Source organism: Pseudomonas coleopterorum (assembly GCF_900105555.1).
GTDB classification, from domain to species: domain Bacteria; phylum Pseudomonadota; class Gammaproteobacteria; order Pseudomonadales; family Pseudomonadaceae; genus Aquipseudomonas; species Aquipseudomonas coleopterorum.
The window spans coordinates 1,377,798-1,493,140 of sequence record NZ_FNTZ01000001.1; the positions used below are offsets into that span (position 1 = coordinate 1,377,798).

Annotated in this window: 97 protein-coding genes and 1 tRNA gene (2 of these 98 cut by a window edge); 57 read left to right on the top strand and 41 right to left on the bottom strand. The window is 63.4% G+C overall.

What is annotated here, in order from left to right; all coding sequences use genetic code 11:
- A protein-coding gene (locus BLV18_RS06145) for an efflux RND transporter permease subunit (RefSeq protein ID WP_425272644.1) crosses the window boundary here: on the top strand, positions 1-2,272 show its 3' portion. Its footprint begins 38 nt before the window's first position; the window shows 2,272 of its 2,310 coding nt (coding positions 39-2,310); its start codon lies beyond the left edge, outside the window; it ends in the stop codon at positions 2,270-2,272.
- Here BLV18_RS06145 and BLV18_RS06150 read toward each other — a convergent pair.
- Complete coding sequence (locus BLV18_RS06150) at positions 2,238-2,960, bottom strand: FadR/GntR family transcriptional regulator (protein ID WP_049861022.1); 723 nt, start codon at positions 2,958-2,960, stop codon at positions 2,238-2,240. The genes BLV18_RS06145 and BLV18_RS06150 overlap by 35 nt on opposite strands.
- A gap of 72 nt (positions 2,961-3,032) precedes the next feature.
- Positions 3,033-3,503 carry a MarR family winged helix-turn-helix transcriptional regulator gene (locus BLV18_RS06155; protein WP_049861021.1) on the bottom strand — a complete coding sequence of 157 codons (471 nt, stop codon included), beginning with the start codon at positions 3,501-3,503 and terminating at the stop codon, positions 3,033-3,035.
- Positions 3,504-3,719: 216 nt separating this feature from the next.
- On the opposite strand from BLV18_RS06155, the gene BLV18_RS06160 reads away from it, so the two are divergent.
- Both BLV18_RS06160 and BLV18_RS06165 read left to right on the top strand, forming a co-directional pair.
- Positions 3,720-4,469 carry a sulfite exporter TauE/SafE family protein gene (locus BLV18_RS06160; RefSeq protein WP_090357025.1) on the top strand — a complete coding sequence of 250 codons (750 nt, stop codon included), beginning with the start codon at positions 3,720-3,722 and terminating at the stop codon, positions 4,467-4,469.
- Positions 4,470-4,640: 171 nt separating this feature from the next.
- Entirely contained in the window at positions 4,641-5,342 is a 702-nt protein-coding gene (locus tag BLV18_RS06165; protein ID WP_090362053.1) for a spermidine synthase, read from the top strand.
- Positions 5,343-5,369: 27 nt separating this feature from the next.
- Here the strand turns inward: BLV18_RS06165 and BLV18_RS06170 are convergent, their stop codons facing one another.
- Positions 5,370-6,161, bottom strand: coding sequence for a crotonase/enoyl-CoA hydratase family protein (locus tag BLV18_RS06170; RefSeq protein ID WP_090357027.1), 792 nt, complete (start codon positions 6,159-6,161; stop codon positions 5,370-5,372).
- A gap of 387 nt (positions 6,162-6,548) precedes the next feature.
- On the opposite strand from BLV18_RS06170, the gene BLV18_RS06175 reads away from it, so the two are divergent.
- Complete coding sequence (locus tag BLV18_RS06175; RefSeq protein ID WP_049861018.1) at positions 6,549-8,213, top strand: DEAD/DEAH box helicase; 1,665 nt, start codon at positions 6,549-6,551, stop codon at positions 8,211-8,213.
- A gap of 139 nt (positions 8,214-8,352) precedes the next feature.
- Here the strand turns inward: BLV18_RS06175 and BLV18_RS06180 are convergent, their stop codons facing one another.
- Positions 8,353-8,649, bottom strand: coding sequence for a hypothetical protein (locus BLV18_RS06180; protein ID WP_049861017.1), 297 nt, complete (start codon positions 8,647-8,649; stop codon positions 8,353-8,355).
- A 293-nt stretch (positions 8,650-8,942) separates the two neighbouring features.
- Here BLV18_RS06180 and htpG point away from each other — a divergent pair, with 293 nt between their 5' ends.
- Complete coding sequence (gene htpG, locus BLV18_RS06185) at positions 8,943-10,847, top strand: molecular chaperone HtpG (protein WP_090362056.1); 1,905 nt, start codon at positions 8,943-8,945, stop codon at positions 10,845-10,847.
- A gap of 69 nt (positions 10,848-10,916) precedes the next feature.
- Complete coding sequence (locus BLV18_RS06190) at positions 10,917-11,645, top strand: dienelactone hydrolase family protein (protein ID WP_049861016.1); 729 nt, start codon at positions 10,917-10,919, stop codon at positions 11,643-11,645.
- Positions 11,646-11,701: 56 nt separating this feature from the next.
- Here the strand turns inward: BLV18_RS06190 and BLV18_RS06195 are convergent, their stop codons facing one another.
- From BLV18_RS06195 to BLV18_RS06210, 4 genes are all read right to left on the bottom strand, one after another.
- Positions 11,702-12,109 carry an OsmC family protein gene (locus BLV18_RS06195; protein WP_056843226.1) on the bottom strand — a complete coding sequence of 136 codons (408 nt, stop codon included), beginning with the start codon at positions 12,107-12,109 and terminating at the stop codon, positions 11,702-11,704.
- A gap of 140 nt (positions 12,110-12,249) precedes the next feature.
- Positions 12,250-13,470 (bottom strand): beta-ketoacyl-ACP synthase I, encoded by a 1,221-nt coding sequence (gene fabB, locus BLV18_RS06200; RefSeq protein WP_049861014.1) that lies wholly within the window; start codon positions 13,468-13,470, stop codon positions 12,250-12,252.
- A gap of 11 nt (positions 13,471-13,481) precedes the next feature.
- The gene (fabA, locus tag BLV18_RS06205) at positions 13,482-13,997 is read right to left on the bottom strand and encodes a 3-hydroxyacyl-[acyl-carrier-protein] dehydratase FabA (protein ID WP_090357029.1); all 516 of its coding nucleotides are present in this window, start codon (positions 13,995-13,997) and stop codon (positions 13,482-13,484) included.
- 271 nt (positions 13,998-14,268) lie between these two features.
- Positions 14,269-16,173, bottom strand: a complete 1,905-nt coding sequence (locus BLV18_RS06210; protein WP_090357031.1) for an ATP-binding protein — start codon at positions 16,171-16,173, stop codon at positions 14,269-14,271.
- 192 nt (positions 16,174-16,365) lie between these two features.
- On the opposite strand from BLV18_RS06210, the gene BLV18_RS06215 reads away from it, so the two are divergent.
- From BLV18_RS06215 to BLV18_RS06245, 7 genes are all read left to right on the top strand, one after another.
- Positions 16,366-17,391 carry an NAD(P)H-dependent glycerol-3-phosphate dehydrogenase gene (locus BLV18_RS06215; protein ID WP_090357033.1) on the top strand — a complete coding sequence of 342 codons (1,026 nt, stop codon included), beginning with the start codon at positions 16,366-16,368 and terminating at the stop codon, positions 17,389-17,391.
- 10 nt (positions 17,392-17,401) lie between these two features.
- Positions 17,402-17,746 (top strand): DUF4389 domain-containing protein, encoded by a 345-nt coding sequence (locus BLV18_RS06220; RefSeq protein WP_090357037.1) that lies wholly within the window; start codon positions 17,402-17,404, stop codon positions 17,744-17,746.
- The gene (sixA, locus tag BLV18_RS06225) at positions 17,743-18,198 is read left to right on the top strand and encodes a phosphohistidine phosphatase SixA (protein WP_090357039.1); all 456 of its coding nucleotides are present in this window, start codon (positions 17,743-17,745) and stop codon (positions 18,196-18,198) included. The genes BLV18_RS06220 and sixA overlap by 4 nt, the downstream gene beginning before the upstream one ends.
- A gap of 18 nt (positions 18,199-18,216) precedes the next feature.
- Positions 18,217-18,660: a hotdog fold thioesterase gene (locus BLV18_RS06230; RefSeq protein ID WP_090357041.1), complete on the top strand. Its 444-nt coding sequence runs from the start codon at positions 18,217-18,219 to the stop codon at positions 18,658-18,660.
- Between the two features lie 3 nt (positions 18,661-18,663).
- Positions 18,664-19,518: an alpha/beta fold hydrolase gene (locus BLV18_RS06235; protein WP_090357043.1), complete on the top strand. Its 855-nt coding sequence runs from the start codon at positions 18,664-18,666 to the stop codon at positions 19,516-19,518.
- Positions 19,519-19,630: 112 nt separating this feature from the next.
- Positions 19,631-20,443 (top strand): DUF4892 domain-containing protein, encoded by an 813-nt coding sequence (locus tag BLV18_RS06240; RefSeq protein WP_090357045.1) that lies wholly within the window; start codon positions 19,631-19,633, stop codon positions 20,441-20,443.
- Between the two features lie 25 nt (positions 20,444-20,468).
- Positions 20,469-21,512, top strand: coding sequence for an AI-2E family transporter (locus BLV18_RS06245; protein WP_049861005.1), 1,044 nt, complete (start codon positions 20,469-20,471; stop codon positions 21,510-21,512).
- A 161-nt stretch (positions 21,513-21,673) separates the two neighbouring features.
- Here BLV18_RS06245 and BLV18_RS06250 read toward each other — a convergent pair whose 3' ends face one another.
- The 7 genes from BLV18_RS06250 to BLV18_RS06280 all read right to left on the bottom strand — a co-directional run bounded on the left by BLV18_RS06250 (position 21,674) and on the right by BLV18_RS06280 (position 29,006).
- The gene (locus BLV18_RS06250; RefSeq protein ID WP_090357047.1) at positions 21,674-23,308 is read right to left on the bottom strand and encodes a BatD family protein; all 1,635 of its coding nucleotides are present in this window, start codon (positions 23,306-23,308) and stop codon (positions 21,674-21,676) included.
- Complete coding sequence (locus tag BLV18_RS06255; RefSeq protein ID WP_090357049.1) at positions 23,305-25,047, bottom strand: VWA domain-containing protein; 1,743 nt, start codon at positions 25,045-25,047, stop codon at positions 23,305-23,307. The genes BLV18_RS06250 and BLV18_RS06255 overlap by 4 nt, the downstream gene beginning before the upstream one ends.
- On the bottom strand, positions 25,044-26,120 hold the full coding sequence (locus BLV18_RS06260; RefSeq protein WP_056843217.1) for a vWA domain-containing protein: 1,077 nt from the start codon (positions 26,118-26,120) through the stop codon (positions 25,044-25,046). The genes BLV18_RS06255 and BLV18_RS06260 overlap by 4 nt, the downstream gene beginning before the upstream one ends.
- A complete protein-coding gene (locus BLV18_RS06265; RefSeq protein ID WP_090357051.1) occupies positions 26,113-26,610 on the bottom strand; it encodes a DUF4381 domain-containing protein in 498 nt (165 codons plus the stop codon). Before BLV18_RS06265 ends, BLV18_RS06260 begins: the two co-directional genes overlap by 8 nt.
- Positions 26,607-27,551, bottom strand: coding sequence for a DUF58 domain-containing protein (locus BLV18_RS06270; protein ID WP_049861000.1), 945 nt, complete (start codon positions 27,549-27,551; stop codon positions 26,607-26,609). The genes BLV18_RS06265 and BLV18_RS06270 overlap by 4 nt, the downstream gene beginning before the upstream one ends.
- Before the next feature lie 4 nt (positions 27,552-27,555).
- Positions 27,556-28,515, bottom strand: a complete 960-nt coding sequence (locus tag BLV18_RS06275; protein WP_043187645.1) for an AAA family ATPase — start codon at positions 28,513-28,515, stop codon at positions 27,556-27,558.
- Between the two features lie 140 nt (positions 28,516-28,655).
- Complete coding sequence (locus BLV18_RS06280; RefSeq protein ID WP_090357053.1) at positions 28,656-29,006, bottom strand: hypothetical protein; 351 nt, start codon at positions 29,004-29,006, stop codon at positions 28,656-28,658.
- A gap of 267 nt (positions 29,007-29,273) precedes the next feature.
- On the opposite strand from BLV18_RS06280, the gene BLV18_RS06285 reads away from it, so the two are divergent.
- A complete protein-coding gene (locus BLV18_RS06285) occupies positions 29,274-34,130 on the top strand; it encodes an NAD-glutamate dehydrogenase (protein WP_090357055.1) in 4,857 nt (1,618 codons plus the stop codon).
- 171 nt (positions 34,131-34,301) lie between these two features.
- Complete coding sequence (locus BLV18_RS06290; RefSeq protein ID WP_090357057.1) at positions 34,302-34,778, top strand: hypothetical protein; 477 nt, start codon at positions 34,302-34,304, stop codon at positions 34,776-34,778.
- Positions 34,779-35,042: 264 nt separating this feature from the next.
- Here BLV18_RS06290 and acnB read toward each other — a convergent pair whose 3' ends face one another.
- Complete coding sequence (acnB, locus tag BLV18_RS06295; protein ID WP_049860996.1) at positions 35,043-37,652, bottom strand: bifunctional aconitate hydratase 2/2-methylisocitrate dehydratase; 2,610 nt, start codon at positions 37,650-37,652, stop codon at positions 35,043-35,045.
- A gap of 381 nt (positions 37,653-38,033) precedes the next feature.
- On the opposite strand from acnB, the gene BLV18_RS06300 reads away from it, so the two are divergent.
- The gene (locus BLV18_RS06300) at positions 38,034-38,513 is read left to right on the top strand and encodes a DUF1289 domain-containing protein (RefSeq protein WP_049860995.1); all 480 of its coding nucleotides are present in this window, start codon (positions 38,034-38,036) and stop codon (positions 38,511-38,513) included.
- A gap of 259 nt (positions 38,514-38,772) precedes the next feature.
- Positions 38,773-39,915 (top strand): 4-phosphoerythronate dehydrogenase PdxB, encoded by a 1,143-nt coding sequence (gene pdxB, locus BLV18_RS06305; RefSeq protein WP_090357059.1) that lies wholly within the window; start codon positions 38,773-38,775, stop codon positions 39,913-39,915.
- A gap of 81 nt (positions 39,916-39,996) precedes the next feature.
- Here the strand turns inward: pdxB and BLV18_RS06310 are convergent, their stop codons facing one another.
- Positions 39,997-40,176, bottom strand: coding sequence for a PA1571 family protein (locus BLV18_RS06310; RefSeq protein WP_049860993.1), 180 nt, complete (start codon positions 40,174-40,176; stop codon positions 39,997-39,999).
- Positions 40,177-40,317: 141 nt separating this feature from the next.
- Between BLV18_RS06310 and BLV18_RS06315 the strand changes: the two genes are divergently transcribed.
- A complete protein-coding gene (locus BLV18_RS06315; RefSeq protein ID WP_090357061.1) occupies positions 40,318-42,075 on the top strand; it encodes an ABC transporter transmembrane domain-containing protein in 1,758 nt (585 codons plus the stop codon).
- 34 nt (positions 42,076-42,109) lie between these two features.
- On the opposite strand, the gene ppnP is transcribed toward BLV18_RS06315, so the two are convergent.
- A complete protein-coding gene (gene ppnP, locus BLV18_RS06320; protein ID WP_049860991.1) occupies positions 42,110-42,391 on the bottom strand; it encodes a pyrimidine/purine nucleoside phosphorylase in 282 nt (93 codons plus the stop codon).
- Positions 42,392-42,462: 71 nt separating this feature from the next.
- Entirely contained in the window at positions 42,463-43,005 is a 543-nt protein-coding gene (locus BLV18_RS06325; protein ID WP_090357063.1) for a 3'-5' exonuclease, read from the bottom strand.
- 204 nt (positions 43,006-43,209) lie between these two features.
- Between BLV18_RS06325 and BLV18_RS06330 the strand changes: the two genes are divergently transcribed.
- On the top strand, positions 43,210-44,052 hold the full coding sequence (locus tag BLV18_RS06330; RefSeq protein WP_244156812.1) for a substrate-binding periplasmic protein: 843 nt from the start codon (positions 43,210-43,212) through the stop codon (positions 44,050-44,052).
- Here BLV18_RS06330 and BLV18_RS06335 read toward each other — a convergent pair.
- Together BLV18_RS06335 and BLV18_RS06340 are read right to left on the bottom strand one after the other, a co-directional pair.
- Complete coding sequence (locus BLV18_RS06335; protein ID WP_049860989.1) at positions 44,043-44,237, bottom strand: DUF6316 family protein; 195 nt, start codon at positions 44,235-44,237, stop codon at positions 44,043-44,045. The two genes, BLV18_RS06330 and BLV18_RS06335, sit on opposite strands and share 10 nt — an antisense overlap.
- A gap of 96 nt (positions 44,238-44,333) precedes the next feature.
- Positions 44,334-45,710, bottom strand: a complete 1,377-nt coding sequence (locus tag BLV18_RS06340; RefSeq protein WP_090362061.1) for a class II fumarate hydratase — start codon at positions 45,708-45,710, stop codon at positions 44,334-44,336.
- A 223-nt stretch (positions 45,711-45,933) separates the two neighbouring features.
- Here BLV18_RS06340 and BLV18_RS06345 point away from each other — a divergent pair, with 223 nt between their 5' ends.
- From BLV18_RS06345 to BLV18_RS06375, 7 genes are all read left to right on the top strand, one after another.
- Entirely contained in the window at positions 45,934-46,473 is a 540-nt protein-coding gene (locus tag BLV18_RS06345) for a DUF2059 domain-containing protein (RefSeq protein WP_056843206.1), read from the top strand.
- Positions 46,474-46,487: 14 nt separating this feature from the next.
- The gene (locus tag BLV18_RS06350; protein WP_090357065.1) at positions 46,488-46,784 is read left to right on the top strand and encodes a BolA family protein; all 297 of its coding nucleotides are present in this window, start codon (positions 46,488-46,490) and stop codon (positions 46,782-46,784) included.
- A gap of 178 nt (positions 46,785-46,962) precedes the next feature.
- Positions 46,963-47,901, top strand: coding sequence for an oxygen-dependent tRNA uridine(34) hydroxylase TrhO (gene trhO, locus BLV18_RS06355; RefSeq protein WP_090357067.1), 939 nt, complete (start codon positions 46,963-46,965; stop codon positions 47,899-47,901).
- A 3-nt stretch (positions 47,902-47,904) separates the two neighbouring features.
- Positions 47,905-48,540 carry a DsbA family protein gene (locus BLV18_RS06360; RefSeq protein ID WP_090357069.1) on the top strand — a complete coding sequence of 212 codons (636 nt, stop codon included), beginning with the start codon at positions 47,905-47,907 and terminating at the stop codon, positions 48,538-48,540.
- Positions 48,533-50,359, top strand: coding sequence for an ABC transporter ATP-binding protein (locus BLV18_RS06365; RefSeq protein ID WP_090357071.1), 1,827 nt, complete (start codon positions 48,533-48,535; stop codon positions 50,357-50,359). The genes BLV18_RS06360 and BLV18_RS06365 overlap by 8 nt, the downstream gene beginning before the upstream one ends.
- A gap of 149 nt (positions 50,360-50,508) precedes the next feature.
- Positions 50,509-52,971, top strand: coding sequence for an EAL domain-containing protein (locus tag BLV18_RS06370; protein ID WP_090357073.1), 2,463 nt, complete (start codon positions 50,509-50,511; stop codon positions 52,969-52,971).
- A 46-nt stretch (positions 52,972-53,017) separates the two neighbouring features.
- Complete coding sequence (locus BLV18_RS06375; RefSeq protein WP_090357075.1) at positions 53,018-53,800, top strand: iron-containing redox enzyme family protein; 783 nt, start codon at positions 53,018-53,020, stop codon at positions 53,798-53,800.
- Between the two features lie 112 nt (positions 53,801-53,912).
- Here the strand turns inward: BLV18_RS06375 and BLV18_RS06380 are convergent, their stop codons facing one another.
- Genes BLV18_RS06380 through BLV18_RS06395 form a run of 4 tightly spaced genes read right to left on the bottom strand, consistent with a single transcriptional unit; the run spans position 53,913 to position 57,435 of the window.
- On the bottom strand, positions 53,913-54,653 hold the full coding sequence (locus tag BLV18_RS06380; protein WP_090357077.1) for a YciK family oxidoreductase: 741 nt from the start codon (positions 54,651-54,653) through the stop codon (positions 53,913-53,915).
- Between the two features lie 23 nt (positions 54,654-54,676).
- Positions 54,677-55,348, bottom strand: coding sequence for an N-acetylmuramic acid 6-phosphate phosphatase MupP (gene mupP, locus BLV18_RS06385; RefSeq protein WP_090357079.1), 672 nt, complete (start codon positions 55,346-55,348; stop codon positions 54,677-54,679).
- 2 nt (positions 55,349-55,350) lie between these two features.
- Positions 55,351-56,049, bottom strand: a complete 699-nt coding sequence (ubiG, locus tag BLV18_RS06390) for a bifunctional 2-polyprenyl-6-hydroxyphenol methylase/3-demethylubiquinol 3-O-methyltransferase UbiG (RefSeq protein ID WP_090357082.1) — start codon at positions 56,047-56,049, stop codon at positions 55,351-55,353.
- A 57-nt stretch (positions 56,050-56,106) separates the two neighbouring features.
- Complete coding sequence (locus BLV18_RS06395) at positions 56,107-57,435, bottom strand: TRZ/ATZ family hydrolase (protein WP_090357084.1); 1,329 nt, start codon at positions 57,433-57,435, stop codon at positions 56,107-56,109.
- A gap of 105 nt (positions 57,436-57,540) precedes the next feature.
- On the opposite strand from BLV18_RS06395, the gene mtnA reads away from it, so the two are divergent.
- The 13 genes from mtnA to BLV18_RS06460 all read left to right on the top strand — a co-directional run bounded on the left by mtnA (position 57,541) and on the right by BLV18_RS06460 (position 72,618).
- Complete coding sequence (gene mtnA / locus BLV18_RS06400; protein ID WP_090357086.1) at positions 57,541-58,617, top strand: S-methyl-5-thioribose-1-phosphate isomerase; 1,077 nt, start codon at positions 57,541-57,543, stop codon at positions 58,615-58,617.
- 313 nt (positions 58,618-58,930) lie between these two features.
- Positions 58,931-61,735, top strand: a complete 2,805-nt coding sequence (gene gyrA, locus BLV18_RS06405; protein WP_090357088.1) for a DNA gyrase subunit A — start codon at positions 58,931-58,933, stop codon at positions 61,733-61,735.
- Between the two features lie 179 nt (positions 61,736-61,914).
- Complete coding sequence (gene serC / locus BLV18_RS06410) at positions 61,915-63,000, top strand: 3-phosphoserine/phosphohydroxythreonine transaminase (RefSeq protein WP_090362063.1); 1,086 nt, start codon at positions 61,915-61,917, stop codon at positions 62,998-63,000.
- The gene (gene pheA / locus BLV18_RS06415) at positions 63,000-64,094 is read left to right on the top strand and encodes a prephenate dehydratase (RefSeq protein ID WP_043187723.1); all 1,095 of its coding nucleotides are present in this window, start codon (positions 63,000-63,002) and stop codon (positions 64,092-64,094) included. Before serC ends, pheA begins: the two co-directional genes overlap by 1 nt.
- A gap of 17 nt (positions 64,095-64,111) precedes the next feature.
- Positions 64,112-65,221, top strand: a complete 1,110-nt coding sequence (gene hisC, locus BLV18_RS06420; RefSeq protein ID WP_090357090.1) for a histidinol-phosphate transaminase — start codon at positions 64,112-64,114, stop codon at positions 65,219-65,221.
- Positions 65,214-67,475, top strand: a complete 2,262-nt coding sequence (locus BLV18_RS06425; RefSeq protein ID WP_375143166.1) for a bifunctional prephenate dehydrogenase/3-phosphoshikimate 1-carboxyvinyltransferase — start codon at positions 65,214-65,216, stop codon at positions 67,473-67,475. Before hisC ends, BLV18_RS06425 begins: the two co-directional genes overlap by 8 nt.
- Positions 67,472-68,158 (top strand): (d)CMP kinase, encoded by a 687-nt coding sequence (cmk, locus tag BLV18_RS06430; RefSeq protein WP_090357093.1) that lies wholly within the window; start codon positions 67,472-67,474, stop codon positions 68,156-68,158. The genes BLV18_RS06425 and cmk overlap by 4 nt, the downstream gene beginning before the upstream one ends.
- Before the next feature lie 121 nt (positions 68,159-68,279).
- Entirely contained in the window at positions 68,280-69,968 is a 1,689-nt protein-coding gene (gene rpsA, locus BLV18_RS06435; RefSeq protein WP_090357095.1) for a 30S ribosomal protein S1, read from the top strand.
- Between the two features lie 151 nt (positions 69,969-70,119).
- Positions 70,120-70,419, top strand: coding sequence for a hypothetical protein (locus BLV18_RS06440; protein WP_090357097.1), 300 nt, complete (start codon positions 70,120-70,122; stop codon positions 70,417-70,419).
- Between the two features lie 179 nt (positions 70,420-70,598).
- Positions 70,599-70,898, top strand: coding sequence for a hypothetical protein (locus BLV18_RS06445; protein WP_049861360.1), 300 nt, complete (start codon positions 70,599-70,601; stop codon positions 70,896-70,898).
- Positions 70,899-71,009: 111 nt separating this feature from the next.
- The gene (gene ihfB / locus BLV18_RS06450) at positions 71,010-71,303 is read left to right on the top strand and encodes an integration host factor subunit beta (protein WP_049861359.1); all 294 of its coding nucleotides are present in this window, start codon (positions 71,010-71,012) and stop codon (positions 71,301-71,303) included.
- A gap of 21 nt (positions 71,304-71,324) precedes the next feature.
- Positions 71,325-71,675: a lipopolysaccharide assembly protein LapA domain-containing protein gene (locus BLV18_RS22570; RefSeq protein WP_090357098.1), complete on the top strand. Its 351-nt coding sequence runs from the start codon at positions 71,325-71,327 to the stop codon at positions 71,673-71,675.
- Positions 71,676-71,805: 130 nt separating this feature from the next.
- Positions 71,806-72,618: a DUF2242 domain-containing protein gene (locus tag BLV18_RS06460; RefSeq protein ID WP_090357100.1), complete on the top strand. Its 813-nt coding sequence runs from the start codon at positions 71,806-71,808 to the stop codon at positions 72,616-72,618.
- A 21-nt stretch (positions 72,619-72,639) separates the two neighbouring features.
- On the opposite strand, the gene BLV18_RS06465 is transcribed toward BLV18_RS06460, so the two are convergent.
- Complete coding sequence (locus tag BLV18_RS06465; protein ID WP_090357103.1) at positions 72,640-73,659, bottom strand: AraC family transcriptional regulator; 1,020 nt, start codon at positions 73,657-73,659, stop codon at positions 72,640-72,642.
- A 4-nt stretch (positions 73,660-73,663) separates the two neighbouring features.
- Positions 73,664-74,779 carry a nitrilase-related carbon-nitrogen hydrolase gene (locus BLV18_RS06470; protein ID WP_090357105.1) on the bottom strand — a complete coding sequence of 372 codons (1,116 nt, stop codon included), beginning with the start codon at positions 74,777-74,779 and terminating at the stop codon, positions 73,664-73,666.
- Between the two features lie 188 nt (positions 74,780-74,967).
- On the opposite strand from BLV18_RS06470, the gene BLV18_RS06475 reads away from it, so the two are divergent.
- Together BLV18_RS06475 and BLV18_RS06480 are read left to right on the top strand one after the other, a co-directional pair.
- Positions 74,968-77,004 carry an NADPH-dependent 2,4-dienoyl-CoA reductase gene (locus BLV18_RS06475; RefSeq protein ID WP_090357107.1) on the top strand — a complete coding sequence of 679 codons (2,037 nt, stop codon included), beginning with the start codon at positions 74,968-74,970 and terminating at the stop codon, positions 77,002-77,004.
- A gap of 65 nt (positions 77,005-77,069) precedes the next feature.
- Positions 77,070-77,960: a 1-aminocyclopropane-1-carboxylate deaminase/D-cysteine desulfhydrase gene (locus BLV18_RS06480; protein ID WP_090357109.1), complete on the top strand. Its 891-nt coding sequence runs from the start codon at positions 77,070-77,072 to the stop codon at positions 77,958-77,960.
- Positions 77,961-77,964: 4 nt separating this feature from the next.
- On the opposite strand, the gene BLV18_RS06485 is transcribed toward BLV18_RS06480, so the two are convergent.
- Entirely contained in the window at positions 77,965-78,513 is a 549-nt protein-coding gene (locus BLV18_RS06485) for a cytochrome b (RefSeq protein WP_090357111.1), read from the bottom strand.
- A 71-nt stretch (positions 78,514-78,584) separates the two neighbouring features.
- On the bottom strand, positions 78,585-79,532 hold the full coding sequence (locus BLV18_RS06490) for a DUF1853 family protein (protein WP_090357113.1): 948 nt from the start codon (positions 79,530-79,532) through the stop codon (positions 78,585-78,587).
- A gap of 167 nt (positions 79,533-79,699) precedes the next feature.
- Between BLV18_RS06490 and BLV18_RS06495 the strand changes: the two genes are divergently transcribed.
- The 7 genes from BLV18_RS06495 to BLV18_RS06525 all read left to right on the top strand — a co-directional run bounded on the left by BLV18_RS06495 (position 79,700) and on the right by BLV18_RS06525 (position 87,590).
- Entirely contained in the window at positions 79,700-80,593 is an 894-nt protein-coding gene (locus BLV18_RS06495; RefSeq protein WP_043187749.1) for an NAD(+) kinase, read from the top strand.
- Positions 80,590-81,561 (top strand): metallophosphoesterase, encoded by a 972-nt coding sequence (locus BLV18_RS06500; RefSeq protein WP_425272619.1) that lies wholly within the window; start codon positions 80,590-80,592, stop codon positions 81,559-81,561. The genes BLV18_RS06495 and BLV18_RS06500 overlap by 4 nt, the downstream gene beginning before the upstream one ends.
- Positions 81,561-82,433, top strand: a complete 873-nt coding sequence (locus BLV18_RS06505; RefSeq protein ID WP_090357118.1) for a rhomboid family intramembrane serine protease — start codon at positions 81,561-81,563, stop codon at positions 82,431-82,433. Before BLV18_RS06500 ends, BLV18_RS06505 begins: the two co-directional genes overlap by 1 nt.
- Before the next feature lie 284 nt (positions 82,434-82,717).
- Positions 82,718-83,815, top strand: a complete 1,098-nt coding sequence (locus BLV18_RS06510; protein WP_090362067.1) for a carboxynorspermidine decarboxylase — start codon at positions 82,718-82,720, stop codon at positions 83,813-83,815.
- A gap of 27 nt (positions 83,816-83,842) precedes the next feature.
- Positions 83,843-85,087, top strand: coding sequence for a saccharopine dehydrogenase family protein (locus BLV18_RS06515; RefSeq protein WP_056843183.1), 1,245 nt, complete (start codon positions 83,843-83,845; stop codon positions 85,085-85,087).
- Between the two features lie 231 nt (positions 85,088-85,318).
- Positions 85,319-86,416 carry an alpha/beta hydrolase gene (locus BLV18_RS06520; protein ID WP_197979055.1) on the top strand — a complete coding sequence of 366 codons (1,098 nt, stop codon included), beginning with the start codon at positions 85,319-85,321 and terminating at the stop codon, positions 86,414-86,416.
- 46 nt (positions 86,417-86,462) lie between these two features.
- On the top strand, positions 86,463-87,590 hold the full coding sequence (locus BLV18_RS06525; RefSeq protein ID WP_090362073.1) for a catalase family protein: 1,128 nt from the start codon (positions 86,463-86,465) through the stop codon (positions 87,588-87,590).
- Between the two features lie 29 nt (positions 87,591-87,619).
- Here the strand turns inward: BLV18_RS06525 and BLV18_RS06530 are convergent, their stop codons facing one another.
- From BLV18_RS06530 to ydiJ, 3 genes are all read right to left on the bottom strand, one after another.
- Positions 87,620-88,789: a PAS domain-containing sensor histidine kinase gene (locus tag BLV18_RS06530; protein WP_090357120.1), complete on the bottom strand. Its 1,170-nt coding sequence runs from the start codon at positions 88,787-88,789 to the stop codon at positions 87,620-87,622.
- Entirely contained in the window at positions 88,786-89,601 is an 816-nt protein-coding gene (locus BLV18_RS06535) for an alpha/beta fold hydrolase (RefSeq protein WP_090357122.1), read from the bottom strand. Before BLV18_RS06535 ends, BLV18_RS06530 begins: the two co-directional genes overlap by 4 nt.
- A 95-nt stretch (positions 89,602-89,696) precedes the next feature.
- The gene (gene ydiJ, locus BLV18_RS06540) at positions 89,697-92,726 is read right to left on the bottom strand and encodes a D-2-hydroxyglutarate dehydrogenase YdiJ (RefSeq protein ID WP_090357124.1); all 3,030 of its coding nucleotides are present in this window, start codon (positions 92,724-92,726) and stop codon (positions 89,697-89,699) included.
- Positions 92,727-92,928: 202 nt separating this feature from the next.
- On the opposite strand from ydiJ, the gene BLV18_RS06545 reads away from it, so the two are divergent.
- From BLV18_RS06545 to BLV18_RS06555, 3 genes are all read left to right on the top strand, one after another.
- Positions 92,929-93,834 carry a LysR substrate-binding domain-containing protein gene (locus tag BLV18_RS06545; RefSeq protein ID WP_090357126.1) on the top strand — a complete coding sequence of 302 codons (906 nt, stop codon included), beginning with the start codon at positions 92,929-92,931 and terminating at the stop codon, positions 93,832-93,834.
- 176 nt (positions 93,835-94,010) lie between these two features.
- Positions 94,011-95,144, top strand: coding sequence for a metallophosphoesterase (locus BLV18_RS06550; protein ID WP_090357128.1), 1,134 nt, complete (start codon positions 94,011-94,013; stop codon positions 95,142-95,144).
- A 79-nt stretch (positions 95,145-95,223) separates the two neighbouring features.
- Positions 95,224-95,433: a hypervirulence associated TUDOR domain-containing protein gene (locus BLV18_RS06555; RefSeq protein ID WP_049861344.1), complete on the top strand. Its 210-nt coding sequence runs from the start codon at positions 95,224-95,226 to the stop codon at positions 95,431-95,433.
- A gap of 131 nt (positions 95,434-95,564) precedes the next feature.
- On the opposite strand, the gene yghU is transcribed toward BLV18_RS06555, so the two are convergent.
- The gene (gene yghU, locus BLV18_RS06560; protein ID WP_090357130.1) at positions 95,565-96,404 is read right to left on the bottom strand and encodes a glutathione-dependent disulfide-bond oxidoreductase; all 840 of its coding nucleotides are present in this window, start codon (positions 96,402-96,404) and stop codon (positions 95,565-95,567) included.
- Between the two features lie 248 nt (positions 96,405-96,652).
- Between yghU and BLV18_RS06565 the strand changes: the two genes are divergently transcribed.
- The 3 genes from BLV18_RS06565 to BLV18_RS06575 all read left to right on the top strand — a co-directional run bounded on the left by BLV18_RS06565 (position 96,653) and on the right by BLV18_RS06575 (position 101,263).
- Positions 96,653-96,727 (top strand) — tRNA-Gln (locus BLV18_RS06565).
- 343 nt (positions 96,728-97,070) lie between these two features.
- Positions 97,071-99,992 carry a PAS domain-containing hybrid sensor histidine kinase/response regulator gene (locus tag BLV18_RS06570; RefSeq protein ID WP_090357132.1) on the top strand — a complete coding sequence of 974 codons (2,922 nt, stop codon included), beginning with the start codon at positions 97,071-97,073 and terminating at the stop codon, positions 99,990-99,992.
- Positions 99,993-100,027: 35 nt separating this feature from the next.
- A complete protein-coding gene (locus tag BLV18_RS06575; RefSeq protein ID WP_090357134.1) occupies positions 100,028-101,263 on the top strand; it encodes a PrpF domain-containing protein in 1,236 nt (411 codons plus the stop codon).
- A 44-nt stretch (positions 101,264-101,307) separates the two neighbouring features.
- On the opposite strand, the gene dctM is transcribed toward BLV18_RS06575, so the two are convergent.
- The 8 genes from dctM to BLV18_RS06615 form a co-directional block, all read right to left on the bottom strand.
- Complete coding sequence (gene dctM, locus BLV18_RS06580; RefSeq protein WP_043187778.1) at positions 101,308-102,591, bottom strand: C4-dicarboxylate TRAP transporter large permease protein DctM; 1,284 nt, start codon at positions 102,589-102,591, stop codon at positions 101,308-101,310.
- Positions 102,591-103,223 (bottom strand): TRAP transporter small permease, encoded by a 633-nt coding sequence (locus BLV18_RS06585; protein ID WP_090357136.1) that lies wholly within the window; start codon positions 103,221-103,223, stop codon positions 102,591-102,593. Before BLV18_RS06585 ends, dctM begins: the two co-directional genes overlap by 1 nt.
- 103 nt (positions 103,224-103,326) lie before the next feature.
- On the bottom strand, positions 103,327-104,325 hold the full coding sequence (locus BLV18_RS06590) for a TRAP transporter substrate-binding protein (RefSeq protein ID WP_090362076.1): 999 nt from the start codon (positions 104,323-104,325) through the stop codon (positions 103,327-103,329).
- A gap of 174 nt (positions 104,326-104,499) precedes the next feature.
- Positions 104,500-105,324 carry an HpcH/HpaI aldolase/citrate lyase family protein gene (locus tag BLV18_RS06595; RefSeq protein WP_049861340.1) on the bottom strand — a complete coding sequence of 275 codons (825 nt, stop codon included), beginning with the start codon at positions 105,322-105,324 and terminating at the stop codon, positions 104,500-104,502.
- Between the two features lie 36 nt (positions 105,325-105,360).
- Complete coding sequence (locus BLV18_RS06600; protein WP_090357138.1) at positions 105,361-106,560, bottom strand: CaiB/BaiF CoA transferase family protein; 1,200 nt, start codon at positions 106,558-106,560, stop codon at positions 105,361-105,363.
- 15 nt (positions 106,561-106,575) lie between these two features.
- A complete protein-coding gene (locus BLV18_RS06605; protein WP_090357140.1) occupies positions 106,576-107,925 on the bottom strand; it encodes an MmgE/PrpD family protein in 1,350 nt (449 codons plus the stop codon).
- 10 nt (positions 107,926-107,935) lie between these two features.
- Positions 107,936-109,099, bottom strand: coding sequence for an acyl-CoA dehydrogenase family protein (locus BLV18_RS06610; RefSeq protein WP_090357142.1), 1,164 nt, complete (start codon positions 109,097-109,099; stop codon positions 107,936-107,938).
- 33 nt (positions 109,100-109,132) lie between these two features.
- Positions 109,133-110,005 (bottom strand): HTD2 family dehydratase, encoded by an 873-nt coding sequence (locus BLV18_RS06615; protein ID WP_090357144.1) that lies wholly within the window; start codon positions 110,003-110,005, stop codon positions 109,133-109,135.
- A 118-nt stretch (positions 110,006-110,123) separates the two neighbouring features.
- Between BLV18_RS06615 and BLV18_RS06620 the strand changes: the two genes are divergently transcribed.
- The 3 genes from BLV18_RS06620 to BLV18_RS06630 form a co-directional block, all read left to right on the top strand.
- Complete coding sequence (locus tag BLV18_RS06620; RefSeq protein ID WP_090357146.1) at positions 110,124-111,020, top strand: LysR family transcriptional regulator; 897 nt, start codon at positions 110,124-110,126, stop codon at positions 111,018-111,020.
- 116 nt (positions 111,021-111,136) lie between these two features.
- A complete protein-coding gene (gene nhaA, locus BLV18_RS06625; RefSeq protein ID WP_090357148.1) occupies positions 111,137-112,492 on the top strand; it encodes a Na+/H+ antiporter NhaA in 1,356 nt (451 codons plus the stop codon).
- Positions 112,493-112,788: 296 nt separating this feature from the next.
- A protein-coding gene (locus BLV18_RS06630; RefSeq protein WP_090357150.1) for a bifunctional diguanylate cyclase/phosphodiesterase crosses the window boundary here: on the top strand, positions 112,789-115,343 show its 5' portion. The gene runs 22 nt beyond the window's last position; only the first 2,555 of its 2,577 coding nucleotides appear in the window; it begins with the start codon at positions 112,789-112,791; its stop codon lies beyond the right edge, outside the window.

Genomic DNA, 115,343 nt, shown 5'->3' on the forward strand with positions numbered 1-115,343 from the left:
CCTGCTGATCAGTCTCGTGCTGTGCTGGCAGGCCATTTCGATTCGCCCGGCCACCAGCTTCGAAAAGATGATCCCGCTGCAGCACCCGTTCATCGAGAACATGCTCGCCCACCGCGACGATCTCGCCCACCTGGGCAACAGCGTACGCATCGCGGTGCAAACCACCGACGGTGACATTTTCAGCGCGGCCTACATGGAAACCCTGCGCCAGCTTCACGACGAAGTGTTCTACCTGCCAGGTGTGGACCGTGCCGGCTTGAAGTCGCTGTGGAGCCCCAGCGTGCGGTGGACCGAGGTCACCGAGGAGGGCTTCGCCGGCGGCGAGGTGATCCCGCAACGCTACGACGGCACGGCGGCGAGCCTGGAGGCGCTGCGCAGCAACGTGCTGCGCTCGGGGCAGGTCGGCCGCTTGGTGGCCAACGATTTTCGTTCGAGCATCATCGAGGTGCCGCTGCTTGAACGCTATCCTGATCCGCAACGTCCCGGCAGGTTGCTGACACTCGATTACCAGCAGTTTTCCCATCAGCTCGAAGATCGCATTCGCAAGCAGTTCCAGGCGCGCAATCCGCAAATCAAGGTGCACATCGTCGGCTTTGCCAAGAAGGTGGGTGATCTGATCGATGGCCTGATGAAAGTGGCCGCGTTCTTCGCCGTGGCCGTGCTCATCACGACGCTCCTGCTCTACGCATTCACCCGCTGCGTGCGCAGCACCGTGGCCGTGTTGACCGCGACCCTGGTGGCCGTGGTCTGGCAAGTGGGCCTGATGCACGCGATCGGTTTCGGGATCGATCCGTATTCGATGCTGGTGCCGTTTCTGATCTTCGCCATCGGCATCTCCCACGGGGTGCAGAAGATCAACGGAATCGCCCTGCACGCGAGCACTGCCGATGACGCGCTGGTGGCCGCGCGAAGGACCTTTCGGCAGCTGTTCCTGCCCGGCATGGTCGCCATCCTGGCCGACGCGGTGGGTTTCATCGCCTTGCTGGTCATCGACATCGGCGTCATCCGCGAGCTGGCAATCGGTGCCTCGATAGGCGTCGCGGTGATCGTCTTCACCAACCTGATCCTGCTGCCCGTGGTCATTTCCTACATCGGCATGCGGCCACGCGCAGTGGCCGACAGTGTGCGCGAGCAGGCTTTCTGGCGCGCCTTTTCACGCGTGGCCAGCCCGCGCGCGGCAGCGGTCTCGATCGCCGTGGCATTGCTGGCGGGCGCCGCAGGCCTGTGGTACGGCCAGAACCTGCAGATCGGCGATCTCGATCAGGGCGCGCCCGAACTGCGTCCCGATTCGCGCTACAACAGCGACAACCGGTTCATCATCGAGCACTACGCCACCCGCGCCGACGTGCTGGTGGTGATGGTCAAGACGCCGGTCGAAGGCTGCTCGACCTACCCGACGATGGCGGCCATCGACGACCTGATGTGGAGCCTGGACAACATCCCCGGGGTGCAGTCGACGGTTTCCCTGGTCAGTGTGGCGCGGCAGACGATCAAGGGCATGAACGAGGGCAACCTCAAGTGGGAAACGCTGAGCCGCAACGCGGCCGTGCTCAACAGTGCCGTCGCACGGGCAGAGGGTCTGTACAACGCCGACTGTTCGCTGGCGCCGATCCTGATCTATCTCGACGATCACAAGGCCCTCACCCTGGAGCGCGTGGTGGACGCGGTCCAGGCGTTCGCTGCGGAACATGATCGCGACGACCTGCAGTTCCTGCTGGGCGCCGGCAATGCCGGAGTCGAGGCGGCGACCAACCAGGTGATCCAGGCCCGTGAGCCGCAGGTCCTGATGCTGGTCTACCTGTGCGTCGCGGTCATGTCCCTGCTGATCTTTCGTTCCCTCGCCGCGACCCTGTGCATCGTCCTGCCGCTGATGCTGACGTCGGTGCTGGGCAACGCGTTGATGGCGTTCATGGGGATCGGCGTGAAAGTCGCAACCTTGCCGGTGATCGCCCTGGGAGTGGGCATCGGCGTGGACTACGGCATCTACCTCTACAGTCGTCTGGCCAGCCACCTGCGCGCCGGACTGCCGCTGCAGCAGGCCTATTGCCAGACGTTGCGATCTACCGGGCGAGCGGTCCTGTTCACCGGGCTGTGCCTGGCTTGCGGGGTGGTGACCTGGGTGTTCTCGGACATCAGGTTCCAGGCCGACATGGGCCTGATGCTGACCTTCATGCTGCTGTGGAACATGCTTGGCGCCTTGTGGTTGTTGCCGGCACTGGCGTGGCTGCTGGTCCGGCCTACAACGCTTCGGCCCGCCCCAGCACCACACTGAGGGCATTGCGTGCGTCGTCCAGCTGGACCAGCGTGGCATGCCGGGCCCCCAAAGCGTCGCGGTTCTCGATGGCGGTAAGGATCGCCTTGTGCCGCGGCAGGGCCAGCTCGTGCAGGTTGGGCCGCTGGTTGGAATGACGCAGGGCCTCGCGCAGGGCCAGCGACAGCATGTTGCACAGGTGCGCGAGCAGGTCGTTGTGGGTGGCGTCGGCAATGCGGCTGTGGAAATCCAGATCGGGCTGCAGCACGTCGTCGACCGATCCGGCCGCTTCCATGCGCTGGTAGGCCTCGCCGATCGATGCGACTTCGGCGTCGGTGGCATGCTGGGCCGCCAGCGCCGCTGCCGCCGGTTCGATGATGGTGCGCACGCTGGTCAACAGGGCGAAGAATTCGTTCTGCGGCGTGCTTTGCATGACCCAATGCAGGACGTCCGGGTCGAGCATGTGCCATTCACGGCGCGGCTTGACCACCGAGCCCACCCGCGGCTTGGAATACACCAGACCCTTGGCCACCAGGACCCGGGTGGCTTCGCGCAGCACCGGGCGGCTGACCGCATACTCTTCACACAGCAGGGCTTCGGCGGGCAGGCGGTCGTCGGGCTTGAAGCGACCGGAGACGATTTGCATCCCCAGTTCCTGGACGATCCGCGAGTGCATGCTTTTGCGATCTGAAGGCTTGCGATAATCCATGGGGCGCGTTTGGTCCTTGGGGCAGGTAATGCGCGATGATAGCACCTGCGCGCCAAGTATTCGGGCGGGGTGTCAGAGCCCTTGTTGCAGGTTCTTGCGCAACGACAGCAGGCTGGCCTGCAAGGCGCGCAACTCCGCGCTGCTGTGGCAACTGGCCTTGACGATGTTCAGCGGCACGGACTCGGCCTGGTCGCGCAGGGCCCGGCCCTGGGGCGTCAGCTCGACGATGACCACGCGTTCGTCATCCTTGCTGCGGGTACGGCTGAGCAGGCCTTCGGCTTCCAGGCGTTTGAGCAGGGGTGTCAGCGAGCCGGGGTCGGTCAGCAACCGGGTACTGATTTCGCCCACGGTCATGCCGTCTCGTTCCCACAGCACCATCATGGTCAGGTACTGCGGGTAGGTCAGGCCCAGCGCTTGCAGCAGGGGTTTGTACACCTTGGTCATCAACAGCGATGTCGAGTACAACGAGAAGCACAGCTGATTATCCAGCAGCAGGCTGTCGTCCGCGGTGACTGCCCTGTCATGAGTGGATTCGGTGTTCATGCTGATCCTTTTTCCAATGGTGCGAGAGCATTGCGCGATTCGCCGATGGCAGGGCTGGCGGCTCGCTCGTTCCGTGATGAGGCTGCTGTTGATTTCGAGCTACAAACATCGCCCATAGTTCGTTCGAGGTTGTGCCCCAGGTGCATACCCATCGACGGCGGTCACACTGGTAGGATGCACGGCTTGAGGGTGCACCCCCGGATAGAGAGAGGCGGTATGTTCGAAACATTGCTCTACATTGCACTGGGTGCGGCGATGGGCACGCTGGGCGGCGTGTTCGGCATCGGCGGCGGCCTGATCGCGATTCCGGCCCTGGGCCTGCTGTTCGGCGTGGACCAGCAACTGGCGCAGGGCACGTCGCTGGTGATGGTTGTGCCCAACGTGCTCCTGGCAATGTGGCGCTATCACCAGCGTCGTCCCATTCCCTGGCGGCACGCCTTGCCCCTGGCCTTGGGTGGTCTGGTCTGCGCCTGGCTCGCCTCGATGCTCGCGTCCGGGCTGGACCCGGCATCGATGCGGGTGGGCTTCGTGGCATTCCTGTTGGCGCTGGTGGTCTACAACATCGCGCAGATGTTCCTGCGGCCGGTCAGTGGCACGGGCGAGATGCGTCATGCGTGGCCATGGCTGGGGGTGCTGGGCGGCTTTTCCGGGGTGATCGGCGGCTTCTTCGGCGTCGGTGGCGCCGTGCTGGCCACGCCGGTGCTGACCAGCGTGTTCGGCACCACCCAGATCATGGCCCAGGGCCTGTCGCTGGCCCTGGCTGCGCCGAGTACCAGCGTGACCCTGCTGACCTACGCGGTGCACGATCACGTCGACTGGGCCATGGGCATACCGATGGCCGTGGGCGGCCTGCTGAGCATCAGTTGGGGCGTGAAGATCGCTTACAGCCTGTCGGAAAAAGTCCTGCGTGGCAGCTTTTGCGTGTTCCTGCTGCTCTGCGCGGTTCTGCTGCTGTTCAAGGTTTAGTGTTCAGGGTCTAGCTCGAATCGACCGCACGGGGTGCCCGGTTTCGGTGGATTAATGCCACAATCGGCGCTTCAATTCGCCGCGACGAGCCCTCAGGTGGAAGACCAAGACACCCTGCAACCCCGCGAACGCACCGAGCACGTACTGGCCGAGGTGCACGACGCCTGGGGCATGATCCGCGTGCTGGAAGTGGCGGACTACCGTTTCCTGGAGTTCGGTGACGCCATCGAGCAGAGCTGCACCTTCACTGCCGACCCCAGCTGGCTGGAGTACGACTACACGCGGGCCATGCTGGTGGGCGCGCTGTGCCATGCCGAACCCGAAAGCGCCCTGTTCCTGGGCCTCGGCGCAGGCACGTTGACCCAGGCCTGCCTCAAGTTCCTGCCACTCGAAGACGTCGAATGCATCGAACTGCGCCCCGACGTGCCCCGACTGGCCATCGAATACATGGGCCTGGAAGACGATCCCAGGCTGTACATCCGGGTCGGCGACGCCCTGGAACTGCTGCCCAGCGCCGAAACCGCCGATTTGATCTTCGTCGACCTGTATACCGATCACGGCCCGGCGCCCGCACATCTGGCCTGGCGCTTTCTCGAACAGTGCCAGCAGCGCCTGAACCCGCACGGTTGGCTGATCATCAACCAGTGGGCCGGCAACGATGGCAAGCCGCTCGGCGCTGCGTTGCTGCGCGGGCTCTATCAGCGCCACTACTGGGAGCTGCCGGTGAAGGAGGGCAACGTGATCGTCATGGTACCGGCCGATATCGAGCAGCAACTGGACCAGCCCGGTCTGCGCCAGCGTGCCGAAGCCCTGGCGCCCCAGTTGGGCTATTCCCTGCAGAGCCTGATCGACCTGATCCGCCCGGCGACCTGAGACGCCGCGTCGACTCGATGCCCCCTGCTACTGGCCGACGAACACGGCAGGGCGCCGCTGCTGCATCGCCGCCAGGCCCTCGCGCGCGTCCTCGCTGGCGAACAGCCGTCCCGTGGTCGCTGCCAATTGGCGGCTGGCGGCCACTTCACCTTCGCTGATCGCCAGGCGCGCCGACGCCAGGGTCGCCTGCACGCCCAACGGCGCCTGCCGGGCAATCCGCTGGGCCAGGGCGAGCGCGTTGGGCAGCAGGTCCTCACTGGCCATGACTTCCTGCACCAGGCCCAGGCGCAGCGCCTCGTGAGCATCGAACTCATCGCCAGTGAGCAGCCAGCGCATCGCATTGCCCCAGCCGGCGATCTGTTGCAGGCGCAAGGTGGCGCCGCCGAACGGGAACAGCCCGCGCTGCACCTCCATCTGGGCAAAGCGGGTATTGCTGGCGCACAGGTTGATGTCGGCTGCGAGCATCAGCTCGATGCCCACGGTGAGGCAGTATCCCTGCGCCGCGACGATCACCGGTTTGCTGACTACCGGCCCCCCGGACACCCGCCAGGGATCGCAGCCGCCGGGCGGTACCTGCCAACCCTGGCTCAGACGCGTGCTCACCGCCGTCAGATCCAGCCCCGCGGTGAAATGCTCACCGTGGCAATACACCAGCGCCACCCGCGCCATCGGCTCGCGCTCGAACGCGCCGTAGGCCAGGCTCAGGGCATCGAGCATGGGCAGGTCGAACGCATTGCGTTTGGCAGGGCGGTCAAGGCCGATGAGCATGACGTGCTCGCGCAGCTCGCAGCTGACCTTGCCGGGGCAGGGGGTGGGCATGACGGCGTTCTCCGAAGGTTTTGGATGAAAGGTTTCAGCCGCCGCACCTGCGCAGGCGCCTTCGCTAAAATAGACCGTGATGCGGATTCGCGCAAAGCCCGCGTGGCTCTGCCGTGCATGCGGCACCAAGGTACAAAAAAGTCTCACCTTGCGGCCGTTTTCAGGTATAGTGCGCGCCGGTCTTTAACCAGGCCACGTTTAGGTAGCGCAATCCCCCGAAGACAGCTTCGGCTGCACGTCCGTTCCGCGGACTCTCCCTAACGATTCTTTCATTCAATCGTTTTCGCAAATCCCCGCCGACAAAGCTGCCAGGGTGACTCTCGAGTCTTACAAGGCATGCGCAGCTTTGGAGCATGGGTCTTTGCGGATGCACTTAGAGGCAGACCCATGACCCAGGAAACCGGCGGCTTCGCCGCTCTCGAACTTCATCCGAACATTGTTGCTGCTGTAGTCGCTACCGGCTACGAAGAGCCTTCGGCTATCCAGCAACAATCGATCCCGATCATTCTCGCCGGTCATGACATGATCGGCCAGGCGCAGACAGGCACCGGTAAAACCGCCGCCTTCGCTCTGCCGATCCTGCATCGTATCGACCCGAGCAAGCGCGAGCCGCAAGCCCTGATCCTGGCGCCAACCCGTGAGTTGGCGCTACAAGTAGCCACTGCATTCGAAACCTACGCCAAGCAGATGCCTGGCGTTACCGTAGTGGCCGTGTACGGCGGTGCCCCGATGGGCCCGCAATTGAAAGCCATCCGCAACGGCGCGCAAATCGTCGTCGCTACCCCCGGCCGTCTCTGCGACCACCTGCGTCGCGACGAGAAAGTCCTCGCCACGGTGAACCACCTGGTGCTCGACGAAGCCGACGAAATGCTCAAGCTGGGCTTCATGGATGACTTGGAAGTCATCTTCAAGGCCATGCCCGAGACTCGCCAGACCGTACTGTTCTCGGCAACTTTGCCGCAGTCGATCCGCGCCATTGCCGAGCGTCATCTCAAAGACCCCAAGCACGTCAAGATCCAGACCAAGACTCAGACCGTCACCGCGATCGAGCAGGCTCACCTGCTGGTTCACGCCGACCAGAAGACCTCGGCTGTCCTGCGCCTGCTGGAAGTCGAAGAGTTCGATGCACTGATCGCCTTCGTGCGCACCAAGCAAGCCACCCTCGACCTGGCCAGCGCCCTTGAAGCCAAAGGCTACAAGGCTGCGGCACTCAACGGTGACATCGCCCAGAACCAGCGCGAGCGCGTCATCGACTCGCTCAAGGATGGTCGCCTGGACATCGTCGTCGCCACCGACGTCGCTGCTCGTGGTCTGGACGTACCGCGCATCACTCACGTGTTCAACGTCGACATGCCGTACGACCCCGAGTCCTACGTGCACCGTATCGGCCGTACCGGCCGTGCCGGTCGCGAAGGCCGTGCGCTGCTGCTGGTGACTCCACGTGAGCGTCGCATGCTGCAGGTCATCGAGCGTGTCACCGGCCAGAAGGTCGCTGAAGTTCGCCTGCCAGATGGCCAGGCCGTACTGGATGCGCGCATTCGCAAGCTGACCAACAGCCTCGCGCCGTTGGTGGGCGATGCCGAAAGCACCCACGGCGAGTTGCTGGATCGCTTGACGGCCGACATCGGTTGCAGCCCGCGTGCTTTGGCCGCGGCCCTGCTGCGCAAGGCCACCAATGGCCAGGCGCTGACACTGGATGCCGTCAACAAAGAGCAGCCACTGGTTCCGACCAGCGCTCCACGCGAACGCAGCAGCGGTGATCGTCCTGACCGTGGTGACCGCGAGCGTCGCGCTCCCATGCCACTGGGTGAAGGCCGCGCACGCTGCCGTACTGCCCTGGGTGCTCGTGACGGCATCGCCGCGAAGAACCTGCTGGGCGCCATCCTTAACGAAGGCGGCCTGGCCCGCGAAGCTATCGGTCGCATCCAGGTGCGTGACAGCTTCAGCCTGGTCGAGCTGCCGGAAGAAGGTCTGGAAGGTCTGCTGAGCAAGCTGAAAGACACCCGCGTCGCTGGTAAGCAGTTGAAGCTGCGTCGCTATCGCGAAGACTGATCGCCTATAGTCTTCAGGCATAAAAAATCCCCGACTGGTTCGGGGATTTTTTTTGTCTTGATTGCGGCGCGTTCATCGCCAGGTCGAGCTCGCTCCTGTGGGAGCGGGCTCCGCCCGCGAAGCAGGCACCGCCGATCAATCAGTTCTTGGCAGGCGGCACCTGGGTAGCAGGGGTGGTGCCTGGGGCTACGGGCATGCTCGAGTCGGACTTGGTCGCTTCCTGAGCTGCAGCCTTGTTCGATTCGGCAGCCGCTTCGTTGGCCTTGGCGTTTTCCTTGGCGGCGTCGTTCATTTTTTCTTGAGCTGAGTCCATTTTTTCCTGCGCTTCCTGACGATGCTCTGCAGCGTCCTGAGCCTTGTCTTCGGATTTCTTGTCGCAAGCGGCCAGACCAAGGGTGGCAGCCAGCATCAGGGAGTAAGCGAGTGTCTTGCGCATGGTGTTTCTCCTTATTGGGTATCTACGAGGCTAAGAGGGTGTGCCTTGGATATAAGTTCCGTCGTTGAGGTTATATATAAGTATCAGATCGCAATGAGGTTTTTCCGCAGCCGTGCTGTACCGTTCAAGCACTCGTCCGGTTTTCACGCTGGCCCTGGGTGAAAGAAGCCGTTCACAGGTGCTGGCTTACTCGTCTGCCGAAGCCACCCTTGAAATACCGATCGGCGGCCCCATCTCCTTGTCATCCCGCCGCTCATCGGCGGCACCTGCCATCTGATTGGAGTTTGATGACCATGAGTGTGGAAACTCAAAAGGAAACCCTGGGCTTCCAGACCGAGGTGAAGCAACTGCTGCACCTCATGATCCATTCGCTGTATTCCAACAAGGAAATCTTCCTTCGCGAATTGATCTCGAACGCCTCCGACGCCGTCGACAAGCTGCGTTTCGAAGCACTGGCCAAGCCCGAGCTGCTCGAAGGCGGCGGTGAGCTCAAGATCCGCGTCAGCTTCGACAAGGACGCCAAGACCGTCACCCTCGAAGACAACGGTATCGGCATGAACCGTGACGATGTCGTGACCCACCTGGGCACCATCGCCAAGTCCGGCACTGCCGACTTCATGAAGAACCTCACCGGCGATCAGAAGAAGGATTCGCACCTGATCGGTCAGTTCGGCGTGGGCTTCTACTCGGCCTTCATCGTCGCCGACCAGGTCGACGTCTACAGCCGTCGTGCCGGCACCCCGGCCAGCGAAGGTGTGCACTGGTCCTCCAAGGGCGAAGGCGAGTTCGAAGTCGCCAACATAGAGAAGGCCGAGCGCGGTACTCGTATCGTGCTGCACCTGAAAAGCGCCGAAGACGAATTCGCCGACGGCTACCGTCTGCGCAACATCATCAAGAAGTACTCCGACCACATCGCCCTGCCGATCGAGCTGCCCAAGGAAAGCGCGCCGGCCGAAGGCGAAGAGGCCCCGGCGCAGGAGTGGGAAACCGTCAACCGCGCCAGCGCTCTGTGGACCCGTCCTCGTACCGAGATCAAGGACGAGGAATATCAGGAGTTCTACAAGCACGTCGGTCACGACTACGAGAACCCGCTGAGCTGGAGCCACAACAAGGTCGAAGGCAAGCTGGAATACACCTCGCTGCTGTACGTACCGGCCCGTGCACCGTTCGACCTGTACCAGCGCGAAGCTCCGCGTGGCCTCAAGCTGTACGTGCAGCGCGTGTTCGTGATGGATCAGGCCGAATCCTTCCTGCCGTTGTACCTGCGCTTCATCAAGGGTGTGGTCGACTCCAACGACCTGTCCCTGAACGTGTCGCGTGAGATCCTGCAGAAAGACCCGATCATCGACTCGATGAAAACGGCCCTGACCAAGCGTGTTCTCGACATGCTGGAGAAACTGGCCAAGAACGAGCCCGAACAATACAAAGGCTTCTGGAAGAACTTTGGCCAGGTCCTCAAGGAAGGCCCTGCCGAAGATTTCGCCAACAAGGAAAAGATCGCCGGCCTGCTGCGCTTCGCTTCCACCAGCGACGACGGCGGCGAGCAGAGCGTTGGCCTGGCCGACTACCTGGCACGGGTCAAGGAAGGTCAGGACAAGATCTACTACCTGTCCGGCGAGTCCTATGCGCAGGTCAAGAACAGCCCGCACCTGGAGGTCTTCCGCAAGAAAGGCATCGAAGTGCTGCTGCTGACCGATCGCATCGACGAGTGGCTGATGAGCTACCTCACTGAATTCGATGGCAAGGGCTTCGTCGACGTTGCCCGTGGCGACCTCGACCTGGGCAAGCTGGACTCCGAGGAGGACAAGAAAGCCCAGGAAGAAATCGCCAAGGACAAGGAAGGGCTGGTCGAGCGCCTCAAAGCGGCTCTGGGTGATTCCGTCAGCGAAGTGCGGGTTTCCCACCGTCTGACCGATTCGCCGGCGATCCTGGCCATCGGTGAGCAGGACCTGGGCCTGCAGATGCGCCAGATCCTGGAAGCCAGCGGCCAGAAGGTGCCGGATTCCAAGCCGATCTTCGAGTTCAACCCCAATCACCCGCTGATCGCCAAGCTGGACGTGGAGCAGAGCGAAGATCGTTTCGCCGACTTCTCTCACATCCTGTTCGATCAGGCGGCGCTGGCGGCCGGTGACAGCTTGAAAGATCCTGCCGGATACGTGCGGCGGCTGAACAAGCTGCTGGTCGAGTTGTCCGTTTAAGCAGTCCAGGTAAAAGCCCGCTTCGGCGGGCTTTTTCGTTTTCAGTCACGACCTTTTGGGGGTACAAGCATGAGCACATTGACCGTTCAATCCGTGGTCTACCAGATCGACGGGCAGGCGTACGAAAGCCGTCTGGTGTACGACGCCGATATCGTTTCTCCACGTCCGGGGCTGGTGATGGCGCCCAACTGGATGGGTGTCAGCGAGGGTGCCGAGCGCATCGCCCATGCCGTGGCCTCCAAGGGCTACGTCGTGCTGCTGGTGGACTTGTATGGGCAGGGCGTGCGCCCGAGCAACAACGACGAAGCCGCAGCGGCCATGACTCCGCTGAAGAACGACCGTGCCCTGCTGCGCAAGCGTATGCAGGTGGCGTTGCAGCAATTGCACGAGCAACCCCACGCGGCTGTCGATCCCGCACAGTCCGCAGCCTTCGGCTTCTGCTTCGGCGGTTGCTGTGCTCTGGAGCTGGCACGTACCGGCGCAGCGCTCAAGGCCACCGTGTCGTTCCACGGCACCTTGGATACGCCTAACCCAGCCGATGCTCATGACATCAAGGGTTCGGTCCTGGTGCTGCACGGCGACGCCGACCCACTGGTGCCGGCCGAGCAACTGCCTGCGTTCCGTTCCGAAATGAACTCGGCAGGTGTGGACTGGCAGTTGACCAGCTACGGCGGTGCCTACCATTCGTTCACCGACACCGAGGCTAACAACCCAGGTGTGCAGATGTACGATGCCAAGGTCTCGGCGCGCGCTTTCCAGGCCATGCACAACCTGCTCGACGAAGTGTTCCAGGCCTGAGTCAGCATGTGCCTGTGAATGCCTGTTCGCGGCCATTGGCCGCGAATACTCGCCAGTCAAGCCTCCGCCAGATACGTCTCGATATCGATCACCGCGCTGGTCATCAGTTTGTGCACCGGACAATGATCGGCCACCCGGTCCAGGTCATGGCGCTGCGCTTCCGTCAGATTGCCCAGTAGCGTCAGTTTGACCCGCAGGCTGTACTTGCCGGTCGGCTCCTGGCTGTTGTCGCGCTTGACCTCGATGTTCACCCCGGTCAATGGGATGTTTTTGCGCTGCGCATAAAGCTTCAGGGTCAAGGCCTTGCAGGCTCCCAGTGCGGCGTCGAAATAGTCGTGGGGGGAGGGGGCCGAATCTGCGCCACCCAAGGCTTCGAGCAGGTCGGTATGGAATGAGTGGCGGCCATCGATGTCGATGCGGTGGCGAAATCCGTCGCCGGGTTCGGTAGTCACGGTGATAGACATGGAGATCCCTTCGTTTGAGTGCACAAACCACACTGTATAGAGGCTGGTACCACCAAAGGGGTTCAACTGTCGTCAGCCGACCGACTGCAGGCAAAAAAAACGGCGCCCGCAGGCGCCGTTTTTTCGTGAGGCTATGAATCTTACTGGCCGGTCCAGCGCTTGAGCACCAAGGTAGCGTTGGTGCCGCCGAAGCCGAAGCTGTTGCTCATCACGGTGTTGATCTCGACGTTTTCCTGGGTAACAGTCTGCACTGGCAGATCGGCTACGGCAGGGTCCAGTTCGTCGATGTTGGCAGAGCCGGCGATGAAGTTGCCTTCCATCATCAGCATGCAGTAGATCGCTTCGTGCACGCCAGCGGCGCCCAGGGAGTGACCGGACAGGCTCTTGGTCGAGCTGATGGCCGGATACTTGCCAGCGAAGACTTCACGCACACCTTTCATCTCGGCTACGTCGCCCACTGGCGTGGAGGTGCCATGGGTGTTCAGGTAGTCGATCGGGGTGTCGACGGTGGACAGGGCCTGCTGCATGCAGCGGATGGCGCCTTCGCCGCTTGGCGCGACCATGTCGTAGCCATCGGAGGTTGCACCGTAGCCGACGATCTCGGCGTAGATGTGCGCGCCGCGGGCCAGGGCGTGTTCCAGTTCCTCGACCACCACCATGCCACCGCCACCGGCGATGACGAAGCCATCACGGTCGCTGTCGTAGGCGCGCGAAGCTTTCTCGGGCGTGTCGTTGCGCTTGCTGGACAGCGCGCCCATGGCATCGAACAGGAACGACTGGCTCCAGTGCTCCTCTTCACCGCCACCGGCGAACACCACGTCCTGCTTGCCCATCTGGATCTGTTCCATGGCCGTACCGATGCAGTGTGCGCTGGTAGCGCACGCCGAGGCGATGGAGTAGTTCAGGCCCTTGATCTTGAACGGGGTGGCCAGGCAAGCCGATACGGTGCTGCTCATGGTCCGGGTGACACGGTACGGACCGACGCGCTTCACGCCTTTTTCGCGCAGGATGTCGAGTGCTTCCATCTGGTTCAAGGTGGAGGCACCGCCCGAACCTGCGATCAGGCCGGTACGGGGGTTGGAAACCTGCTCTTCGGTCAGGCCGGAATCCTTGATGGCATCCTGCATGGCCAGATAGGCGTACGCGGCGGCATGGCCGACGAAGCGGTACACCTTGCGGTCGATCAATTCTTCCAGATTGAGGTCGATGGAGCCGGAAACCTGGCTACGCAGACCCATTTCGGCATATTCCGGGTTGAAGCGGATGCCAGGGCGGCTTGCCCGCAGGTTTGCGGAGACGGTGTCTTTGTCATTGCCCAGGCACGAAACGATGCCCAGACCAGTGATAACAACGCGGCGCATGCGGATAACCCTTAGAAATTTTCGGTGGATGTAAAGACGCCAACCCGAAGGCCTTCGGCGGTGTAGATCTCGCGACCGTCGACACTGACCGAGCCATCGGCGATGGCCATGTTCAGCTTGCCCTTGAGCACGCGTTTGATATGAATGTTGTAGGTGACCTTCTTGGCGGTCGGCAGAACCTGGCCGAAGAACTTCACTTCGCCCGAACCCAGCGCACGGCCGCGGCCCGGCAGGCCTTGCCAGCCCAGGAAGAAACCGACCAGCTGCCACATGGCATCCAGGCCTAGGCAGCCTGGCATCACCGGATCGCCTTCGAAGTGGCAGGCGAAGAACCACAGGTCCGGGGTGATATCCAGCTCGGCGACCAATTCACCCTTGCCGTACTTGCCACCTTCGGCGCTGATATGGGTGATGCGGTCCACCATCAGCATGTTGGGGGCGGGCAATTGCGCGTTACCTGGGCCGAACAGCTCGCCACGACTGCAGCGCAGCAGATCTTCCCGAGTAAAGGCGTTTTGTTTGGTCATGCGAGCTCCTCAATAGTCCCTGGTGGCAGGGGGCAGATCTTCCCGACCGACCAGAAGGATCAAAGCCTGGGTCGGCAGCCTACACATAGACTATTGCGTTGTAGTGAAAGTCACAGCGCAAGCGATACGGAAGTACACTTGTTCACTGAAATTATAATGCCAGACGACAGGCTTTGTCCGAATGGATGTACAAGACTGCCGCACTTTAACATTTCTTGCCAGCAACGGGCGTTATCTGGAGGGTATCGGGTGGCCATTCAGCGGCGCGTTTTCAGCTCGTCCAGCGCAGCAGTACCTGTTGCAGGTCTGCACGTTTGAACGGTTTGGCCAGGTAATCGTTCATTCCTGCGTCCAGGCAGGTATCGCGGTCGCCCAGCAAGGCGTTGGCGGTCAGGGCGATGATCGGCAACTCGTTGCGGCCGGGAATCTGGCGGATCTGCCGTGAGGCGCCGTAGCCGTCCAGAACCGGCAGGCGGCAGTCCATCAACACCGCTGAATAGACCCGTTCACGCACTTGGTTGACTGCTTCGGCACCGTCGCTCACCACATCGACGTCGTAACCCAGGCTGCGCAGCATGGCCTCTATCACGGTCTGATTGACCGGGTTGTCCTCTACCAGCAGCACACGGTGACCGATCCCGTCGTGATGTTCGCTGACGTTGGGCACCGGTGCCGGACGCGCCAGACTTTGCTGACTCAAGGCCAAAGGCATTTCCAGGGTGAACAGCGAACCTTGACCCTCCTGGCTCTGGGCCCGCAACGTACCGCCCATGCGTTCCGCCAGGGTCCGCGCGATCGGCAGGCCCAGACCGGTTCCGCCGTAGCGTCGCGATATCGAGCTGTCAGCCTGGGCGAAGGCGACGAACATGCTTTCCAGGCGATCTTCGCCAATGCCGATGCCCGTATCGCGCACGGTGCAGGTCAGCCAGATCAACTGGTGGTCGAGCACCTGCCACTGCACGCCGACGTGCACGCCGCCGTCATCGGTGAACTTGAGCGCATTGCCGATCAGATTGACCAGAATCTGCCGGATGCGGGTCGGATCGCCTTCGACCTGCAAGCCCTCGATGCCCTCGGGCAGCGCCAGTTCGAGCACCAGTTTGCGCTGCCGGGCGGTGTGCTGGAAGGCCTGCACGCAACTGGTGATCAGTTCATGCAAGCTGAAGCCGATGTGCTCCAGTTCCATCGCCGCCCGTTCGATGCGGGAAAAATCCAGGATGTCGTTGATGACCTTGAGCAGGTGCTCGGTGGACTCGGTCGCCACTTGGGCGTAATCGCGTTGCTCATCGTTCAGTGCCGTGGTTTCGAGCAACTGCAGCATGCCCAGCACACCGTTCATGGGCGTACGCAGTTCATGGCTCATCATCGCCAGGAAGTCCGACTTGGCGCTGTTGGCGCGCTCGGCCTCTTCACGGGTCTGGATCAGTTGCTGCATGGCCTGATGCTGTTCGTCGCTGGCTTTGGCCAAGGCACTGGCCAGGTTGTTGATGTGCCCGGCCAGGTGGCCCAGCTCGCTGTCATCGACGATCGGCAGCGGCGTGTCGAAGCGGCCCTGGCCGATGGCCTTGACCACCCGGCTCATTTCGCTGATCGGCTGGGCCAGGCTGCGTGCCAGGCGCCGGGCCAGCAGATAGGTGAACAGCAGGGCAAACAGCGCCAGCACGCCCGCCTTGAGCACGATCTCCTGCTGGCGCTGGCTGAAGGCATCGTCGGACATGCCAACGATGACCCGCCCCAGGTAGTCGCCACTGCTGGCGCTCACCAGGTGCTGCTGCACCTGTGCCCGATGGTCCTCGAGGAACGCGCCGCGGATCTGGATCGGCGCCTGGAACACTTCGACGTGGGCCGAGCGATGCTCATCGCCGACACGCCGTTCGACGTAGGCCAGGCGCTGGTCGGTCTGGTCCTGGATCTCCAGGAAGCGTACATGAGGAGTGGCCAGAGTGGCGCCGAGCAAGCCTTCGAGCACTGCGGCATTGTCGGTGACCACACCGTACTCGGAAGCGGGGGCGAGCTGGTTGGCGATCAACTGGCCCGTGTGGTTGAGTTCCTGACGAAGGTCCTGCAGGCGTACGAAGGTGAAGAAGCCGATCAGCAGCAGCGTCAACAGCAGCGCCGGCCCGACGCTGATGATCTGCGTACGCGTATGAATGTCGCGGTTCAGGCGCAACTTCATGTCAGGGCGTGAGGCAATGGGAAAATGGCGAGCACGACAGGACCTGAATCGAGTTGAACAGTCAGGCATGTTAACCGGTCAGAGCGACAATTCCAGTCGTAATGTTGCCGGGGCATGGGCCGGGACTGGTCGAGTCAGGGCGGCTCCGTATAATGTCCCTCATCGCCTTCAACTCGACCAAATGGATGGGATATGACTCAAGAGCAGCCGATAGCCGTGCTGGGAGGAGGTAGTTTCGGCACCGCCGTGGCCAACCTGCTGGCCGAGAACGGCCATTCGGTCCGGCAATGGATGCGTGACCCGGAGCAGGCCGAGGCCATGCGGCTGAACCGGGAAAACCCGCGCTACCTCAAAGGTATAAAGATCCTGCCGGGAGTTACGCCGGTCACCGACCTGCCCGCGACCATCGCCGACAGCGAGCTTATCTTCGTCGCGCTGCCTTCCAGCGCCCTGCGCAGCGTGCTGGCCGTGCACGCCGGGCAACTGACGGGCAAGATGCTGGTCAGCCTGACCAAGGGCATCGAGGCGCAGACCTTCAAGCTGATGAGCGAGATCCTCGAAGACGTCGCGCCGGGCGCGCGTATCGGCGTGCTGTCCGGGCCCAACCTGGCCCGCGAGATCGCCGAGCATGCCTTGACCGCCACCGTGGTGGCGAGCGCCGACGAAGCCCTCTGCGAACGCGTCCAGGCCGTTCTCCATGGGCGCACCTTTCGCGTCTATGCCAGCAGCGACCGCTTCGGCGTCGAACTGGGGGGCGCCCTCAAGAACGTCTACGCGATCATCGCCGGCATGGCCGTGGCGTTGGGCATGGGCGAGAACACCAAGAGCATGCTGATCACCCGCGCGCTCGCCGAGATGACCCGCTTCGCCGTCAGCCAGGGCGCCAACCCCATGACCTTCCTTGGCCTGGCCGGGGTCGGTGACCTCATCGTCACCTGTTCCTCGCCCAAGAGCCGCAACTATCAGGTAGGGTTCGCGCTGGGCGAAGGCCTGAGCCTGGAAGACGCCGTGTCGCGCCTGGGCGAAGTGGCCGAAGGGGTCAACACCCTGAAGGTGCTCAAGGCCAAGGCGCAGGAACTGCAGGTGTACATGCCGCTGGTGGCGGGCCTGCATGCAATCCTTTTCGAAGGGCGTACCCTGAACCAGGTCATCGACCTGCTGATGCGAGCCGAACCCAAGACCGACGTCGACTTCATCTCCACCAGCGGCTTCAACTGAGGAGCAATTCATGAACCGTTCTTTCAACGATCCGGACCGCGAGGCCATCGTACTGCGTGTGCTCTGGATGCTGGTGTTCGTGCTGGTCTGGCAGGTCGCCCAGTTCCTGCTCGGCGCACTGGTGCTGGTGCAGCTGATCTATCGCTTGGTCTATGGCGCGCCGAACGCGGGCATGATGGCCTTCGGCGACAGCCTGAGCCAATACCTGGCCCAGATCGGCCGCTTCGGCAGCTTTCACACCGAACACAAACCCTGGCCGTTTTCCGACTGGCCCACGGCGCGCCCGGCCGACGGCGAAACGGCCCACCCGGCAGGCGCGGGTCGCCCGCTGGCCGATGACGAGCCCAAACCATGAAGCTCTGGGTCCTGCGTCATGGTGAGGCCGTCAGCCATGCCCGCAGCGATGCCGAGCGTGCCCTGACTTCGTTCGGCCAGCAGCAGGCACTGATCAGTGCTGCGCACCTGCACGATCAAGCGCTGGACGCCATCCTTGCCAGCCCCTATGTGCGCGCGCAACAGACCGCAGCCCTGGTCCATGGCGCCCTGCAGGCGGCTCCACCGATACAGACCGTGCCCTGGCTGACGCCCGACAGCGATCCTCTGGCAGTCATCGGCCATCTGGAGGCGCTGGGTCTGGACAATATCCTGCTGGTCAGCCACCAGCCGCTGGTCGGCAACCTCTTGAGCCTGTTGGTGCACGGCAACCTGCGTCATCCCGAGCCCATGCAGACGGCCAGCCTGGCCGAGTTGCACGGCGACTGGCCGCTGGCGGGGCTGATGTCCCTGCAAGTGGTTCGTCATCCTTAACCTGTCAGGAATATACCCATGAGCCTGTGGCGCACCGAACCGGATCTGGAACGCTTGAATGCCGCGCAGAAAAACACCATCGGCGAGTTGCTCGACATCCGCTTCGAAAGCTTCGATGGCCAGTCCCTGACCGCCAGCATGGCGGTCGACGCACGTACCCATCAACCGTTCGGCCTGCTCCACGGCGGCGCCTCGGTGGTGCTGGCCGAAAGCCTGGGGTCCATGGCCAGTTTTCTGTGCATCGATACCGAACGTTTCTACTGTGTCGGCCTGGAGGTCAACGCCAACCATCTGCGCGGGTTGCGCAGCGGCCGCGTGACAGGCGTGGCTCGTGCGGTGCACATAGGCCGTACCACCCACGTATGGGACATCCGCCTTCAAGGCGAGGACGGCAAGCCCAGCTGCATTTCGCGCCTGACGGTGGCCGTTGTGCCGCTGGGGCAGAACCCTCCGGCGCGCTGAGTCGTGACCATGCCGGTCCGCGACATCCGTCTGTCGCTGCCCCATATCGAGCTGGCCGCCCAAGTCTACGGACCCGAAGACGGCAGGCCGGTGCTGGCGCTGCATGGCTGGCTGGACAACGCCAACAGCTTCGCCCGCCTGGCGCCGAAGCTGACCGGGCTGCGCATCGTCGCCCTCGACCTGGCCGGGCACGGATATTCCGGGCATCGCCCGATCGGCGCCGGTTATGCCCTGTGGGATTACGCCCACGACGTGCTGCAGGCAGCCGACCACCTTGGGTGGCAGCGCTTTTCCCTGCTGGGGCATTCGCTGGGCGGGATCGTCGCCACCTTGCTCGCGAGCGCCATGCCCGAGCGAATAGAGCGCCTGGCGCTGATCGACGGCGTGGTGCCGCCGCTGGGCGCTGCCGAGGAGGGGCCACAGCGCCTGGGCGAAGCCCTCCAGGCGCAACAGGCGTTGGCTCATAAGCGCAAATCGGTGTATCCCGACATCGACCGGGGGGTGTCTGCGCGCAGGCACGGGCGTATCGCCGTCAGCCATGAGGCGGCCAAGTTGTTGGCGGCGCGCGGGCTTGAAGCCGTGGCCGGTGGATTCAGCTGGCGCAGCGACAGTCGCCTGACCCTGCCGTCGCCGGTCCGCCTGAGCGAAGAGCAGGCACTGGCGTACGTGCAGGCGATTCGCTGTCCCAGCCTGTTGATCCTCGCGCAGGAGGGCCTGCTGGTGAACAATACCGCGCTGCTGGCCCGGTTGGGGCTCCCTGTGCAGCAGCTGCCCGGAGGCCATCATCTGCACCTGAATGACGACACCGGGGCCGAGCTTGTCGCAGACTGTTTCAATCGCTTTTTTGCGATACCTTGACTTGCAGCGGTCAACTGCCGAGGCTTGTCAGGTTGAAACAGGAGAAGACCCCGATGGAACTCGCTGCTACGCTCGTCTACGGCCCTTTGGCTTTCCACGCCCTGCTGTCCTCATGAACGCCTCCAAGCGGCTGCTGCCGGTACTCGCTGGTTTGCTGTGCACCGCAGCGCTGAGTACCGCCGCGTTCGCGGCCCAGGCGCCGGGGCCGATCGACGCCAAGGTCGTCGACCAGCGCCCTGCGGTCGACAAGGACCGCATCTATCCGTTGGGGTCGCTGCGCAAGATCAGCGGCAAGCTGCGCATGGATGGCCAGGTCAACGCCAAGGGCCAGGTCAGTTCCACCACTTACGAGCTTCCCGAAACCCAGACGGCGGGCCAGGCGTTCAACGACGCGCGCGAAGCCTTGCAGCAGGGTGGGGCGCATACGCTGTACTGGTGTCAGGCGCGCGACTGTGGGGAAAGCAGCTTGTGGGTCAACGATGTCTTCGACGGCGCACGGCTGTCGGGGGCCGACGATCAGCAGGCGTTCGTGCTGCTGCGCCAGGCCGCTCCGGACGACAACACCCTGACCGCCATCTACGCCATCACCCGTGGCAACCGTCGCGCCTATCTGCACGTCGAAACCTTCGTCGCGGATGCGCCGCTGGGTACCTTGCTGCCCACGCCGGCCACGGTGCTGCACGAACTGCGCAGCACCGGCGATCTCGACTATCCCGCCCTTGGCGAAACTCCCGACGACACCTGGGTGGCCTTGCTGGCGCGCAGTCTGCAACTCGACAGCTCGATTCGCGCGAGCGTCTCCGGCGTCTCGCCAGCCTCGGCGGCCGCCTGGCGCGATGCCCTGGTAGCCAAGGGCGTGCGCGCGGCCCGTCTGGAAACCGGAAGCGAGAGCGTCAAGGGGCTGCACCTGGAAATCATTCGTTGAGCCTGTTTCGGCCTCTGGAGCCTGAATGCTGAGTAACGACCGCCTGCTGGTACAGATCGTCTTGCTGGCCTTGCTCGGTGCCTGCCTTTGGGTGTTGGCGCCGTTCTGCTCGGCGTTGCTGTGGGGGGCGATCCTGGCCTATGCCAGTTGGCCGCTGATGCGTCTGCTGACCCGCTGGCTCAACGGCCGCGAGTCGCTGGCCGCAGGCATTCTCACGGGCTGCTGGATGTTACTGGTGGTCTTGCCGCTGGTGTGGCTGGGTTTCAACCTGGCCGACCATGTGCGCGATGCGACGGCCTTCATCCGTGATGTCCAGGTCGATGGGCTACCCGATGCGCCCGATTGGCTGGCGGGCATTCCTCTGGTCGGTGGCAGCCTGGTCGGCCTGTGGAACACCCTCGACGAGCAGGGCGCGGCGCTTCTGGCCAGTGTGCGGCCGTACCTGGGGCAGGTCGGCAATTTCCTGCTGGCCCGCAGCGCGCAGATCGGTGGCGGGATTCTCGAACTTACCCTGAGTCTGGTCTTCGTGTTCTTTTTCTATCGCGACGGGCCGCGGATGGCGGCCTTCGTGCTCAGGCTGCTGGAACGGCTGATCGGCGAACGTGCCGGGTACTACATCGACTTGGTGGCCGCCACGGTGCAACGGGTGGTCAACGGGGTGATCGGCACCGCCGCCGCCCAGGCGATCCTGGCCTTGATCGGCTTTCTCATTGCCGGTGTACCGGGGGCCCTGGTGCTGGGCATCGTCACCTTCCTGCTCAGCCTGATTCCCATGGGACCGCCACTGGCCTGGATCCCGGCCACCGCCTGGCTGGTGTGGCATGGCGACTACGGTTATGCGATTTTCCTCGGGATCTGGGGGACCTTCGTCATCAGTGGCGTGGACAACGTGCTCAAGCCCTACCTGATCAGTCGCGGCGGCAACCTGCCTCTGGTGATCGTGCTGCTGGGGGTGTTCGGCGGGCTGCTGGCGTTCGGCTTCATCGGCCTGTTCATCGGCCCCACCTTGCTGGCAGTGGCCTACAGCCTGTTGCATGACTGGACCCACACCGAACACAAACCGCTCTAGGCTCTGTGCGAAAAGCCTTGATACTCGGTGATGCTGCGTTGAAAACAGCCTCGGAATGCTCATTTACATCCCGTAAATTCCGCTTCCTCGGCTGTTTTCGCCTTTCTTGACCTTCGTCTCAAGACTTTTCAAACAGACCCTAGATCCCCACCCTGTGGGGGTCATTTTGGATACAGCGGCGGCAACCCGGCGTTGTCAGCCGCCGGATCCAGGGCTGGGCCGCTACGCAGGATACTGCCGATGGCGCGCCACAGCTCCTCGCCTTGCCAATACTGGCCGCTTTCACTGTAGAGCGCTCCATTGAGCCCGTCCAGGGCGTCGGACAACGGCACGAAGCGCGCCGCCATGTCGGCCAGTGTCTCCGGTTGCTGGCGCGCCCAGGCGTCCAGGGCCTGACGAGTGGCCTGAGGGTCATTGGCCTGGCACGCGCGCTTGAGGTCATCGAGCAAGGTGCGCGGGCTCGGTCCGCTTTGCGCTGTGCGCAGCACCGCCGGCTGGCCCCGGGCCCGCCACCACAGCGCAAAGCCGGTCATCGTGGTGAACAGCAGCATCACGCTGGCCAGCTTCCATGGCCAGGCCACGTCCGGCTCGGCATCGCCGTTGCCGACCGGCGCATCGACCATCAGGCCGGCGTTGCCGGCGACCTCCAGGCTGCGCGCCGGCAGAGCGGTACGTTCCAGATGGTCTTCATGGGTATTCCACCAGACCACCTCGATGCTCGGTAATTGCAGGGTGCCGCTGCGTGAGGGGACCAACGCTTCACGCTCCTGGCGGCTGCCGGTCAGGCCTCGCTCATCGGTCCGATTGCTCAGCTGGGGCTGATCCGGGTAGCGGCGCAAGCCTTCCACCTGGGTATCCGGCAGGTCCGGCAGCTGCGCGCTGGAAAGGCCTTCGGCCTTGACCTCCAACGTACGCGTCAGGGAATCGCCGACCTGGCTGCTGGGCGGATCGGGGTTCCAGCTTTCGCTCAGGCTCAAGCTGCGTGCCGGCAACCAGGGCACATCGGCAGGGTAGGCCGCAGGGACACCGTTCACGGTCAACGATATCGGGGTGGACGTCACCCGGATCTGCTTGCCTGGCTGCGGCGCGTTGTTGCCGCTCTCGCCCGGTGCGGCCGGTTCGACGGTGGTGGCGGTGAACACCAGCGCCGGAATCGACACCTCGCCACTGCGTTGCGGATAAATGGCATAGCGCGTCTCGATGACGCCGTGGCGGACACCGTTGATGATCTGCTCGAACGTTCGCGACCCACCCAGCGGCTCGACGCGTGCATCGGCCAACTGCAGGGGCGTCAGGTTACTGTCATCGTACAGCGGCACCGAGTGATAGATGCGCACGGTCAACACCGCCTGGGCCTGCACATAGACACTGTCGCCATCCAGGCTGGCATCGATGAACACTGGCGCCATGTTTGCCCGCGGTGGCTGGTCACTGTGCAGCACCTGCAAGAGGATCGGCTGGCTGCGCAGCTCACCCAGTTGCAGGGGGGCGATGGTCACGCTGCCGGTCTGGCGCGGAAGCAGGGTGATGATCCAGCGGGTCGTGGCCTGGTGGTCGCCATCCAGGCTGGTGAGGCGGTTGACCTGACGCGTGTCGCGCACCTCGAACGGGCCTTCGAGCGGTGTCAGATCGGGCTTGCCGAACTGCGTGACATCGTTGGTTTCCAGGGTCAGCTCGACCGTTTCCCCCGAGTTGAGCCGCGAGCGATCGACGCTGGCCACCAAGGTGGCGGCCTGCGCCCATTGGGCCAGCACGGCCAGGGTTGCACTGATGCAGAGGGCACTGAGGCGACTCATCGAATGTTGTCCTGATGCTGTTGCTGTTCGTACCAGAATTTACGCCGCAACAGCTCGGCCGGATCGTCCGGAATCTGCCGCAACCATTGCTCCAGTGCCTGGCGTTGCTCGGCATCCAGGCTGGTCTGGGGCGGGCGTGGCGGTGGTCGGGTCGTGGAATCGTCGCCTGGCGGTTGGGTCGGTGGCGAGGATTGTGCCTGATTCTGATCCCCTCCGGCTTGCCCAGCAGGGCTTTCCTGACCACTCAGGGTCTCGGTGTCCTGGGCGTGCTTGTCGGCCGTGGCGGACGAATTCGGCTCCTGCCCGCCTGGCGCCGTGGCGCCCGGTGCCTGCGGTTTGTCGGGGGGATTGGCTGAAGTTGCAGGAGGCTCGGTCGGCGCCTGGCGCAGCAACTGTTCCACCAGCGCACGGTTTTCCAGCGCTGGCCGCAGGTCCGCCTGGCGCTCCAGGGCCTGGTCGTAGGCGTCCAGCGCCGCTTCCAGCTCGCCGCTGCGGGCCAGGGCGTTACCGCGGTTGTAATGGTCACGGGCGCTGTCGCCTTGGGCGAAACGCTCGGCGGCCGCCTCGTAGTCGCCGGCCTCGTACAGCGCCATGCCTTGCCACTGCGCATCGGTAAAACGCCGCGCGGCCTGGGCCGGACGCTGCTGTTCGAGCAAGGCCTGCCCTTGCTGATCACGGCGTAGCCAGAGGTCCTGGAACTCGAAGGCATAGCCGGGCTGCGGCGCCATCATCAAGCACAGCGGCAGGCAGAACAGCCAGCCGCGACGGCCAGCAAGGGCGGCCAGCAACAGCAGGGGCAGCAGCAACCAGTGACCTTGATCGGCCCAGCTGTCCAGCTGTTGCGTGGTGCCATTGCTGCGCAACACTGCAGGGCGATCGAACAGTCCGAGGTTGCGCAGATCCAGGTCATCCATGCGTGCCTGGCGGTACAGGCCGCCGACGTCGGCGGCGAAGCTGCGCAGCCCGGCTCCGTCGAGGCGGGACAGGCGGATCGCACCTTGTTCGTCCTTGAGGAAATCGCCGTTTTCCTGCTTCACCGGCGCACCGTCGCGGGTGCCGATACCCAGGATCAACAACTGTGGCGAGTGGTTGTCCAGACGCTGGGCAATACCCCTGCGCTCTGCTTCGGACAGTTGCGACGTCAGCAGCAGGATGCGTCCCTGGCCCTGCTCGGCCTGGTCGAGCAGTTCGAGGGCCCGTTGTACGCCGAGGTCGGCGCGCTGGCCTTCGACCGGCATGATCGAGGGCTTGATCGCCTCCAGCAGGTTGCGGCTGGTGCTCAGGTCGTCGGACAGCGGCACCAGCACGTGTGCGCTACCGGCGTAGACGATGAGGGCCGTCTGCGCATCGCGACGTGCGTTGAGCAGGTCCAGCAGCTTGCGCCGGGCCTGTTCCAGGCGATTGGGCGCCACGTCGGTGGCGAGCATGTCGGGGCTCAGCGCCAGCACCACCACCAGCGGGTCGACGACCGTTCGGCCGGGCTGTTCGATGCGCTGCCAGCTGGGGCCCAACAGGGCTACGCCCGTCAACAGCCAGGCCAGGCCCAGCACGATCCACGGCGCCTTGCTCTGGCGGCCGCTGCCTCCGCCCAGCAATACCGCGTGAAAGTGGCGCGGCAGCAGCAACTGCCAACGCCCGGCGCGTTTCTGCCGGTGCCACAGTTGCCAGAGTAGCCAGGCCAGGGCAGGCCAGGCCAGTAGCCACCAGGGCCGGAACCAATGCGGCCAGGCCTCGATCATTTGCGCCTCCGCAACTGCAGCCGCTCCAGGCGCTCGCGCCACTGCGGTGCGGTCGGCAGAAACCGGCGCTGGCGCAGAAATCGTTGCAGCGGGTTGTTCGGCCAGTTCTCGCGCACTACCAGCAATACGCTGAGCAGCAACGCCGCGCTCAACGGCCAGATGTACAGGGCCTGCGCCGGACGCGCCTGGGTGGGCTGCTGGTCGACCGGTTCCAGCGTATCCAGGCTGGCGCCGATGGCCTGCAGCTGGTCGCCGTCGCGGGCACGGAAGTACTGACCGCCGGTGATCTGCGCGATCTCTCGCAGGCTCGGCTCGTCCAGATCCAGGCTGGGGTTGAGGCCGAGCATGCTCAGCGCGCCATCGGCGCTGGGGTCGGCGCCGATGCCGATGGTATGGATGCGCACATGCTCCTGAGCCGCCAGGCGCGCCGCCGTGATGGGGTGGATCTGACCGCCGTTGTTGGCGCCGTCGGTGACCAGAATCAATACCCGGCTCTGCGCCGGGCGCTGGCGCAGACGCTTGAGCGCCAGGCCGATCGCATCGCCGATCGCGGTGTTTTTGCCGGCGATGCCGATGCGCGCTTCGTCCAGCCATCTACGCACCGTGCGTCGGTCGAAGGTCAGCGGCGCCTGCACATAGGCCTTGCTGCCGAAGAGGATCAAGCCCACCCGATCGCCCTGGCGATGTTCGAGAAAGTCGCCCAGCAGGCGCTGGACCAGCTCCAGCCGGCTGACGTCCTCGTTCTGCCAGCGCATGTCGGGGTAATCCATGGACCCGGAGACATCCACCGCCACCAGCAGATCGCGACCGCTGGCCGCGATGGGCAGGGGATCACCCAGCCACTGCGGGCGTGCCGCGGCGATCAGCAGCAACAGCCACAGCAGTACGTAGGGCGCCTGTTGCGGCCAGGTCGGCAGGCTGATCCGTGCACGGCGCCCGGCCAGCCCTTCGAGTTCATCGAGAAAGCTGACCTTGAGCGCCGCTTCGCCGCTGTCGGCTGGTGGCAACAGCACGCGCAGCAGCCAAGGCAGCGGCAGCAGGGCGAAAACCCACAGCCAGGCGAACTCAAACATGCTTGCGTATCCAGGTTTCGACCGACTGTTGCAGGCCGGCGATGGCCTTGTCGTCGAGCTTGCATTCGGGTTTGTAGACCCCTTCCACCAGCACCATCCAGCGTGTAAGGCCGGCGGCCGGGCAGCGGTTGTCGAGAAATGCCAGCCACTGGCGGCCATTGAGCACATGGCTGTTGGCGTTCGGGTAATGGTTGCGGCACAGGCGCTTGAGCAAACCGTTGATCTGCTGCAGCCAGGCGCCAGCCGGGGCGCCGTCGTAGGGTCTGGGCAGGCGTGCCAGCTCTTCCAGCGCGCCCTGGCGCACAGGATCCAGGGGTTGCTCGGCTGCAACAGGCAGCACGACCTTGCGCCGCCAGCGGTGACGCCAGTGCCAGGCGGCCCATCCCAGCGCCGGCAGTAGCACCGCGAGCAGCCACCAGCCGGGCGCCGGTGGCCAGAGGCCGATCGGCGGCGGCGGGATCAGGGGCTGCAGTTGCTCGAGCGTGCTCATTTGAGTTTGCCTGGCCGTTGCGGATTGAGGTACTCACGCAGTTGCTCGATCATTTCGCTTTGAGTGCTCAAAGGCATCAGCAGCACGCGCAGTTTCTGCGCCAGGCGTTCCCACCGAGCGATGCGCGCCTCGCTCAGGGCGCGATAGGCCAGGCGCATGTCCGGATTCAGCGTATCGATGTCCATCTGCCTGCCGCGCTGGGCGAAACGCAACAGCCCGGCGGCCGGCAGTGCATGGTCGAGCGGGTCGGAGACTGGCAGCAACAGCAGGTCGCAGTGACGCGAGAGCAAACTGAGCTGCTGCTCGGCGCCATCGGTGAGCGCCCGTTCGTCACAGATGACGATGGCCAAACTGCCAGGGCGCAGCACCTCCCGTGCCCGGCGCAGGGCCATGCCCAGTGCGTCCTTCTCCGGCAACGCTTCGGTGTGCAGTGATTGATTCACATGGACCAGACGGTTGAGCAGCTGCAGCAGGCTCTGCTTGCTGCGCCGGGGCTTGATTTCATAGTGCTCGCCATCGCCGAACACCAGCCCGCCGACCCGGTCGTTATGCCCCAGCGCCGCCCAGCCGATCAGTGCGGCCGCCTGGGCCGCGAGTACCGACTTGAACATCTGCCCGGAGCCGAAGAACAACCGTCGGCTCTGTTCGACAAGAATGAAGATCGGCCGCTCGCGCTCCTCATGGAACAGCTTGGTGTGCGGCTCCTGGGTGCGTGCGGTGACGCGCCAGTCGATGCTGCGCACATCGTCGCCGGCCTGGTACACCCGCACCTGGTCGAAATCCACACCGCGTCCGCGCAGCTTGGAATGATGCAAGCCGATCAACGGGCTGCGCTGGGCCGGGGTGGAGAACAACTGCACCTCGCGCACCCGGTGGCGCATTTCGATCAGCTCGGCCAGGCTGATGCGAATGCCAGGCTCTGGCCTCGGCTCCTGGCTCATGGAGTCAGGCGACGGCCACGACGTCGAGGATACGCTGGATCACGCGATCCTGGTCGACACCGGCGGCTTCTGCCTCGAACGACAGGATGATGCGATGGCGCAGGACGTCGAAGAGCACGGCCTGGATGTCTTCCGGGCTGACGAAGTCACGTCCTGCCAGCCAGGCGTGGGCCCGTGCGCAACGGTCCAGCGAGATGGACCCGCGCGGGCTGGCGCCGTAGGCCAGCCACTCGCCGAGTTCGGCGTCGAACTTGCTCGGGGTGCGCGTCGCCATGACCAGTTGCACCAGGTATTCCTCCACCGCGTCGGCCATGTACAGCCCGAGGATCTCCTTGCGCGCGGCAAAAATCGCCTGCTGACTGACCCGCCGCTCCGGCTTGGTTTCGCCATTGAGCGCCTCGCCCCGGGCCTGCTGCAGAATGCGCCGTTCCACGGCTGCATCCGGAAAGCCGATCTTGACGTGCATCAGGAACCGGTCCAGCTGTGCCTCGGGCAGGGGATAGGTGCCTTCCTGCTCGATCGGGTTCTGCGTGGCCATCACCAGGAACAGGGGCGACAGGTCGTAGGTGCTGCGCCCGACACTGACCTGACGCTCGGCCATGGCCTCGAGCAGCGCCGACTGGACCTTGGCCGGCGCCCGGTTGATCTCGTCAGCGAGCACCAGGTTATGAAAGATCGGACCCTGCTGGAACACGAAGCTGCCGGTTTCAGGTCGATAGATCTCGGTGCCGGTAATGTCGGCGGGCAGCAGGTCCGGAGTGAACTGGATGCGATGGAATTGCGCTTCGACGCCTTCGGCCAGTTCCTTGATCGCTTTGGTCTTGGCCAGCCCCGGCGCGCCCTCGACCAGCATGTGACCGTCTGCCAGCAGCACGATCAGCAGGCGCTCGACCAGTTTCTCCTGGCCAAGGATCTGCGTGGAAAGAAAGGTTCGCAGCGCGATCAGCGCTTCACGATGTTCCATCGTTGACGGTTCCTGAAGAAGGGACCGAGTACGCGGGTGAGGGCGTCTTGGCCGGGGGCAGCTACTTTAATGCATTGGGGGGTGAGAGAGGAATCGGCGTGTTCGACCGGGCACGCCCGCCCCTACAGGAGCAAGGCGCTTCACTGGATGTCCAGGGAGCCAACACCCGCCAGCAAAATCCGTAACGTCTCCCCGATCTCCGCCAGTTCCGCCGCATCGCTGGCATGCTCGATTTCCAGCACATCATCGCCACCGAACACATCGGCATCTGCAGCGGCCACTTCCACCAACAGGCGGTTGGCGCTCAGGGTCACCTTGAGGTCACGCAGCAGGTAAGGGTCTTCGCCGAGGGTGATTTCCAGCTCTTCTTCGTCCGGAAAACGTGTCATCAGAAACATTTCCCCTTCGCTGCCATGGCAGCAGAGCAGGGCCATGTCGTCTTCTTCTTCGTCGCGAGGGTTGGCCATCAGCAGGGAGGCGGTCATGCGCATGCGGGAGGTCCCATTGTAGGAAAGTGGCGCGATTATACCGGTAAAGCTGCAAGGTGGCTGGAACGCCCGTGCCAGCGGGCTCGTACGATAACTCCTGCATGACCGAATATGTCGCCGCACCGCAAGAGTGCATGCCGGGCTCTGGGTAAGCTAGGTCGTTGGACCTCTTGAATGTCGCCCTGCAGCGCCGGATTGGCTATGGTTGATCCGAACCGGGGTGACCTGCGACGCTTCACCCAATAACAAAGCCCAAGCGGAGTACCACAGATGGCGTTCTTCACCGCAGCCAGCAAAGCCGACTTCCAGCATCAACTGCAATCGGCCCTGGCTCAGCACATCAGCGAGCAGCAACTGCCACAAGTGGCGCTGTTCGCCGATCAGTTCTTCGGCATCATCTCGTTGGACGAACTCACCCAGCGCCGCCTCAGCGACCTGGCCGGCTGCACCCTGTCGGCGTGGCGCCTGCTGCAGCGTTTCGATCATGCCAAGCCGCAGGTGCGGGTCTACAACCCCGACTACGAACGTCACGGATGGCAGTCCACCCACACTGCCGTCGAGGTGCTGCATCACGACCTGCCGTTCCTGGTGGACTCGGTGCGTACCGAGCTCAACCGCCGCGGCTACAGCATTCATACCCTGCAGACCACTGTGCTCAGTGTGCGCCGCGGCAGCCAGGGCGAGCTGCTCGAAGTGCTGGCCAAGGGTGCCCAGGGCGAAGACGTCCTGCATGAATCGCTGATGTACCTTGAAATCGACCGCTGCGCCAACGCCGCCGAACTCAACGTGCTCGCTCGCGAGCTGGAGCAGGTGCTGGGCGAGGTGCGCATCGCGGTGCAGGACTTCGAGCCGATGAAGGCCAAGGTCCGTGAAATGATCACCCTGGTGGAGCAGACCGCCTTCACCAGCGACGAGCAGGAAAAGGCCGAGATCAAGGCCTTCCTCGAGTGGCTGACCGACAACCACTTCACCTTTCTGGGCTACGAGGAATTCGTGGTCGATGCCGACGCCCAGGGCGGTCAGCTCAGCTACGACCCCGCGTCCTTCCTCGGCCTGACCCGGCTGCTGCGCGCCGGCCTGAGCAGCGAAGAACTGCACATCGAAGACTACGCCGTGCAATACCTGCACGAGCCGATGCTGCTGTCCTTCGCCAAGGCGGCCCATCCAAGCCGCGTGCATCGTCCGGCCTATCCGGACTACGTGTCGATCCGCCAGATCGATGCCGACGGCAAGGTGCTCAAGGAATGCCGCTTCATGGGCCTGTACACTTCGTCGGTGTATGGCGAGAGCGTGCGCGAGATCCCCTACATTCGGCGCAAGGTTGCCGAGATCGAACGCCGCTCCGGTTTCCATGCCAAGGCGCACCTGGGCAAGGAGCTGGCCCAGGTGGTCGAAGTGCTGCCGCGTGACGACCTGTTCCAGACGCCGATCGACGAGCTGTTCAGCACGGTCATGTCGATCGTGCAGATCCAGGAGCGCAACAAGATCCGCGTGTTCCTGCGCAAGGACCCCTACGGCCGTTTCTGCTACTGCCTGGCCTATGTGCCGCGCGACGTCTATTCCACCGAAGTGCGGCAGAAGATCCAGCAGGTGCTGATGGAGCGCCTCAAGGCCACGGACTGCGAGTTCTGGACGTTCTTCTCCGAGTCGGTGCTGGCGCGTGTGCAGTTGATCCTGCGTGTCGATCCGAAGAACCGCATCGACATCGACCCGCAGCAGCTGGAAAACGAAGTGATCCAGGCCTGCCGCTCGTGGCAGGACGACTACGCCAGCCTGACCATCGAAAGCTTCGGCGAGGCCGCCGGCACCAATGTGCTGGCCGATTTCCCGAAAGGCTTCCCGGCCGGTTTCCGCGAGCGCTTCGCGGCGCACTCGGCGGTGGTGGACATGCAGCACCTGCTGGCCCTGTCCGAAGCCCGCCCGCTGGTGATGAGCTTCTACCAGCCACTGGCGCAGAGCGGTGAGCGCCAGCTGCACTGCAAGCTTTACCACGCCGACACGCCGCTGGCGCTGTCGGACGTGCTGCCGATCCTGGAGAACCTGGGCCTGCGCGTGCTCGGCGAGTTCCCGTACCGCCTGCGTCATCGCAGCGGCCGCGAGTACTGGATCCACGACTTCGCCTTCACCTACAGCGAAGGCTTGAACCTGGACATCCAGCAACTCAACGACACCCTGCAGGATGCCTTCGTCCATATCGTGCGCGGCGACGCCGAGAACGATGCGTTCAACCGGCTGGTGCTGACCGCAGGCCTGCCGTGGCGCGATGTTGCCCTGCTGCGTGCCTATGCGCGCTACCTCAAGCAGATTCGCCTGGGCTTCGATCTGGGCTACATCGCCAGCACCCTGAACAACCACACCGACATCGCCCGCGAACTGACGCGGTTGTTCAAGACCCGCTTCTACCTGGCACGCAAGCTGGCCGGCGACGACCTGGACGACAAGCAGCAGCGTCTGGAACAGGCGATTCTCACCGCCCTGGACGACGTTCAGGTGCTCAACGAAGACCGCATCCTGCGTCGCTACCTGGACCTGATCAAGGCCACCCTGCGCACCAACTTCTACCAGCCGGACAGCAATGGCCAGGTGAAGTCGTACTTCAGCTTCAAGTTCAACCCCAAGCTGATTCCCGAGTTGCCCAAGCCAGTACCCAAGTTCGAGATATTCGTCTACTCGCCACGGGTCGAAGGTGTTCACCTTCGCTTCGGCAACGTCGCTCGTGGTGGCCTGCGCTGGTCGGACCGCGAGGAAGACTTCCGCACCGAAGTGCTGGGCCTGGTCAAGGCGCAGCACGTGAAGAACTCGGTGATCGTGCCGGTGGGGGCCAAGGGCGGGTTCGTCCCGCGTCGCCTGCCTCTGGGCGGCAGCCGCGACGAGGTGCAGAACGAGGCCGTGGCCTGCTACCGCATCTTCATTTCCGGGCTGCTCGACATCACCGACAACCTCAAGGATGGCAGCGTGGTGCCGCCGGCCAACGTCGTGCGTCACGACGATGATGACCCGTACCTGGTAGTGGCTGCGGACAAGGGCACTGCGACCTTCTCGGACATCGCCAACGGCATCGCCATCGACTACGGTTTCTGGCTCGGCGATGCGTTCGCCTCGGGTGGTTCGGCAGGCTACGACCACAAGAAGATGGGCATCACCGCCAAGGGTGCCTGGGTCGGCGTGCAGCGGCATTTCCGCGAGCGCGGCATCAACGTGCAGAAAGACAGCATCACTGTCATCGGCATCGGCGACATGGCTGGCGATGTGTTCGGCAACGGCCTGCTGATGTCCGACAAACTGCAACTGGTGGCGGCGTTCAACCACCTGCACATCTTCATCGACCCCAACCCGGAGCCGGCCAGCAGCTTCGCCGAACGTCAGCGCCTGTACGACCTGCCACGCTCGGCGTGGAGCGACTACGACACCTCGATCATGTCCGCCGGTGGTGGGATCTTCTCGCGCAGTGCCAAGAGCATCGCCATCAGCGCGCAGATGAAAGAGCGTTTCGACATCAAGGCCGACAAGCTGACCCCGACCGAACTGCTCAATGCGCTGCTCAAGGCACCGGTCGACCTGCTGTGGAACGGCGGTATCGGTACCTACGTCAAATCCAGCGACGAAAGCCATGCGGATGTGGGCGACAAGGCCAACGATGCGCTGCGCGTCAATGGCAACGAGCTGCGCTGCAAGGTGGTGGGCGAGGGCGGCAACCTGGGCATGACCCAACTGGGGCGTGTCGAGTTCGGCCTCAACGGCGGTGCCACCAACACCGACTTCATCGATAACGCGGCCGGGGTGGATTGCTCCGACCACGAGGTCAACATCAAGATCCTGCTCAACGAAGCCGTGCAGGCCGGCGACATGACCGAGAAGCAGCGCAACCTGCTGCTGGGCAGCATGACCGAGGAAGTCGGCCATCTGGTGCTGGGCAACAACTACAAGCAGACCCAGGCGTTGTCGCTGGCGGCGCGCAAGGCCTATGAGCGCCTGGCCGAGTACCGTCGTCTGATGGCCGACCTCGAGGCGCGTGGCAAGCTCGACCGGGCCATCGAATTCCTGCCGACCGAGGAGCAGCTCAACGAGCGCGTGGCGAACAAGCAGGGCCTGACCCGGGCCGAGCTGTCGGTGCTGATCTCCTACAGCAAGATCGACCTCAACGAAGCGCTGCTGGCCTCGCCGGTACCCGACGACGTCTACCTGACCCGCGACATGGAAACGGCGTTCCCGCCGTCGCTGGTCAGCAAATACGCCGAGGCCATGCGCAGCCACCGCCTCAAGCGCGAGATCGTCAGCACCCAGATCGCCAACGACCTGGTCAACAACATGGGCATCACCTTCGTCCAGCGTTTGAAGGAGTCCACGGGCATGACGCCGGCCAGTGTGGTCGGCGCCTACGCCATCGTGCGTGACATCTTCCACCTGCCGCACTGGTTCCGCCAGATCGAGGCGCTGGACTATCAGGTCTCCGCCGATGTGCAGTTGGCGTTGATGGACGAACTGATGCGCCTGGGCCGTCGCGCCACTCGCTGGTTCCTGCGCAGCCGCCGCAACGAGCTGGACGCCGGTCGCGACGTGGCACACTTCGGTCCGCACATTGCAGCGCTGGGCCTCAAGCTCGACGAACTGCTCGAGGGGCCGACCCGTGAGCGCTGGCAGGCCCGCTACCAGGGCTACGTCGCGTCGGGCGTGCCGGAGTTGCTGGCGCGCATGGTCGCCGGTACCAGCCACCTGTACACGTTGCTGCCGATCATCGAGGCATCGGATGTGACTGGTCAGAACGCCGCCGAAGTGGCCAAGGCGTTCTTCGCCGTGGGCAGCAAGCTGGACCTGACCTGGTACCTGCAGCAGATCAGCAGCCTGCCGGTGGAGAACAACTGGCAGGCGCTGGCCCGCGAGGCTTTCCGCGACGACATCGACCTGCAGCAACGGGCGATCACCATCTCCGTGCTGAAGATGCAGGACGCGCCTGGAGACGTCGAGGAGCGCCTGGATCTGTGGCTGGAACAGCATGAGGTGATGGTCAAGCGCTGGCGCGCCATGCTCGACGAGATCAAGGCGGCAACAGGGACCGATTACGCCATGTATGCGGTGGCGAATCGTGAGTTGATGGACTTGGCGTTGAGTGGCACCTCCCATCCTTAAATCGTGAGCGCTGCAAATAAACCCGTCGATCCCGGCGGGTTTTTTTATGCCTGCGCCGCAGCATCTGGCCATTAAGCATAATTATGTAACGCCAGCTCAATTTCAGGCCTAGTAACCTATCAACCTTGGAAGCACATCACGCCGTATCACGTAATGACCAAGGAGGTCACCATGGAAGATTTAATGGGCACGTCATTCGTTGCCAAAATTCGAGGCGTTACCCGAGGGTATCAAAGAAGGATTGCCCTCTCGGACAGCACCATTGCGGGCAAGTCGGGTTGGCTTACTTTTGCGAGCAGTGACTGGCCAGCGGTGGAGTTCAAGTTCACCTACCTGAGCCAGACCGAAGACCGTTTTCATTACGCCATTACCGGCGCCGATAGCGCGGGTTACTATGCAAACGCGGCGTTGGGCATCAGCAGTCGAGGGTATTTGGGGCTGTATCACCTGGCCAGTATCGAGAACCTCTGGAAGTTCGATCTGGTCAGCGTCAGTTACCAAGATGGCCGCTTTTTCCTGAGGGACAAAGATGGATATCGTGTAACAGCCGTCGAAGTCGGAGTTGGGAACGTGCCCGTGAGCATTCCTTACTTGAACACTTCAGGAGAGACAGCACTGGAGTTCACCCTGGAAGATGTCAGGTCCTAGGCTCTGCAGGAAATGTGTGGAGGGGCCGTGGAAGCACGGCTGAAGAGCGTTCGGGTACTGTCTGGCTTCAGCAAGAGAAGCCGCACTTTGATGGGCGGATGAAGTGGTCCTCGTGCATCGAGAGTTAACCAATTCCACGTTTGAACCCGTCCAAGCGCATGACGGACACCCGCTGTTCAACCACCAGACACTAAAAAGGGTTGCCCCTGACAAGGGCAACCCTTCTTCATTCACCCGTCAATCACCCGGGCGTTCAGCGTGCCCTCAGGCTTGAACCACCGGGATGTTCGCGTTGGCCGCCGCATCGCGGAACTCGGCGATCTGGTCGAAGCTCAGGTAGCGGTACACATCGGCAGCCATGCTGTCGATGCTGGCCGCGTACTCCATGTACTCCTCGACGGTCGGCAGCTTGCCCAGGATGGACGCAACGGCAGCCAGCTCGGCGGACGCCAGGTACACGTTGGCACCGTCGCCCAGGCGGTTCGGGAAGTTACGGGTCGAGGTCGACACCACGGTGGAGTTGGGTTCCACGCGTGCCTGGTTACCCATGCACAGCGAGCAGCCCGGCATCTCCATGCGTGCGCCAGCCTTGCCGTAGATACCGTAGTAGCCTTCTTCGGTCAGCTGATGGGCATCCATCTTGGTCGGCGGCGACAGCCAAAGACGCGTTGGCAGTTGGCCCTTGACCTTATCGAGCAACTTGCCGGCAGCGCGGAAGTGGCCGATGTTGGTCATGCACGAACCGATGAACACTTCGTCGATCTTCTCGCCCTGAACGGTGGACAGCAGACGTGCATCGTCCGGGTCGTTCGGTGCGCACAGGACCGGCTCTTTCAAGTCGCTCAAGTCGATTTCGATGATCTCGGCGTATTCGGCGTCGGCATCGGCACTCAGCAGTTCCGGGTTGGCCAGCCAGGCTTCCATGGCCTGGGCACGACGCTCCATGGTCCGCGCATCGCCGTAGCCTTCGCTGATCATCCAGCGCAGCAAGGTGATGTTCGACTGCAGGTACTCGGCGATGGCCTTTTCCGGCAGCTTGATGGTGCAACCGGCGGCGGAGCGCTCGGCCGAGGCGTCGGACAGTTCGAATGCCTGCTCGACGGTCAGGTCGTTCAAGCCTTCGATTTCCAGGATGCGACCCGAGAAGGCGTTGATCTTGCCTTTCTTCTCGACGGTCAGCAGACCTTTCTGGATGGCGTAGTACGGAATCGCGTGGACCAGGTCACGCAGGGTGATGCCTGGCTGCATGGTGCCCTTGAAGCGCACCAGCACCGACTCGGGCATGTCCAGCGGCATGACGCCGGTGGCGGCCGCGAAGGCTACCAGGCCGGAACCGGCCGGGAACGAGATGCCGATCGGGAAGCGGGTGTGCGAGTCGCCACCGGTGCCGACGGTGTCCGGCAGCAGCATGCGGTTCAGCCAGCTGTGGATGATGCCGTCGCCTGGACGCAGGGACACGCCACCGCGGGTACGGATGAAATCCGGTAGGGTGTGGTGGGTGGTCACGTCGATCGGCTTTGGATAGGCCGCGGTGTGGCAGAAGGACTGCATGACCAGATCGGCCGAGAAACCCAGGCAGGCCAGGTCTTTCAGTTCGTCGCGGGTCATCGGGCCAGTAGTGTCCTGGGAGCCGACGGTGGTCATCTTCGGTTCGCAGTAGGTGCCGGGACGTACGCCCTTGCCTTCGGGCAAGCCACAGGCCTTGCCGACCATCTTCTGCGCCAGAGTGTAGCCCTTGCCGGTGTCGACCGGGGCTTCGGGCAGCTTGAACAGATCGGTCGGGCCCAGGCCCAGCTCGGCGCGTGCCTTGTCGGTCAGACCGCGGCCGACGATCAGCGGGATACGGCCGCCAGCGCGGACTTCGTCGAGCAGTACGGGCGTCTTGAGTTCGAAGGTGGTGATCACCTCGTCGCTGTCGTGCTTGCAGACTTTACCCTGGTGCGGGTAGAGATCAATCACGTCGCCCATGTTGATGTTCGACACGTCGAACTCGATCGGCAGGGCGCCGGCGTCTTCCATGGTGTTGTAGAAGATCGGAGCGATCTTGGTGCCGAAGCAGAAACCGCCGGCACGCTTGTTCGGCACGTACGGGATGTCGGTACCGAAGAACCACAGCACCGAGTTGGTGGCCGATTTACGCGACGAACCGGTACCGACCACGTCACCCACGTAGGCCACGGGGTAGCCGTCGGCGTACATCTGGGCAATCTGCTTCATCGGGCCGATCGAGCCCTGGACGTCGGGCACGATGCCTTCGCGGGCCATTTTCAGCATGGCCAGGGCGTGCAACGGGATGTCCGGGCGCGACCAGGCGTCAGGCGCCGGGGAGAGGTCGTCGGTGTTGGTTTCGCCGGTGACCTTGAAGACCCGCAGGCTGATCTTGTCGGCCAGGGTCGGACGCTTCTTGAACCACTCGCCGTCGGCCCAGGACTGCAGCACGCCTTGAGCGTGGGTGTTGCCGTTCTTGGCTTTTTCCGCGACGTCGTGGAAGGCATCGAACATCAGCAGGGTGAACTTGAGCTGTTCGGCGGCCACTGGCGCCAGGGTGGCGTCGTCGAGCAGTTCGACCATGGTGGCGATGTTGTAGCCACCTTGCATGGTGCCGAGCAGTTCAACGGCGCGCTTGCTGTCGATCAGCGGGGAGGTGGCTTCGCCCTTGGCTACGGCGGAAAGGAAGCCGGCCTTGACGTAGGCGGCTTCGTCCACCCCTGGTGGTACGCGATTGGTGATCAGGTCGACCAGGAAGGCTTCTTCGCCGGCGGGAGGGTTCTTCAGCAGCTCGACCAGGCCTGCGGTTTGTTCGGCGTTAAGCGGCTGGGGCACGATACCCTGGGCGGCACGCTCTTCGATGTGTTTGCGATAGGCTTCAAGCACAGTTATTACCCTCATCAGTGGTCCCGGAAGGGACGCTCATCCAGGGAATGCCTGCATCCATGCGCACGGGCTTTTCGGCCGTTCAGCCAGGAAGGCAGGTATTCCTTACAGAAGCTGTTTTCAAAGTTTTACGCCTGTAGAAGGGAAAACTGATGAGGGCTGGCACCGGATGAACGGTGCCAACACCCTTCTACTGGATCGACTGTGCTCGTGACGCTTTGAAAACAGCTTCCAATGGACATTGGCGCCTAAAAAGGCTGCATGATTCTACGTTAATTCGCGCAGGAAGTTAAGTTAAGCCCCACGATTTCTGGGGTGACCCCTGTTAGACAAAGGACTAACATGCGCCCGGTGTTCCACCGTCCAGTGTGCTGATTCGCCATGTCCAACCATTCCATCAAGACGCCCTGTGTGGGCCTGTGCTCGACCGTCTACGGGGACCTCGTGTGCCGTGGCTGCAAGCGCTACCACCATGAAGTCATTCACTGGAACGGCTACGACGAAGCGCAGAAACGCGCGGTGTGGGTGCGGCTGGAGCAGTTGCTGGTGCAGGTCATGGTGGCCAAGCTGGAAGTATTCGACCCCTTGAAGCTGCGCCAACAACTGGAACAACGCAAGATACGTTTCGTCGAGCGACAGTCGGAGTACTGTTGGGCTTACCAGCTGATTGCCCGTGGAGCCCGGGTCATCAACAACCTGGAAGCCTATGGCCTGGTGCTGCTGCCCGAGTTCCGCGACTGGGATCTGCCACAACTGCGCGATGCCATCGATCGGGAATTCTTCATTCTGTCGGAGGCGCATTACCAGCGCTATATCGCGCCATCGTTCGTGCGCGAACTGACCGAACAGCGCATTATCTGAAGCTGACTCCGTGGTGACGCCTTCGCGGGCAGAGACCCGCTCCCACAGGGACCGCGCTCGCTGTTGTGTGGGAGCGGGTCTCTGCCCGCGAACAGGTCAACCCGCTTCCACAGGGACCGCGTTCGCTCTGGTGTGGGAGCGGGTCTCTGCCCGCGAACAGGTTACCCTGCTCCCACAGGGACCGCGCTCGCTCTTGTGTGGGAGCGGGTCTCTGCCCGCGAACAGGCTACCCCGATCACTCTATAATTCTGGATACCCCATGCTCATAGTCGCCGACGAAAACATCCCGCTGCTCGACGCTTTCTTCGAAGGCTTTGGAGAAATCCGTCGCTATCCCGGCCGGTCGATCGATCGCGCGGCGGTTGCCGAGGCCGACGTTCTGCTGGTGCGCTCGGTGACCCAGGTCGACCGTGCCTTGCTTGAAGGCAGCCCGGTGCGCTTCGTCGGCACCTGCACCATCGGCACCGACCATCTGGATCTCGACCACTTCGCCGAGGCCGGCATCCGCTGGGCCAGCGCGCCGGGCTGCAATGCCCGTGGTGTGGTCGACTACGTGCTGGGCAGCCTGCTGACCCTGGCCGAGGTCGAAGGTCTGCCGCTGAGCGGGCGTTGCTACGGCATCGTCGGTGCCGGGCAGGTTGGCGGGCGACTGGTCCAGGTGCTGCGCGGGCTGGGCTGGGACGTGCGGGTGTGTGATCCCTTGCGCGAGGCCAGCGAGGGCGGTGACTTCGTCAGCCTGGAGCACATCGTCGAACACTGCGACGTGATCAGCCTGCACACGCCGCTGACCCGCAGCGGCCTTCATCCGACCTGGCACTTGTTCGACGATGCGCGTCTGCGCACCCTCAAGCCGGGCACCTGGCTAATCAATGCCGCGCGCGGCCCGGTGATCGACAACGCCGCGCTGCGTCACGTTCTGCTGGCGCGTGAAGACCTGCAAGCGGTACTCGACGTCTGGGAGCGGGAGCCTGCGGTCGATCGCGAACTGGCCGACTGCTGCATGATCGGCACGCCGCACATTGCCGGCTACAGCCTTGACGGTCGCCGCCGTGGCACGGCGCAGATCTATCAGGCCTTGTGCGAGTTCCTCGGGCGCACTGCCGACGTGCAATTACAAGACCTGCTGCCCAAACCTTGGCTGGGAGAGGTGAACCTGAGCGCCGACACCGATCCGGACTGGGCGCTGGCCATGCTGTGCCGCGGTGTCTACGACCCTCGTCGTGACGACGCCGATTTCCGCCGCAGCCTGGACGCGGACACCGATCGGCAGCGACTCGCCTTCGACCAGTTGCGCAAGCATTACCCACCACGCCGCGAGATCGAAGGCCTGCGCGTGCGTATCGACGGCCCGGCACCTGTGCTCGAGCGCATCGTCGCCGCCCTGGGTGCGATCCTGGTCTAGCCGAGCGCGAGAAACACGAACCCGGCCGTCTGTCATTTCTGTCAGGGCCGGGTTTGGAAGGCAGTGAAGCGGGTGGTTCGATCAGACGTTGCCAGCGGGTTTGACCACGTGCTCTTCCAGCTCGCGACAGGCTTCCTGCACCATGTCTTCGGTAATGGGCACTTCGCGGCCCTGCTCATCGATGATCGAACCACCGACGGGCTCATGGGGGTGCACCCGTACCACTTCGATGCTTTTCTGCGTGTCGTCATGCGAGCTCATGGCCTGTCTCCTCTTCAGGTGTTTGCGCCGTTTGCTACGGCCTGCTTTCTAGCTGACTTTGTGCGTTTCATGGAGTTCCACTGTAGTCGATCCCGCGTCTGGGTGTAGGCTTGTGGACCCTCTGAATACGGATCATCCCCCTTGCAGCTATTGTCTTCCAGTCAACGTCGCGGCCTGCGCCTGGCGTGGCGCTTCGTGCGCCCCTATCGATGGCAGGCCATCGGCGCGCTGCTGGCGTTGCTGGTCACCGCTGGTATCACCCTGTCCATGGGGCAGGGCATTCGGATGCTGGTCGACCAAGGCTTCATGACCCAGTCCACGCACCTGCTCAACCGCTCGATCGCGGTGTTCATGGTCTTGGTACTAGCCCTGGCGACGGGGACCTTTGCGCGTTTCTACCTGGTGTCCTGGATCGGCGAGCGCTGCGTCGCCGACATCCGCAAGCAGGTCTTCGATCACCTGGTCCACCTGCACCCGGCGTTCTACGAGAACAACCGCAGCTCCGAAATCCAGTCGCGGCTGACCACTGACACGGCCTTGCTGCAATCGGTCATCGGCTCGTCGCTGTCGATGTTCCTGCGCAACCTGCTGATGGTGATCGGCGGTGTGGTGCTGCTGTTCATCACCAACCCCAAGCTCACCAGCATCGTGGTGGTTGCCTTGCCGCTGGTGCTCGCGCCGATCCTGATGTTCGGTCGTCAGGTGCGGCGTCTGTCGCGACAGAGCCAGGACCGCATCGCCAACGTCGGCAGCTACGTCGCCGAAACCCTGACCCAGATCAAGACGGTGCAGGCCTACAACCACCAGGCCGAGGACCAGCGACGTTTTGCCGTGACCGTGGAGCAGGCGTTCGATACGGCCAGACGGCGCATCGTCCAGCGTGCCTGGCTGATCTCGCTAGTGATCGTGCTGGTGCTGGGCGCCGTGGCGGTGATGCTGTGGGTGGGTGGCATGGACGTGATCGGCGGGCGCATTTCGGCCGGCGAGTTGGCTGCGTTCGTGTTCTATAGCCTGATCGTCGGCAGCGCCTTCGGCACCCTCAGTGAGGTGGTCGGTGAACTGCAACGCGCTGCTGGCGCTGCGCAACGGATCGCCGAACTGCTGCAGGCGCGCAGTGCGATTCAGTCGCCCGCCGAGGGCTTGCAGCAGTTGCCGTCGCGAGTGACCGGCGCGTTGGCGCTCGAGGGGGTGGTCTTTGCCTACCCGACGCGGGAGGATGCACCGGCCATCCGGGGCATGAGCCTGACGGTTCGGCCGGGTGAAACCCTGGCCCTGGTCGGGCCCTCCGGCGCCGGCAAGTCGACGCTGTTCGAACTGTTGCTGCGGTTCTACGATCCGCAGCAGGGCCGCCTGCTCATCGACGGTATCGACCTGCGCCAGCTTGACCCGCAGGACCTGCGTCGACATTTCGCCATCGTCTCGCAAACACCGGCGCTGTTCTTCGGCAGCGTCGAGGACAATATCCGCTATGGTCGCGCCGACGCCACCGCCGAGCAGGTCGAGACGGCTGCGCGCATCGCCCATGCCCATGATTTCATCGTGCAGTTACCGCAGGACTATCAGACGCCGCTGGGCGATGCCGGCATGGGACTTTCAGGCGGACAGCGCCAACGCCTGGCGATTGCACGAGCGCTGCTGGTCGATGCACCGATCCTGTTGCTGGACGAAGCCACCAGCGCCCTGGATGCGCAGAGTGAACACCTGATCCAGCAGGCCTTGCCTACGTTGATGCAGGGCCGCACGACGCTGGTCATCGCCCACCGTCTGGCCACGGTGCAGAACGCCGACCGCATTGCAGTGATCGATCAAGGGTGTCTGGTGGCGCTGGGAACCCACGCCGAGCTGGTGGCCAGCAATGCCCTGTACGCGCGCCTGGCGCACCTGCAGTTCGGGCACTAGAGCGGACGGCCCCCAGGGCTGGGGGCCGGCATCATCAACGGTACTGGCAGAGGTAGGCGGTTTCCACTTCCACGGTCAGCTGAAACTTGCTGTTGGCCGGTACATCGAACTGGCTGCCGGCGGCGAAGGTTTGCCAGTCGCTGGCATCGGGCAGCTTGACCGTCAGGGCGCCGGATACCACGTGCATGACTTCGCTCTGGGCCGTACCGAATTCATACTCGCCTGGCGCCATGACGCCAATGGTGGCGGGGCCGTCAGCTTCGGTGAAAGCGATGGACTTGACGGTGCCGTCGAAGTATTCGTTGACCTTGAACATGAGTCGGTTCCTTGCGAAGGGGTGGAAAGGGCTGGCCAGTATGCCCAAGCCCTGGCAGGCCGTCATCCGCTTTACGGCGCCAGCACCATGGGCAGCAGGCGCGCGGTGTTGCGCGCGTCTTCCAGGGCCCGGTGCTGTTGACCGCTGAACTGCAGGCCAGCCAGTTGCAGGGCGCCGGTCAGTCCCAGCGGGCGCGGTAGTTGGCGGGCCTTGGCGAAGCGCTGCTTGAGATTGATGTGCGGCACGCGCGCCAACACGCTCTCCAGGTTGTGCTGCTGCCAGTCCTGCAGTAATTGAAGACGGTCGTAGTCGCCCCAGCTAACCCAACCCTGCAACTGCCCCCGGTGAGGCGCCAGCCACTGTTCGAAGCTTCTCCAGACCTGGGTCAGGACCGCTGCAGCGTCGACGTCGGCCTGGCCGATGTGCGTCAGCTCGCGGCAGAACGGCGTCAGACTGGGGCGGCGCACCGGTTTGACGAAGCGCTGGAAGTGGTCGACCTCACTGCCATCGCGGTTGACCAGGCTCGCACCGATCTCGATGATTTCCATTTCAGTGACCGGCCAACCACCTTCGTCGGTGGTGGCTTCCAGGTCGATGACCAGCCAATGCGGCATACCAGGCTCCCAGGCACATGCGCTTAGAGGCTAGAGCCCAAGTCGATGCAAAGAGTTCCGAGATCCGGGAACAGGAGAGCGGGTCAGGCCACCGCAGGAGCGGGCGAGGGTGTCGAACGCACGTACAGGGTTTAGCAGTTGTCAGCCCGACGTAAAACCCCTAGCGTACGTGCTTCGCAAAACGGCTGGTGAGGGTTCTCTGTCTTGAAGTACGGTTATGTTAAGGCGGCCCTGCCACGTCTGTTGCTGGCCGGATGGGCCTTTTGGGTTCTGAGCGCGCAGGCGGCCCAGGAAGTGCGTGTCGGCGCCGCCCATTTTCCACCCTATGTCGTGCATCCCGAACAAGGGAGCGACGAAGGCCTGCTGCCCCTGCTCATCGATCAGTTGAACCAGGTGCAGACCAACTGGCACTTCGTTCTGGTGCCGACCTCGATCGCTCGACGTTATCAGGACTTCGAGAAAGGCCGGGTCGACATGGCGATGTTCGAGAACCCACTGTGGGGCTGGCAGCGCATCAAGCACAGCGCGGTCGATCTGGGGCTGGAGGATGCCGAGGTCTTCGTGGCGCTCAAGGACGGCAATGATCAGGAGGTCTTCGACGACCTGAATGGCAAGCGCATGGCGCTGTTCTATGGCTATCACTACGCGTTCGCGGATTTCGATGCCAACCCGCAGTACTTGTTGCGCCGCTTCAACGCCGTACTGACCTACTCACATGAAAGCAACCTGATGATGATCGTGCGCAAGCGTGCCGACATCGCCTTGGTAACGCGGTCGTTCCTGGCGGATTTCATCGCTCACAATCCGGAGGTCGGCTCGCAGTTGCTGGTCTCCCAGCGAGTTGATCAGATCTATCGGCACTATGCACTGTTGCGCCCCGGTGCGCCCATCACGGCTGAGGAGTTCACCGCGCTGATGCAGCAGATGCACGCCAGCGGCAGGCTGCAGCCCATCTTCACACCCGCCAAGGTGGCGGTGTTGGAGCAACCTGCCCGTCGAGTCGCAGTGCGTCAGCCGGTCGCCAAGCCCCGAGGCGGTCAACGGTAGGATTGGCGTCCCGATACGCGGATAACGTAGGCCCGGCTCTCGCGCTCCGCTTCCTCGCGAGTCGCGAACGGGCCTTCGAGGGTGTTTTCCCGCGTGCTGAAGAAGTAGAAGCCATTGACCGTGCTGAACCGCTCGGCACGAAAGTGCGTGGTTTCAACGAGGTCCTGCGCACGCTTGCCGAACATGATGGGCATCCTGTGTAGGGTTCGATCTTTGACGTGGATCAGGTCTGTCCACCGCTGGCGCCATCGAGAGGGTACGAAGGCGCTGGCGGCGAAAGCTTAAAGCATTTCTTCGGGTCGCACCCACTGATCGAACTCGGCTTCGCTCAGGTAACCCAGCGACAACGCGGATTCGCGAAGGGTCAGGCCTTCAGCGTAGGCCTTCTTGGCAATCTCGGCGGCTTTATCGTAGCCAATGTGTGGATTGAGCGCCGTGACCAGCATCAGCCCCCGTTCCAGGTGCTCGCCCATCTGCTGCGCATCCGGTACCAGGCCCGCCACGCAGTGTTCCTGGAAGTTGCGGCAGCCATCGGCAAGCAGCTTGATCGATTGCAGCAGGTTATGGATGATCACCGGCTTGTAGACGTTGAGCTGCAGGTGACCCTGGCTTGCGGCGATGCCGATCACCACGTCATTGCCCATGACCTGGCAGGCCAGCATGGACAGCGCCTCGCACTGTGTCGGATTGACCTTGCCGGGCATGATGGAACTGCCTGGTTCATTGGCAGGCAACTTGATCTCGGCCAGTCCTGCACGGGGTCCGGAGCCCAGCAGGCGGAAGTCATTGGCCAGTTTCATCAAGGCCACGGCGAGGGTCTTGAGTGCGCCCGACAAGCTGGTCAGGGCCTCATGGCCAGCCAATGCCGCGAACTTGTTCGGCGCCGTGACGAAGGGCAGCCCGGAGAGCGCCGCCAACTCGGCAGCGATCGCTTCGCCGAAACCTTTGGGTGCATTGAGCCCGGTACCCACCGCAGTGCCGCCCTGAGCCAGCTCGCATACCGCAGGCAGAGCATTGCGAATGGCTTTCTGTGCGTACTCCAGCTGTGCCACGTAGGCCGAGACTTCCTGGCCGAAGGTGATCGGCGTGGCGTCCATCATGTGCGTGCGACCGGTCTTGACCAGTTGCATATGTCGCGCGGCCAGTTCGGCCAGGCCCTCACCCAGCACGGCGATTGCCGGCAATAGATCGGCGTGCACGGCCTGGGCGGCAGCGATGTGCATGGCGGTCGGGAAGCAGTCGTTGGAACTTTGCGAGCGGTTGACGTGGTCGTTGGGGTGCACTGGCGACTTGCCGCCACGCCCCTTGCCGGCCAGTTCGTTGGCCCGCCCGGCGATCACTTCGTTGACGTTCATGTTGCTCTGGGTGCCGCTGCCCGTCTGCCAGACCACCAGAGGAAACTGATCGTCATGCTCGCCGGCGAGCACTTCGTTGGCGGCCTGCTCGATCAATCGGGCGATATCGGCCGGCAGGTCGCCGTTGCGATCGTTGACCCGCGCGGCGGCCTTCTTGACCAGCGCCAGGGCGTGCGAAACCGGCAGCGGCATGCGTTCCTCGCCGATGGCGAAATTCACCAGCGAACGCTGGGTCTGGGCGCCCCAGTAGGCCTCTTCAGGAACTTCGACCTGTCCCAGGCTGTCTGTTTCGATACGACTCATGCTGTTCATGCTCCTTGTTGTCGATCTCGCGTCACACCCCGACGATGCACGGGCGGGTCTCGCTGCGGTTCACCGGCAGCCTTGGCTGTTAGGGTACGCACCCCGCTTCAGGTTCCATGAAACTGTAAGTGCCGTTCGTAGCCCGGGGTTGAGTGACGCACGAACATGAGCGCAGAATGATCGTTTCTGGGGTTCTACCTCGCCTGCTAGATAAGGAAACTCGATGACTCGTTTTCGCGCCATCTGCACCGCGGCTGTTCTCGTCTGTGCCAGTGGCCAGGTCCTTGCCGACACCGCCAGCCATAACGCCAGCGCCGAAGCCTTCCTGATGATGGCTCATGCGGACAAGCTGGGCACCCCGGTGTACATGCAAGTACAACAAATGTTCGCCCAGCGCTTCGAGCAGACCAAGGCACCGGCCAGCAAGCAGGCCACCCTGGAAACCTACCAGGCCAAGGCCAACGCCGCGCTGGATCAAGCCATCGGCTGGCCGAAGCTCAAGCCCGACATGGTCAAGCTGTACACCAGCAACTTCTCCGAGCAGGAACTCAAGGACCTGGTCAAGTTCTACCAGTCCCCGCTGGGCAAGAAGGTCCTGGAAAAAATGCCGGCCGTGACCCAACAGTCTGCCCAGCTGACCCAACAGAAACTGGAAAGCGCGGTACCCGTGGTCAACAACCTGCTGGCTGACATGACCAAGGAACTGGACCCGCAGGGCGCTGCCAAGGCTGCTGCCGGTGCGGCCAAGCCTGCGAAGCCATAACGGAGTCGCTGGCGATGTCGATGAAGGAACGCATCGTGTCCACGCTGCAGATGCTGCAACCCGAGCATCTTGACGTGCTCGACGAGAGCCATATGCACAGCCGTGGCACCGAGACGCACTACAAGGCGGTTCTGGTCAGCGAACGTTTCGCCGGTCTGAACAGTGTCAAGCGCCACCAATTGGTGTATGGCACGCTCGGCGAGCTGATGGGCGAGTTCCATGCCCTGGCGCTGCATACTTACACGCCGCAGGAATGGGCGCAGGTCGGTGCTGCACCGGCGTCGCCCACCTGCGCCGGCGGTGGCCACTGAGCCCTGAGCACTGGGCTTCGAAACTTGCTAGAATCCAGAACCCGTCAGCGGCATGCCGCTGGCGGGTTTTTTCATTCAGGCACCTTGAAAACCCGTTCCCCGACCTGTCTCGTGACTTGTCCCCTGAAAACATACCGGTCCGGCCCTTGCGCGGTCGACCACCTGGAGCGTTTCACCCATGACCCAAGCTATCGTCGTGGCGGCACTGTACAAGTTCGTCACCCTGGAAAACTACGTCGAGATGCGTGAGCCGCTGCTGCAGGCCATGCTCGACAACGGAATCAAGGGCACCCTGTTGATTGCCGAAGAAGGCATCAACGGCACGGTGTCCGGCACCCGCGAGGGTATCGACGGGCTGCTGGCCTGGCTCAAGCTCGACCCGCGCATGGACGACATCGACCACAAGGAGTCCTACTGCGACGAACAGCCGTTCTATCGCACCAAGGTCAAGTTGAAGAAAGAAATCGTCACCCTTGGCGTACCCGGTGTGGACCCCAATCGTACGGTCGGTACCTACGTCGAGCCACAGGACTGGAATGCGTTGCTCGACGATCCTGAAGTCCTGCTGATCGATACCCGCAACGACTACGAGGTCGCCATCGGCACCTTTCAGGGCGCCGTGGACCCCAGGACCGCGTCGTTCCGTGAGTTCCCCGACTACATCAAGGCCCACTTCGACCCCGCCGTGCACAAGAAAGTCGCAATGTTCTGCACTGGCGGCATCCGCTGCGAAAAAGCCTCCAGCTACATGCTGGGCGAAGGGTTCGAAGAGGTCTACCACCTCAAGGGCGGCATTCTCAAATACCTGGAAGAGGTGCCCCAGCAGGAAAGCAAGTGGGAAGGCGACTGCTTCGTCTTCGACAATCGCGTCACCGTACGTCACGACCTCAGCGAAGGCGACTACGACCAATGCCACGCCTGCCGCACACCGATCAGTGTCGAAGACCGTGCCAGCGAGCACTACGTCCCCGGCGTCAGTTGTCCGCATTGCTGGAACAGCCTGAGCGAGAAGACGCGCAAGAGCGCCATCGATCGTCAGAAACAGATCGAACTGGCTCGCGCGCGCAATCTGCCGCACCCTATCGGGCACAATTATCGCAAAGCCGCTCAGGACTGAGTCATGTCGCGCAACCGCCTGATCTACGTGATGGACCCGATGTGCTCCTGGTGCTGGGGCTTCGCCCCCGTGGCTCAGGCCCTGATCGATCAGGCCGAGGCCGCAGGGGTCAAGACCCACATCGTGGTGGGCGGGCTGCGCAGCAGTGGTGCGGCGTTGGAGCCCACCACTCGCAATTACATCCTCGAGCACTGGCACGCCGTGCACGAGGCCACCGGTCAACCCTTTGCGTTCGAAGGGGCCTTGCCGGCAGGCTTCGTCTACGATACTGAACCAGCGTGCCGGGCGATCGTGGCGGTCCGCGAGTTGGCGCCCGACCTGGTGTGGCCGCTGGTCCAGCTGATCCAGCAGGCGTTCTACACCGAGCGCCTTGACGTAACCCAGCCAGCGCAACTGGCCAGCCTGGCCGAGCGGGCAGGGGTGCCGCGCATCGAATTCGTCGAGGCATTCGACAGCGATCAGCGGGTGCAGACCACCCAGGCGGATGTCGCCTGGGCGCAGGGGTTGGGCATTGCAGGTTTCCCGACGCTGCTCGCCGAGCGGGAGGGTCAGCTGGCCTTGCTGACCAATGGTTATCGACCGCTGGCCGAGCTGTCGCCGCTGTTGGCCCGCTGGCTGGAACGTGCTGCCCATGCATGACCGCCCCGGCCCCGTCGGGGAGACAGTTTTGCACGGGGCGGCAGACCGCCTGAGCTGGGGTGAAATCCGCCGTCTGGCCCTGCAACACAAGCGGGCACTATGGACCGCCAATGGGGTGGCCGTGCTGGCCACCCTGTGCAGCGTGCCGATTCCGCTGCTGTTGCCGTTGCTGGTCGATGAAGTGCTGCTTGGTCATGCTGGCAGTGCCACTCGGTGGATGAGCCATGTGCTGCCCAGCGCCTGGCATATCCCCGTTGGCTTCATCGGCCTCATGCTGGTGGTCAGTTTCACCCTGCGCTGCGGCGCGTTGCTGTTCAACGTAGCGCAGGCGCGGCTGTTCGCCGGATTGGCGAAGGACGTGGTCTATCGCTTGCGATTGCGCCTGATCGAGCGGCTCAAGCGTATCTCGCTCAGCGAATACGAAAGCCTGGGCAGCGGGACCGTCACCACGCACTTGGTCACCGACCTGGACACCCTCGACAAATTCGTCGGCGAAACCTTGAGTCGCTTTCTGGTCGCCATGCTGACCCTGGCAGGCACTGCGGGCATCCTGATGTGGATGCATTGGAAACTGGCCCTGCTGATCCTGCTGTTCAACCCCTTGGTGGTGTACGCCACGGTAGTACTGGGCAAGCGCGTCAAGCACCTGAAAAAACTCGAGAACGACAGCACGGCGCGCTTTACCCAGGCACTCAGCGAAACCCTTGACGCCATCCAGGAAGTGCGGGCCAGCAATCGCCAGGGTTATTTCCTGGGGCGGTTGGGCCTGCGGGCTCGCGAGGTCCGCGACTTTGCCGTCGCGTCCATGTGGAAAAGCGACGCATCGGGCCGCGCCAGTGCGTTGTTGTTCCAGTTCGGCATCGACATCTTCCGCGCCGCTGCGATGCTCACGGTGCTGTTCTCCGACCTGAGCATTGGTCAGATGCTGGCGGTGTTCAGCTACCTCTGGTTCATGATCACGCCAGTCGAACAACTGCTCAACCTGCAATACGCCTACTACGCGGCAGGCGGGGCACTGAACCGGATTAATGAATTGCTCGCCCGTGCCGATGAACCCAGGTATGAGGGCGGCAGCGATCCGTTCCGCGACCGCGAGACAGTGGGCATCGACATTCGTGGCCTGAGCTTCGCCTATGCCGAAGACAAGGTGCTGGACCGCCTGGACCTGTCCATCGTGGCCGGCGAAAAAGTTGCCATCGTCGGCGCCAGCGGAGGCGGCAAGAGTACCCTGGTGCAGTTGCTGCTCGGGCTCTATACGCCACAGGCGGGAGAAGTGCGCTTCGGTGGCGCGCTGCAGCAGGCCATTGGCCTTGAGACCCTGCGCGATAATGTCGCGGTGGTGCTGCAGCATCCGGCACTGTTCAACGACACCATTCGCGCCAACCTGACCATGGGGCGCGACGCCGGTGACCAGGCGTGTTGGGACGCCTTGCGGATCGCCCAGTTGGACGGCACGGTACGGGACATGCCGCAGGGGCTGGACAGCGTCGTCGGCCGCTCGGGCGTGCGTCTTTCCGGAGGTCAGCGACAGCGTCTTGCGATTGCGCGGATGGTGCTCGCCGAGCCCAAGGTGGTCATCCTCGACGAGGCCACTTCGGCACTCGATGCGGCCACCGAGTACAACGTGCACCAGGCCCTCGGGCGCTTCCTGCGAGGACGCACTACAGTGATCATTGCCCACCGGTTGTCTGCGGTGAAACAGGCCGACCGCGTGCTGGTGTTCGACGGCGGTCGGATCGCCGAAGATGGCGACCACCAGCAACTCATCGCGGAGGGCGGGTTGTATGCGCGTCTGTACGGTTATCTGCAGCAGGTTTAGTTCGCCCCTGGCGTCACGACGAGCTATGGAAAAAAACATTCGACGCCGAAGAAACGGTGCCGGTCCTTTCCGAAACTAGCCTAAAGTGTGCCAGCGGTGATTGAAGTTCTGACTTGGACGTTGCCTGGATTGCTGAAGCAAGGAACCTCATGAAGCACACGCAGACTCTCGATACGCCGAGATTACTGGGGATCGTCTGGCCATTCATCGCCGTTGTGGGATTGATGGCAATGCTGGGTTGCATCAGCCTTTACGCACTGTCCGCAGTGCGTAGCTATGTTGCGGGCGAAAGTTTCTGGTCCAAGGGTCAGAAAGACGCAATCTACTACCTGAACCTGTATGCCGACAGCCGTGACGAGGACGTATTCCAGAAATACCTGCGCGCCATCGCCATTCCCCAGGGCGGTCATCAGCTGCGCCTGGCTCTCGACCAGCCCGAGCCTGATCTTGCGGCGGCGCGGGCCGGCATTCTGAAGGGCAACAACCACCCCGACGACATGCAGAACATCATCTGGCTGTATCGTCACTTCAGCGATGTCAGCTACATGTCCAGGGCCATTGCGCACTGGAAGACCGGTGACACCTACCTGGTCCAGCTCGACGAACTGGCGCAGCGCATGCACGCCGCGCAGCAGGCCGGCACCGCAACCGAAGCGGACATGGCGCGCTGGAAGCACCAGATCATGACGATCAATGACGCGGTCACGCCCGCCGCCATGGCTTTCAGTGTGGCGCTGGGCGAAGGTTCGCGTGCGGTGCAATATCTGCTGGTGGTGAGCAATCTGCTGGTCGCCTTGCTGTTGATCGTGCTGGCCCTGTGGCGCACGCACAAGCTGCTCAATCAGCGCCATGCCTTTGCCTATGCGCTCCAGCTGGAGAAGGACCGCGCTCAGGTGACCCTGGCGTCCATCGGCGATGGGGTGATCACCACCGATGTCGAAGGCGCAATTCTCTACATGAACCCGGCCGCCGAGCGTCTCACCCATTGGAACGCCGATCAGGCCGTGGGGCTGCCGCTGGCGGCGCTCTTCAACTTGCTCGACGAGAATGCCGAGAAGGACAACTTCACCCTCATCGACCACATCGTCAGCGGCGACCTACGCGGCGGCAGCGAGCACGCGAAGCTGATCCAGCGCCTGGACGGCAGCACGGTTTCGGTGACGCTGGTGGGTGCCCCCATCCAGACTGACCAGCACATCAGCGGGACCGTGCTGGTGCTGCACGACATGACCCAGGAACGTCAGTACATCGCCAACCTTTCCTGGCAGGCCACCCACGATGCACTGACCGGATTGGCCAATCGCCGCGAATTCGAGTTCCGCCTCGAACAGGCCCTTACCGCGCTGCAACGCTATCCGGGTTGTCACTCCCTGATGTTCCTGGACCTGGATCAGTTCAAGCTGGTCAACGACACCTGCGGCCATGCTGCCGGCGACGAACTGCTTCGCCACATCTGCGCACTGCTGCAATCAGGGCTGCGCGAAGGCGATACCCTGGCGCGTCTGGGCGGGGACGAATTCGGCATTCTCATCGAGAACTGCTCCGCCGGCGAATCGGAGGAGCTCGCCGAAACCCTCCGCCAGACCGTGCAAAACCTGCATTTCGTGTGGAAAGGTCGGCCTTTCGTGACCACCGTAAGCGTCGGCATGGTGCACCTGACCCAGGCACCGATCACCCTCGAAGCTTCGATGCGCGCCGCCGACATGGCCTGCTACCTGGCCAAGGAACGGGGCCGTAACCGGGTCCAGGTCTACCATGCCGCCGATAGCGAGCTGACCGTGCGGGTAGACGAAATGGCCTGGGTCCAGCGCCTGCACATGGCCTTGGAAGAAAACCGCTTCTGTCTCTATGCACAGGAAATCGCCGCGCTGGGCATACAGGACGGCCCACCGGGTGGACACATCGAGATTCTCCTGCGCCTGAGCGATGAAACCGGCCGCATCATCATGCCCGACGTGTTCATTCCAGCCGCCGAGCGCTACGGCTTGATGACCGCCCTCGACCGCTGGGTGGTGCAGAATGTATTCAAGGTGGTACGCCAGACCCTGGATCAGCCCGATCAGGGCCCCTTGGCGGTCTGCGCCATCAACTTGTCGGGGATCAGCATAGGCGACGAGGAGTTTCTCGAGTTCCTGCGAGAACAATTTAGCCTGTACGCGATTCCAGCCGAATTAATATGTTTCGAGATCACCGAGACCAGCGCGATCGCAAATCTTGGTAGCGCGATCCGATTTATCAATGAATTGAAGAGCTTAGGATGTCATTTTGCCCTCGATGACTTCTGTGCCGGCATGTCCTCTTTTGCCTATTTGAAACATTTACCTGTCGATTATTTGAAAATCGATGGCAGCTTCGTTAAAGATATGTTGGACGACCCGATCAATCGGGCGATGGTGGAAGTGATCAACCATATTGGCCACGTCATGGGCAAGCGCACCATTGCCGAGTTTGTCGAGACGCCTCTGATAGAACAGGCCTTGCTGGAAATTGGTGTGGACTACGCACAGGGATACTTGATCGAGCGACCGCAGGTCTTTACCTGTGACAGTCTGCGCCGGCATCCGGGCAGACTGCGGCCGTCGCGATTCGGGGTTCCCGACACTTTCCGATAAGGGCAATTTGCCGCTGTTCTTCACTTAATTAAATGGAGGTTTGCCAGTGAACGATCCTTTTATTCGACTGGGTCCGCTGATGGACGCAAAGAGTTATCCCGAATGGGCACAGAAACTCATCGAAGACTGTGCGCCGAACAAGCGGCGGGTTGTCGAGCATGAAGTCTATGCACGAATGCGCGACAACCAGCTGAGCTCGCGCACCATGCGCCACTACCTGATCGGCGGCTGGCCGGTGGTGGAGCAATTCTCGCTGTACATGGCGCAGAACCTGACCAAGACCCGCTTCGCCCGGCATCCGGGCGAGGACATGGCGCGTCGCTGGCTGATGCGCAATATTCGTGTCGAGCTCAACCATGCCGATTACTGGGTACACTGGAGCCAGGCCCATGGCGTCAGCCTGCAGGACCTCATCGCCCAGGATGTGCCGGCCGAGCTGCATGCGCTGAGCCATTGGTGCTGGCAGAGCTGTGCCACCGATTCGCTGGCGGTTGCCATGGCGGCGACCAACTATGCCATCGAGGGTGCAACCGGCGAGTGGTCGGCCGTGGTCTGCGCCGACGATACCTACGCCCAGGCGTTCCCCGAGCAGAACCGCAAGCGTGCCATGCGCTGGTTGAGCCTGCACGCCCAGTACGACGATGAGCATCCATGGGAAGCCCTGGAAATCATCTGCACGCTGGTCGGCAACCACGCCACCGAGGCGCAGCAGACCGAACTGCGCAACGCCATCTGCAAGAGCTACGACTTCATGTTCCTGTTCCTGGAACGCTGCATGGCGCTCGAGCAGCAGCGCACCACGACGCTGGACAACAGGGTCGTGGCGTGAAGGCCGTAGCGGCTTGATGACGGTCTAGCAGGATCACCTCAGGCGGCGCCATGGTTGCGCGACAGGCTGGCTGGCCGGTCGCACGGAATGGCGCCTGTCCTGAGGACACTTCTCACTGGGCATCGAACGCCTGCCCGTTGATCCCGGCACTGTCGGGTCCCATCAGATAGAGGTACACCGGCATGATCTGTTCGGGTAGCGGATTGCGGCCCGGGTCCTCGGCTGGGTAGGCCTGCGCGCGCATCGCCGTGCGCGTTCCGCCAGGGTTGATACTGTTGGAGCGTGCGGCGCAGACCCCTTCCAGTTCGTCGGCCAGGGTCTGCATCAGGCCCTCGGTGGCGAATTTCGACACGCCATAGGCGCCCCAGTGCGCACGTCCCTTGCGACCGACGCTGCTCGAGGTGAACACCACCGAGCCATCTTCGGCCTGCTTGAGCAGGGGCAGCAGCGCGCGAGTGAGCATGAAGGTCGCATTCACGTTGACCTGCATCACCTGGATGAATTCATCGTCGGGTAGCACATCGAGAGGCGTTCGCGGGCCGATGATCGAGGCGTTGTGCAGCAGCCCGTCGAGGCGGCCGAATGTTGTCTCGATCATCTGCGCCAGTTCGGCGTACTGCGCGGTGTGTGCGCTGTGCAGATCGAACGGGATAACCACCGGCTGGGGATGCCCGGCCGCTGCGATCTCGTCATACACGGCCGTCAGGTTGGACTCGGTCTTGCCCAGCAACAGCACGGTAGCGCCGTGGGCGGCATAGGTTTGCGCGGCGGCGGCGCCGATGCCGCGGCCGGCACCGGTGACCAGGATGACGCGCCCGGCCAGCAGGTCGGGGCGGGCTGAGTAATCGAACATGGGATCTCCTGAAAAAAGGTGGCTCAGCAGCCGCAGAGGGCCTGGTCCAGCACGCGGCGCAGATCGGACGGGTGGTCCACCACCACATCGGCGCCCCAGTGATCGGGGTTGTCGTCGGGGTGGATGTAGCCGTAGCGCACCGCTGCGGTCCTGGTCCCGGCATCGCGGCCTGATTCGATATCGCGCAGATCGTCACCGACGAACAGCACGCTGGCTGGGTCCAGCTCGAGCTTGCTGCAGGCCAGCAGCAGCGGTTCGGGGTCCGGCTTGCTGCGGGTCACATGGTCGGGGCAGATGAGTATTGCCGAACGTTGTGCCAGGCCCAGTTGCTGCATGATGGGCTCGGCGAAGCGCAGCGGCTTGTTGGTCACTACGCCCCAGATCAGCCTGGCCTGCTCGATGTCGGCGAGCAGTTGCGCCATGCCGTCGTACAGGTGGCTGTGCACCGCGCAGCCGTCCTGATAGCGTTCGAGGAACTCCAGGCGCAGCGCTTCGAACTCCGGCGCCTGCGGCGACAGGTCGAACGCGGCCTGGACCATGGCCTTGGCGCCGCCAGAAATCACGTCGCGTACCCGTTGCTCGTCGATGGGCGGCAGCTGGCGCGCAGCGCGCATGGCCTGGCAGATGGCGATGAAGTCCGGCGCGGTGTCGAGCAACGTGCCGTCCATGTCGAAGAGTACCGCTCGAAGGCGCATGCTCATTCCTCGCGAAGGGTCTGGATCATGTAATTGACGTCGACATCGGTGGCCAGCTTGTAGTGCTTGGTCAGCGGGTTGTAGGTCAGGCCGATGATGTCCTTGACGGTCAGTCCGGCCTCGCGGCTCCAGGCACCGAGCTCGGAAGGGCGGATGAATTTCTTGAAGTCATGGGTGCCGCGCGGCAGCAGCTTCATGATGTATTCGGCGCCGATGATCGCGAACAGGTACGCCTTGGGGTTGCGGTTGATGGTCGAGAAGAACACCTGGCCACCGGGCTTGACCATGCGGAAACAGGCACGGATGACCGACGAAGGGTCCGGCACGTGCTCGAGCATTTCCAGGCAGGTGACCACGTCGAATTTTTGCGGGCATTCGGCTGACAGGGCTTCGGCAGTGATCTGGCGGTATTCCACTTCCACGCCCGATTCCAGCTGATGCAGGCGAGCGACCGCCAGCGGCGCCTCGCCCATGTCAATACCGGTCACCTTGGCGCCGCGCAGGGCCATGGCCTCGCTGAGGATGCCGCCGCCGCAACCGACGTCCAGCACCTGCTTGCCCGCCAGGTTGACGCGCTCGTCGATCCAGTTGACGCGCAACGGATTGATGTCGTGCAGCGGCTTGAACTCGCTGTTGCGATCCCACCAGCGGTGCGCCAGGGCTTCGAACTTGGCGATTTCAGCGTGGTCGACGTTGCTCATTGGGTGTCCTCTAAACGTTGTGATTCCAGAATTCGAGAGTGCCGGGGTCTTCAGCCTTCATTGCCCTGCGGCAATGCGCTCGCCCCAGGTGCCGGCCATGTCGCGCAGCCTGGTTTCGTCCAGGCGCGTCAGACGGCCATTGTCAAGCAGGTGCTTGCCCGCCACCCACACATGGCGGACGCAATTGCGGCCGCTGGCATAGATCAGTTGCGACACCGGGTCGTACACCGGTTGCTGGGCCAGTCCGGACAGGTCGAAGGACGTCAGGTCCGCCGCCTTGCCCACTTCCAGCGAACCGATGTTCGCTTCCATGCCCAACGCACGGGCACCGTTGAGGGTGACCATGCGCAGCGCGCGGTGGGCATCCAGCGCAGTTGCCGAACCCGCCACGGCCTTGGCCAGCAGCGCTGCGGTACGTGTGTCGCCGAGCAGGTCGAGGCTGTTGTTGCTGGCGGCACCATCGGTGCCCACCGCCACATTGACCCCGGCCTGCCAGAGTTTTTCCACCGGGCAGAAGCCACTGGCCAACTTGAGGTTGGACAGCGGGCAATGCACGACGTTGCTGTTGCTTTCCACCAGCAGGGCGAGGTCGCCGTCATCCACCTGGGTCATGTGCACCGCCTGGAACCGCGGGCCGAGCAAGCCGAGCCGGGCCAGTCTGGCCAGCGGACGCTCGCCGGTCTGCTGTAGGGCATCGTGCACTTCGCCGGCGGTTTCGTGGACGTGCATCTGGATCGCGGCGTCCAGCTCATCGGCCAGCACGCGGATCTTCTCCAGGTTCTCGTCGCTCACCGTGTAGGGCGCATGGGGGCCGAAGGCAATGCTCACGCGGGAATGGTGCTTGAGGTCATTGAACAGCTCGACGCCCTTGTGCAGCGCCTCATCGGCATCCCGCGCGCCGGGGATGGGGAAATTCAGCACCGGCACGCTGATCTGGGCGCGCATGCCGCTGGCGTGCACACGCTCGGCGGCCACTTCGGGAAAGAAGTACATGTCCGAAAAACAGGTGATGCCGCCCTGCAGCTGCTCGGCTATGGCCAGGTCGGTGCCGTCGCGCACGAATGCCTCGCTGACCCAGCGAGCCTCGGCGGGCCAGATGTGGCGTTCGAGCCAGGTCATCAGTGGCAGGTCGTCGGCCAGGCCGCGGAACAAGGTCATGGCCGCGTGACCATGGGCATTGACCAGACCCGGCGCGAGCAACTGCCCAGGCAACTCGCGGATTTCCCGTGCCTGCAGCCGGGCAGCCGAGCTGCGCGGGCCAATGAAGACGATCTGCCCATCACGGATGCCCAAGGCATGCTCCTGAAGCACGACACCGGCGGGCTCGACCGGTACCAGCCAGGTTGGCAGCAACAGCAGGTCCAGGGCGGTATCGACGTCGAGCATGGCAAGTTCCGGGCTTGTGCAGGTGGTGGCGAAGTATACCCGAGCGTCTTGGACGGGGGCTCGCTATAATCGAGCGCTTTTGGCGTCTGAGTACGGAGTTGGGGCATGCGTGATCGATTGTTGGCGGCGGAACGGGTCAAAGCCGTTGATTGGCGAGGTGACGCGTTGCACCTGATCGACCAGCGTGCACTGCCCGCCGAAGAAGTCTGGCGCACGTTCGTCGATGCGCCCGGCGTGGCTGGCGCAATCCGCACAGGCGTGGTGTCCGGGGCTTCGGCGGTCGCCATCTGCGCTGCCTATGCCGTTGTACTCGCCGCGCGCCTGCATCGCACCGCCGCAGACGATTGGCGTGCCGCGCTGGAACAGGACCTGCGCCTGCTGGCGGCGATCCGTCCGGCCACGGCCCATCTGTTCTGGGCGCTGGAGCGCATGCGCGAACGTCTGGGCCGAGTGCGCACCGACGAAGACCCAGTGCCTGCCCTGGAAGCCGAAGCCCTGGCCATTCACCAGAGCGATCGCGAAGCCAATTTGACCATGGCCCAGTTGGGCGTCGAGGTGATCCGTCGGCACCAGGGCAATCTGCAGACCGTGCTGACCCACGGCAGTGCCGGCGCGCTGGCCAGCGGCGGCTTCGGTACCGCGCTCGGGGTCGTGCGTGGGGCCTTCCATGAAGGCATGCTCGAACGTGTCTATGCCGATGAAACCCGGCCTGGGCTGCAAGGCTCGCGCCTGTCGGCCTGGGAGTTGTCCAGCGAGGACATCCCGGTGACCGTGACGGCCGATTCGGCGGCGGCGCACCTGATGAAGAGCAAGGGCATCACCTGGGTGATCGTCGGCGCCGAGCGGATTGCCGCCAATGGCGATATCGCCGGCCCGATCGGCACCTATCAGCTGGCGGTCTGCGCCATGCATCACGGTGTTCGGTTCATGGTCGTGGCCAGCAGCGCAGCGATCGACCTGGCCCTGGAAAGCGGCGACGACATTCCCTTGCTCGAACGCGATGGTCGCGAATTGCTGGAAGTGGCCGGAACGCGGGTCGGCGCGGACGTCGATGCATTCAATCCGATCCACGACGTGACACCGGCCGATCTGATCGACGTGATCGTCACCGAAAAAGGCATCGTCGAACGACCCGATGCGGCGAAGCTGGCGCAATTGATGTGCCGTCGACGCCTGCATTGAATTCGCCGCAGTGGCAAAACGCTCACTTTTTTCCTCCACAAAGGTCTGCAAGCGCCGCAGCGCCATGCCAGAGGCTCGATGCGACTCGATCAAGGGTCCTGTCAGGGTTTAAGGGGATAGGTGTCTGACGGCGATTGTGCTAACATCCGGCGGTTTTCGGGGGTGCATCGAGGTGCTCCCCCAGCGCCGTCGGTCCAAGGCGTAACTCGTTGATTTGTCGTAAGTCGCCGTTGGCATCGGCCAGCGGTGGCAAGCTTCGTTCTTCTCACAGGGAGGCAACGGAGTTTCACCAGAAAAAGGAATCAGGCTTCTCATGGGCGAACTGGCCAAAGAAATCCTCCCGGTCAATATCGAAGACGAGCTGAGACAGTCCTACCTCGACTACGCCATGAGCGTGATCGTGGGTCGTGCACTGCCTGATGCACGTGATGGCTTGAAGCCCGTGCATCGCCGCGTTCTGTTTGCGATGAGTGAACTGGGCAACGATTGGAACAAACCCTACAAGAAGTCGGCTCGTGTGGTCGGTGACGTGATCGGTAAGTACCACCCGCACGGTGATACCGCGGTCTACGACACCATCGTGCGCATGGCCCAGCCATTCTCCCTGCGCTATCTGCTGGTCGATGGCCAGGGCAACTTCGGTTCCGTGGACGGCGACAACGCCGCGGCCATGCGATACACCGAAGTGCGCATGACCAAGCTGGCCCACGAGCTGCTGGCCGACCTGCACAAAGAGACCGTCGACTGGGTGCCCAACTACGACGGCACCGAGCTGATCCCGGCGGTCATGCCGACGCGTATCCCCAACCTGCTGGTCAACGGCTCCAGCGGTATCGCCGTGGGCATGGCGACCAACATTCCGCCGCACAACCTGGGCGAAGTGCTCGACGGGTGCCTGGCGGTCATCGACAACCCGGACGTCACCATCGATGAGCTGATGCAGTTCATCCCCGGCCCCGACTTCCCGACCGCCGCCATCATCAACGGTCGCCAGGGCATCATCGAGGCCTACCGCACCGGTCGCGGCCGCATCTACATGCGTGCCCGATCGCACGTCGAGGACATCGACAAGGTCGGTGGTCGTCAGCAGATCGTCGTCACCGAGCTGCCGTACCAGCTGAACAAGGCCCGCCTGATCGAGAAGATCGCCGAACTGGTGAAAGAGAAGAAGCTCGAAGGCATCTCCGAGCTGCGCGACGAGTCCGACAAGGACGGCATGCGTATCGTCATCGAACTGCGCCGCGGTGAAGTGCCGGAGGTGATCCTCAACAACCTCTATGCACAGACCCAGCTGCAGGCTGTGTTCGGTATCAACATCGTCGCCCTGATCGACAACCGTCCACGCATTCTCAACCTCAAGGACCTGCTCGAAGCCTTCGTGCGCCACCGTCGCGAAGTCGTCACCCGTCGCACCGTGTTCGAGCTGCGCAAGGCGCGCGAGCGCGGGCACATTCTCGAAGGCCAGGCGGTCGCGCTGTCCAACATCGATCCGGTCATCGCCCTGATCAAGGCCTCGCCGACCCCATCCGAAGCCAAGGAAGCGCTGGTCAGCACGCCATGGGAATCCAGTGCCGTGGTGGCCATGGTCGAGCGTGCCGGCGCCGAGTCCTCGCGTCCGGAAAACCTCGATCCACAGTACGGTCTGCGCGACGGCAAGTATTTCCTCTCGCCGGAACAGGCCCAGGCCATCCTCGAGCTGCGCCTGCATCGCCTGACCGGTCTGGAGCACGAGAAGCTGCTGGCCGAGTACCAGGAGATCCTCAACCAGATCGCCGAGCTGATCCGCATCCTCAACAGCGCCGAGCGCCTGATGGAAGTGATCCGCGAGGAGCTGGAGCTGATCCGCGCCGAATACGGCGACGTGCGCCGTACCGAGATCCTCGACTCGCGTCTGGACCTGACCCTGGGTGACATGATCCCAGAAGAAGAGCGCGTGGTGACCATTTCCCACAGCGGCTACGCCAAGACCCAGCCCCTGTCCGCCTACCAGGCCCAGCGCCGTGGCGGCAAGGGCAAGTCGGCCACCGGCGTCAAGGACGAGGACTACATCTCGCACCTGCTGGTCGCCAACAGCCACGCCACGCTGCTGCTGTTCTCCAGCAAGGGCAAGGTGTACTGGCTCAAGACCTACGAAATTCCCGAGGCCTCCCGCGCCGCCCGTGGCCGTCCACTGGTCAACCTGCTGCCGCTGGATGATGGCGAGTACATCACCACTATGCTGCAGATCGATCTGGAGGCCCTGCAGGCCACCGCCGGTGCCGACGAAGAGCTGGACGACGCCGACGACACCGTGCTCGAAGGCGAGATCGTCGAGCCGGAGGAGGTCGTCGAGGCCGCCGAAGGCGAAGACGGCGATACGCCCGAGCTGGTGGCCGAGCCGACCGGTGCCTACATCTTCATGGCGACCGCATTCGGTACCGTCAAGAAGACCCCATTGGCCCAGTTCGCCCGTCCGCGCTCCAGCGGTCTGATCGCGCTCAAGCTCAAGGAAGGCGACACCCTGATCGCCGCTGCCATCACCGACGGTGCCAAGGAAGTCATGCTGTTCTCCGATGCCGGCAAGGTGATCCGCTTCGCCGAAGGCGTCGTGCGTCAGATGGGCCGTGGCGCTCGTGGTATTCGCGGCATGCGTCTGGGCAAGGGTCAGCAACTGATCTCCATGCTGATCCCCGAGTCCGGTGCACAGATCCTCACCGCTTCGGAGCGCGGCTTCGGCAAGCGCACGCCGCTGAGCAAGTTCCCTCGTCGCGGTCGCGGCGGTCAGGGCGTGATCGCCATGGTCACCAAGGAACGCAACGGCAAGCTGATCGGCGCGATCCAGTCCCAGGAAGGCGAAGAGATCATGCTCATTTCCGACCAGGGCACACTGGTGCGTACCCGAGTCGGTGAAGTGTCGAGCCTCGGCCGAAACACCCAGGGCGTGACCCTGATCAAGCTGATCACCGACGAGAAGCTGGTGGGCCTGGAGCGGGTTCAGGAGCCATCGGAAGTCGAGGAAGACGAGCTGGAAGAAGGTGTCGAAGGCGTTGAAGGTGTCGAAGCTATAGAGCCGGACGGTTCCGAATTGGCTCAGGGTGACGTTGAAGCCGATGCCGCGGACGAAACGCCCGAGGAGTAAGCTGTAGGGCAGTAGATCGGCGGTGCGGCCTTCGCGGGCAGAGCCCGCTCCCACAAAGGCGCGTGAATGCCTGTGGGAGCGGGGCGGGCGGCGAGCCCTCTGCCCGCGAAGGCCTCACCGCCGATCTTCCGACAGACACACCCGGGTCAGCCCCGAATTCAAGCAGAGCGAGAGTGGATGTGAGCAATCGAGCCTTTAACTTCTGCGCAGGCCCCGCTGCGCTTCCCGAAGCCGTACTGCAGCGCGCCCAGGCTGAGATGCTGAACTGGCGTGGCAAGGGTCTCTCGGTGATGGAAATGAGCCATCGCAGCGAGGACTACACCGCCATCGCCGAAAAGGCCGAACAGGACCTGCGCGATCTGCTTGGCGTCCCGTCCAATTACAAGGTGCTGTTCCTGCAGGGCGGTGCCAGCCAGCAGTTCGCCGAGATCCCCCTGAATCTGCTCCCCGAAGGCGGCACGGCGGACTACGTCGAAACCGGCATCTGGTCGAAGAAGGCCATCGAGGAAGCCCGTCGCTACGGCCACATCAACGTCGCGGCCAGTGCCAAACCCTACGACTACCAGGCCATTCCCGGCCAGAACGAGTGGACACTGACGCCCGGCGCGGCCTACGTGCACTACGCGTCGAACGAAACCATCGGCGGCCTGCAGTTCGACTGGATTCCGCAGACCGGCGACACCCCGCTGGTGGTCGACATGTCCTCGGACATTCTCTCGCGGCCCATCGACGTCTCCCAGTTCGGTCTGATCTACGCCGGTGCGCAGAAGAACATCGGTCCCAGCGGCCTGGTCGTGGTCATCGTGCGCGACGACCTGCTGGGCAAGGCCCGCAGCGCCTGTCCAACCATGCTCGACTACAAGATCGCGGCTGTTAACGGCTCGATGTACAACACGCCGGCGACCTACTCCTGGTACCTCTCCGGCCTGGTGTTCGAGTGGCTCAAGGAGCAGGGCGGCGTTGCCGCCATGGAAGCGCGCAACCGGGCCAAGAAAGACCGTCTGTACGGCTTCATCGACGCCAGCGCGTTCTACAGCAACCCGATCTCGGTCAACGCCCGGTCGTGGATGAACGTACCGTTCCGTCTGGCCGACGAGCGCCTGGACAAGGCGTTCCTGGCCGGCGCCGACGCGCGTGGCCTGCTCAACCTCAAGGGTCACCGTTCGGTCGGTGGCATGCGCGCCTCCATCTACAACGCCCTGGGCCTTGCCGCCATCGAAGCGCTGGTCGACTACATGGCGGAGTTCGAAAAGGAAAACGGCTGATGTCCGAACATGAACTCAAGGCCCTGCGGGTCCGCATCGACAGCCTCGACGAAAAGATCCTCGAGCTGATCAGCGATCGCGCCCGCTGTGCCGAAGAAGTCGCACGGGTCAAGATGGCGGCGCTGGCCGAAGGCGAGGTGCCGGTGTTCTACCGGCCCGAGCGCGAGGCGCAGGTGCTCAAGCGCGTGATGGAACGCAACAAGGGGCCGCTGAGCAACGAGGAAATGGCGCGTCTGTTCCGCGAAGTCATGTCCTCCTGCCTGGCCCTGGAAAACCCGTTGAAGGTGGCCTACCTGGGTCCGGAGGGCACCTTCACCCAGGCCGCTGCGATGAAGCATTTCGGCCATGCGGTGATCAGCAAGCCGATGGCCGCGATCGACGAGGTGTTCCGCGAAGTGGTCGCCGGCGCCGTGAATTTCGGCGTGGTGCCGGTGGAGAATTCCACCGAAGGCGCGGTGAACCACACCCTCGACAGCTTCCTCGAGCACGACATGGTGATCTGCGGCGAGGTCGAGTTGCGCATCCACCATCACCTGCTGATCGGCGACAACACCAAGACCGACAGCATCACTCGCATCTACTCCCATGCACAGTCCCTGGCGCAATGCCGCAAATGGCTGGACGCACACTACCCGAATGTGGAGCGGATCGCGGTGGCCAGCAACGCCGAGGCGGCCAAGCGGGTCAAGGGCGAATGGAATTCGGCGGCCATCGCCGGCGACATGGCGGCCGGCCTGTATGGCCTGGAGCGCCTGGCCGAAAAGATCGAGGACCGCCCGGACAACGCCACGCGGTTCCTGATCATCGGCAACCAGGAAGTGCCGCCGACCGGCGACGACAAGACCTCGGTCATCGTGTCCATGAGCAACCGCCCCGGTGCCCTGCACGAGCTGCTGGTGCCGTTCCATGACAACGGCATCGACCTGACACGGATCGAGACGCGTCCGTCGCGCAGCGGCAAGTGGACCTACGTGTTTTTCATCGACTTCATCGGCCACCATCGCGACCCGTTGATCAAGGGCGTGCTGGAACAGATCAGTCAGGAAGCCGTGGCACTCAAGGTGCTCGGCTCGTACCCCAAAGCGGTTCTCTAACAGAAGGGTTAGCACGCATGACCGATTTCCTTGCCCTGGCCCAGACCGGTGTTCAGCAGCTGTCCCCGTACGTTCCCGGCAAGCCGGTGGACGAACTGGCCCGAGAGCTGGACATGGACCCGGCCAGCATCATCAAGCTGGCCAGCAACGAGAACCCGTTGGGCGCAAGCCCCAAGACCCGTGCCGCGATCGAGCGCGAGCTGGCCGAACTCACGCGCTACCCCGATGGCAACGGTTTCGACCTCAAGACCCTGCTGGCTCGGCAGTGCCGCGTGCAGATCGACCAGGTGACCCTGGGCAACGGCTCCAACGACATTCTCGAACTGGTTGCCCGCGCCTACCTGGCGCCCGGCCTGAACGCCGTGTTCAGCGAGCATGCATTCGCCGTCTATCCGCTGGTCGTGCAGGCCGTGAACGCCGGCGCGCGGGTCGTCCCGGCCAAGCAGTTCGGCCATGACCTGCCCGCGATGCTGGCAGCGATCGACGACAAGACCCGCATCGTGTTTCTGGCCAACCCGAACAACCCGACCGGGACCTGGTTCGGACCGCAGGCGCTGGAAGACTTCCTGGCGGCGGTTCCGCCCGGCGTGCTGGTGGTGCTCGACGAGGCCTATATCGAATACGCCGTGGGCGGCGACCTGCCTGACGGCCTGGATTACCTGGCGCGCTATCCCAACCTGCTGGTGTCGCGCACGTTCTCCAAGGCTTATGGCCTGGCTGCGCTGCGGGTGGGCTACGGTCTGTCGTCGCCGACCATCGCCGACGTGCTCAATCGTGTGCGCCAGCCATTCAACGTGAACAGCCTGGCGCTGGCCGCCGCGTGCGCCGCGCTGACCGACACCGAATATCTGCAGCGCAGCCGCGAACTCAACAGCGCCGGCATGCAGCAGTTGGAAGCCGGTTTCACCGAGCTGGGTCTGCAGTGGATCCCGTCCAAGGGCAACTTCATTGCCGTGGACGTGGGTCGCGACGCCGGTCCGGTGTTTCAGGGGCTGCTGCGCGAGGGCGTGATCGTGCGCCCGGTGGCCGGTTATGGCATGCCCAATCACCTGCGCGTGACCATCGGCCTGGCCGAAGAAAACAGCCGCTTCCTGGAGGCACTGCGCCAGGTGCTGGCTCGTGTCTGATTTCACGCAATTGCAACCGGGCGCTGCCAGAATAGGCCGCCTGGTGGTAGTGGGATTGGGGTTGATCGGCGGCTCCTTCGCCAAAGGCATCAAGCAAAGCGGCTTGGCCGACGAAGTGGTCGGGGTCGATCTCGATCCACGTTCCTGCCAGCGCGCCGTCGAGCTGGGTGTGGTGGACCGCTGCGAAGTTGAGCTCGCCAGCGCCTGTGTCGGCGCCGATGTGATCCAGCTGGCGGTGCCGATCCTGGGCATGGAGAAACTGCTGGCGGCGCTGGCTCGACTCGATCTGGGTCGGGCGGTGATCACCGATGTCGGCAGCGCCAAGGGCAACGTGGTTCGGGCCTATCGCGACGCCTTTGGCGGCGATCTGTCACGCTTCGTGCCGGGCCATCCGATCGCCGGTTCCGAGCAGAGCGGGGTGGAGGCAGCCAATGCCGAGCTGTTCAAGCGGCACAAGGTGATCCTCACCCCGCTGGCCGAAACCTCGCCTCAGGCGCTGGCCCGGGTCGACGGCCTGTGGCGCACCCTGGGGGCGGACGTGGAGCACATGCAGGTCGAGCGCCACGACGAGGTGCTTGCCGCCACCAGCCACCTGCCGCACCTGCTGGCGTTCGGTCTGGTCGACTCGTTGGCCAAGCGCAGTGAAAACCTGGAAATCTTCCGCTACGCTGCTGGCGGTTTCCGCGATTTTACCCGAATCGCCGGCAGCGATCCGGTCATGTGGCACGACATCTTCCTCGCCAACCGCGAGGCGGTGCTGCGCACACTCGATACATTTCGCAGCGATCTCGACGCCTTGCGCGACGCGGTCGATGCAGGGGATGGGCATCACCTGCTGGGCGTGTTCACGCGCGCCAGGGTGGCCCGCGAGCATTTCAGTAAAATCCTGGCCCGTCGGGCCTATGTGGACGCTATGAACTCCAATGACGACCTGATCTTCCTGGGCAAACCCGGCGGCAGCCTCAATGGCCGCATCCGCGTACCGGGCGACAAATCCATCTCGCACCGTTCGATCATGCTCGGCTCGCTGGCCGAAGGCACCACCGAAGTCGAAGGCTTCCTGGAAGGCGAGGACGCTCTGGCGACCTTGCAGGCCTTCCGCGACATGGGCGTGGTCATCGAAGGCCCGAACCAGGGCCGCGTGACCATCCACGGCGTCGGTCTGCACGGGTTGCAGGCGCCGCCAGGGCCGATCTACCTGGGCAACTCCGGGACCTCGATGCGCCTGCTCGCCGGCATCCTGGCAGCGCAGAGCTTCGACACCACGCTGACCGGCGATGCCTCGCTGTCCAAGCGCCCCATGAACCGCGTGGCCAACCCCCTGCGGGAAATGGGCGCGGTCATCGAGACCGCTGCCGAGGGTCGTCCGCCGATGGTCATTCGCGGCGGACAGCGCCTCAAGGCGCTGAACTACACCCTGCCGATGGCCTCTGCCCAGGTCAAATCCTGCCTGTTGCTGGCTGGATTGTGGGCCGAAGGCAAGACCACCACCACCGAGCCTGCACCGACCCGCGACCACACCGAGCGCATGTTGCGTGGTTTCGGCTACCCCGTGCACGTCGACGGCCCGCAGGCATCGGTCGAGTCCGGGCACACGTTGACCGCGACCCATATCGAAGTGCCGGGCGACATCTCTTCGTCCGCCTTCTTCCTGGTGGCCGCTTCGATCGCCGAAGGTTCGGACCTGACCCTGGAGCACGTCGGCATAAACCCCACGCGTACGGGCGTCATCGATATCCTGCGCCTGATGGGCGCCGACATCACCTTGGAAAACCAGCGTGAAGTCGGTGGCGAACCGGTTGCCGACCTGCACGTGCGGGCTGCCCGGCTCAAGGGCATCGAGATTCCCGAAGCGCTGGTGCCGCTGGCGATCGACGAATTCCCCGTCCTGTTCGTGGCAGCCGCCTGCGCCGAAGGGCGTACCGTATTGCGCGGTGCCGAAGAGCTGCGGGTCAAGGAATCCGACCGTATCCAGGTCATGGCTGATGGCTTGCAAGCCCTGGGCGTCAAATGCGAGCCGACGGCGGATGGCATCATCATCGACGGCGTCGGCCACGGGGTGCCAGCCATGGGCGGTGGCGAAGTTCACGGCCACGGTGATCACCGCATCGCCATGGCTTTCAGCGTCGCCTCCCTGCGCGCCAGCGCGCCGATCCGCATCCACGACTGTGCCAACGTCGCCACGTCGTTCCCCAACTTCCTCGGTCTGTGCGCCCAAGTGGGTATCAACGTAGCCGAAGAGGGCAAGTCGTGAACGTGGCGCCAGTCATCACCATCGACGGGCCCAGCGGTTCGGGCAAAGGTACCGTCGCCGGTATCCTGGCCAAGCGTCTGGGCTGGAAGCTGCTCGATTCGGGCGCTTTGTATCGGCTGCTGGCCTACGCCGCACGCAACCACGGCGTGGATTTGAGCAACGAAGCTTCACTGATGGTCATGGCTGCGCACCTGGACGTGCAGTTCATTGCCGCCGCCGATGGCCAGCCACAGCGCATCGTCCTGGAAGGCGACGATGTCACACGGGACATTCGCAACGAGCAGATCGGCGCCTGCGCTTCCCAGGTCGCTGCCCTGCCAGCGGTACGCGATGCCTTGCTGCAGCGCCAGCGGGCGTTTCAGGAACTGCCTGGCCTGGTCGCCGATGGTCGCGACATGGGCACGGTGGTGTTCCCCGATGCGCCGCTCAAGGTGTTCCTGACCGCGAGTGCAGAGGAACGTGCGCGCAGACGTTACTTGCAGTTGAAGACAGCCGGCAACGATGTTAGTCTGTCGAGTCTGCTAGATGAGATACGTGCACGCGATGAGCGTGACACCCAGCGCGCAGTGGCCCCGCTCAAGCCGGCGACCGATGCCATACAGCTGGATTCCACGGAGTTGTCCATCGAGCAGGTGTTGGAACGCATCATGAGCGAGATCGCACTTCGCGATATCGCCGGGTGACGAAGAAGCCATACGGGAACCCAGTCAACATCCCGGTGGCTTTCTTTTACTTGAACGAAACCCACGTTGTCTGGAGCGTGGCTGATGGGCGTATGTTTCGCCCAAATCTACAGGAATTAAAATGAGCGAAAGCTTTGCAGAACTCTTTGAAGAAAGCCTAAAAACTCTCAATCTTCAGCCAGGCGCAATCATCACCGGTATCGTCGTCGATATCGACGGTGACTGGGTTACTGTCCACGCCGGCCTGAAGTCCGAGGGTGTCATCCCGCTCGAGCAGTTCTACAACGACGCTGGCGAACTGACCATCAAGGTCGGTGACGAAGTCCACGTTGCGCTGGACGCGGTAGAAGACGGCTTTGGCGAAACCAAGCTGTCCCGCGAAAAAGCCAAGCGCGCCGAGTGCTGGATCGTTCTGGAAGCAGCTTTCGCCGCCGAGGAAGTGGTCAAGGGCGTTATCAACGGTAAGGTTAAAGGCGGCTTCACTGTCGACGTTAACGGCATCCGTGCGTTCCTGCCTGGTTCCCTGGTCGATGTCCGCCCTGTGCGCGACACCACCCACCTGGAAGGTAAAGAGCTCGAATTCAAGGTCATCAAGCTGGACCAGAAGCGCAACAACGTTGTCGTTTCCCGTCGCAGTGTCCTGGAAGCCGAGAACTCCGCCGAGCGCGAAGCTCTGCTGGAATCCCTGCAGGAAGGTCAGCAAGTCAAGGGTATCGTCAAGAACCTCACCGATTACGGCGCATTCGTCGATCTGGGTGGCGTCGATGGCCTGCTGCACATCACCGACATGGCCTGGAAGCGTATCAAGCACCCATCGGAGATCGTCAACGTTGGCGACGAGATCGATGTCAAGGTTCTGAAGTACGATCGCGAGCGTAACCGTGTATCCCTGGGCCTGAAGCAGCTGGGCGAAGACCCATGGGTTGCTATCAAGGCACGTTACCCAGAAGGCACTCGTGTCATGGCACGCGTGACCAACCTGACCGACTACGGCTGCTTCGCAGAGCTGGAAGAAGGCGTGGAAGGCCTGGTACACGTTTCCGAAATGGACTGGACCAACAAGAACATCCACCCTTCGAAAGTCGTACAAGTCGGCGACGAAGTGGAAGTCATGGTTCTGGACATCGACGAAGAGCGTCGTCGTATCTCCCTGGGCATCAAGCAGTGCAAGTCGAACCCATGGGAAGACTTCTCTGGCCAGTTCAACAAGGGCGACAAGATCTCCGGCACCATCAAGTCGATCACCGATTTCGGTATCTTCATTGGTCTGGACGGCGGCATCGACGGCCTGGTTCACCTGTCCGACATCTCCTGGAACGAAGTGGGCGAAGAAGCCGTACGTCGTTTCAAGAAGGGCGACGAGCTTGACACCGTCATCCTGTCGGTAGATCCAGAGCGCGAGCGCATCTCCCTGGGCATCAAGCAACTGGAAGACGATCCGTTCTCCAACTACGTTGCTGTCAACGACAAAGGCGCTATCGTTCGCGGTACCGTTAAAGAAGTTGACGCCAAGGGCGCTGTGATCACCCTCGCCGACGACATCGAAGCCACTTTGAAAGCTTCTGAAATCAGCCGTGACCGCGTTGAAGACGCGCGCAACGTCCTGAAAGAAGGCGAAGAAGTCGAAGCCAAGATCATCAGCGTCGACCGCAAGTCCCGCGTCATCCAGCTGTCGATCAAGTCGAAAGACGTTGAAGACGAGAAAGAAGCTATCCAAAGCCTGCGCGACAAGCCAGCCACTTCGGATATCGCTGCCGGTCCGACCACTCTGGGCGACCTGCTGCGTGCTCAGATGGAAAAGCAGAACTAAGTTCTGTTTGACCTGTAGAAAAAGGGCGACTTCGGTCGCCCTTTTTTGTGCCTGCGATTTGTGTTTCGTACCGTTCGGCAGAAACGGATGCCGAACTTAAAAGTGCCTGGGAGGCTCAAAGGCATAAGTGAATACCCAAGGACCTCCAGGGATGAAAACCGTAGTAACCGCGATGCTGTTCGTAGTAGTTGGTCTGACGTCCGGGTGCTCCACCACATCGGTGGTCAAACGAGATTATCGGGGCATGCAGGCGTTGCAAATCAACTGCAGTGGCTTGGGTTCGTCATGGGGCAAGTGCTATGACAAGGCCCATCAATCGTGCCGCTCGGCAGGCTACAAGGTCTTGGCAAAGACATCGGATATCAAGGAGGACCCGGAGGATGGTTTCCTGGGCTGGAATCCCGGCATGGCCAGTCGGACCATGTTCGTGCGCTGCAACAGCCAGGGATGACAGGTCAGGGCGGTGTTGTACGAATAGTTACAATCTTCCGAGTCATCGCACTGAAACCCGCCTGAAGTAAATTAGCAATCGGCCAGCTACTTGGATAGGGTAGATGGCCTGTGGTTGTTGATCGATTTCGCTGTTACTCCTGAACCCGTGTCCATCCTGAAGTAGACAAGGCCCGAGTCATGAAATTTACCTTGCTCATCGCAGCATTGCTGCTGGTGACCGCCTGCGCCGCCACCTCCACCTCCCACGGCAAGCGTGGCAACCGCGGGTTGCACATCAACTGTTCCGGGCTCACTTCGTCCTGGGCACAGTGCGAGAAAGAGGCGGAGTCCGCCTGTGGGCCTGCGGGCTACCGCACCCTGGCCAAGTCCAGTGACGCCAAGGAAGACCCTGATGACTACGTCTTCGGTCTTAACCCTGCCGGTTATTCCACGCGCAGCATGATCGTCAAATGCCGCAAGAGCAGTGCGTTCAAATAGTGCACCGACAACTGATTGCGAAGAAGTCAAGAGTCGGGCTGTTCAAATCTGTCAAGCCATGCTAAAACCTTCTGAGCGCTGATCTAGCTGCTTGATAAAGAAGGGAAAAATATGACGAAGTCGGAATTGATCGAACGTATTGTCACCCATCAAGGTCTACTTTCATCCAAGGATGTGGAACTGGCCATCAAGACCATGCTTGAACAAATGTCCCAGTGCCTTGCCACGGGTGACAGGATCGAGATACGCGGTTTCGGCAGCTTTTCCTTGCACTATCGCGCGCCGCGTGTCGGGCGTAACCCGAAGACTGGTCAGTCAGTGAGCCTGGACGGCAAGTTCGTTCCGCATTTCAAGCCCGGCAAGGAATTGCGCGACCGGGTGAACGAGGATGAAGAACTCGTTTGATCGACGTTGAAGGAGAAGGCTTTGCGTAATCTCAAGAAATTGCTGCTGGTGCTGATCTTCCTGGCAGTCGCCGCCGCTGTGCTGATATTCGTGCTCGAGAACCAGCAGGCCGTGGCGTTGAGCGTTCTTGGGTGGTCCAGCCCGTCGTTGCCGGTTTCGGTCTTCATACTGGCAGGTGTGCTTGCCGGCATGTTGTTGGGGCCGTTGTTCGGTTGGTACATTGCCGCCAGCAGCAAGCGGCGCTGGCGCAAGCAGTTGCGAGCCAAGGCTCGCGCCGAGCGACGCGCCGCACTTGCGACCGTGCCCCTCGATTCTGCATCTGCTGCCGGCGCGCCTGCGCAGCCTGTGACTCAGCCGCCCGCAGTCAAGTAAGCACGCAGTCCGTGGAAACCGCCCATGGAAACATCGCGTATCACCGCACGTCCTGATTGAACGGTATTTCATGCGCCGCATGCGCATGTTCTGTTGCACAATAGCCGCAGACTGTTTTCCAGGACTTCAAATGTCACTCCCATTTCCTTTCGGACGTCGCCTCCCAGGCGCCTTGCTGGCAATTGCATGGCTTGGCCTGGCAGGGTGTTCCTCACCCAAGACCGCCATCTACGAACACGAAAACTTTGCCGACTCGGGTACGTTCTCGCGCAACTACCCCGTCAGTGACGTGGCCTCCTGCGAGGCTGCGCGCCGCGGGTTGCTCAGTCAGGGCTACATCATCACCAGCAATGATCCGCGCCAGGTCAGCGGGCACAAGAGCTTCCAGCAAACCGGCGAGAGTCATCTGGAAATCAGCTTCAACGTGGTCTGCGTAGCCGATGCCAGCAGTGATCACAGTTCCACCGTGTTCGCCAACGCCCTGCAGGATCGCTACGCGCTGAAGAAGGTCAACAACTCCGCCAGTGTGGGCGTGGGGGTGTTGGGTTCGGTGTCGATGCCGATCGGGTCCACCGACGACTCCATGGTCAAGGTGGCCAGTGAAACGGTGGCGTCGGATACGTTCTACGACCGCTATTTCGCCCTGGTCGAGAGCTTCATGCCGGTCAAAGCCAAGAAAGCGCCAGCGCCGCAGCCAACCCAGGATGAGCTGGGTGTGCCCGACACCGCACCCGCTGCTTCCCTGGCGCCTGCAGTAGCGGCGCCAGCGGCCATCCAGGCGCCTGGGGTAGACGCGGTGTCTGAACAGGAGGCATCGCAACCGGTGGCACCTCCGGCGCAACCGGCACCGATCGAAATCATTACACAGCCCGAAACGCCGCAGGCAGTCCCCGACGCCGCCCCTGAAACGCCTGCCGCCGACACGCCTGTCTCGCAGCCTTGAAGACCATGTACGTATGGGCCATCAACGGTTCGTGCGGCGGTACTCTCCGGGCGTGACTGCGCACCAGCGCTTGAACGCACGCTGGAAGGCTTCGGCCGAGGTGAATCCCAGTAGATAGGCAATTTCGCCGAAGGCCAGCTCGGTGTCACGGATGTAGGTCTGTGCCAGGTCCCGGCGGGTGTCGTTGAGAATCGAGCGAAATTGGGTGCCTTCCTGGGTCAGCTTGCGGCGCAGGGTCCAGGCCGGCATTTTCAGGCAGGCGGCGACTTCGTCCAGCGTGGGTTCGCGTCCGCCATTGAGCAAGGGGCCGAGCAGCTGGCTGACCCGTTCGGCCAGGGTCCGGATACGGGTCAGCCGTTCCAGTTCCTGCTCGCACAGTTGCAACAGATGCTGCCAGGTGCTGGGACAGTGCTCGGGGTTGCGCAGGCTGAGGCTGGCGTGGGTGAGACGCAGTTGATTGTGTACGCAGCCGAAGCTGGTGTTGGCAGGGTAGTGGTCGGCGTACTCCGGCGCGGCGAACTCGATCTCCAGCCGCTGCGCAAGAATGTCTTGCCCCGCCAGGACGTTCAGTTGCCGCAGCCAGCCGGTCAGCAGCGAATCCACCACGAACCGGTTATAGGCGTTGTAGGGGCTGATCGAATAGAACCGTAGCCAGGCGCCTTCGCGGTCTTCATGAAAGCTCGACTGCCCACGGTAGTTGGCTGCATACAGTGCTTCGAAGCGAATCAGCGTACGAGCGGCTTCGCGCACCGTTGGCGCCTGTGCGGCCGTGATACCTGCCAACCCCGCCTGGCTCAAGCGACTGGCCTTACCGATGCGCAGGCCCAGGGCAGGGTCGCCGGTGAGTGCGATGGCCGCATGCCCCAGGCGCATATAGCGGGCGATGGTCAACCGTGCACCGGCCACGTTGAGCCGACTGGGCTCCAGTCCGTATTGGGCCAACAGGGGCGAGGGGTCATGACCGTGGCTGCGTACGGCTTCGGCCAGGCTTTGAGTAAAGCCGACCGACAGGTCGCCGAGTTTGATGCGCTGGCCGGTCACGCGCCTAGAGCCACAAGTTGATCAGGCGCGCGCCGCGCCCATCGCCGACTTGCCCGAACCGTTCACGCTGGCGCGCGAAACTTTGCCCTTCGTAGAACTGATTCCAGAAATGCCCGCCCATGAACACGGTCATGCTGGCCAAGGGCGCGCTGGCTTCGCTCAGACGTTGCCAGGCGTGTGCCTCGCTGACTTCGCGAGGTGACACGGCGACATCGGTGGGCGCCGGGCTGATGCGGAAGCCACGCCATGGGCTGGACCAGCGACCCCGGCCCAGCACCGATGCTGGCACCGCCAGCAGTTGCACGTCCTGCTGGCGTAGTTGGGCGTGACTGGCCGGGTGCCAGCTGTCGGTGCCGATCAGTACGGCGAGTTTTCCCGCCGGGGTGTCGAAAACGTTGAATGGCGCATCGCCCAGGGATTGCACAAAGCGCCGGGTAGGGTGACTGGTGAAATGCTGGAGCTGCGGCTGACCGAGGATGGAGCCATCGGTGGCGAACACGACGCTGGCGTTGTACAACGGCCCGCTGTCGGTCCGCAGCCGGCCGTCGGCAACCGAAGGCTTGGGCAGAATGATGGAGCCCGCGACCAGCGTCACACCGAACTGCCTGGCGAGGCCGCCAAACAGTTGCTGGTATTGATCGGCCATGCGCGCCGCCTTCATGCGCAGATAGGCGTCGGCGAAGCGGTCGTCGCCATGGGCTTGGACCAATCCGGCGAGCAGGTCCAGCGGGTTGCTGGCGGCGAGCCATTGTTCGGCATCGCGGCGTTGCGCGGCCTGGTAGAACTCGTTCTTCTCGCCCACGGCCCACAACCAGGTGCCGATGTGCTCGGGCAGCACGACGATGGTCTTGCCGTTGAGCAGGCCGGCGTCCTGGGCGTGTTGCAGATAACCGGCCAGTTTCAGGCGCAGGCGTTCGACACTCTGGTAGTCCGCCGGGAACAGTTCGGGCTGAACGCCCAGTAGATTGCCCCGCCCGGCCGGCATGCCGTCGATCCCCTCGAACGTGACGCGCAGGTCCGACAGGTAGTGGCCCACGGGCCGCTGGGTCGTCCACAGCGCATAGGTGGTCAACGCCGCCAGGCAAAGCAGGGCGACCACGGACATCAGGATTTTGCGCATGAGGGACAACAATCAGCTCCTGTTGGTGAATCCGCACTAGGGTAGACGTCGCGTGCGGCATGATCAATGACTTGTCATTTCTGGTCATTGAGGCAGACGGCTCGGGTCTTTACTGTCAGACACTCGTCGTGACCGAGCCCGCTGAAAGAGGCTCCGCACCTATCCGTAATCCTGCCTGTGGAGATCCCATGGCCGCTGCTCCCTATCCTCATCTGCTGGCACCTCTGGACCTGGGTTTCACCACCTTGCGCAACCGGAGTCTGATGGGTTCCATGCACACCGGTCTTGAGGAAAAACCGGGCGGGTTCGAACGCATGGCCGCGTATTTCGCCGAACGTGCGCGGGGTGGAGTGGGCCTGATCGTCACTGGCGGCATTGCACCGAACGAAGAAGGCGGGGTGTATGCCGGGGCGGCCAAGCTGAGCACGCCTGAGGAGGCGGAAAAGCATCGGATCGTGACCCAGGCGGTGCACGCGGCCGGCGGCAAGATCTGCCTGCAGATTCTGCATGCCGGGCGTTATGCATACAGCCCCAAGCTGGTGGCGCCGAGCGCCATTCAGGCGCCGATCAACCCGTTCAAGCCACACGAGCTGGATGAACAAGGCATTCAGCAGCAGATCGCCGACTTCGTCGCCTGTGCTCGGCTGGCCCAGTCGGCGGGCTACGACGGTGTCGAGATCATGGGCTCGGAAGGCTACTTCATCAATCAGTTCCTGGCGGCTCACAGCAACCAGCGCACCGATCGCTGGGGCGGCAGCTACGCCAATCGGATGCGCCTGGCGGTCGAGATCGTCAGTCAGGTAAGGCAAGCGGTCGGTCGCGAGTTCATCATCATCTTCCGCCTGTCCATGCTCGACCTGATCGAAGGCGGCAGCATCTGGGAGGAAGTGGTCGAATTGGCCCAGGCCATCGAGGCGGCGGGCGCCACGCTGATCAACACCGGCATCGGCTGGCACGAAGCACGCATTCCGACCATCGCCACCAAGGTGCCCCGCGCGGCGTTCAGCAAAGTCACGGCGAAGTTGCGCACGGCGGTGCGGTTGCCGCTGATCACCACCAATCGCATCAACACTCCGGAGGTGGCCGAGCGCATCCTGGCCGATGGCGACGCGGACATGGTATCGATGGCGCGGCCATTCCTGGCCGACCCCGAGTTCATCAACAAGGCCGCTGCCGACCGGGGCGACGAGATCAACACCTGCATCGCCTGTAACCAGGCCTGCCTGGATCACACCTTCGCCGGCAAGTTGACCAGTTGCCTGGTCAACCCGCGCGCCTGTCATGAAACCGAGCTCAATTATCTGCCCGTGACCCAGGTACGCAGGATTGCCATCGTGGGAGCCGGGCCAGCCGGGTTGGCGGCGGCCACGGTGGCGGCCGAGCGCGGCCATACGGTGACGCTGTTCGACTCGCGCGACGAGATCGGCGGTCAGTTCAACGTGGCCAAGCGCATTCCCGGCAAGGAAGAATTCAACGAAACCCTGCGCTATTTCGATCGCAGGCTGACGCGGCTCGGCGTGGACGTGCGCCTCGGCGCGCGGGTCGACGTAGCCGCGCTGACAGCCGGAGGTTTCGACGAGATCGTGCTGGCCACCGGCATCGCCCCGCGGCTGCCGGACATCGAGGGTATCGACCATCCCATGGTGCTGGGTTACCTGGACGTGCTGCTGGCACGGCGCCCGGTGGGGCAGCGGGTGGCGGTGATCGGCGCCGGTGGTATCGGCTTCGACGTCAGCGAGTTCCTGGTGCATCAAGGGCCGTTTACCAGCCTTGATCGTGAGGCATTCTGGAAGGAGTGGGGCATCGACCTTACCTTGCACGCCCGCGGCGGCGTGGCTGGGGTTGCGGCGCAGACCCACGCGCCGGCGCGCGAGGTCTACCTGTTGCAGCGCAAGGCCGGCAAGGTGGGTGAAGGCCTGGGCAAGACCACCGGCTGGATCCATCGCGCCGGGCTGAAGAGCAAGGGCGTGCGCATGGTCAACAGCGTCGAGTACCTGAAGATCGATGACGCCGGCCTGCATGTACGCGTGGCCGGGGGCGAGCCGCGGGTGCTGGCGGTGGACAACGTGGTGATCTGTGCCGGGCAGGATCCATTGCGCGAGCTGGAGCAGGGGCTGATCGAGGCCGGGCAGCGAGTGCACCTGATCGGCGGTGCGGACGTGGCCGCTGAACTGGACGCCAAACGCGCCATCGACCAGGGCTCGCGCCTGGCAGCCGTGCTGTAGAATGAGCAGCGCGCCGGGTCGGTCCCGGCGCCGCTGCATTCCCACGTCCAGCTTGTCAGGCCCCCATGCTTCTTGATCTACCACGCGCTCCGTTGCAACCCTTGCGATTGTCCTGGCTCGCCGAGGCCGGCATCGAGGCGGCCATACTCCGGCTGGATCTCATCGATCCGCTGATCAGCGGCAACAAGTCGTTCAAGCTGCAGTATCACCTACTGGCTGCTCGGGCCGCTGGCTGCAGGGGGCTCATCAGTCTGGGCGGTGCCCATTCCAATCACCTGCATGCCCTGGCGGCGGCCGGTGAGCGCCTGGGTCTGCGCACGGTCGGCTTGCTGCGCGGCCACGCCCAGGTGACGCCGACCGTGACTGACCTGCAGCGGTGGGGAATGGAGCTGCACTGGTTGGGTTACGAGGGGTATCGACAGCGCCACCGGGAGGATTTCTGGGCACCCTGGCAGGCACGCTACCCCGATCTGCTGCCGGTGCCCGAGGGTGGCGGAGGGTTGCTGGGGGCCAAGGGGTGTGCAGCTCTGAGGGCTCAAGTGCAGGCGCAACTGGCAGATATCGGCTGGGACGATTTCGAGGCATGGTGGCTGGCGGTAGGGACTGGTACGACGCTGGCTGGCCTGGTCCTGGCCGAAGGCGGGCAGCGCCGGGTTTACGGAGCGCTGGCTGTCGGACCGGGGCATGGTGTGATAGAGCAGGTGAATGCGCTGTGCGGCGAACGGGGTCATACCCTGCTCGATGCCAGCCGTGGCGGCTTTGCCAAAACGGACAGCGCGCTGCTGGCGTTCATGCGCGACTGCGAGGCCGAGGCGGGTGCTCCTCTGGAGCCTGTGTACACGGCCAAGGCGTTGTGGGCCTTGCGCGAGGCGGCAACGGCGGGCGTGCTCGCCGCAGGCAGCCGCGTGGTGTTCGTGCATACCGGCGGCCTGCAGGGTTGGCGGGCCGCGCCGTGACGTTTCAGTCGCGCTGCGGCAGCATGCGGCGAAGGGTATTGTCGCCGCGCAGGTAATGATGGCCCAGGCCCAGCAGGCCGTGCAGGCCGATCAGCCAATAGCCCCAGCTGGCGATGCGCATGTGCCATTCCTGCAGGCGCCCACCGAGGTCACGGTCCTCCCCGATCAGGTGAGGCAACTCGATGCCCCAGAACGAGACGGGCCGGTTCTGCGCGCTGAGGATCAGCCAGCCGAGCAACGGCAGGCCGATCATCAAGGCGTAGAGTGCAAGGTGCATCAGGCTGGCCAGGCGGGTCTGCCAGGCGGGGAGGGGCGGAACGATGCTCGGGGTGACGCCCAGGCTTCGTGCCAGCAGACGCAGCCACACCAGCAAACCCACGCTCAGGCCCAGCATGAAGTGAAACTGCACGATCAGTACGCGCGCGCCGCTGCCTCGTGCGAATTGTCCGCGCAACTCGATACACGCATAGGTGGCGGCCAGCAGGACCAGCATCGACCAGTGAAGGGCGATGGACAGGCTGCCGTAACGCGCGTGGGTGTTTCTCCAGGTCATCGGGCGACTACTCGAGCGGTCATGCACAGGGTATCGGGCCGGCCGTGGACATCTTTAGCCAGCCCCGTGCTTCATACGCCCGGCAGGGCTGGCCAGGGGTCGGCGACCAGGAAGACCCGCTCGGCTTCCTGCCAGTCACCATGAGCATCGTGGGTCAGACGCACGAGCATCTGCGCGGCGGCGAGTGGGTCCAGTTGCTGCAGCCAGGCGTTGAGCTGGTCGGGTGCCCAGGCGTCGGCGGCAGCGAGGCGAGCCGGTGCCAGCCACGCATCGCGCGGCAGCGGCTGCCAGCGCCCGTCCGGGCGTTGCTCGACGAAGATCGGCCAATCGCGCTGATGCACCCAGCGTCCGCGCAAGTGGTCGGGGTGGGCATGTTCGGGCGCGCTCGCTACACCTGGCCAGGGGTAGAACAGGTAGCCGGCCAGCCACAGGTGGGCGTCGAGCTGCTCTATGCCCAGGTCGTGCAAGGCTTCGCGGCCCTGACTGGACGTGGAAATGGGCAACTGGTGCTCGGCCAGGTGGTTGAGCTTGCGACCCAGCCGATCCTGGGTGTTGGGGCCCAGCCACTGAAAGGCATCATGGCCGTCGGCGGCCACCGGCCCCAGGTACAGCTTGATGGCCAGTTCCAGGTGATGCACACCGTCGCGGTCGCGAATCACCATGTCGAGCTCGCCCAACGTGTGTCCACCCTTGCGAATCGGCAGGTTGGCGGCGAGCAGCTCGATACCGGGCGCCTGCTGCAGGGCGAATTGCCACAGGCGTTCGTAGTACAGGCCAAGGCGCCGCGTGGGGGCCTGGGCCAGCCAGTCGACCAGGGGTTGGCTGGCCTCGTCCAGGGCCAGCAGCCACGCCTGCAAGTCTTCGGGCTGTTCGGCCCAGCGGCTGCCGGCCAGGGGATGGCGTTGCGTCCAGGGCGCCGTGTGCAGCAGCGGCGGGGCGAGGATGACCCACGCCAGATCGCGCACCTGGGGCTGGCGCAGGTGGCGCGGGAAGTCGGCGAGGGCGGCAAATGGATTCATGGGACGATCCCGGTCAATGGCGGGGTGGCTGAAAGGGTTTTGTGCGGCAACGGCTTTACTCCATAATCCAGATCCGTATTTGTGTCCGCAACCGCTGGTTGCGCGACAGCGTTGTGGAATGTGCCTGGCGCATCCCGATAGCCAGAACAGACCCGAGCAGGAGCCTCATGGAGCAATTTCGCAATATCGGTATCATCGGCCGCCTCGGCAGCTCGCAGGTGCTCGATACCATTCGCCGCCTCAAGCGCTTCCTGCTCGACAGGCACATGCACGTCATCCTCGAGGACACCATCGCCGAAGTGCTGCCCGGCCACAACCTGCAGACGTCTTCGCGCAAGATGCTCGGCGAGGTCTGCGACCTGGTGATCGTGGTCGGCGGCGACGGCAGCCTGCTGGGCGCGGCGCGGGCATTGGCCCGGCACAACACGCCGGTGCTGGGCATCAACCGCGGCAGCCTGGGTTTCCTCACCGACATCCGTCCTGACGAGCTTGAAGTCAAGGTAGCCGAGGTACTGGATGGACACTATCTGGTGGAGAATCGTTTCCTGCTCGAAGCCGAGGTGCGCCGGCATGGCGAGGCCATCGGCCAGGGCGATGCGCTCAACGACGTCGTGCTGCACCCGGGCAAGTCGACCCGCATGATCGAGTTCGAGATCTACATCGACGGGCAGTTCGTCTGCAGCCAGAAGGCCGACGGCCTGATCCTCGCCACGCCGACCGGCTCGACCGCCTACGCACTGTCGGCGGGCGGGCCGATCATGCACCCCAAGCTCGATGCGATCGTGATCGTGCCCATGTACCCGCACACGCTTTCGGGTCGGCCGATTGTCGTCGATGGCAACAGCGAGATGAAAATCGTTGTCTCAAAGAACATGCAGATCTATCCGCAAGTCTCATGTGATGGTCAGAACCACTTTACCTGCGCCCCGGGCGATACCCTTACGGTGCGCAAGAAATCGCAGAAACTGCGCCTGATCCACCCGCTGGACCACAATTATTACGAAGTGTGCCGGACCAAACTCGGCTGGGGCAGCCGGCTCGGCAACACCGGAGGCGATTGATGCTCGACCCGGCGCGAAGTTACGACCTGATCGGCGATGTGCACGGTTGCGCACTCACCCTCGAACATCTGCTCGACAGGCTGGGCTATCGCAAGCAGGGCGGCGTCTGGCGCCATGGGTCGCGCCAGGCGCTGTTTCTCGGCGACATCATCGATCGCGGGCCACGGATTCGCGAGTCCCTGCACATCGTCCATGACATGGTCGTGGCCGATCAGGCGCGCTGCATCATGGGCAATCACGAGTTCAACGCCTTGGGCTGGAGCACGCCGGCCCTGCCGGGCAGTGGCAAGCACTATGTGCGCGAACATGTGCCACGGCATGAACGCCTGATCCAGGCGACCCTCGACCAGTTCGCTCAGCACCCTGGCGACTGGCATGATTTTCTTGGCTGGTTCTACGAGTTGCCGTTGTTTCTGGATGCCGAGCGCTTCCGGCTGGTGCACGCGTGCTGGGACGCAGGCCTCATCGAGCCGCTGCGCCGACAGCACCCGGATGGCTGCATCGACGCGCATTTTCTGCAGGCATCAGCGGTCAAGGGCAGCTTTGCCAGCCAGGTGTTCGACCGTCTGCTGCGCGGCACCGACATGCGTCTGCCCGGTGGTCTCACCCTGACCGGGGCCGACGGCCTGAGTCGGGCCTTCTTTCGGACCAAATTCTGGGAAGACGATCCGCAAACCTACGGTGATGTGGTGTTTCAGCCCGATGCGCTGCCAGACGAAGTGGCCTGCGCGCCGTTGAGCGAGGAGCAGAAGAACGCCTTGCTGCGCTATGGAGTCGATGAGCCGTTGCTGTTCGTCGGCCATTACTGGCGCAGTGGGCGACCGGCGGCGATACGGCCCAACCTGGCTTGCCTGGATTACAGCGCGGTGCTGTACGGCAAGTTGGTGGCGTACCGTCTGGACCAGGAAACCCGAATCGATCCGCGAAAGTTCGTGTGGGTCGAAGTCGAACGCCCGGAGGCGTGTTGATGAGTGCCATTGCTGTATTGCGTCTGCCCCTGAGCACCGACTTGAGTGGTTTCGTGGGGTTGCTGAGACGTCTGAAGGTACCCCATCGGGTCAGCGAGGAGCAAGGTAGCCAAGTGCTTTGGGTGCCCGACGAACGCCTGGCGCAGGATATTCGCGACCTGTACCAGCGCTATCCGGAAGGCAACGCCGAAGTCGATCCGCAATTGATGGCCCGGCATGCGCCGGTGCAGAGGCCGGGTTTCGTGCAGCAGCTCAAGGCCAGCCCGGCCACGGCTGCGGTGCTGCTGGCGTGCCTGATGGTGGCGGCAGTGACCCTGCTGGGGGACAACCTGGGCAGTCTGCGCTGGCTGACCTTTCTCGACTTTCAGGTGCAGGGCGAGTACCTCTACTTCACGCCGCTGGCCGATACCCTGGCGAGCGGACAGTGGTGGCGTCTGTTCAGCCCCATGCTGATCCATTTCGGTTTGCTGCACCTGGCGATGAACGCGTTGTGGTACTGGGAGCTGGGGCGGCGTATCGAAGCATTGCAGGGGCGGATCAATCTGCTCGGGCTGACCCTGTCGTTCAGCCTGGTGTCGAACGTGGTCCAGTACCTGGTCAGTGGGCCGAGTTTGTTCGGCGGGTTGTCGGGCGTGCTGTATGGCTTGCTGGGGCACTGCTGGTTGTACCAGTGGCTGGCGCCCAACCCGATCTACCGTTTGCCGCGTGGTGTGCTGGTGATGATGCTGATATGGCTCGGGCTGTGTCTGAGCGGGCTGGTGAGCGTGCTGGGCTTCGGCGAAATTGCCAATGGTGCGCATGTCGGCGGACTGTTGATCGGCTGCGCCACGGGCGTCATGGGCGGCCTGCTGGCCCGGCGCAAGTCCCGGTAAGCGTGTCGGCGGCGTGCCTGATGGTGTGCGGTGAGGCCGGACGCGGCTTGCGCCGCTGCTACAGGGGCGCGGGAGCGCGTTGGTGGTGTAGGCGGTGAGGCAGGACGGGTTTGCGCCGCCATGTGGCAGCGGTGCAAGCCGCGTCGGTGGTGGGTGCGGTGTGTCCGGTGCTGCGGTCGGTGGGGTGGTATCGCGTGGAAATCGGGCGGTCGCTCTTTCGGTCCGGGGTAACTGAAGGCACAATGCGGGTCCTTTTTTTGGCTGGCCATGCCGGGGGCCTCGAAATGATCAATACGCCGTACTACCTCATCGACAAACAGAAGCTCCTGGGCAACCTGGAAAAGATCGCCTACGTACGCGAACAGTCCGGGGCCAAGGCTTTGCTGGCGCTCAAGTGCTTCGCCACCTGGTCGGTGTTCGACCTGATGGAGCAGTACATGGACGGCACCACCTCGTCGTCGCTGTACGAGCTCAAGCTGGGTCGGCAGAAGTTCGCCGGTGAAACCCACGCCTACAGCGTGGCCTGGGCCGACGACGAGATCGAAGAGATGCTCGCCAACTGCGACAAGATCATCTTCAACTCGATCGGCCAGCTGCAGCGTTTTGCCCAGGCTTCGCAAGGCAAGACCCGCGGCCTGCGGGTCAACCCGCAGGTCAGCAGTTCCGACTACCTGCTGGCCGATCCGGCGCGACCGTTCAGCCGTCTGGGCGAATGGGACCCAATCAAGGTCGAGGAAGTGATCGAGCAGATCTCTGGCTTCATGTTCCACAACAACTGCGAGAACGGCGACTTCGCTTTGTTCGACAAGATGCTGGGGACCATCGAGGAGCGCTTCGGTCATCTGTTGCACAAGGTGCAATGGGTCAGCCTCGGCGGCGGCATTCATTTCACCGGTGAAGGTTACGCACTGGACGACTTCTGCGCCCGGCTCAAGGCCTTTTCGCAGAAGTACGGTGTGCAGGTGTACCTGGAACCTGGCGAGGCGGCGATCACCAACAGCGCATCGCTGGAAGTCACCGTGCTCGACACCCTCTACAACGGCAAGCACCTGGCCGTGGTCGACAGCTCGATCGAAGCACACATGCTCGACCTGCTGATCTACCGGCTCAATGCCAAGCTGGCCCCCAGCAGTGGCGAACACACCTACATGGTGTGCGGCAAGTCCTGCCTGGCCGGCGACATCTTCGGCGAATACCCGTTCGAGCGTCCGTTGGCCATCGGTGATCGCCTGTCGTTCGTCGATGCCGCCGGCTACACCATGGTCAAGAAGAACTGGTTCAACGGCCTGAAGATGCCGTCCATCGTAGTGAAACAACTTGACGGTACAGTCGAGGTGGTTCGTGAGTTTGGTTTCGAAGACTACCTGTCCAGCCTTTCGTAAGCGGACAGCCGAGGAGAAGTGAATAAATTGAAGAAGAACGTTCTTATCATTGGTGCAGGAGGTGTCGCCAAGGTGGTGGCCCACAAGTGCGCGCAGCACAACGATGAACTTGGTCGTATTGCCATCGCGTCGCGCAACATCTCCAAATGCCAGGCCATCATCGACAGCGTCAAGGCCAAGGGCAGCCTCAAGCAGCCCGCCGATATCCAGGCGTTCGCGCTCGATGCGCTGGACGTCGAGGCGACCAAGGCACTCATCGTGCAGACCGAGTCGCAGATCGTCATCAACGTCGGTTCCGCGTTTTTGAACATGTCGGTGCTGCGCGCCTGCATCGACACCGGCGTGGCCTACCTGGACACCGCCATCCACGAGGAACCGGGCAAGGTCTGCGAAACGCCGCCCTGGTACGGCAACTACGAGTGGAAGCACCTGGAAGAGTGCCAACAGAAGAACGTCACCGCCATCCTGGGCGTGGGCTTCGATCCGGGCGTGGTCAATGCCTATGCCGCGCTGGCGCAGCAACAGCATTTCGATCGTATCGATTCGATCGATATCCTCGACGTCAACGCCGGTTCCCACGGCAAGTATTTCGCCACCAATTTCGATCCGGAAATCAATTTCCGGGAATTCACCGGGCAGGTCTGGAGCTGGCAGAACAGCCAGTGGACCAGCAACACCATGTTCGAAGTCAAGCGCACCGACGATCTGCCGGTGGTGGGTTCACAGAACCTGTACCTGACCGGGCATGACGAAGTGCACTCGCTGTCGAAGAATCTCGATGTGCCCAACGTGCGCTTCTGGATGAGCTTCGGTGAGCATTACATCAATGTGTTCACGGTGCTGAAGAATCTCGGTCTGCTGTCGGAGCAGCCGGTGAAGACCGCCGAAGGTCTGGAAGTGGTACCGCTCAAGGTGGTCAAGGCGGTATTGCCAGATCCCTCGTCGTTGGCGCCGGGCTACACCGGCAAGACCTGCATCGGCGATCTGGTCAAGGGCAGCCGCAATGGGCAGCCCCACGAGATGTTCATCTATAACGTCGCGGACCACGAAGAAGCCTACGCCGAGACCGACAGCCAGGGTATTTCCTACACCGCCGGTGTGCCGCCCGTGGCTGCCGCCCTGCTGGTTGCCCGTGGCGAATGGGACGTTCAGCGCATGGCCAACGTCGAAGAGCTGCCCGCAGAGCCGTTCCTCAAGGCGCTCGACGCCATGGGCCTGCCGACGCGCATCAAGGACGCCTCCGGCGACCGCGCCTGGGACGCCACCGCGTAAGCCCCGCCAACCGCGACCCCTGTAGCGGCGGCGCAAGCCACGTCAGGGGTCGCCCAGTTTTTCCAGACACACCTCTGTGGCCGATGACGCGGTTTGCGCCGCTGCTACAGGGGCCGTGGTATTTGGAGGACTACCGCCGGTCTGAGTGCAGGTGGGAATTTTGGAACATCAAGCTGCTATCAGCGGCCTGATATTCCGTAACGTTCCCACTCTCGTGCGAGGCAAAAAACAATGATCAAGACTGACCGTAAGTGGATGGTAGCGCTGTGCGCTGCTGGCGTGGCAATGGCTTTGAGCGGCTGCGCGCGTGATCCGGAAAAACGCTCGGTTTCCGAACTCGCTGTGAGCGGTACCAAGAGCATGTTCCGCACTGATTCGGACATGCAGACCGTCCTGAACAAATTCGCCAGCTTCGACGCCAAGGCCGTGGAGAAAATCACGGCCGTCGAGGCTCGGCAGCAACCCACCATTGCCGATGCCGTCAAAGGCGTGCTCGCCGATGAAAAACGTGACAGCACTCCGACCGCCCTTGTCCCTGGTGTGACCACTCGTGATATCACCGTACCGGGCGCAGCAGGCGCACTGCCGGCTACCGTCTACACCCCCGAAGGCAAAGGACCGTTCCCGGTGGTCCTGTACTTCCACGGTGGCGGCTGGGTATTCGCCGATCGCAAGGTATATGACGGTGGCGCGCGCGGCATCTCCAAACAAGCCAATGCCGTGGTCGTGTCCGTCGACTACCGCCGCGCGCCTGAAAACAAGTTCCCCGCTGCTCATGACGATGCCTTGGCGGCCTATCGCTGGCTGAGCAAGAACGCTTCCGCGGTCAATGGCGATGCCAAACGTCTGGCACTGGCTGGCGAAAGCGCCGGCGGCAACCTCGCTGTGGCAACCGCAGTCGCAGCCCACAAGGCCGGTCTGACCGAGCCCAAGCATGTGCTGTCGGTCTACCCGGTGGCTCAGTCCAATACCGAGACCGAGTCCTATCGCAAGTACGCCGATGCCATGCCGCTCAACCGTCCGATGATGCTGTGGTTCATCGACAACGTGACCAAGGGTCCGGCTGACGTGAAAGACACGCGCATCGATCTGGTCCATGCCGACTTGAAGGGCTTGCCGCCGGTGACAGTCATCAACGCCGAAATCGACCCGCTGCGCGACGATGGCGCCGAGCTGGAAAAGGCGCTGCGTACTGCGGGTGTCAGTGTCGAGCGCAAGGTTTATCCCGGCGTGACCCACGAATTCTTCGGCACCGCTGCAGTGGTGAAAAAAGCCGAGGAAGCCCAGATGTATGCAGGCGAGCGTCTGAAAGCCGACCTGGCCAAATAATAAAGACCCAGCGTGATAACCGTACGACCTGAGCAGAGGCATGCACATGAACCATTCTTCGGATAACCCATTGGCGGACCGTTCACTGCCGGAAGGTGGATTGACCGTCACTCCGCTGGTGTTTGAGCCTTCATTCGAGCAGGTGCCCGATGACGAGGCTGAAACCAGCCAAGAGCTTAATCAGGTGATGCGCAGCATCCTGGATACGACGTTCGAAGACGGCGGCCACGCGTTGCGTGGCGTGCATGCCAAGGCTCACGGGCTGGTACGGGGTCATATCACAGTACTCGACGGTCTTCCTGCGCCTTTGGCGCAGGGCGCCTTTGCCGTCCCTGGCACACTGCCGGTGGTGATGCGCTTTTCCACCAACCCGGGTGACATTCTGGACGACAAGGTCTCTACACCCCGTGGCTTGGGGCTGAAGATCGTCGGCGTTCAGGGCGAGCGCTTGCCGGGCAGTGAAGGCGATGTGACCCAGGATTTCGTGATGCAGAACGCCAAGGCGTTCACCGCTGCCACGCCCAAGGCGTTCTTGAAGAGTCTCAAACTCTTGGCCAAGACCACAGACAAGGGGCCTGGTCTGAAGAAGGCGTTTTCGGCGCTGCTTCGTGGCGTGGAGTCGGTGATCGAAACCATGGGCGGTGAAAGCGGTACGCTCAAGAGCATGGGCGGGCATCCGCTGACCCATGTGCTGGGCGAAACCTTCAATACCGTCGTGCCGTTTCTGTACGGTAACCACTACGCCAAGCTGGAAGTGGTGCCAGTGGCCCGATCGCTGACCGATTTGACCGATCAACCCGTCGATCTGGACGGCAAACCGGACGGACTGCGTGAAGCAGTCACCGAATATTTCGCAACCCAGGGGGGTACGTGGGAAGTGCGTATCCAGCTGGCAACCGACCTTGAGGAAATGCCGATCGAGGATGCTTCCAAGCAGTGGTCGGAAGAGCTGAGCCCCTTCGTGACCGTCGCCCGCATCGAAGTGCCGGCCCAGGCCGCATGGTCGGAGGAAAGCATTCAGACGATCAACGAGCGGATGTCGTTCAGCCCTTGGCATGGTCTGGCGGCGCACCGTCCGCTGGGGGGTGTCATGCGTGTGCGCAAACCCGCCTACGAGATGTCCTCCGGCTTCCGCGCCACTCATAACGGTTGCCCGATGCACGAGCCGCGCTGAGATCTGGGCAGGCGGTCTGCCGATGGCGGTCAGTGACCGCCTGAGGCATACGCCGGAAAACGCACGGCAAAGGTGGTCCCCGCCTGTGCGGTAGATACCACCTCGACCACACCCCCGTGGGCCTTGGCAATCTCGCTGACGATGAACAGGCCCAACCCGACACTGCGCACTTCGCCACCCGCTTCCGCCCCTCGTGTCATGGGAGAGAAAATCGTGCTCAGCTGGGTTTCGTCAATCGGATTGCCGACATTGTGCACGGCTATTTCGACGGTCCCTTGTGCTGCCGACACGCGCACGTCGATAGGGCTTTCGCCATCGCCATAGGTCACCGCATTCGAGACCAGATTGCCGAGCAATTGCGCCAGACGGTCCGCGTCGGCCTGGCAGAACAAGGCTTCGTCGCTGGCGCTGAAAGCGATTTCGCGGTGCGGGTGAAGCAGGCGCAACGAGGCGACGGCGGCCGCGATGACACGGTCCAGTTGGATGGGTGCGCGGCTCACCGCCAAACCCTGACCAATTCGCGCCTGGGTGAAGTCCAAGAGGTCGTTGATCAGGCGTTGCGAACGTGTCGTGGCCTCCCTGATGTGGCCGAGCATGGTGTCCTGCCGTTCGGTCATGTCCTGCGAACGCAGGTACTGCGCTGCCATCGACACGACCTGCAACGGGTTGCGCAGATCGTGGCTGACGATGCCGATCATCTGCTCGGCGAACAGTGCGCGATCTACGGCGAGCTCGCGCTGTCGATTCAGTTCGTGTTCCAGCACCACATGCCGCTGCAAGGCGTCCTCGGCCTGGCGCTTGGCCTGCAGCAGTTCCTGTTCGAAACGCATGCGGTCAGCCACGATGAACGCCGATACGGCGTTGAGCACCTGGCCTTCATGCTCGCGTCTTCCGGCATTGAGCACCATCGGCGCGACAGTGCCTTGCGCGGTCAAGAAGTCCAGTTTGACCTCGGTGATGAAACCCTGCATCGCCAGCAATGGCATCCAGTGCGTCTGGTAGAACATGCGGCCACCCACGGTCAGCAGTTCCTGCAGCTTGCGTGTGCCGATCAGTTGCTCGCGGGTATGGCCCAGCCACTGGCAGAACGTCTGGTTGACTTCGAGGATCAAGCCCTTTTCGTTGATGAGCAGCAGGGCGCACGGGGCCTGCTGATAGAGCGCCTCGGCATTCGGGATGCCCGTGGCCTCGACGCTCATGCGGGCAGATGGCCGCAGGTCTGGTCGAGGAAAGTCTGGATGGCATCGATGCAGGCGGCAGGCTGGCTCAGGTGCGGGCAGTGGCCTTCGTTCTCGACCAGCACCATGCGGCAATCGTCGATCACTTGAGTCAGGTATTCGCCAACGGCCCTGGGCGCGATGAAGTCGTCGGAAGACTGGATGACCAGTACCGGTTCGCGTAACTGGCGCACATCTTCGCGGCTGTCGGTGAGGAAGGTCACGCGCGCGAAACGTTTGGCGATGTCCGGGTCGGTCTGGCAGAAGCTGTTGGTCAGTTCGGCGCCCAGTTCCGGCGTTTCCGAGTTGCCCATGATGCGTGGCGCCATCGCACTGGACCAGCCCAGGTAGTTGCTTTCAAGAGTCGAGAGCAGGGCGTCGATGTCGTCGCGGGTGAAGCCGCCGGGATAGTCCTCGTCGGTGATGTAGGACGGCGAGGGGCCGACCATGGCGTGGGCACTGATCAGCCCGGGGCTCAGGTTGGCAGCCATGACGCCGGCCATCGCGCCGACCGAATGGCCGATGAACACCACGGGACCCTGTTTGAATTCCTGGATGATTTCGATGATGTCCTCGGCATAGCCCGCCAGCGTCGAGTACTTGTCGATGTCATAGGCGCCGATATCGGACTTGCCGCATCCGACCATGTCGAACAACACCGTGCGGTAGCGCTTGGCAAAGGTGGGTTCGACCATGCGCCACATGTTCTGGTCGCAGCCAAACCCATGGGCGAACACCAGCGTCAGAGGCCCCTGGCCCTTGACTACCACATTGTTGCGAGCCTGGACGGACATCCGAGAAATTCCTGTGTGCGCAAGCGAGCATGCGAGGTCGATTAGACGACTAGTCTACCCGAGCATAGTCACCGACGTCAGGCTCGCCAGCGCTCTCAAACGGTGTTTTTTCTCACGTGCTCCAGCAGGGCCTGTAGCGGGTGACGGACCGTGTGACCTTCTTCGCGTTTGACCTGACTGCGGCAGGAATAGCCGTCGGCAAGCAGATTGCCCGAGCTCTGGTAGCGGGCCAGCAACGGCTGCCAGGATTGCCCGTAGATGACCTTGGAGGTGGCGACGTTACGCGCTTCATGGCCATAGGTGCCGGACATGCCGCAGCAGCCGCTGGCCAATACCTGCAGGGTCGCGCCCAGACGGCTGAACACCTGTTGCCAATGGGTGATGCTGTTCGGCTCGTTGGTCTTCTCGGTGCAATGCGGCAACAGCTGGTAGACGCCGCCGGTGCCGGGCTCGCCGGTCTGCGGCAGTACCTGGGCCAGCCATTCCTGTGGCAGCAGAACGGTCGGTGCCTGGTCGTGGCCCAGGGTTTTCGCGTACTCCTGGCGGTACACCAGGGTCATGGCTGGGTCCAGGCCGACCAGGGCGATGCCGCTGGCCTGCAATTGCCGCAGCGACTGGGCGTTGTGCCGGGCGGCCTTGTCGAACGCACCGAGGAAACCCTGTACCTGCAACGGCTTGCCGTTGGCAGCGAAGGGGGCCAGGTAGATGTCGAAACCCAGGCGCGAAATCAGCTCGAGCCAGTCGGCCATTACCGGCGTGTCGAAGTAGCGGGTGAAAGCATCCTGCACCAGGATCACGCTGCGCTGACGCTGCTCGGAAGTCAGCCGGGCGAGACGATCGGCGGTCGCCGCGCGCACGTTCCAGTCGCGACAGTGAGCCTGGAAATCCACCAGGCTCAGCAACGGGCTGTCGACCATGCCCGCCACGCGTTGCAGTGCCTGTTGCACCGGCGCGAAGGACATGACCGCGTTGTAGGCGCGGGGAAAGCGCGCCAGGTACGGGATGCTGAATTCCAGCGAGCCGATCAGGTAATCCTTCAACGGTCGCAGATAGCGCCCGTGGTACAGCTGCAGAAAGCGCGCACGGAATTCCGGCACGTTGACCTTGACCGGGCACTGCCCCGCGCACGACTTGCAGGCCAGGCAGCCGGCCATGGCGTCGTACACCTCGTGGGAAAAGTCGTCGCGGCCCATGCGCCGGGCCAAGCTGTTGCGCGCACGCTGGAACAGGTTGCCGCCCGCGCTCTGCAGCACGTTGGCGCCGTGCAGGCCCTGCAGGCGCAGCCATTCGCGGATCAGCGAGGCACGGCCCTTGGGCGAATGAATACGGTTGCGTGTGGCTTTCCACGACGGGCACATGGCGTCGTTCGGGTCGAAGTTGTAGCACGCACCGTTGCCGTTGCAGTGCACGGCGCTGTCGTAGCTCTGCCAGACCCGCTCGTCGATGCTGCGGTCCAGTTCGCCACGCAAGGTCACTTCGTCGACCTGGGTCAGTCGCGCGTCGGCGACAGTGGCGGGTGTGGCGATCTTGCCCGGGTTGAGCTGGTTGAACGGATCGAAGGCGGCCTTGAGTGCCTGCAGGGCTGGATACAGCTCGCCGAAGTACTCTGGCACGTATTGCGAGCGCAGGCCCTTGCCGTGCTCGCCCCAGAGCAGGCCACCGTGCCGCTGGGTGAGCGCCGCGACCTCGTCGGAAATGGGCCGGATCAGCGCGGCCTGGCGCGGGTCCTTCATGTCCAGGATCGGCCGCACGTGCAGCACGCCGGCATCGACATGGCCGAACATGCCGTACTGCAGGCCGTAACCGTCGAGCAGTGCACGGAACTCGCCGATGTAGGCCGCCAGGTTCTGCGGCGGCACGGCGGTGTCCTCGACGAATGGCTGCGGCCGCGCTTCGCCCTGAACGTTGCCGAGCAGGCCCACGGCGCGCTTGCGCATCGCGTAGACCCGGCTCACCGCCAGGGCGCCGACCGCCAGCGTGTGGCCCAGGCGCGGCACCGTGGTGTCCTGCTGCAGGTGGGCAATGAACTGTTCGACACGCTGCTCGACCGCGCCCAGGTCGTCGCCGCTGAATTCCACCAGATTGATGCCCAGGGTCGGCGCCTGTGCGTCGGTGGGAAAGTATTCGGCCACGCCATGCCAGACGATGTCGTTCATGGCCAGCAGGAGGACCTTGGAGTCCACGGTTTCGATCGACAGCGGCTGGTGCGCCATCAAGGCATTGGCGTCGTTGAGCGCGTCCATGAAGCCGGCATAGCGCACATTGACCAGAATGGAATGCCTGGGGATCGGCAGCACGTTGAGCTTGGCTTCGACGATGAAGCCCAGCGAGCCTTCCGAGCCGCAGAGTACGCTGTTCAGGTTGAAGCGCCCGTCGGCCTCGCGCAGGTGGGCCAGGTCATAGCCGGTGAGGCAGCGGTTGAGTTTGGGGAAGACCGCGTCGATCAGTTCGGCCTGCTCGCCGGCGATGGTCGCTGCGCACCGATAGACCTCGGCGATGCGGCCGTCGCCCGCGCGGTTGGCTTGTAACTGCGACGCGTCGAGGCTGTGGCTGTGCAGGCGCTCGCCGCCCAGCAGCAGGGTGGTCAGCTCCAGCACGTGGTCGCGGGTCTTGCCGTAGGTGCAGCTGCCCTGGCCGCTGGCGTCGGTGTTGATCATGCCGCCAATGGTCGCGCGGTTGGAGGTCGACAACTCGGGGGCGAAGAACAGTCCATGGGGCTTCAGGGCCGCGTTGAGCTGATCCTTGACCACGCCGCTCTGGACCCGCACCCAACGCTCTTCGACGTTGATCTCCAGCACCTGGTTCATGTGCCGGGACAGGTCCACCACCAGGCCATCGGTCAGCGACTGGCCGTTGGTGCCGGTGCCGCCGCCGCGTGGGGTCAGTACTACCCTGCGATGTTCCGGCTGGCTGGCCAGGCGGGTCAGGAGCTGCACGTCGGCCTCGTGCCGAGGGAATACGGCGGCCTGGGGCTGGCGCTGATAGATCGAGTTGTCCGTGGCCAGCACCGTGCGCATGGCGTAGTCGTCGACGATCTCGCCCTGGAAACCTGCACGTTCGAGCTGACGCAGCAGCGCCTGATAGGGCGCAAGAGGAGCTTTCTGGCGGGACAGTTCGGCGATCATGGCAGTCGGAATCCGGCGGGGCAGTGGATTTGCATTCGAAACAGGCATGTGTGCAATGGGCCGAGGCGCGCGGTGATCGAGTTCGAAGAGCCGATCGTATCTACCGCAGGGGCCTTGCATCATGACGTGCGTGACCGTATTTTCGCCGACACGGGCCCACTGGGCAAACGTATATCCTTCGCTTTTTGCATGAGCTCAATGAATGAATCCTCGACGGCTCACACCTTCCATGTCGTTGCTGCTGGCGTTCGAAGCTGCGGGTCGCCACGGCAGTTTCACCCGGGCGGCGGCCGAACTGGCCTTGACTCAGAGCGCGGTGAGTCGGCAGGTGCAGGCCCTCGAAGCGCTGCTAGAGGTGGCGTTGTTCAAACGTGAAGGCAGGCACATCGAGTTGACCGCAGCAGGCGCGCTGTACCAGCACGAGCTGGCTGGCGCCCTGGCGCGGATTCGCGGCGCCACCCTGCAGACCATTTCCCATCGCATCGAGGCCGATACCCTGCACCTGGCGGTGCTGCCGACCTTCGCATCCAAATGGCTGATGCCGCGGATGGGAGACTTCTATGGGCGCCACCCCGGCAGTCTGGTGCATCTTCATTCGCGCATCGTGCGCGGTGACCTGTCCGAAGGCGTGCAGGACATGAGCGCGATCATCTGCGCGGGGTCGGGGCAGTGGCCGGGCTATGTGGCGCATCGATTGCTCTCGGAGAAGCTGGTGGTGGTGGCCAGCCCCAAGGCTTTGCCCGCTCATGAGCAGATGTCCGTGCAGGATGCAGGGCGGCAGTTGCTGCTGGGCGTGGTGTCGCGGCCACACGCGTGGTCGGACTGGTTTGCCAGCGTCGGGTTGACCGGCTCGTCGACCCTGCGCCTGGGGCCGAGCTTCGAACACACGGCGCACCTGATCCAGGCGGTCATCGCCGGGATAGGCATCGGGCTAGTGCCGCGCATTCTGGTACAGGACGAAATCGCCCAGGGTGAGTTGGTGACCCTCTTCGAGCCTATGGAAAGCGGCCGCGGGTATTACCTGGCGTATCCCACCCACAATCAGCAACTGCCGTCGCTGGTGGCCTTTCGCGAGTGGTTGCTGTCCATTCCGTTTCCGGACAGTTGAGGTTGCAGGCCTGAAAGATCGTGGGATGCCCTTCGCGGGCAGAGCCCGCTCCCACAAATACCGCGATCTTCTGAAGCATCCTGTTGGTCGAGGGGTTGCACACGTTCTGTAGCAACTCGCTGACAAACCATCGAAGGGGCCGGCTGTCAGAGTGCCACTGACCGTGAGGAATAGCCGTGTTCCACATCTATGCGACTGTCGCGTTTCTGTATGTTGCGCTGCGCTTCATCTACCCATTGCCCTTGGCCGCCGGCTGGCGTTTGCTGATCGGTCTGGTACTGCTGGCCGCGTCCAAATACCACATGCTGATTCTGGCGTTCACCGGGACCATGTACTCGCCTGAAGTCCCCTATTGGGTGGCGTACAGCGCTGGCTGGGCCTTTACCGGGTTTGCGCTGCTGTTCGCTTTCGTGCTGGTGCTTGATCTGGGCATCCTGTTGACCCGCCTGGTCCGTCGCCGCGCTTCGTCACGCAGGGCCCTGGCCAAATGGCGCTATGGCGTGGCAGCGCTGGCGGTGGTGGTCTCCGGCTTCGGCGTGGCCCAGGCCACTCGCGTGCCGGACGTGCGCCAGGTGGACATCCAGATACCCGGGCTGGCGCCAGCGCTGGATGGGTTCCGGCTGGTGCAGCTGTCCGACCTGCACATCAGCGTGCTGTTTCCCGAGCCCTGGGTGGAAGAAGTCGTCACGCGCACCAACGCGCTGGCGCCGGATCTGGTGGTGATCACCGGGGACCTCATCGACGGCACCCTGCAGGCACGGGCCACCGACGTGCGACCGCTGGCGAAGCTGCGCGCCCGCGATGGCGTGATCGCGATTCCCGGCAACCACGAGTATTACTTCGGCAACGAAGGCTGGATGGCCAAGTTCCGCGAAGCGGGCATGCACAGCCTGATCAACCAGCATGAGGTGGTCGGCGATACACGCGGGCAACTGGTCATCGCCGGTATCACCGACAAGGTCGCCACCCGGTACGGAGGTAGCGCACCGGACCTGGATCTGGCCCTGCGCGGTGCACCGGCCGATGCGCCGATCGTGCTGCTCAACCATCGACCCGCCGGGATCGACCAGGCGATCGCCGCCGGGGTCGATCTGCAGCTGTCAGGGCACACCCATGGCGGCATGATTCGCGGTTTCGATCAGGTGGTGGCCAAGGCCAACGAGGGGTTCGTGTCCGGGTTGTACCGCCGTGCAGGTCTGCAGTTGTATGTCAGCAATGGCAGCGGGTTGTGGAACGGCTTTCCGATTCGTTTGGGGGTGCCGTCGGAAATCACCGAGTTCACCTTGCGCGCAGTGCCGACCGGACGTTGAGTCGTGATGTGGAGTGAATCAATGGCGTGCATTGCACTCCTTTGTTTGAAGGGTTTTTCATCACATGAGGAGCAAAACCATGAGCCATGCATTCAAGGTGGGTGACGCGGTGCGCTGGAATTCCGAGGCGGGGGAGATTCACGGCAAGGTGACCAAGGTTCACGTCAAGGACGTGGAGTTCATGGGCAAACACCGGCCGGCGTCCAAGGACGAGCCGCAGTACGAGGTCAAGAGCGACAAGACGGGTCATTCGGCGCTGCATCACGGTGATGCCTTGCACAAAGCATGAACGTCGTCTGCGCCCCCGTGTAGCAGCGGCGCAAGCCGCGTCGGCGTCGTATGCGCAGTGTCAGGCGTATTGCGGCGAGGCCGGACGCGGCTTGCGCCGCTGCTATAGGGGCGGTGCAAGCCGGGATGGGGTTATTTGAAGTCGGCGGCGCTATGGCGTTCGGGGACTTGGGTCGCTTCATCGCCCCAGGTGCGGTTGACACGTTGACCGCGCTGCACGGCGGGACGTTGGGCGATCTCTTCGGCCCAGCGCTGCAGGTGAGGATACTCGTCAACCGCCAGGAATTGCGCTGCGTCGTACAGATTGCCGCGCACCAGTTGCCCATACCACGGCCAGATCGCAATGTCGGCCACGGTGTATTCGTTGCCGGCTATGAAGCGCGTCTCGGCCAGCCGCTTGTCCAGTACATCCAGCTGACGCTTGGCTTCCATGGTGAACCGGTTGATCGGGTACTCCAGCTTCTCCGGCGCATAGGCATAGAAGTGCCCGAAGCCGCCACCCAGATAGGGGGCTGCGCCCATCTGCCAGAACAGCCAGTTCATGGCCTCGGTGCGTGCTGCTACATCGGTGGGCAGGAACTCGCCGAACTTCTGCGCCAGGTGGATCAGGATGGAGCCTGACTCGAACACCCGCACGCCGGCACCTTCACTGTGATCCACCAGCGCCGGGATCTTCGAGTTCGGATTGATCTCGACGAACCCGCTGGAGAACTGATCGCCTTCGCCGATGCGAATCGGCCAGGCGTCGTATTCGGCATCGGCGTGGCCCAGTTCCAGCAGCTCTTCGAGCATGATGCTCACCTTGACGCCGTTGGGGGTCGCCAGGGAATACAGCTGGAACGGGTGCTTGCCCACGGGCAGGGTCTGCTCATGGGTAGCGCCGGCGGTCGGGCGGTTGGTCTTGGAAAACTGGCCGCCGGATTCCGCGTCGTTTTTCCAGACCTTGGGTGGAACGTAGGGGGTAGGGCTCATGAAGTGTGCCTCCTGATAGGGTTGAAGATGCACGCCGGGCGTGGCAAGTGGGCGATGAAGATAGGACTTGGCACAGGCGCGTACAGTTCATCCCTGCACCGTTTGAAGCCGGGTCCAGTGACGCCGGAAAGCAACCGGCTGTTTTTGAAGAATATTTATTGCAATTGGGGTTTCCTGCGCGAAAGAAACCTGATAAATTCCCGCTCGTTCATGCAGAGGCCAGCAACTGGCTTTCTCGCACCGGATACAGGGGCGTCGCCAAGCGGTAAGGCAGCAGGTTTTGATCCTGCCATGCGTTGGTTCGAATCCAGCCGCCCCTGCCATTATCCACGTCATATCGACACTGCACATGAACCCGGCACATGACGTGCACCTTCTGCTTCACCTTCCTGTTCGCACATGATTTCTCCACCCGCTGTACACGCTCGTCTCGCTTTCAGGATACGTGGCCTGTTCAAGGTGTGGCGCTGTCTGCAAGTCGTTTCACGTGAACCACCGGACACCCTTGACGCCGCGCGCGCTCGGGAACCCCGCTGCCAGGTCACTGCCTAACACACACGTAGCAATGCATTGGGTCAATGGCACCTTTATAAGGTAGTTGGAGGCGTTCTGAACGACACGACAGTTGCAGCTCGCGCATTCCAGGTCGAGTGCCTGCGCAAGGTAATGGAAGAAGCCGGTTTCGACCTGCACGATCCACACACCCATGTTGTGCTGAGCCAGTTGCAGGCCTTGGCCCGATCGCCTGCGCCCGAGGCCGCCCCCGATAAGCCCAGCCGTTCGCCGCATGTGACCGACGAGGCTCGCCAACGCGCCGTATTCGACAGCTCCATCGATTTTGCGATGGTGGTGATCGATACCCAAGGCATCGTGACCGACTGGAACATGGGTGCGACCCACGTCATGGGTTGGACCTCGGATGAGATGTGCGGCAGCAGCGCCGAACCGTTTTTCACGCCCGAAGACCGCGAGCAGGGCCGGCTGGCCCTGGAAATGCGCCTGGCGCTGCGTGACGGGCGTGCCAATGACGAGCGCTGGCATCTGCGCAAGGATGGCCAGCGCTTCTGGGCATCTGGCGAGATGATGCCGCTGTATGACGACGGCCTGCACCTGGGCTTCGTCAAGATTCTGCGCGACCGTACCAACGAGCACCTGGCCGGCCTGGCCATAAAGGAAACCCAGGAACGCTACCGCCTGGCCGTCAAGGCCACCAACGATGCCATCTGGGACTGGGACCTGAGCGGCAACCAGGTGGTGTGGAACGAGGCGCTCGAGCAGGCCTACGGCCATCCTCTGGCGTCGGTCGAACCGACCGGTGACTGGTGGATCGGGCATATTCACCCTGACGATCGCGCGGGCGTCTACGAGTCCATTCATGCCGTGATCGACGGCAGTCAATCGGCCTGGTCCGGCGAATATCGGTTTCAGCGTCACGACGGTTCATTCGCCGAAGTGCTCGACCGTGGGCACGTTATTCGCAATGCCGAAGGACGGGCGGTGCGGATGATCGGCGCGATGCTCGACCTGACCCGTGTGCGCAACGCCGAGAGCGCGCTGCGGCAGAGCGAGGAACGTTTTCGCAAGATCCTGGAGAACATCGAATCGGCGTTCGCCATCGTCGAGGTCAAGTTCGACGCCGAAGATCGGCCCATCGACTACTGCTTCATCGAGGCCAACCCGGCCTTCGAACGCCAGGCCGGTGTCAACCTGCGCGGGCGTTGGGTGACCGAGTTCGCCCCGGACCTGGAGCAGTTCTGGTTCGACACCTATGGCCATGTGGCCAAGACCGGCGAGCCGGCTACTTTCGAGAACTATGCCGAAGCGTTCAAACGCTGGTTCGATGTGCGAGCCGTGAAAGTCGGCCTTCCCGAAGAACGCAAGATAGCGGTGATCTTCAGCGACGTCACCGCCCGACGCAATGCCGAGGATCGTCTGCGCACCAGTGAAGCCGTGGCACGGGAAAACATCGAACGGGTGCAACTGGCCCTGGCTGCAGGGGCCATCATCGGCACCTGGCACTGGCACCTGCCGACCGATCGCTTCGCGGTCGACGAAGGCTTTGCCCTGGCGTTCGGGCTGGATCCGGCGCTGGGCCGTGAAGGCTTGAGCCTGGAAACGATCGTGGCGACGGTGCATCCCGACGATCGCGAAGGCCTGAGTGCTGCGATCAGCGAAGTGATCCAGCGTGGCGGCAGTTATTCCCATCAGTATCGAGTCCGCCGGGCCGACGGCCACTATTACTGGATCGAGGCCAACGGCCGTGTCGAGAACGACGCCGAAGGTAAACCGCTGCGTTTTCCAGGGGTGCTCATCGACGTCGAGGCGCGGCGCTCGGTCGAGGCCGAGCGCGATCGCGCCCTGTCTGCGCTGCGTGCTCTCAACGATACCCTGGAACAGCGCGTCACCGAGCGCACAGTCAAGCTGATCCAGGCCGAAGAGAAATTGCGCCAGTCGCAGAAGATGGAAGCGGTCGGGCAGCTCACCGGCGGCCTGGCCCATGACTTCAACAACCTGCTGGCCGGCATTTCCGGTGCGCTCGAGCTGATGAGCACGCGCATCGCCCAGGGCCGCTGGATGGAAACCGACAAGTACATCAGCACCGCACAGGGCGCGGCCAAGCGCGCTGCGGCGCTGACGCACCGGTTGCTGGCGTTTTCCCGACGCCAGACCCTCGATCCACGGCCCACCGATGTCAATGCGCTGATGGAAGGCATGACCGAACTGATTCAGCGCACGGTAGGCCCCAGCATTCGCGTGGAAACGGTCGGTGCGACCAACCTGTGGCCCACGCTGGTGGATGTCAGTCAGCTGGAAAACGCCTTGCTCAACCTGTGCATCAATGCCCGCGATGCCATGCCCAATGGCGGGCGCATCACCATCGAGACCGCCAACCGCTGGATGGATCGTGAGGCCGCGCGTAGTTACGACATACCCGAAGGCCAGTACCTGTCGGTCAGTGTCACCGACACCGGCACCGGCATGGCGCCGGACGTCATTGCCAAGGCGTTCGATCCGTTCTTCACCACCAAGCCCATCGGTCAGGGCACCGGGCTGGGCTTGTCGATGATCTACGGCTTCGCCAAGCAGTCGGGCGGCCAGGTGCGGATCTATTCGGAAGTGGGCGAGGGCACTACCTTGCGCATCTACCTGCCGCGCTATTACGGCGAGGTCGATGACGAGATACCGGAAACCCGCGAATCCCTGGCCGCCGCAGCACATGCCGGGGAGACCATCCTGATCGTCGACGACGAACCGACCGTGCGCATGCTCTTGACCGACGTACTGGGCGATCTGGGCTACACCTTGATCGAGGCGGCCGACAGCCTGGCAGGCCTCAAGCTGCTGCAATCGGACGTGCGTATCGATCTGCTGATCACCGACGTCGGGTTGCCCGGCGGCATGAACGGTCGGCAGATGGCCGACGCCGGGCGTGAGGTGCGGCCTGAGCTCAAGGTGCTGTTCATTACCGGCTATGCGGAAAACGCAGCGATCGGCAATGGTTACCTGGGGCCCGACATGCAGGTGTTGACCAAGCCGTTCGCCATGGACACGCTGGCGTCCAGGGTCCGCGAGCTGATGAGTCCCTGAGCCCTGCGGTGGTGCCCGACTCACAGGAGTAATTGATGAACGACCTTACCTCCACCAGCCCCGGACTTGCGCCGGGTTGGCGATCCCAGCGCCGACTGGGCACGGTCGAGGTGCCGGTGCATTACATGCGCGGCGGTACCTCCACCGGTGTAGTCCTGTGGGAGCCGTTGCTGCCGACCGATACGGTTCTGCGTGAGCAACTGCTGCGCCAGTTGATGGGGGTGCCTGCGGCAGGCAGCCATTCCGGCAACCGGCAGATCACCGGTCTGGGCCGCGGTCCGGCGACCAGCAACAAGGTGTTCGTGATGAACACCGAACGCGTGGACGGCCAGCTGCGTCTGGTCAGCACCCTCGCGCAACTGGCCAGTGACCATGCCGAGATCGACTGGAGCGTGAATTGCGGCAACATGTCCAGCGCGCTGCTGCTGTGGGCGCTGGATGTCGGACTGCTCCAGGCCCCGGTCGGCGGCTTGTGCGAAGTCGATATCCGCAACACCAACACAGGCGTGGTCACGACGGCGCGCATGCAGTGCGACGAGCAGGGGCATTTCGTCAAGGCGCAGATTCCTGGCGTGATGGGTGACTACCCCGCCGTGGACCTGTTTCTCCAGGCGCCGGTCGGCAACAAGACCGGTGCCTTGCTGCCGACCGGCGCGGTCGTCGACCACGTGGCTGGCATCGAGGTCTCCTGCGTCGATGTGGCGGTGCCGATGGTCATCGTCGATGCGCGCAGCCTGGGCAAGACCGGGCACGAACCCGTCGCATCGCTCGCGGCGGATGCAGCCTTCATGGCCACCTTGCGCACACTGTGGACCGAGGCCGGATTGAAAATGGGGCTGCGCCGCAAGGACGGTGTGCCCATGACCTGCGACGAGCTGGCGCGCAGCGAAACCATCCCCAAGATCTGCATCGTCGGCGCGCCGCGCAAGGGCGGTCATATCGCCGTACGCTACTTCACCCCGCAGACCGGTCATGCCTCCATGGCGGTGTCCGGCGGCTGCTGCCTGGCAGCAGCGTGTCTGATCCCGGGCACTACCGCCCACCAGGTGGCCTGTGACATCGCCGCTCCTGAAGCGACATTTGCGGACATTCACGTCAGCATCGAAAACCCCGCCGGGCGCCTGGACACCACGGTGGTCGCGGCGCTTTCCGATGGGCAACTGCAGATCCGCAGTGCGGCCTACCGCCGCAGTACGCAGATTCTGATGCGTGGTCATGCGCCCCTCTATGCTGCTTCCAGCCAATTGCAGAGCGCACTGCTCGGTTCCTGATCCTGGCCCACCGGACTCCAGAGAGGCCCGGTGGGCCAGGGCCGTTACGGCATGCCCAGCCAGTTGGGCAAAGCCAGGGAAAGAAACGGCACGTAGGTGACCAGCAGCAGAAACATCAGCAGGATCGACAGCCACGGCAGGGCCGCGCGGATGGTCTGACCCAAGGTCAGGCCGGTGACCGCAGAGGTAACGAACAGGTTCAGGCCCACTGGCGGGTGCACCAGACCGATTTCCATGTTGACCACCATGACGATGCCCAGATGTATGGGGTCGATCCCCAGTTCCATCGCGATCGGAAAGAAGATCGGCGCCAGGATCAGGATGATCGCCGAGGGCTCCATGAAGCTGCCGGCCACCAGCAGGACGATGTTGACCATGATCAGGAAGCCCAGCGGCGTGAGGCCTTCCGACAGCACCCAGTTGGTGATCTGCTGAGGAATCTGTTCGGTGGTCAGAACGTGGGCAAACAGCATGGCGTTGGCAATGATGAACAGCAGCATGATGGTCAGGCGGCCGGATTCGAGCAGCACTTTCGGACATTCGGCCAGGCGCATGTCCTTGTACACGAACAGGGCGATGAACGCCGAATAGACCGCCGCCACGGCGGCCGCTTCGGTGGGGGTGAACATGCCGCTGTAGATGCCGCCCAGGATGATCACCAGCAACAGCAGACCCCAGAAGGCCCGACGCGCAGTGGTCAGCCATTCACGGAAGGTAGCGCGTGGCTGGGCTGGGAGTTTCTTGATCCGGGCGACGATGTAGATCACCACCATCAGGATCACGCCCAGCAGGATGCCTGGAATGACGCCGGCCATGAACAGCTTGCCCACCGAGGTTTCGGTGGCTGCCGAGTACACCACCATCACGATCGAGGGCGGGATGAGAATGCCCAGGGTGCCGGCGTTGCAGATGATGCCGGCACCGAACTCTCGGGGGTAGCCGGAGCGCACCATGCCGGCCACGGCAATCGAGCCGACTGCTGCGACGGTGGCTGGCGAGGAGCCGGAGAGGGCGGCGAACAGCATGCACGCCAGCACGGCGGCAATCGCCAGGCCACCGCGAATGTGACCGACGCAGGCGTTGGCGAAGTCGATCAGCCGTTGCGCGACGCCGCCGGTGGTCATGAAGGCGCCGGACAACAGGAAAAACGGTATCGCCAGAAAGGTATAGCTGTCCGAGGTTTCGAACAACTTGATCGCCAGCGAACTCAACGAATCCTGACTGAACAGCAGGATCGATACCGCTCCGGACAACCCCAATGAAATGGCGATGGGCACGCCCAGGAACATGAAAACGAACAGCAGCAGGAACAGACAGATAACGGTCATCAGCGGTGCTCCTCGCCCGGGTTGGCCAGCTTGCTGGCTTCCGCAGCTTCGTCGGCCAGGCCCAGTCCGGTCTGCCGATGGGTGTAGATGCGATACATGATCTCAAGGTAGCGCGCGATGACCAGGGCGAAGCCGATCGGCACGATGAGGGCGATATGGCCGACCTGAATACCGTAGCGATCCAGGTCTTCGGCGCCGATGCCGGCAACCAGCACCGCCGACACCCACTTGATGCTGGCGACCAGGAACAGCCCGGCATACACCAGGCAGCAGCCGCACGCGATCATCGCCAGAATCCGCTGTGCCGGCTTGCTGGTTTTCTTCACCAGCACGTCGACCCCGAGGTGGCCGGCGGTGCGCACGCCGTAGGCGATACCGAAAAAGATCAGCCAGCCGAACAGCGCCTTGGTCAAGGCGATGCTCCAGGTCATTTCCTGGGCGTAGCCCATCAGGTGGTCACCGATGCCGGCGAACAGGTCGCTGCTCCACGCCCATTTGTCGCTGAGGGTGTAGAACATCGTGTAGAGGTTGTTGAGGGCGACGTAGACGAACGTCACCAGTGTCATGGCAGCCAGCAGGAAGGCGATCATGCCTTCCTCGAAGCGCTCCCAGACCTGCCTGAGCGATTGCATAGGAATTCTCCGAACGTCGAGACAGCGGCCACCGTCACGCGGACAGCCGCAGGTACTTCACCCTTGACCGCAGTCGGACGGGTGCAGTGGACGGATCAGCCCCTCACGAGGCTTTGTTGGAGGCTTCGGCGGCCTTGATCAGGTCGGGGCCGATCTGCTCGGAGAACTTGTCCCACACCGGCCGCATTGCTTCGCGCCATTGCTGGCGTTGCTCGGCAGTGAGCGGGTCGATCTCGCTGGTCTTGGCATCGATGATCTTCTGCCGCGCGGTCTGGTTCAGCGCTTCGGCTTGCTTGTTGACCTCGACGGTGACCTGGTCCATCAGCGTTTGCAGCTCGCCACGGACATCGTCGGGCAGGCCGTTCCAGAACTTGGAATTGGTGATGACCATGTAGTCGATCAGGCCGTGGTTGGTCTCGGTGAAAAAGGGCTGCACTTCGTGGACCTTCTGGCTCTCGTAGTTGGACCAGGTGTTTTCGGTGCCATTCACGGTGCCGGTCTGCAGGCCCTGGTAGACCTCGGCGAAGCTCATCTTGCGGGGGTTGGCGCGGATCGCCTTGAATTGCTCTTCGAGTACGCTGGAGGCTTGAACGCGGAATTTCAGGCCACGGGCATCCTTGGGCAGGATGACCTTCTTGTTCGCCGACAGCTGCTTGAGGCCGTTGTGCCAGTAGGCCAGACCGTGGATGCCCTTGTCGTCCATGGAGGTCAGCAGCGCCTTGCCCTGGGGCCCTTGCTGGAAACGGTCGACTGCGGCAAGGTCATCGAACAGGAATGGCAGGTCGAAGATCTGCACCTGCTTGGTGTAATGCTCGAACTTGGCCAGTGATGGCGCAAGCATCTGCACGTCGCCCAACAGCAGCGCCTCCATCTCCTTGCCATCGCCGAACAGCGAGGAGTTGGGATAGACCTCCACCTTCACCTTGTCCATGAGCTTGGGATCGGCGGCCACCAGTTTCTGGAACATCAGCGCGCCCTGGCCTTTGGGCGTGTTCTCTGCCACCACATGGGCGAACTTGATGACGACGGGATCGGCGGCCTGGGCCAGGGTTGCCATCGAAACGGCGGCGGCGCACAGCAGCGCCTGGGTCAGCTTGAACATGGAGATCACCTTGTTATTGTTGTAGGACAATCCATTCAGGGCGGTTTTACCGAACCAACCGGCCCTTTGCAGCGTAGGCATTTTTCAGTTTGAGGATGGCTCAATCGACGCCGTGCCGAAAATCTGTATTTGCGTAAGCCGGCGTTCGGCATTACCGAACGCTTCAGTACAGGCCTAGCCCTGTGGGGCGTCGAGCAAACGCCTGGCGCGCTGCAACACCGGCGCATCGACCATCTGGCCGTCGAACCGGAAAGCGCCCGCACCCCCGGCGGCGGTGCTGGCTGCCAGTACGGCACGGGCCCATTCCAGATCCTGGACGCTGGGTGCCAGTGCCGCATGAATCACCGCCACCTGACGCGGATGGATGCACAGTGCGCCGCCGTAGCCCAGGTTGCGCGCGTGCTCGATGGCGCGCTGCAACCCCGGCGCGTCATCAAGGACGGCGAACACCCCGTCCAGTGGCGGCAGCAGGTTGGCAGCGCGCGAATGCAGCTGCACGCTCATGCGGCTTTGGTCGAGAAAGGCTTCTGCCGATGGCGTGCCATTGTTCAGGCCCAGGTCCAGGGCCAGGTCCAGGCTGCCGAAACACAGCCGTTCGACGCCGGGGCCGTTGGCGATGGACTCCAGCGCCAGCACACCCCGGGCGCTTTCGATGATCGGCCACAGCGGCTTGCCGGCCTGGCTCGCCGTGGTCAGCTGGGCGCAGGTTTCGGCCTTGGGCAACACGACCCCGACGACACCTGGGTGGCTGGCGCAGAAAGCCAGGTCGCTGGCGTGTTCGGCATGCCCGGGGGCGTTCACCCGAACCCATACGCGGGCCGTGTCGGTCTGCTGCAGAAACTGGGCAAGATGCACCCGCGCCTGGCGCTTGAGGACCTCTTCGACGGCGTCTTCGAAATCGACGATCACCGCATCGGCGCCTGCGGCCAAGGCTTTGGCGAACCGTTCGGGGCGGCTGCCCGGCACGAACAGGGCCGAGCGAAGGGTAGGTATCGGCATGGTTCATGGTTCCCGGTGGAGGCGGTGGCAGACGGATCAGATCACGCCGGCCGCCGCCATGTGCGTCTGCTGTTCGGCTGAATAACCCAGCTCGTCAAGAATGCCTGCGGTGTGCTGGCCCAGGTCGGGGACCGCATCCATGCGCGGTGCGAACGCCGCGTTGCTGGCCGGCGGCAGCAGGGCAGGGAGCTTGCCGGACGGGCTGTCCACCTGGCGCCAACGGTCGCGCCCGGCCAGTTGCGGATGCGCCCAGACGCCAGCCATGTCGTTGACCCGGGCGTTGGCGATCTGCGCGGTGTCCAGGCGCTCCAGCACCTGCTCGACCGACAACGTCGCAAAGCTGTCGACGATGATCTGCCGCAGTTGATCGCGGTGACGTGAGCGCTCGAAGTTGCTGGAAAAACGCGGGTCGGCGGCCAGCGCCGGATCGAGCAGTACCTTCTCGCAGAACAGCGCCCATTCGCGCTCGTTCTGCAGGCCGAGCATCACCGTGCCACCATCGCCGGTGGGGAAGGGGCCGTAGGGGTAGATGGTCGAGTGCGCCGCGCCGGCGCGGGCCGGTGGTGGCGCGCCGTTGTAGGCGTAGTACAGCGGGTAGCCCATCCATTCCACCAGGCTTTCCAGCATCGACACGTCGATGCGGCTGCCGACGCCGGTCTTGTCGCGCAGCATCAGTGCCGAGAGCACCCCGGTGTAGGCGTACATGCCGGCGGCAATGTCGGCGATCGAGCAGCCGGCCTTGGCCCGCTCCTCTTCGCCGGGTCCGCCGGTTACGGAGAGGAAACCGCCTTCGCTCTGGATCAGCAGGTCGTAGGCTTTTTTCTTCTCGTAGGGGCCGCCTTCTCCGTATCCGGAGATGTCGCAGACGATCAGGCGCGGGTAACGCGCGTGCAGCGCTTCGAACGACAGTCCCATGCGCGCCGCTGCACCCGGCGCCAGGTTCTGTACCAGCACGTCGGCCTTGGCCAGCAGTCCGTGCAGCACGGCATCGGCGGCCGCGTGTTTCAGATCCAGTGTCAGGCTCTCCTTGGAGCGATTGGTCCAGACGAAGTGCGAGGCCAGGCCGTCGACTCGCTGGTCGTAACCACGGGCGAAGTCGCCGCTGCCGGGGCGTTCGACTTTCACCACACGGGCCCCCAGATCGGCCAATTGACGGGTGCAGAAGGGTGCAGCGATGGCATGTTCCAGGCTGATGACGGTGATGCCGTCCAGCGGACGCGGATTGAGCTCGGTCATGGGGTCACCTGTGGGTCAGATCAAATCGGTCAAGGTCTGGGCGTCGCGCAATTGCCAGATGCGCTCGATCAGCGTCTGTCCCTCGGCCGGTGTGCGTGCACCGGAAAAGGCCAGCAGGCGCAGGAACTTGGCTTCCAGTTCGGGGCGCGACAGGGTATTGCCGGGGTCGCCCTTGGGCTCGTCGATGGCGGCGCTCAGGGTACGGCCGTCAGTAGTCGTGACGATGACTCGCCCCAACCAGCGCGCGGGGTAGGCCGCATCGACCTCGGGGTCCAGCTCCATGCTGACTTTCTGGCGGAAGCCGTCGACTGCCGCATCCGTCAGCGCCAGGTCACGGAATTCGATCAGCTGTGCGCTGCCATGAACGGCGATCAAGCCCAGCACCGCGCCCATGGAGAATTTGGCCTGGTGTACCGTGCTGGGCTTGACCACTCGGCCCAGGACATCGATGGCGCCCTGATGCACGCGGGTCACCACCTTGGCGATCTGCTCGTGGTGCAGCCCTTCACGCTGCATCAAGTGCAGGAGGGCATCGGCGGCCGGATGGGTATGGCGGCACGAGGCGTGGAACTTGAACGAGGTTTCCGCCAGTGCCCAGCGGCTGCCCAGGCGATCGTCCAGACGGCTGGCGTCGGCGTCGCTGGACATGCCGGCAGCCAGACCCTGCTCGCCTTCCAGGATGTTGCGCGCCCCCGTCAGGCCGTCTTCGGTCATGTAGGCGGCGAGCAAGCCATCGGCGGCGGCCTTGGCGGTGTGCAACTGCTTGGAGTCGGCGGCGTCGCGCAGGAATTCCCAGAGCCCGGCCGCCTGGGTGCCGGCATTGCCCAGCAGGTTGATGAACTGCTCGCGGTCGAACCCCAGCAGTTTGCCCACGGCGACCGCAGCGGCCAGGGTGCCCACCGTGGCGGTGGTGTGGAAGATTCGATAATGGGAGCGGCCCATGAACTCGCCGATGCGGATGCCCGCTTCGTAGCCGGCCACCGACGCCAAGAGCAACTCCCGCCCCGATTTGCCACGCTCCTGCGCCGCGGCCAGCACGGCGGAAAACACCACGGTGGCAGGGTGCAGCACCGAGCTGTTGTGCAGGTCGTCCTGCTCCACCAGGTGCGACGCGGCGCCGTTGATGAGGGCGGCGAAGTAGGGCGAAGTACCGCGACCGTTGACCAGCATTCTCGCCGGGCCATCGCCGGGCCCCATGCGCTGCGCGTAGCGTTCGAACAAGGGGATGGGGTGGGCACCCTGGCTGGCCAGTGCCGAGCCGACCCAGTCCAGGAACAGGTCTTCGCAGCGGGCCAGAACGGGCTCTGGAATGTCGGCGTATTGCAGGTCGGCGAGAAACCGGGCCAAGCGCTGTGTGGCATTCATGGACAGGCCCTCAGAAACTGCGTGGCAGTTCGAGCAGATGCTCGGCCACGTAGGACAGGATCAGGTTGGTGGAAATCGGCGCCACTTGGTACAGGCGGGTTTCGCGAAACTTGCGCTCGACGTCGTATTCGCAGGCAAAACCGAAGCCGCCATGGGTCTGCAGGCAGGCATTGGCGGCCTCCCACGACGCTTTCGCAGCCAGGTACTTGGCCATGTTGGCGCTGGCGCCGGCATTCTTGCCGCTGTCGTATTCCTCACAGGCGCGCCAGCGCATCAGGTCGGCCGCTTCGATTTCGATGTGCGCCTCGGCAATGGGGAACTGCACGCCCTGGTTCTGGCCGATCGGCCGGCCGAATACGACCCGGTCGCGGGCGTAGGCGCTGGCCTTTTCGATGAACCAGCGACCATCACCGATACACTCGGCAGCGATCAGCGTGCGCTCGGCGTTGAGGCCGTCGAGGATGTAGCGGAAACCCTTGCCTTCCTCCCCGATCAGGCTGTCGGCAGGCAGTTCGAGGTTGTCGAAGAACAGTTCGTTGGTCTCGTGGTTGACCATGTTGGCGATCGGCTGAACGGTCAGGCCCTTGCCGATGGCTTCGCGCAGATCGACCAGAAAGATCGACATGCCTTCGGATTTGCGCGTGACTTCGGCCAACGGCGTGGTGCGTGCCAGGAGAATCATCAGGTCCGAATGCTGCACCCGCGAGATCCACACCTTCTGGCCATTGATGACGTACTTGTCGCCCTGGCGCACGGCGGTGGTCTTGACCTTGGTGGTGTCGGTACCGGTGGTCGGTTCCGTGACGGCCATCGATTGCAGGCGCAGTTCCCCGCTGGCCAGTTTGGGCAGGTAGTGGCGCTTCTGCGCCTCGCTGCCGTGACGCAACAGGGTGAACATGTTGTACATCTGGCCGTGTACGGTCCCCGAGTTGCCGCCGCAGGCGTTGACTTCCTCGAGGATCACCGAGGCTTCGGCCAGGCCCAGGCCGGAGCCGCCGTATTCGCTGGGGATCATCGCCGAGAGCCAGCCGGCATCGGTGAGGGCCTTGACGAAGCTTTCGGGAAAACCCTTTTCTTCATCGATCTTGCGCCAGTAGGCGGCGTCGAATTCGGCGCACAGGGCACGAACGCCTTCGCGGATGGCATTGAGGTCTTCTTCGTCATAGGCAGGCATGTGCGGATCTCGGAGTCGGTGTTGAGTGAGCGGTTACTGGCCAGGTTGTGGCGAGCCGGTAGTGACAGTGTCGAAAGCGACATCGGCGCTCTGGGCGACACCGGCTTCGTTGCCGGCCCACAGGCGCGCCTTGCCCTGTTCGAGCAGGCAGCCGCCGAGCTGGAACGGGGTGGGTACGGTAAGGGGACGCACGCCTCGATAGGCGAAATGCCGCACCCGCGCCTGGGGATTGGCGTGGATGAAGCTGCGCAGCAGCAGGGTGGCGATCAGCGGGCCATGCACCACCAGACCGGCGTAGCCTTCGGTGCCGGTCACGTAGGGGTGGTCGTAATGGATCCGGTGACCATTGAAGGTGACGGCCGAGTAGCGAAACAGCAGGGTCGCAGTCGGCGTCACGCTTTCACTCCACTGCGCGGCAACCGGCGCTGGGTCACTGGTCAGCTTGGGCGGGTTCGGCTCGCGGTAGACGATGTCCTGCTCTTCGCGCAGGCACAGGCGACCGTTCTGGCTGTAGTCGTGGCGTACGGTGACGAACAGCAACGCGCCAGTGTGGCCGTGTTTTTCTTCGATGCGCAGGATGGTGGAGACACGCTCGGCAGCAGAACCGACCGTCAGTGGTTCGATGAACTCGAGACGGCCCCCGGCCCACATGCGGTTGCGGTCATCCGCAGCGGGCAGAAAGCCGCCGCGCAGCGGATGCCCATCCGGGCCCAATCGACTTTCCGCGACCGGCGCCTGGAAGAAGCACCACTGCCACAAGGGCGGCAGGGGCTCGCCGTCTTTCGGCGCAGGCTCGCCGAACGTCGCGGCAATGCGTTCGACGATGTTCTGGCTCAGTACATCGCGCGCCTGCTCGGTGCGGCCCGTCCAGGCACTGTAGTCGATGGCTGAATCTGAAGCGCTCATGGTCGGCCTCTGCGTTGTTGTTGTGCAGCGATGATGCGAGGCCCGACGCATTCTGTGAATTTGCATTTGCGTAAGGCGGCGTTCATATTTGCCGAACGCCCGACGGTAGGATCCCACCATGCATTTCGACCTGGCTGACCTGCGCCTTTTCATCCACATCGGCGAGTCGCCGAGCCTGACCCAGGGCGCGCGCCGGGCGTTCCTGTCGCCGGCTGCGGCCAGCGCGCGGATCAAGGCGCTGGAGCAACAGCTCGAGACGCGTTTGCTGTACCGCGACAGCCGTGGCGTGGAACTGACGCCTGCGGGCCAGAAGCTGCTGGTGCATGCGCGGTTGATCATGCGTCAGGTCGATTACCTGAAAGCCGATTTCACCCATCTGGGGGGCGACTCGGCAGGGCACATCCGTATTTTTGCCAACACCACGGCGGTCACGGAATTTCTGCCTGAAGTGCTGGCCGGTTTTCTTGCACAACGGCCTGGTGTCAGTGTCGACCTGCAAGAGCGACTGTCGCGCGACATCGTGCGTGGCGTGCTCGACGGCAGCACCGACATGGGCATCATCGCCGGGCCGGTGGAGGCGGCGGGGTTGCAGGTGATGCACTTCAGCACCGACCGGCTGGTACTCACTGTGCCCTTGGGGCACGAGCTGGCCCGGTGCAAGCGCATCGGTTTCAAGCAGACGTTGGCGTTCCAGCACATTGGCCTGCACGAGGGCAGCACCTTGCTCAGCTTTCTGCGCGAACAGGTCGAGCGGAGCGGTCAGGGGCTGTCGCTGCGCATTCAGGTGTCGAGCTTCGAAGCGATCTGCCGGATGGTCGAGGCGGGCGTGGGCATCGGCATCATTCCCGAATCGGCTGCCCTGCGGCACAGCCGCACCATGCGCCTGGTGACCATCGAACTGGACGAGCCCTGGGCAGTGCGCGAACGCAGCATTCTAGTGCGTGAACTCGAGGCGCTGCCGGGCACGGTCCGCGCGCTGATCGCCACCCTGATGCCGCCCCCACCGCCGGATTGAGATGATGCATTGCAACTTGGCCCCAGGCTTTCTATCATCGCCGCGGGTGCGCCGCTGCATACGGTACGGCGCAGGTTAAAGTTCAGCGTTGGTCGGGCCGCCAACGGAGACTCCCCGTGTCCGAAACCAAACCGGCCGTGCCTGTCATTCCTCGCCCGCAACAGCTCACCGAGCGTGCCCTGGCGGCGCTCGAACGTTTCTCTCACATCGAAGCCGTCAGCGGCATCGTGTTATTGCTCGCCGCCATCGCTGCGCTGGTCTGGGCCAACAGCCCGGCAGCCGAGTCCTACGAGCATTTCTGGCACACCCAGGTCACTCTGGGGCTGGGCGATTTCAGCGTGTCGCGCTCACTGCACTTTCTGGTCAACGATGGCCTGATGACCATCTTCTTTCTGGTGGTGGGCGCGGAGATACGCCAGGAAATCAAGGACGGCGCCTTGGCCAATCTGCAACTGGCGACCTTGCCGCTGGGTGCTGCACTGGGCGGCGTGCTGATGCCGGCCTTGCTCTACACCGTGCTCAACCATGGCACCGCTGCCAGCGCCGGCTGGGCAGTGCCGACCGCGACCGATATCGCCTTTGCGGTGGGCGTGCTGGCGTTGCTGGGCAAGTCGATCCCGGCCAGCGTGCGGATTCTGCTGCTGGCCTTGGCGATCATCGACGACATCGTGGCGATCCTGATCATTGCGGTGTTCTACACCGCCAGCCTCGACTACCTGGGTCTGCTGGTCGCCGTGGCCGGTGTGCTGCTGGTGCTGGTGTTCCAGCGCATGGGCATCAGCAAGGCATCTGCCTACGTGCTGCCTGGGGCGATCGTCTGGTTCGGCCTGCTCAAGACGGGCGTTCATCCCACCCTTGCCGGTGTGATTCTGGGCTTGTTGACGCCGGTCTACTCCAAGCCGATGGCCGAGCGTCCGGTAGACGTCATACGCCGCAACTTCAACGAGTTGATGGAGCGCTTCACCCCTGGCAGCGACAATCGCGAAGCGGTGGTCGAGCCGCTGCGGCAGCTGCGCGATGCGCAACGCGAAGTGCTGCCACCGGTGCAGCGGATTCAGGTCGGCCTGCACCTGTGGGTCGCTTTCGGGGTCATGCCGCTGTTCGCCCTGGCCAACGCCGGGGTGAGCTTCGGTGGGGCGAACCTGGGCGATGCGATGTCGCAGCACGTGTTCGCCGGGGTGATGATCGCCCTGGTGCTGGGCAAACCGCTGGGCGTGCTGCTGGCCAGTGTGCTGCTGGTCAAGCTGAACATCTGCAGGCTGCCCGAAGGCGTGACCTGGGGTGGGGTGGGGCTGGTCGGCCTGCTGGCCGGGATCGGTTTCACCATGTCGATCTTCATCGCCGCGCTGGCCTTCACCGACCCGACCCTGCTGGCTTCGGCCAAGCTCAGTGTGCTGGCAGCTTCCACGGTGGCGGCGGTGCTGGGGCTGGTTTGGGGCAAGCTGGTGTTCGGCAGGGGTCGGGTGGGGTAGGGCTCTTTCTGTGGGATGGGCCTCTTTCTGTGGGACAGGCCTCTTTCTGTGGGAGCGGGCTCTGCCCGCGAAGGATTCAGCGGTGAACCCTTCGCGGGCAGAGCCCGCTCCCACAGAAAAGCTGCTCCCACAGAAAAGGTGCTCCCACAGGAAGGCTGATCCCACAGGAAGGCTGAGCCTACAAAGAGCAGGTTTCACAGAAAGCGCTTCTCCTGAAGCGTCCCCGTGTTCATGGAAGCTCGAGGGCGGCCGATACACCCCGTATCAGCTGCGCAGTACTCTTCTTCAGGCCATCCATGCTCAAGTCCAGCTTCACCTCTCCTGCCTCGCCTGCCCAGCCAGCGAGCAGCACCTCCCTGGCACAGGCGTCGTTGGTCACGTTCTGCGCCAGCCTTGCCGTGGTCTTCGCGCTGGCGGTCTCGCTGTCACTGTATTTCGCCCACGGCCTGGATCGTGCGGAGCAGGCTCAAGGGCAGTCGCTGATACAGAAAAGCATCGAGGCCGAACGCCGGCTCCTGCAACTGACCATCAAGGATTACTCGTTCTGGGGTGAGGCGTATCGGCATCTGCACCTGAAGGTCGACATGGAGTGGGCCTTCGTGCGGGAGAACTTCGGCCCGGCGCTGTACGATGATTTTGGCTATGAAGCGGCTTTTGTCATCGGCCCGAGCGGCCGCTCCGTCTATGCGGTGATCGAGGGCCGCTACGAGACCGTGGCAGCGGCGCAGTGGCTGGGGCGCTCCGTCGACGAGTGGGTGGCCGAAGCCCGCGCGCTCGCCGATGACGAAAAGGTCTTCACGGCACTGACCAGCCTGGCCGGTACGCCGGCGCTGGTCGTGGCAGCAGCCATCACGCCCAGTACCGACCCTACCGTGCAGGCCGACGACCGGCCGCCATCGGTCATGCTCGTGGTCAACCGACTCGATCCGCGGCGCCTCGAAGAGCTGGGCGCCAACATGGGTTTGCGCGGAGTACGCCTGGGCCGGGCCGATGACCCTGCGTTCGCTCACGCAGAACTGACGGGCGAGCACGGTACGCACTTCGATCTGCAGTGGGATGCCACCCGGCCCGGGCGGCAGATGATCATTGTGGTGCTGCCGCTGATCATTCTGGCGACGCTGATCATTTTCGGCATGACCTGGGTCATGTTGCGCCGCAATACCCGCGCGGCCCGTGCCTTGGACAGCAGTCACGAACTGCTGCGCACCAGCCAGGCGGCGCTGACGCTGAGCGAGTCACGCTTTCGCGATGTCGCCGAGGCCAGCTCCGACTGGATCTGGGAGGCCGACTGCGAGGGGCGCCTCACTTACCTGTCCGACCGCTTCGAAGCCGTCACCGGGCTGGACAAGGCGCAGTGGTTGGGAACTTCGCTGGACCAACTCGTGGACCTGCCCGACGGCACCTTGCTGGACCGGCTGCGCAGCAATGTCGGGCAGAGCAACCTGGTCACCGAATGCAGCTATGTCGACAAGCACCTGCAGCAACGCACAGCCAGGATCGCTGCACGCACCAGCGGTACCCAAGGGTTTCGCGGCACCGCCACCGACGTTACCGAGGAGATCGAGGCCCGGCGACGGGTCGAATACCTCTCGCGCCACGACGTGCTCACCGGCCTGCCCAATCGCAGCCAGCTGCGCGACTATCTGGAAAGCCGCCTCGAAAATGCCCTTGCTGCCAGCCAGCCGTTGGTGATGCTGACCATCGACCTGGATCGCTTCAAGCCCGTCAACGATCTGCTCGGACACGCCACCGGCGACCTGGTGCTGCACGAAATCGGCGCCCGCATCAGGCAGTGCGTGCGCAGCCAGGACATCGTCGCCCGGGTCGGCGGTGACGAATTCGTCATGGTCGTGTCGGGCATGGTCGGGCATCAGGAGATCGAAGCCTTGTGCCGACGGCTGATCGACTTGATCGAGCAAGTGATCGATGTCGACGAGCAGGAGATTCATGTCAGCGCCAGCATTGGCATCGCCGTGTCTCCGGGGGATGCCGCACATGCGCCCGAACTGTTGCGCTATTCCGACATCGCGCTGTACGAGGCCAAGGCCAGTGGGCGCGGTACCTGGCGTTTCTATGATGGTGACATGAACGCGCGAATCGTCGAGCGTCGCCGCCTGGAAGGCGATCTGCGCTATGCGATCAAGCATGGTGAGTTGCGTCTGGAATACCAGCCGCGCTTTCGCATCGCCGACGGGCGCATGGTCGGCGCCGAGGCCCTGGTACGCTGGCAACACCCCCAGCGCGGACTGCTGGCGCCCGATGCGTTCATACCCATCGCTGAGGAGGTGGGATTGATCACTGCCGTGGGCGAATGGGTGATGGATGCCGCCTGCAGGCAGGCCAGCCAGTGGCCCGAAACGCTGTTCGTGTCGGTCAACGTATCGTCCAGAGAGTTTCAGAGCGGGCAGTTGGTCGAGCGGGTCAAGGCGGCATTGCAGCGCTCGGGGCTGGCGGCGAACAGACTCGAGCTGGAGGTCACCGAAAGCGTCATGCTGGAAGATGCCGACAATGCCCTGATACTGATGCGCAGCCTCAAGGCACTGGGCGTGCGCCTGACCATGGATGATTTCGGTACCGGCTACTCATCGTTGAGCTATCTGCGCTCCTTTCCCTTCGATGGGCTCAAGATCGACCGCAGCTTCGTCAGCCGACTGGGTGACAGCCAACCAGACCTGGCCATCGTCGAGGCCGTGATCGGACTGGGCCGGGCCTTGTCGCTGACGGTCACGGCCGAAGGTGTGGAAACCCTGGAGCATCTCAAGTTGCTCGACTCCGTGGCCTGCGACGAAGGCCAGGGCTATTACTTGAGCCGCCCGCTCGAGGGTGCCAGCTTCGATGCGCTGCTGCTTTC

Bases quoted from the DNA above. Each gene is read 5' to 3' on its own strand.
- pdxB (WP_090357059.1), top strand. From the start codon at position 38,773: ATGCTCATAGTCGCCGACGAAAACATCCCGCTGCTCGACGCTTTCTTC.
- sixA (WP_090357039.1), top strand. From the start codon at position 17,743: ATGAAGCTCTGGGTCCTGCGTCATGGTGAGGCCGTCAGCCATGCCCGC.
- BLV18_RS06325 (WP_090357063.1), bottom strand. From the start codon at position 43,005: ATGCCGCATTGGCTGGTCATCGACCTGGAAGCCACCACCGACGAAGGT.
- BLV18_RS06310 (WP_049860993.1), bottom strand. From the start codon at position 40,176: ATGAGCTCGCATGACGACACGCAGAAAAGCATCGAAGTGGTACGGGTG.
- BLV18_RS06365 (WP_090357071.1), top strand. From the start codon at position 48,533: ATGCATGACCGCCCCGGCCCCGTCGGGGAGACAGTTTTGCACGGGGCG.
- ppnP (WP_049860991.1), bottom strand. From the start codon at position 42,391: ATGTTCAAGGTCAACGAATACTTCGACGGCACCGTCAAGTCCATCGCT.
- ubiG (WP_090357082.1), bottom strand. From the start codon at position 56,049: ATGAGCAACGTCGACCACGCTGAAATCGCCAAGTTCGAAGCCCTGGCG.
- fabA (WP_090357029.1), bottom strand. From the start codon at position 13,997: ATGACCAAACAAAACGCCTTTACTCGGGAAGATCTGCTGCGCTGCAGT.
- BLV18_RS06260 (WP_056843217.1), bottom strand. From the start codon at position 26,120: ATGTTTGAGTTCGCCTGGCTGTGGGTTTTCGCCCTGCTGCCGCTGCCT.
- BLV18_RS06350 (WP_090357065.1), top strand. From the start codon at position 46,488: ATGTCGATGAAGGAACGCATCGTGTCCACGCTGCAGATGCTGCAACCC.
- BLV18_RS06215 (WP_090357033.1), top strand. From the start codon at position 16,366: ATGACTCAAGAGCAGCCGATAGCCGTGCTGGGAGGAGGTAGTTTCGGC.
- BLV18_RS06255 (WP_090357049.1), bottom strand. From the start codon at position 25,047: ATGATCGAGGCCTGGCCGCATTGGTTCCGGCCCTGGTGGCTACTGGCC.
- BLV18_RS06525 (WP_090362073.1), top strand. From the start codon at position 86,463: ATGAACCATTCTTCGGATAACCCATTGGCGGACCGTTCACTGCCGGAA.
- BLV18_RS06605 (WP_090357140.1), bottom strand. From the start codon at position 107,925: ATGAATGCCACACAGCGCTTGGCCCGGTTTCTCGCCGACCTGCAATAC.
- mtnA (WP_090357086.1), top strand. From the start codon at position 57,541: ATGCGTGATCGATTGTTGGCGGCGGAACGGGTCAAAGCCGTTGATTGG.
- BLV18_RS06360 (WP_090357069.1), top strand. From the start codon at position 47,905: ATGTCGCGCAACCGCCTGATCTACGTGATGGACCCGATGTGCTCCTGG.
- BLV18_RS06165 (WP_090362053.1), top strand. From the start codon at position 4,641: ATGATCCGCGTGCTGGAAGTGGCGGACTACCGTTTCCTGGAGTTCGGT.
- BLV18_RS06505 (WP_090357118.1), top strand. From the start codon at position 81,561: ATGAGTGCCATTGCTGTATTGCGTCTGCCCCTGAGCACCGACTTGAGT.
- BLV18_RS06335 (WP_049860989.1), bottom strand. From the start codon at position 44,237: ATGTTCGGCAAGCGTGCGCAGGACCTCGTTGAAACCACGCACTTTCGT.
- BLV18_RS06590 (WP_090362076.1), bottom strand. From the start codon at position 104,325: ATGTTCAAGCTGACCCAGGCGCTGCTGTGCGCCGCCGCCGTTTCGATG.
- BLV18_RS06290 (WP_090357057.1), top strand. From the start codon at position 34,302: ATGGAAGATTTAATGGGCACGTCATTCGTTGCCAAAATTCGAGGCGTT.
- hisC (WP_090357090.1), top strand. From the start codon at position 64,112: ATGACCGATTTCCTTGCCCTGGCCCAGACCGGTGTTCAGCAGCTGTCC.
- BLV18_RS06195 (WP_056843226.1), bottom strand. From the start codon at position 12,109: ATGTCTATCACCGTGACTACCGAACCCGGCGACGGATTTCGCCACCGC.
- BLV18_RS06585 (WP_090357136.1), bottom strand. From the start codon at position 103,223: ATGCAATCGCTCAGGCAGGTCTGGGAGCGCTTCGAGGAAGGCATGATC.
- BLV18_RS06370 (WP_090357073.1), top strand. From the start codon at position 50,509: ATGAAGCACACGCAGACTCTCGATACGCCGAGATTACTGGGGATCGTC.
- BLV18_RS06440 (WP_090357097.1), top strand. From the start codon at position 70,120: ATGAAAACCGTAGTAACCGCGATGCTGTTCGTAGTAGTTGGTCTGACG.
- pheA (WP_043187723.1), top strand. From the start codon at position 63,000: ATGTCCGAACATGAACTCAAGGCCCTGCGGGTCCGCATCGACAGCCTC.
- fabB (WP_049861014.1), bottom strand. From the start codon at position 13,470: ATGCGCCGCGTTGTTATCACTGGTCTGGGCATCGTTTCGTGCCTGGGC.
- rpsA (WP_090357095.1), top strand. From the start codon at position 68,280: ATGAGCGAAAGCTTTGCAGAACTCTTTGAAGAAAGCCTAAAAACTCTC.
- BLV18_RS06610 (WP_090357142.1), bottom strand. From the start codon at position 109,099: ATGCCTGCCTATGACGAAGAAGACCTCAATGCCATCCGCGAAGGCGTT.
- BLV18_RS06180 (WP_049861017.1), bottom strand. From the start codon at position 8,649: ATGCGCAAGACACTCGCTTACTCCCTGATGCTGGCTGCCACCCTTGGT.
- BLV18_RS06345 (WP_056843206.1), top strand. From the start codon at position 45,934: ATGACTCGTTTTCGCGCCATCTGCACCGCGGCTGTTCTCGTCTGTGCC.
- dctM (WP_043187778.1), bottom strand. From the start codon at position 102,591: ATGACCGTTATCTGTCTGTTCCTGCTGCTGTTCGTTTTCATGTTCCTG.
- BLV18_RS06160 (WP_090357025.1), top strand. From the start codon at position 3,720: ATGTTCGAAACATTGCTCTACATTGCACTGGGTGCGGCGATGGGCACG.
- BLV18_RS06175 (WP_049861018.1), top strand. From the start codon at position 6,549: ATGACCCAGGAAACCGGCGGCTTCGCCGCTCTCGAACTTCATCCGAAC.
- BLV18_RS06155 (WP_049861021.1), bottom strand. From the start codon at position 3,503: ATGAACACCGAATCCACTCATGACAGGGCAGTCACCGCGGACGACAGC.
- BLV18_RS06265 (WP_090357051.1), bottom strand. From the start codon at position 26,610: ATGAGCACGCTCGAGCAACTGCAGCCCCTGATCCCGCCGCCGCCGATC.
- trhO (WP_090357067.1), top strand. From the start codon at position 46,963: ATGACCCAAGCTATCGTCGTGGCGGCACTGTACAAGTTCGTCACCCTG.
- BLV18_RS06600 (WP_090357138.1), bottom strand. From the start codon at position 106,560: ATGACCGAGCTCAATCCGCGTCCGCTGGACGGCATCACCGTCATCAGC.
- BLV18_RS06495 (WP_043187749.1), top strand. From the start codon at position 79,700: ATGGAGCAATTTCGCAATATCGGTATCATCGGCCGCCTCGGCAGCTCG.
- BLV18_RS06555 (WP_049861344.1), top strand. From the start codon at position 95,224: ATGAGCCATGCATTCAAGGTGGGTGACGCGGTGCGCTGGAATTCCGAG.
- BLV18_RS06485 (WP_090357111.1), bottom strand. From the start codon at position 78,513: ATGACCTGGAGAAACACCCACGCGCGTTACGGCAGCCTGTCCATCGCC.
- BLV18_RS06545 (WP_090357126.1), top strand. From the start codon at position 92,929: ATGAATCCTCGACGGCTCACACCTTCCATGTCGTTGCTGCTGGCGTTC.
- gyrA (WP_090357088.1), top strand. From the start codon at position 58,931: ATGGGCGAACTGGCCAAAGAAATCCTCCCGGTCAATATCGAAGACGAG.
- BLV18_RS06570 (WP_090357132.1), top strand. From the start codon at position 97,071: ATGGAAGAAGCCGGTTTCGACCTGCACGATCCACACACCCATGTTGTG.
- BLV18_RS06245 (WP_049861005.1), top strand. From the start codon at position 20,469: ATGCTGAGTAACGACCGCCTGCTGGTACAGATCGTCTTGCTGGCCTTG.
- BLV18_RS06150 (WP_049861022.1), bottom strand. From the start codon at position 2,960: ATGGATTATCGCAAGCCTTCAGATCGCAAAAGCATGCACTCGCGGATC.
- htpG (WP_090362056.1), top strand. From the start codon at position 8,943: ATGAGTGTGGAAACTCAAAAGGAAACCCTGGGCTTCCAGACCGAGGTG.
- BLV18_RS06240 (WP_090357045.1), top strand. From the start codon at position 19,631: ATGAACGCCTCCAAGCGGCTGCTGCCGGTACTCGCTGGTTTGCTGTGC.
- BLV18_RS06250 (WP_090357047.1), bottom strand. From the start codon at position 23,308: ATGAGTCGCCTCAGTGCCCTCTGCATCAGTGCAACCCTGGCCGTGCTG.
- BLV18_RS06270 (WP_049861000.1), bottom strand. From the start codon at position 27,551: ATGAGCCAGGAGCCGAGGCCAGAGCCTGGCATTCGCATCAGCCTGGCC.
- mupP (WP_090357079.1), bottom strand. From the start codon at position 55,348: ATGCGCCTTCGAGCGGTACTCTTCGACATGGACGGCACGTTGCTCGAC.
- BLV18_RS06490 (WP_090357113.1), bottom strand. From the start codon at position 79,532: ATGAATCCATTTGCCGCCCTCGCCGACTTCCCGCGCCACCTGCGCCAG.
- BLV18_RS06475 (WP_090357107.1), top strand. From the start codon at position 74,968: ATGGCCGCTGCTCCCTATCCTCATCTGCTGGCACCTCTGGACCTGGGT.
- ihfB (WP_049861359.1), top strand. From the start codon at position 71,010: ATGACGAAGTCGGAATTGATCGAACGTATTGTCACCCATCAAGGTCTA.
- BLV18_RS06510 (WP_090362067.1), top strand. From the start codon at position 82,718: ATGATCAATACGCCGTACTACCTCATCGACAAACAGAAGCTCCTGGGC.
- BLV18_RS06595 (WP_049861340.1), bottom strand. From the start codon at position 105,324: ATGCCGATACCTACCCTTCGCTCGGCCCTGTTCGTGCCGGGCAGCCGC.
- BLV18_RS06170 (WP_090357027.1), bottom strand. From the start codon at position 6,161: ATGCCCACCCCCTGCCCCGGCAAGGTCAGCTGCGAGCTGCGCGAGCAC.
- BLV18_RS06275 (WP_043187645.1), bottom strand. From the start codon at position 28,515: ATGGAACATCGTGAAGCGCTGATCGCGCTGCGAACCTTTCTTTCCACG.
- BLV18_RS06575 (WP_090357134.1), top strand. From the start codon at position 100,028: ATGAACGACCTTACCTCCACCAGCCCCGGACTTGCGCCGGGTTGGCGA.
- BLV18_RS06395 (WP_090357084.1), bottom strand. From the start codon at position 57,435: ATGCTCGACGTCGATACCGCCCTGGACCTGCTGTTGCTGCCAACCTGG.
- BLV18_RS06620 (WP_090357146.1), top strand. From the start codon at position 110,124: ATGCATTTCGACCTGGCTGACCTGCGCCTTTTCATCCACATCGGCGAG.
- BLV18_RS06220 (WP_090357037.1), top strand. From the start codon at position 17,402: ATGAACCGTTCTTTCAACGATCCGGACCGCGAGGCCATCGTACTGCGT.
- BLV18_RS06300 (WP_049860995.1), top strand. From the start codon at position 38,034: ATGTCCAACCATTCCATCAAGACGCCCTGTGTGGGCCTGTGCTCGACC.
- BLV18_RS06530 (WP_090357120.1), bottom strand. From the start codon at position 88,789: ATGAGCGTCGAGGCCACGGGCATCCCGAATGCCGAGGCGCTCTATCAG.
- BLV18_RS06380 (WP_090357077.1), bottom strand. From the start codon at position 54,653: ATGTTCGATTACTCAGCCCGCCCCGACCTGCTGGCCGGGCGCGTCATC.
- yghU (WP_090357130.1), bottom strand. From the start codon at position 96,404: ATGAGCCCTACCCCCTACGTTCCACCCAAGGTCTGGAAAAACGACGCG.
- ydiJ (WP_090357124.1), bottom strand. From the start codon at position 92,726: ATGATCGCCGAACTGTCCCGCCAGAAAGCTCCTCTTGCGCCCTATCAG.
- BLV18_RS06480 (WP_090357109.1), top strand. From the start codon at position 77,070: ATGCTTCTTGATCTACCACGCGCTCCGTTGCAACCCTTGCGATTGTCC.
- BLV18_RS06285 (WP_090357055.1), top strand. From the start codon at position 29,274: ATGGCGTTCTTCACCGCAGCCAGCAAAGCCGACTTCCAGCATCAACTG.
- BLV18_RS06445 (WP_049861360.1), top strand. From the start codon at position 70,599: ATGAAATTTACCTTGCTCATCGCAGCATTGCTGCTGGTGACCGCCTGC.
- BLV18_RS06615 (WP_090357144.1), bottom strand. From the start codon at position 110,005: ATGAGCGCTTCAGATTCAGCCATCGACTACAGTGCCTGGACGGGCCGC.
- BLV18_RS06470 (WP_090357105.1), bottom strand. From the start codon at position 74,779: ATGCGCAAAATCCTGATGTCCGTGGTCGCCCTGCTTTGCCTGGCGGCG.
- BLV18_RS06520 (WP_197979055.1), top strand. From the start codon at position 85,319: ATGATCAAGACTGACCGTAAGTGGATGGTAGCGCTGTGCGCTGCTGGC.
- BLV18_RS06460 (WP_090357100.1), top strand. From the start codon at position 71,806: ATGTCACTCCCATTTCCTTTCGGACGTCGCCTCCCAGGCGCCTTGCTG.
- BLV18_RS06280 (WP_090357053.1), bottom strand. From the start codon at position 29,006: ATGCGCATGACCGCCTCCCTGCTGATGGCCAACCCTCGCGACGAAGAA.
- BLV18_RS06230 (WP_090357041.1), top strand. From the start codon at position 18,217: ATGAGCCTGTGGCGCACCGAACCGGATCTGGAACGCTTGAATGCCGCG.
- BLV18_RS06210 (WP_090357031.1), bottom strand. From the start codon at position 16,173: ATGAAGTTGCGCCTGAACCGCGACATTCATACGCGTACGCAGATCATC.
- BLV18_RS06535 (WP_090357122.1), bottom strand. From the start codon at position 89,601: ATGTCCGTCCAGGCTCGCAACAATGTGGTAGTCAAGGGCCAGGGGCCT.
- BLV18_RS06340 (WP_090362061.1), bottom strand. From the start codon at position 45,710: ATGAGTCGTATCGAAACAGACAGCCTGGGACAGGTCGAAGTTCCTGAA.
- BLV18_RS06190 (WP_049861016.1), top strand. From the start codon at position 10,917: ATGAGCACATTGACCGTTCAATCCGTGGTCTACCAGATCGACGGGCAG.